The organism is Terrabacter sp. LjRoot27, assembly GCF_964254175.1.
Taxonomy (GTDB): Bacteria; Actinomycetota; Actinomycetes; order Actinomycetales; family Dermatophilaceae; genus Terrabacter.
Genome location: NZ_CAXUSS020000001.1, coordinates 115,343 through 226,151 on the forward strand (window position 1 = coordinate 115,343; position 110,809 = coordinate 226,151).

General features: G+C 72.3%; 114 protein-coding genes and 1 riboswitch (2 of these 115 cut by a window edge). Of the genes, 50 read left to right on the top strand and 64 right to left on the bottom strand.

Annotated features, from left to right (window positions below; all coding sequences use genetic code 11):
• The 4 genes from ACSQ2D_RS00410 to ACSQ2D_RS00425 form a co-directional block, all read right to left on the bottom strand.
• A protein-coding gene (locus tag ACSQ2D_RS00410) for a GH1 family beta-glucosidase (protein ID WP_435984040.1) crosses the window boundary here: on the bottom strand, positions 1-938 show its 5' portion. The gene continues 598 nt to the left of window position 1, outside the view; 938 of the gene's 1,536 nt are visible here — the first part of the coding sequence; its start codon is at positions 936-938; its stop codon lies off the left edge, out of view.
• Positions 935-1,816: a carbohydrate ABC transporter permease gene (locus ACSQ2D_RS00415; RefSeq protein WP_435984041.1), complete on the bottom strand. Its 882-nt coding sequence runs from the start codon at positions 1,814-1,816 to the stop codon at positions 935-937. The genes ACSQ2D_RS00410 and ACSQ2D_RS00415 overlap by 4 nt, the downstream gene beginning before the upstream one ends.
• Positions 1,813-2,808 (bottom strand): carbohydrate ABC transporter permease, encoded by a 996-nt coding sequence (locus tag ACSQ2D_RS00420; RefSeq protein WP_435984042.1) that lies wholly within the window; start codon positions 2,806-2,808, stop codon positions 1,813-1,815. Before ACSQ2D_RS00420 ends, ACSQ2D_RS00415 begins: the two co-directional genes overlap by 4 nt.
• 81 nt (positions 2,809-2,889) lie before the next feature.
• Entirely contained in the window at positions 2,890-4,215 is a 1,326-nt protein-coding gene (locus ACSQ2D_RS00425; RefSeq protein WP_435984043.1) for an ABC transporter substrate-binding protein, read from the bottom strand.
• Between the two features lie 200 nt (positions 4,216-4,415).
• Between ACSQ2D_RS00425 and iolC the strand changes: the two genes are divergently transcribed.
• On the top strand, positions 4,416-5,381 hold the full coding sequence (iolC, locus tag ACSQ2D_RS00430) for a 5-dehydro-2-deoxygluconokinase (RefSeq protein WP_435984044.1): 966 nt from the start codon (positions 4,416-4,418) through the stop codon (positions 5,379-5,381).
• Positions 5,382-5,651: 270 nt separating this feature from the next.
• Here the strand turns inward: iolC and ACSQ2D_RS00435 are convergent, their stop codons facing one another.
• Positions 5,652-6,623, bottom strand: coding sequence for an AraC family transcriptional regulator (locus ACSQ2D_RS00435; protein WP_435984045.1), 972 nt, complete (start codon positions 6,621-6,623; stop codon positions 5,652-5,654).
• Between the two features lie 89 nt (positions 6,624-6,712).
• On the opposite strand from ACSQ2D_RS00435, the gene ACSQ2D_RS00440 reads away from it, so the two are divergent.
• Positions 6,713-7,195, top strand: coding sequence for a DUF1772 domain-containing protein (locus ACSQ2D_RS00440; protein WP_435984046.1), 483 nt, complete (start codon positions 6,713-6,715; stop codon positions 7,193-7,195).
• A gap of 3 nt (positions 7,196-7,198) precedes the next feature.
• Here the strand turns inward: ACSQ2D_RS00440 and ACSQ2D_RS00445 are convergent, their stop codons facing one another.
• From ACSQ2D_RS00445 to ACSQ2D_RS00465, 5 genes are all read right to left on the bottom strand, one after another.
• On the bottom strand, positions 7,199-8,539 hold the full coding sequence (locus ACSQ2D_RS00445) for an MATE family efflux transporter (protein ID WP_435984047.1): 1,341 nt from the start codon (positions 8,537-8,539) through the stop codon (positions 7,199-7,201).
• A 7-nt stretch (positions 8,540-8,546) separates the two neighbouring features.
• On the bottom strand, positions 8,547-9,257 hold the full coding sequence (locus ACSQ2D_RS00450; RefSeq protein WP_435984048.1) for a DNA alkylation repair protein: 711 nt from the start codon (positions 9,255-9,257) through the stop codon (positions 8,547-8,549).
• A gap of 109 nt (positions 9,258-9,366) precedes the next feature.
• Positions 9,367-9,996: a class I SAM-dependent methyltransferase gene (locus ACSQ2D_RS00455; RefSeq protein ID WP_435984049.1), complete on the bottom strand. Its 630-nt coding sequence runs from the start codon at positions 9,994-9,996 to the stop codon at positions 9,367-9,369.
• A 21-nt stretch (positions 9,997-10,017) separates the two neighbouring features.
• Positions 10,018-11,145: a metallophosphoesterase gene (locus ACSQ2D_RS00460; RefSeq protein WP_435984050.1), complete on the bottom strand. Its 1,128-nt coding sequence runs from the start codon at positions 11,143-11,145 to the stop codon at positions 10,018-10,020.
• Positions 11,146-11,164: 19 nt separating this feature from the next.
• On the bottom strand, positions 11,165-11,440 hold the full coding sequence (locus tag ACSQ2D_RS00465) for a DUF2277 domain-containing protein (protein WP_020141684.1): 276 nt from the start codon (positions 11,438-11,440) through the stop codon (positions 11,165-11,167).
• Between the two features lie 189 nt (positions 11,441-11,629).
• On the opposite strand from ACSQ2D_RS00465, the gene ACSQ2D_RS00470 reads away from it, so the two are divergent.
• The 10 genes from ACSQ2D_RS00470 to ACSQ2D_RS00515 all read left to right on the top strand — a co-directional run bounded on the left by ACSQ2D_RS00470 (position 11,630) and on the right by ACSQ2D_RS00515 (position 23,917).
• Positions 11,630-11,761, top strand: a complete 132-nt coding sequence (locus ACSQ2D_RS00470; RefSeq protein ID WP_435984051.1) for a hypothetical protein — start codon at positions 11,630-11,632, stop codon at positions 11,759-11,761.
• A 628-nt stretch (positions 11,762-12,389) separates the two neighbouring features.
• Positions 12,390-13,526 carry an ROK family transcriptional regulator gene (locus ACSQ2D_RS00475; protein WP_435984052.1) on the top strand — a complete coding sequence of 379 codons (1,137 nt, stop codon included), beginning with the start codon at positions 12,390-12,392 and terminating at the stop codon, positions 13,524-13,526.
• Between the two features lie 153 nt (positions 13,527-13,679).
• The gene (locus tag ACSQ2D_RS00480) at positions 13,680-15,038 is read left to right on the top strand and encodes an extracellular solute-binding protein (protein WP_435984053.1); all 1,359 of its coding nucleotides are present in this window, start codon (positions 13,680-13,682) and stop codon (positions 15,036-15,038) included.
• Between the two features lie 81 nt (positions 15,039-15,119).
• Positions 15,120-16,067, top strand: a complete 948-nt coding sequence (locus ACSQ2D_RS00485; protein ID WP_435984054.1) for a carbohydrate ABC transporter permease — start codon at positions 15,120-15,122, stop codon at positions 16,065-16,067.
• A complete protein-coding gene (locus ACSQ2D_RS00490) occupies positions 16,064-16,927 on the top strand; it encodes a carbohydrate ABC transporter permease (protein ID WP_435984055.1) in 864 nt (287 codons plus the stop codon). Before ACSQ2D_RS00485 ends, ACSQ2D_RS00490 begins: the two co-directional genes overlap by 4 nt.
• Position 16,928: 1 nt before the next feature.
• The gene (gene nagZ / locus ACSQ2D_RS00495) at positions 16,929-18,359 is read left to right on the top strand and encodes a beta-N-acetylhexosaminidase (protein WP_435984056.1); all 1,431 of its coding nucleotides are present in this window, start codon (positions 16,929-16,931) and stop codon (positions 18,357-18,359) included.
• Positions 18,356-19,516, top strand: coding sequence for an ROK family protein (locus tag ACSQ2D_RS00500; RefSeq protein WP_435984057.1), 1,161 nt, complete (start codon positions 18,356-18,358; stop codon positions 19,514-19,516). Before nagZ ends, ACSQ2D_RS00500 begins: the two co-directional genes overlap by 4 nt.
• Positions 19,516-20,295, top strand: coding sequence for a glucosamine-6-phosphate deaminase (locus ACSQ2D_RS00505; RefSeq protein ID WP_435984058.1), 780 nt, complete (start codon positions 19,516-19,518; stop codon positions 20,293-20,295). Before ACSQ2D_RS00500 ends, ACSQ2D_RS00505 begins: the two co-directional genes overlap by 1 nt.
• A 436-nt stretch (positions 20,296-20,731) precedes the next feature.
• Positions 20,732-23,398 carry a replicative DNA helicase gene (locus ACSQ2D_RS00510; protein ID WP_435984059.1) on the top strand — a complete coding sequence of 889 codons (2,667 nt, stop codon included), beginning with the start codon at positions 20,732-20,734 and terminating at the stop codon, positions 23,396-23,398.
• Positions 23,399-23,482: 84 nt separating this feature from the next.
• On the top strand, positions 23,483-23,917 hold the full coding sequence (locus ACSQ2D_RS00515) for a VOC family protein (protein WP_435984060.1): 435 nt from the start codon (positions 23,483-23,485) through the stop codon (positions 23,915-23,917).
• Between the two features lie 68 nt (positions 23,918-23,985).
• Here ACSQ2D_RS00515 and ACSQ2D_RS00520 read toward each other — a convergent pair whose 3' ends face one another.
• From ACSQ2D_RS00520 to ACSQ2D_RS00545, 6 genes are all read right to left on the bottom strand, one after another.
• The gene (locus ACSQ2D_RS00520) at positions 23,986-24,222 is read right to left on the bottom strand and encodes a DUF1059 domain-containing protein (protein WP_435984061.1); all 237 of its coding nucleotides are present in this window, start codon (positions 24,220-24,222) and stop codon (positions 23,986-23,988) included.
• Positions 24,223-24,320: 98 nt separating this feature from the next.
• Positions 24,321-25,094 (bottom strand): MerR family transcriptional regulator, encoded by a 774-nt coding sequence (locus ACSQ2D_RS00525; protein WP_435984062.1) that lies wholly within the window; start codon positions 25,092-25,094, stop codon positions 24,321-24,323.
• A 4-nt stretch (positions 25,095-25,098) separates the two neighbouring features.
• Positions 25,099-25,437 carry a DUF1048 domain-containing protein gene (locus ACSQ2D_RS00530; protein WP_435984063.1) on the bottom strand — a complete coding sequence of 113 codons (339 nt, stop codon included), beginning with the start codon at positions 25,435-25,437 and terminating at the stop codon, positions 25,099-25,101.
• 41 nt (positions 25,438-25,478) lie between these two features.
• A complete protein-coding gene (locus ACSQ2D_RS00535) occupies positions 25,479-26,240 on the bottom strand; it encodes an ABC transporter permease (protein ID WP_435984064.1) in 762 nt (253 codons plus the stop codon).
• Complete coding sequence (locus ACSQ2D_RS00540; protein WP_435984065.1) at positions 26,237-27,019, bottom strand: ABC transporter ATP-binding protein; 783 nt, start codon at positions 27,017-27,019, stop codon at positions 26,237-26,239. Before ACSQ2D_RS00540 ends, ACSQ2D_RS00535 begins: the two co-directional genes overlap by 4 nt.
• 78 nt (positions 27,020-27,097) lie before the next feature.
• On the bottom strand, positions 27,098-27,994 hold the full coding sequence (locus ACSQ2D_RS00545) for a hypothetical protein (protein WP_435984066.1): 897 nt from the start codon (positions 27,992-27,994) through the stop codon (positions 27,098-27,100).
• A 172-nt stretch (positions 27,995-28,166) separates the two neighbouring features.
• Here ACSQ2D_RS00545 and ACSQ2D_RS00550 point away from each other — a divergent pair, with 172 nt between their 5' ends.
• The 6 genes from ACSQ2D_RS00550 to ACSQ2D_RS00575 all read left to right on the top strand — a co-directional run bounded on the left by ACSQ2D_RS00550 (position 28,167) and on the right by ACSQ2D_RS00575 (position 32,544).
• On the top strand, positions 28,167-28,847 hold the full coding sequence (locus tag ACSQ2D_RS00550; protein WP_435984067.1) for a DUF4396 domain-containing protein: 681 nt from the start codon (positions 28,167-28,169) through the stop codon (positions 28,845-28,847).
• A gap of 162 nt (positions 28,848-29,009) precedes the next feature.
• Entirely contained in the window at positions 29,010-29,792 is a 783-nt protein-coding gene (locus ACSQ2D_RS00555; protein ID WP_435984068.1) for a metal-dependent transcriptional regulator, read from the top strand.
• 247 nt (positions 29,793-30,039) lie between these two features.
• A complete protein-coding gene (locus ACSQ2D_RS00560; protein ID WP_435984069.1) occupies positions 30,040-30,606 on the top strand; it encodes a TMEM165/GDT1 family protein in 567 nt (188 codons plus the stop codon).
• A 121-nt stretch (positions 30,607-30,727) separates the two neighbouring features.
• Positions 30,728-31,564 carry a DinB family protein gene (locus tag ACSQ2D_RS00565; RefSeq protein ID WP_435984070.1) on the top strand — a complete coding sequence of 279 codons (837 nt, stop codon included), beginning with the start codon at positions 30,728-30,730 and terminating at the stop codon, positions 31,562-31,564.
• 170 nt (positions 31,565-31,734) lie between these two features.
• Positions 31,735-32,091: a Sec-independent protein translocase subunit TatA gene (locus ACSQ2D_RS00570; RefSeq protein ID WP_435984071.1), complete on the top strand. Its 357-nt coding sequence runs from the start codon at positions 31,735-31,737 to the stop codon at positions 32,089-32,091.
• 9 nt (positions 32,092-32,100) lie between these two features.
• Positions 32,101-32,544, top strand: coding sequence for a cupin domain-containing protein (locus ACSQ2D_RS00575; RefSeq protein WP_435984072.1), 444 nt, complete (start codon positions 32,101-32,103; stop codon positions 32,542-32,544).
• Positions 32,545-32,566: 22 nt separating this feature from the next.
• Here the strand turns inward: ACSQ2D_RS00575 and ACSQ2D_RS00580 are convergent, their stop codons facing one another.
• Complete coding sequence (locus tag ACSQ2D_RS00580) at positions 32,567-33,760, bottom strand: RimK family alpha-L-glutamate ligase (RefSeq protein ID WP_435984073.1); 1,194 nt, start codon at positions 33,758-33,760, stop codon at positions 32,567-32,569.
• 24 nt (positions 33,761-33,784) lie between these two features.
• Here ACSQ2D_RS00580 and ACSQ2D_RS00585 point away from each other — a divergent pair, with 24 nt between their 5' ends.
• The gene (locus tag ACSQ2D_RS00585; protein WP_435984074.1) at positions 33,785-34,261 is read left to right on the top strand and encodes an ATP-dependent zinc protease family protein; all 477 of its coding nucleotides are present in this window, start codon (positions 33,785-33,787) and stop codon (positions 34,259-34,261) included.
• Between the two features lie 83 nt (positions 34,262-34,344).
• On the opposite strand, the gene ACSQ2D_RS00590 is transcribed toward ACSQ2D_RS00585, so the two are convergent.
• From ACSQ2D_RS00590 to ACSQ2D_RS00605, 4 genes are all read right to left on the bottom strand, one after another.
• Positions 34,345-34,545 carry a hypothetical protein gene (locus tag ACSQ2D_RS00590; RefSeq protein ID WP_435984075.1) on the bottom strand — a complete coding sequence of 67 codons (201 nt, stop codon included), beginning with the start codon at positions 34,543-34,545 and terminating at the stop codon, positions 34,345-34,347.
• Between the two features lie 146 nt (positions 34,546-34,691).
• Positions 34,692-36,233, bottom strand: a complete 1,542-nt coding sequence (locus ACSQ2D_RS00595) for a SulP family inorganic anion transporter (protein WP_435984076.1) — start codon at positions 36,231-36,233, stop codon at positions 34,692-34,694.
• Between the two features lie 127 nt (positions 36,234-36,360).
• On the bottom strand, positions 36,361-36,762 hold the full coding sequence (locus tag ACSQ2D_RS00600; RefSeq protein ID WP_435984077.1) for a MerR family transcriptional regulator: 402 nt from the start codon (positions 36,760-36,762) through the stop codon (positions 36,361-36,363).
• A gap of 48 nt (positions 36,763-36,810) precedes the next feature.
• Complete coding sequence (locus ACSQ2D_RS00605) at positions 36,811-38,082, bottom strand: MFS transporter (RefSeq protein WP_435984078.1); 1,272 nt, start codon at positions 38,080-38,082, stop codon at positions 36,811-36,813.
• A gap of 69 nt (positions 38,083-38,151) precedes the next feature.
• On the opposite strand from ACSQ2D_RS00605, the gene ACSQ2D_RS00610 reads away from it, so the two are divergent.
• The gene (locus ACSQ2D_RS00610) at positions 38,152-38,718 is read left to right on the top strand and encodes a CGNR zinc finger domain-containing protein (RefSeq protein WP_435984079.1); all 567 of its coding nucleotides are present in this window, start codon (positions 38,152-38,154) and stop codon (positions 38,716-38,718) included.
• Positions 38,719-38,956: 238 nt separating this feature from the next.
• Here the strand turns inward: ACSQ2D_RS00610 and ACSQ2D_RS00615 are convergent, their stop codons facing one another.
• Positions 38,957-39,961, bottom strand: a complete 1,005-nt coding sequence (locus ACSQ2D_RS00615) for an NAD-dependent epimerase/dehydratase family protein (RefSeq protein WP_435984080.1) — start codon at positions 39,959-39,961, stop codon at positions 38,957-38,959.
• A 90-nt stretch (positions 39,962-40,051) separates the two neighbouring features.
• Positions 40,052-40,489: a MerR family transcriptional regulator gene (locus ACSQ2D_RS00620; protein WP_435984081.1), complete on the bottom strand. Its 438-nt coding sequence runs from the start codon at positions 40,487-40,489 to the stop codon at positions 40,052-40,054.
• Positions 40,490-40,595: 106 nt separating this feature from the next.
• Between ACSQ2D_RS00620 and ACSQ2D_RS00625 the strand changes: the two genes are divergently transcribed.
• From ACSQ2D_RS00625 to ACSQ2D_RS00645, 5 genes are all read left to right on the top strand, one after another.
• A complete protein-coding gene (locus ACSQ2D_RS00625; RefSeq protein ID WP_435984082.1) occupies positions 40,596-41,504 on the top strand; it encodes an NAD(P)/FAD-dependent oxidoreductase in 909 nt (302 codons plus the stop codon).
• Positions 41,505-41,523: 19 nt separating this feature from the next.
• Positions 41,524-42,123: an ATP-binding protein gene (locus ACSQ2D_RS00630; protein WP_435984083.1), complete on the top strand. Its 600-nt coding sequence runs from the start codon at positions 41,524-41,526 to the stop codon at positions 42,121-42,123.
• A gap of 141 nt (positions 42,124-42,264) precedes the next feature.
• Complete coding sequence (locus tag ACSQ2D_RS00635; RefSeq protein WP_435984084.1) at positions 42,265-43,599, top strand: aminopeptidase C; 1,335 nt, start codon at positions 42,265-42,267, stop codon at positions 43,597-43,599.
• Positions 43,600-43,820: 221 nt separating this feature from the next.
• Positions 43,821-44,384 (top strand): hemerythrin domain-containing protein, encoded by a 564-nt coding sequence (locus tag ACSQ2D_RS00640; RefSeq protein WP_435984085.1) that lies wholly within the window; start codon positions 43,821-43,823, stop codon positions 44,382-44,384.
• Positions 44,385-44,430: 46 nt separating this feature from the next.
• A complete protein-coding gene (locus tag ACSQ2D_RS00645) occupies positions 44,431-45,375 on the top strand; it encodes an amidohydrolase family protein (protein ID WP_435984086.1) in 945 nt (314 codons plus the stop codon).
• Positions 45,376-45,399: 24 nt separating this feature from the next.
• Here ACSQ2D_RS00645 and ACSQ2D_RS00650 read toward each other — a convergent pair whose 3' ends face one another.
• From ACSQ2D_RS00650 to ACSQ2D_RS00660, 3 genes are all read right to left on the bottom strand, one after another.
• Positions 45,400-46,218 carry a hypothetical protein gene (locus tag ACSQ2D_RS00650; RefSeq protein ID WP_435984087.1) on the bottom strand — a complete coding sequence of 273 codons (819 nt, stop codon included), beginning with the start codon at positions 46,216-46,218 and terminating at the stop codon, positions 45,400-45,402.
• Between the two features lie 178 nt (positions 46,219-46,396).
• Positions 46,397-47,500 carry an alpha/beta hydrolase family protein gene (locus ACSQ2D_RS00655; RefSeq protein ID WP_435984088.1) on the bottom strand — a complete coding sequence of 368 codons (1,104 nt, stop codon included), beginning with the start codon at positions 47,498-47,500 and terminating at the stop codon, positions 46,397-46,399.
• A 181-nt stretch (positions 47,501-47,681) separates the two neighbouring features.
• Positions 47,682-48,815 carry a glycoside hydrolase family 76 protein gene (locus ACSQ2D_RS00660; protein ID WP_435984089.1) on the bottom strand — a complete coding sequence of 378 codons (1,134 nt, stop codon included), beginning with the start codon at positions 48,813-48,815 and terminating at the stop codon, positions 47,682-47,684.
• 140 nt (positions 48,816-48,955) lie between these two features.
• Between ACSQ2D_RS00660 and ACSQ2D_RS00665 the strand changes: the two genes are divergently transcribed.
• Genes ACSQ2D_RS00665 through ACSQ2D_RS00675 form a run of 3 tightly spaced genes read left to right on the top strand, consistent with a single transcriptional unit; the run spans position 48,956 to position 51,538 of the window.
• Positions 48,956-49,351: a YciI family protein gene (locus ACSQ2D_RS00665; protein WP_435984090.1), complete on the top strand. Its 396-nt coding sequence runs from the start codon at positions 48,956-48,958 to the stop codon at positions 49,349-49,351.
• A 13-nt stretch (positions 49,352-49,364) separates the two neighbouring features.
• A complete protein-coding gene (locus ACSQ2D_RS00670; RefSeq protein WP_435984091.1) occupies positions 49,365-50,603 on the top strand; it encodes an RNA polymerase sigma factor in 1,239 nt (412 codons plus the stop codon).
• Positions 50,600-51,538: an alpha/beta fold hydrolase gene (locus tag ACSQ2D_RS00675; protein ID WP_435984092.1), complete on the top strand. Its 939-nt coding sequence runs from the start codon at positions 50,600-50,602 to the stop codon at positions 51,536-51,538. Before ACSQ2D_RS00670 ends, ACSQ2D_RS00675 begins: the two co-directional genes overlap by 4 nt.
• A 120-nt stretch (positions 51,539-51,658) precedes the next feature.
• On the opposite strand, the gene ACSQ2D_RS00680 is transcribed toward ACSQ2D_RS00675, so the two are convergent.
• On the bottom strand, positions 51,659-52,630 hold the full coding sequence (locus ACSQ2D_RS00680) for a DNA gyrase subunit A (RefSeq protein WP_435984093.1): 972 nt from the start codon (positions 52,628-52,630) through the stop codon (positions 51,659-51,661).
• Positions 52,627-52,971 carry a hypothetical protein gene (locus ACSQ2D_RS00685; RefSeq protein WP_435984094.1) on the bottom strand — a complete coding sequence of 115 codons (345 nt, stop codon included), beginning with the start codon at positions 52,969-52,971 and terminating at the stop codon, positions 52,627-52,629. The genes ACSQ2D_RS00680 and ACSQ2D_RS00685 overlap by 4 nt, the downstream gene beginning before the upstream one ends.
• An 84-nt stretch (positions 52,972-53,055) precedes the next feature.
• Between ACSQ2D_RS00685 and ACSQ2D_RS00690 the strand changes: the two genes are divergently transcribed.
• Positions 53,056-53,880 carry an SDR family oxidoreductase gene (locus tag ACSQ2D_RS00690; protein WP_435984095.1) on the top strand — a complete coding sequence of 275 codons (825 nt, stop codon included), beginning with the start codon at positions 53,056-53,058 and terminating at the stop codon, positions 53,878-53,880.
• A gap of 151 nt (positions 53,881-54,031) precedes the next feature.
• A complete protein-coding gene (locus ACSQ2D_RS00695) occupies positions 54,032-55,138 on the top strand; it encodes an SGNH/GDSL hydrolase family protein (protein WP_435984096.1) in 1,107 nt (368 codons plus the stop codon).
• Positions 55,139-55,277: 139 nt separating this feature from the next.
• Here the strand turns inward: ACSQ2D_RS00695 and ACSQ2D_RS00700 are convergent, their stop codons facing one another.
• Both ACSQ2D_RS00700 and ACSQ2D_RS00705 read right to left on the bottom strand, forming a co-directional pair.
• Positions 55,278-55,733 (bottom strand): GNAT family N-acetyltransferase, encoded by a 456-nt coding sequence (locus ACSQ2D_RS00700; protein WP_435984097.1) that lies wholly within the window; start codon positions 55,731-55,733, stop codon positions 55,278-55,280.
• 37 nt (positions 55,734-55,770) lie between these two features.
• Positions 55,771-56,694 carry a DUF429 domain-containing protein gene (locus ACSQ2D_RS00705; protein ID WP_435984098.1) on the bottom strand — a complete coding sequence of 308 codons (924 nt, stop codon included), beginning with the start codon at positions 56,692-56,694 and terminating at the stop codon, positions 55,771-55,773.
• A gap of 90 nt (positions 56,695-56,784) precedes the next feature.
• Here ACSQ2D_RS00705 and gndA point away from each other — a divergent pair, with 90 nt between their 5' ends.
• The 6 genes from gndA (at position 56,785) to ACSQ2D_RS00735 (ending at position 63,844) form a co-directional block, all read left to right on the top strand.
• Positions 56,785-58,236, top strand: coding sequence for an NADP-dependent phosphogluconate dehydrogenase (gene gndA, locus ACSQ2D_RS00710; protein WP_435984099.1), 1,452 nt, complete (start codon positions 56,785-56,787; stop codon positions 58,234-58,236).
• Positions 58,237-58,396: 160 nt separating this feature from the next.
• Positions 58,397-58,843 (top strand): hypothetical protein, encoded by a 447-nt coding sequence (locus tag ACSQ2D_RS00715; protein WP_435984100.1) that lies wholly within the window; start codon positions 58,397-58,399, stop codon positions 58,841-58,843.
• A gap of 138 nt (positions 58,844-58,981) precedes the next feature.
• Positions 58,982-60,379 (top strand): sigma 54-interacting transcriptional regulator, encoded by a 1,398-nt coding sequence (locus ACSQ2D_RS00720; RefSeq protein ID WP_435984101.1) that lies wholly within the window; start codon positions 58,982-58,984, stop codon positions 60,377-60,379.
• A gap of 9 nt (positions 60,380-60,388) precedes the next feature.
• Complete coding sequence (locus ACSQ2D_RS00725; protein WP_435984102.1) at positions 60,389-62,389, top strand: vWA domain-containing protein; 2,001 nt, start codon at positions 60,389-60,391, stop codon at positions 62,387-62,389.
• A gap of 47 nt (positions 62,390-62,436) precedes the next feature.
• A complete protein-coding gene (locus ACSQ2D_RS00730) occupies positions 62,437-63,030 on the top strand; it encodes a dihydrofolate reductase family protein (RefSeq protein ID WP_435984103.1) in 594 nt (197 codons plus the stop codon).
• A gap of 49 nt (positions 63,031-63,079) precedes the next feature.
• Complete coding sequence (locus ACSQ2D_RS00735; protein WP_435984104.1) at positions 63,080-63,844, top strand: GNAT family N-acetyltransferase; 765 nt, start codon at positions 63,080-63,082, stop codon at positions 63,842-63,844.
• A gap of 615 nt (positions 63,845-64,459) precedes the next feature.
• On the opposite strand, the gene ACSQ2D_RS00740 is transcribed toward ACSQ2D_RS00735, so the two are convergent.
• Positions 64,460-65,425: a thermonuclease family protein gene (locus tag ACSQ2D_RS00740; protein ID WP_435984105.1), complete on the bottom strand. Its 966-nt coding sequence runs from the start codon at positions 65,423-65,425 to the stop codon at positions 64,460-64,462.
• Between the two features lie 145 nt (positions 65,426-65,570).
• Between ACSQ2D_RS00740 and ACSQ2D_RS00745 the strand changes: the two genes are divergently transcribed.
• On the top strand, positions 65,571-65,957 hold the full coding sequence (locus ACSQ2D_RS00745) for an iron chaperone (RefSeq protein WP_435984106.1): 387 nt from the start codon (positions 65,571-65,573) through the stop codon (positions 65,955-65,957).
• A 16-nt stretch (positions 65,958-65,973) separates the two neighbouring features.
• On the opposite strand, the gene ACSQ2D_RS00750 is transcribed toward ACSQ2D_RS00745, so the two are convergent.
• The 5 genes from ACSQ2D_RS00750 to ACSQ2D_RS00770 form a co-directional block, all read right to left on the bottom strand.
• Complete coding sequence (locus ACSQ2D_RS00750; RefSeq protein ID WP_435984107.1) at positions 65,974-66,255, bottom strand: DUF427 domain-containing protein; 282 nt, start codon at positions 66,253-66,255, stop codon at positions 65,974-65,976.
• A 90-nt stretch (positions 66,256-66,345) separates the two neighbouring features.
• Positions 66,346-67,137 carry a class I SAM-dependent DNA methyltransferase gene (locus ACSQ2D_RS00755; protein WP_435984108.1) on the bottom strand — a complete coding sequence of 264 codons (792 nt, stop codon included), beginning with the start codon at positions 67,135-67,137 and terminating at the stop codon, positions 66,346-66,348.
• Positions 67,134-67,391 (bottom strand): DUF4287 domain-containing protein, encoded by a 258-nt coding sequence (locus ACSQ2D_RS00760; RefSeq protein ID WP_435984109.1) that lies wholly within the window; start codon positions 67,389-67,391, stop codon positions 67,134-67,136. Before ACSQ2D_RS00760 ends, ACSQ2D_RS00755 begins: the two co-directional genes overlap by 4 nt.
• An 88-nt stretch (positions 67,392-67,479) precedes the next feature.
• Positions 67,480-68,796, bottom strand: a complete 1,317-nt coding sequence (locus ACSQ2D_RS00765; RefSeq protein ID WP_435984110.1) for an NAD(P)/FAD-dependent oxidoreductase — start codon at positions 68,794-68,796, stop codon at positions 67,480-67,482.
• A complete protein-coding gene (locus ACSQ2D_RS00770) occupies positions 68,793-69,893 on the bottom strand; it encodes a saccharopine dehydrogenase NADP-binding domain-containing protein (protein WP_435984111.1) in 1,101 nt (366 codons plus the stop codon). The genes ACSQ2D_RS00765 and ACSQ2D_RS00770 overlap by 4 nt, the downstream gene beginning before the upstream one ends.
• 201 nt (positions 69,894-70,094) lie before the next feature.
• On the opposite strand from ACSQ2D_RS00770, the gene ACSQ2D_RS00775 reads away from it, so the two are divergent.
• Positions 70,095-70,520 (top strand): carboxypeptidase-like regulatory domain-containing protein, encoded by a 426-nt coding sequence (locus ACSQ2D_RS00775; RefSeq protein ID WP_435984112.1) that lies wholly within the window; start codon positions 70,095-70,097, stop codon positions 70,518-70,520.
• 22 nt (positions 70,521-70,542) lie between these two features.
• On the opposite strand, the gene ACSQ2D_RS00780 is transcribed toward ACSQ2D_RS00775, so the two are convergent.
• Complete coding sequence (locus ACSQ2D_RS00780) at positions 70,543-74,211, bottom strand: DUF11 domain-containing protein (RefSeq protein ID WP_435984113.1); 3,669 nt, start codon at positions 74,209-74,211, stop codon at positions 70,543-70,545.
• A gap of 293 nt (positions 74,212-74,504) precedes the next feature.
• Between ACSQ2D_RS00780 and ACSQ2D_RS00785 the strand changes: the two genes are divergently transcribed.
• Positions 74,505-74,816 (top strand): hypothetical protein, encoded by a 312-nt coding sequence (locus ACSQ2D_RS00785; protein WP_435984114.1) that lies wholly within the window; start codon positions 74,505-74,507, stop codon positions 74,814-74,816.
• On the opposite strand, the gene ACSQ2D_RS00790 is transcribed toward ACSQ2D_RS00785, so the two are convergent.
• The 3 genes from ACSQ2D_RS00790 to ACSQ2D_RS00800 all read right to left on the bottom strand — a co-directional run bounded on the left by ACSQ2D_RS00790 (position 74,785) and on the right by ACSQ2D_RS00800 (position 77,014).
• On the bottom strand, positions 74,785-75,378 hold the full coding sequence (locus tag ACSQ2D_RS00790; protein WP_435984115.1) for a dihydrofolate reductase family protein: 594 nt from the start codon (positions 75,376-75,378) through the stop codon (positions 74,785-74,787). The two genes, ACSQ2D_RS00785 and ACSQ2D_RS00790, sit on opposite strands and share 32 nt — an antisense overlap.
• A 22-nt stretch (positions 75,379-75,400) precedes the next feature.
• The gene (locus ACSQ2D_RS00795; RefSeq protein WP_435984116.1) at positions 75,401-76,501 is read right to left on the bottom strand and encodes a DNA glycosylase AlkZ-like family protein; all 1,101 of its coding nucleotides are present in this window, start codon (positions 76,499-76,501) and stop codon (positions 75,401-75,403) included.
• A 72-nt stretch (positions 76,502-76,573) separates the two neighbouring features.
• A complete protein-coding gene (locus tag ACSQ2D_RS00800) occupies positions 76,574-77,014 on the bottom strand; it encodes a hypothetical protein (protein WP_435984117.1) in 441 nt (146 codons plus the stop codon).
• Between the two features lie 133 nt (positions 77,015-77,147).
• Between ACSQ2D_RS00800 and ACSQ2D_RS00805 the strand changes: the two genes are divergently transcribed.
• The gene (locus ACSQ2D_RS00805; RefSeq protein WP_435984118.1) at positions 77,148-77,351 is read left to right on the top strand and encodes a hypothetical protein; all 204 of its coding nucleotides are present in this window, start codon (positions 77,148-77,150) and stop codon (positions 77,349-77,351) included.
• Between the two features lie 20 nt (positions 77,352-77,371).
• Here ACSQ2D_RS00805 and ACSQ2D_RS00810 read toward each other — a convergent pair whose 3' ends face one another.
• Entirely contained in the window at positions 77,372-77,818 is a 447-nt protein-coding gene (locus tag ACSQ2D_RS00810) for a DUF4440 domain-containing protein (protein ID WP_435984119.1), read from the bottom strand.
• A gap of 72 nt (positions 77,819-77,890) precedes the next feature.
• Positions 77,891-78,523, bottom strand: a complete 633-nt coding sequence (locus ACSQ2D_RS00815; RefSeq protein WP_435984120.1) for a dihydrofolate reductase family protein — start codon at positions 78,521-78,523, stop codon at positions 77,891-77,893.
• 223 nt (positions 78,524-78,746) lie between these two features.
• On the opposite strand from ACSQ2D_RS00815, the gene ACSQ2D_RS00820 reads away from it, so the two are divergent.
• The gene (locus ACSQ2D_RS00820) at positions 78,747-79,121 is read left to right on the top strand and encodes a YciI family protein (RefSeq protein WP_435984121.1); all 375 of its coding nucleotides are present in this window, start codon (positions 78,747-78,749) and stop codon (positions 79,119-79,121) included.
• A 109-nt stretch (positions 79,122-79,230) separates the two neighbouring features.
• Here the strand turns inward: ACSQ2D_RS00820 and ACSQ2D_RS00825 are convergent, their stop codons facing one another.
• A complete protein-coding gene (locus tag ACSQ2D_RS00825) occupies positions 79,231-79,617 on the bottom strand; it encodes a hypothetical protein (RefSeq protein ID WP_435984122.1) in 387 nt (128 codons plus the stop codon).
• A 474-nt stretch (positions 79,618-80,091) separates the two neighbouring features.
• Here ACSQ2D_RS00825 and ACSQ2D_RS00830 point away from each other — a divergent pair, with 474 nt between their 5' ends.
• The gene (locus ACSQ2D_RS00830) at positions 80,092-82,905 is read left to right on the top strand and encodes a CHAT domain-containing WD40 repeat protein (RefSeq protein ID WP_435984123.1); all 2,814 of its coding nucleotides are present in this window, start codon (positions 80,092-80,094) and stop codon (positions 82,903-82,905) included.
• A gap of 31 nt (positions 82,906-82,936) precedes the next feature.
• Positions 82,937-83,335, top strand: coding sequence for a CU044_2847 family protein (locus ACSQ2D_RS00835; protein ID WP_435984124.1), 399 nt, complete (start codon positions 82,937-82,939; stop codon positions 83,333-83,335).
• A gap of 154 nt (positions 83,336-83,489) precedes the next feature.
• On the opposite strand, the gene ACSQ2D_RS00840 is transcribed toward ACSQ2D_RS00835, so the two are convergent.
• From ACSQ2D_RS00840 to ACSQ2D_RS00860, 5 genes are all read right to left on the bottom strand, one after another.
• Entirely contained in the window at positions 83,490-84,629 is a 1,140-nt protein-coding gene (locus tag ACSQ2D_RS00840; protein ID WP_435984125.1) for a VWA domain-containing protein, read from the bottom strand.
• A gap of 1 nt (position 84,630) precedes the next feature.
• Positions 84,631-85,623 carry a VWA domain-containing protein gene (locus ACSQ2D_RS00845; RefSeq protein ID WP_435984126.1) on the bottom strand — a complete coding sequence of 331 codons (993 nt, stop codon included), beginning with the start codon at positions 85,621-85,623 and terminating at the stop codon, positions 84,631-84,633.
• 24 nt (positions 85,624-85,647) lie between these two features.
• On the bottom strand, positions 85,648-86,661 hold the full coding sequence (locus ACSQ2D_RS00850; RefSeq protein ID WP_435984127.1) for a DUF58 domain-containing protein: 1,014 nt from the start codon (positions 86,659-86,661) through the stop codon (positions 85,648-85,650).
• Complete coding sequence (locus ACSQ2D_RS00855) at positions 86,640-87,776, bottom strand: AAA family ATPase (protein ID WP_435984128.1); 1,137 nt, start codon at positions 87,774-87,776, stop codon at positions 86,640-86,642. Before ACSQ2D_RS00855 ends, ACSQ2D_RS00850 begins: the two co-directional genes overlap by 22 nt.
• A gap of 148 nt (positions 87,777-87,924) precedes the next feature.
• Complete coding sequence (locus ACSQ2D_RS00860; RefSeq protein WP_435984129.1) at positions 87,925-88,842, bottom strand: S1C family serine protease; 918 nt, start codon at positions 88,840-88,842, stop codon at positions 87,925-87,927.
• Between the two features lie 105 nt (positions 88,843-88,947).
• Here ACSQ2D_RS00860 and ACSQ2D_RS00865 point away from each other — a divergent pair, with 105 nt between their 5' ends.
• The gene (locus tag ACSQ2D_RS00865; RefSeq protein ID WP_435984130.1) at positions 88,948-89,844 is read left to right on the top strand and encodes a CHAD domain-containing protein; all 897 of its coding nucleotides are present in this window, start codon (positions 88,948-88,950) and stop codon (positions 89,842-89,844) included.
• Positions 89,845-89,885: 41 nt separating this feature from the next.
• Here ACSQ2D_RS00865 and ACSQ2D_RS00870 read toward each other — a convergent pair whose 3' ends face one another.
• From ACSQ2D_RS00870 to ACSQ2D_RS00890, 5 genes are all read right to left on the bottom strand, one after another.
• Complete coding sequence (locus ACSQ2D_RS00870; protein WP_435984131.1) at positions 89,886-91,385, bottom strand: sulfatase family protein; 1,500 nt, start codon at positions 91,383-91,385, stop codon at positions 89,886-89,888.
• The gene (locus ACSQ2D_RS00875) at positions 91,382-92,068 is read right to left on the bottom strand and encodes a DinB family protein (protein WP_435984132.1); all 687 of its coding nucleotides are present in this window, start codon (positions 92,066-92,068) and stop codon (positions 91,382-91,384) included. The genes ACSQ2D_RS00870 and ACSQ2D_RS00875 overlap by 4 nt, the downstream gene beginning before the upstream one ends.
• An 83-nt stretch (positions 92,069-92,151) precedes the next feature.
• Positions 92,152-92,979: a membrane protein insertase YidC gene (gene yidC / locus ACSQ2D_RS00880; protein ID WP_435984133.1), complete on the bottom strand. Its 828-nt coding sequence runs from the start codon at positions 92,977-92,979 to the stop codon at positions 92,152-92,154.
• 82 nt (positions 92,980-93,061) lie between these two features.
• On the bottom strand, positions 93,062-93,385 hold the full coding sequence (locus ACSQ2D_RS00885; protein WP_435984134.1) for a hypothetical protein: 324 nt from the start codon (positions 93,383-93,385) through the stop codon (positions 93,062-93,064).
• A gap of 64 nt (positions 93,386-93,449) precedes the next feature.
• The gene (locus ACSQ2D_RS00890) at positions 93,450-93,971 is read right to left on the bottom strand and encodes an AAA family ATPase (protein ID WP_435984135.1); all 522 of its coding nucleotides are present in this window, start codon (positions 93,969-93,971) and stop codon (positions 93,450-93,452) included.
• Between the two features lie 219 nt (positions 93,972-94,190).
• Here ACSQ2D_RS00890 and ACSQ2D_RS00895 point away from each other — a divergent pair, with 219 nt between their 5' ends.
• Positions 94,191-95,093, top strand: a complete 903-nt coding sequence (locus ACSQ2D_RS00895; RefSeq protein ID WP_435984136.1) for a potassium channel family protein — start codon at positions 94,191-94,193, stop codon at positions 95,091-95,093.
• Positions 95,094-95,096: 3 nt separating this feature from the next.
• On the opposite strand, the gene ACSQ2D_RS00900 is transcribed toward ACSQ2D_RS00895, so the two are convergent.
• The gene (locus ACSQ2D_RS00900; RefSeq protein WP_435984137.1) at positions 95,097-96,095 is read right to left on the bottom strand and encodes a DUF389 domain-containing protein; all 999 of its coding nucleotides are present in this window, start codon (positions 96,093-96,095) and stop codon (positions 95,097-95,099) included.
• A 77-nt stretch (positions 96,096-96,172) separates the two neighbouring features.
• On the opposite strand from ACSQ2D_RS00900, the gene ACSQ2D_RS00905 reads away from it, so the two are divergent.
• A complete protein-coding gene (locus ACSQ2D_RS00905; RefSeq protein WP_435984138.1) occupies positions 96,173-96,748 on the top strand; it encodes an N-acetyltransferase family protein in 576 nt (191 codons plus the stop codon).
• 98 nt (positions 96,749-96,846) lie between these two features.
• Here the strand turns inward: ACSQ2D_RS00905 and ACSQ2D_RS00910 are convergent, their stop codons facing one another.
• The 4 genes from ACSQ2D_RS00910 to ACSQ2D_RS00925 form a co-directional block, all read right to left on the bottom strand.
• Positions 96,847-97,917 carry an alkene reductase gene (locus ACSQ2D_RS00910; RefSeq protein ID WP_435984139.1) on the bottom strand — a complete coding sequence of 357 codons (1,071 nt, stop codon included), beginning with the start codon at positions 97,915-97,917 and terminating at the stop codon, positions 96,847-96,849.
• A gap of 295 nt (positions 97,918-98,212) precedes the next feature.
• A complete protein-coding gene (locus ACSQ2D_RS00915; protein ID WP_435984140.1) occupies positions 98,213-99,091 on the bottom strand; it encodes a CHAP domain-containing protein in 879 nt (292 codons plus the stop codon).
• Between the two features lie 4 nt (positions 99,092-99,095).
• A riboswitch (cyclic di-AMP (ydaO/yuaA leader) is annotated at positions 99,096-99,284 on the bottom strand.
• Positions 99,285-99,578: 294 nt separating this feature from the next.
• The gene (locus tag ACSQ2D_RS00920) at positions 99,579-100,379 is read right to left on the bottom strand and encodes a sortase domain-containing protein (RefSeq protein ID WP_435984141.1); all 801 of its coding nucleotides are present in this window, start codon (positions 100,377-100,379) and stop codon (positions 99,579-99,581) included.
• A gap of 17 nt (positions 100,380-100,396) precedes the next feature.
• Positions 100,397-101,176, bottom strand: a complete 780-nt coding sequence (locus tag ACSQ2D_RS00925; RefSeq protein ID WP_435984142.1) for a hypothetical protein — start codon at positions 101,174-101,176, stop codon at positions 100,397-100,399.
• Positions 101,177-101,400: 224 nt separating this feature from the next.
• Here ACSQ2D_RS00925 and ACSQ2D_RS00930 point away from each other — a divergent pair, with 224 nt between their 5' ends.
• Positions 101,401-101,796, top strand: a complete 396-nt coding sequence (locus ACSQ2D_RS00930; RefSeq protein ID WP_435984143.1) for a VOC family protein — start codon at positions 101,401-101,403, stop codon at positions 101,794-101,796.
• Between the two features lie 16 nt (positions 101,797-101,812).
• On the opposite strand, the gene ACSQ2D_RS00935 is transcribed toward ACSQ2D_RS00930, so the two are convergent.
• From ACSQ2D_RS00935 to ACSQ2D_RS00950, 4 genes are all read right to left on the bottom strand, one after another.
• Positions 101,813-102,187: an iron chaperone gene (locus ACSQ2D_RS00935; RefSeq protein ID WP_435984144.1), complete on the bottom strand. Its 375-nt coding sequence runs from the start codon at positions 102,185-102,187 to the stop codon at positions 101,813-101,815.
• A 199-nt stretch (positions 102,188-102,386) separates the two neighbouring features.
• Positions 102,387-103,061, bottom strand: a complete 675-nt coding sequence (locus ACSQ2D_RS00940) for an alpha/beta hydrolase (protein ID WP_435984145.1) — start codon at positions 103,059-103,061, stop codon at positions 102,387-102,389.
• 173 nt (positions 103,062-103,234) lie between these two features.
• The gene (locus ACSQ2D_RS00945; RefSeq protein WP_435984146.1) at positions 103,235-104,251 is read right to left on the bottom strand and encodes a zinc-dependent alcohol dehydrogenase family protein; all 1,017 of its coding nucleotides are present in this window, start codon (positions 104,249-104,251) and stop codon (positions 103,235-103,237) included.
• Positions 104,252-104,331: 80 nt separating this feature from the next.
• Positions 104,332-105,330: a pirin family protein gene (locus ACSQ2D_RS00950; protein WP_435984147.1), complete on the bottom strand. Its 999-nt coding sequence runs from the start codon at positions 105,328-105,330 to the stop codon at positions 104,332-104,334.
• Between the two features lie 84 nt (positions 105,331-105,414).
• On the opposite strand from ACSQ2D_RS00950, the gene ACSQ2D_RS00955 reads away from it, so the two are divergent.
• Positions 105,415-106,719 (top strand): MFS transporter, encoded by a 1,305-nt coding sequence (locus ACSQ2D_RS00955; RefSeq protein WP_435984148.1) that lies wholly within the window; start codon positions 105,415-105,417, stop codon positions 106,717-106,719.
• 147 nt (positions 106,720-106,866) lie between these two features.
• On the opposite strand, the gene ACSQ2D_RS00960 is transcribed toward ACSQ2D_RS00955, so the two are convergent.
• On the bottom strand, positions 106,867-108,411 hold the full coding sequence (locus tag ACSQ2D_RS00960) for a S8 family peptidase (RefSeq protein ID WP_435984149.1): 1,545 nt from the start codon (positions 108,409-108,411) through the stop codon (positions 106,867-106,869).
• Between the two features lie 121 nt (positions 108,412-108,532).
• Entirely contained in the window at positions 108,533-109,279 is a 747-nt protein-coding gene (locus ACSQ2D_RS00965; RefSeq protein ID WP_435984150.1) for a hypothetical protein, read from the bottom strand.
• A 201-nt stretch (positions 109,280-109,480) separates the two neighbouring features.
• Between ACSQ2D_RS00965 and ACSQ2D_RS00970 the strand changes: the two genes are divergently transcribed.
• Positions 109,481-109,861 carry a hypothetical protein gene (locus ACSQ2D_RS00970; RefSeq protein WP_435984151.1) on the top strand — a complete coding sequence of 127 codons (381 nt, stop codon included), beginning with the start codon at positions 109,481-109,483 and terminating at the stop codon, positions 109,859-109,861.
• 1 nt (position 109,862) lies between these two features.
• Positions 109,863-110,809 carry the 5' portion of a hypothetical protein gene (locus ACSQ2D_RS00975; protein ID WP_435984152.1) on the top strand. Its footprint extends 154 nt past the window's final position, so the window shows 947 of its 1,101 coding nt (coding positions 1-947); the start codon lies at positions 109,863-109,865; the stop codon falls past the right edge of the window.

Genomic DNA, 110,809 nt, shown 5'->3' on the forward strand with positions numbered 1-110,809 from the left:
AGCACGTCGATGGGCGTGGAGATCACGTCGAGGTCGCCGTCCATGACGTGGTCGGTCAGTCCCAGGTGACGGACGTCCTCGAGCAGGTCGGCCGGGTACTCGCCGCGGAAGATCGGGTCGAGGAAGACGCGGTTCATCTGGGCGTCCACGCGTCGTGCGGCGTCGACGTCGCGCGGGTCGGACGGGTCGAGCGGGTCGGCGACGGTGAAGTTGAGCGTCAGCCCGAGCTCGAGCGCGGCGTCGCGGGCGCGCAGCTCCTGCACGACCCGGCCGTGGCCGAGCATGAGGTGGTGCGCGGCGGCGAGGCCGTCGGCGGGCGAGGTGCGGCCCGGCGCGTGCATGCCGGCGGTGTAGCCGAGGAAGGCCGAGCAGAACGGCTCGTTGAGGGTCGTCCACGTGCGCACGCGGTCACCGAGCCGGTCGTGGACGGCGAGGGCGTAGTCGACGAAGCGGTCGACGGTCTCGCGCGACGTCCACCCGCCGCGGTCCTCGAGGGCCTGCGGCAGGTCCCAGTGGTAGAGCGTCAGCCACGGCGCGATGCCCGACCCGAGGAGCGAGTCGACGAGCCGCTCGTAGAAGTCGAGCCCCTTGGCGTTCACCGGACCGCCGTCGGGGCAGACCCGTCCCCACGACGTCGAGAACCGGTAGGACTGCAGGCCGAGGGAGGCCATGAGGGCCACGTCGTCGGCGTACCGGTGGTAGTGCTCGCAGGCGACGTCACCGGTGTCACCGTCGACGACGGCACCCGGCGTGTGCGAGAAGGTGTCCCAGATCGAGTCGGTGCGGCCGTCCTCGTGACGGGCGCCCTCGATCTGGTAGGCCGCGGTGGCAGCGCCGAGGATGAAGTCCTGGGGCACCGGGCGCCCTTGCGCGACAACGAGACCCGTGGTCGGGGTCGGGATCGGGAGTGGCTGGTGGGTGCGCGTCTGGGCGGTCATCCCTTGACTGCTCCTTGCATGATGCCGGAGACGAGCTGCCTCCCGGCGAAGACGAACAGGACGATGAGCGGCAGTGCCATGAGCACGACGCCGTTGAGCACGAGCGAGTAGTCGACGAAGTAGGCGGCCTGCAGCTGCTGCAGGGCGACGGGCAGCGTCGGGTTGCCGGGGTCGAGGATGATGAACGGCCAGAAGAAGTTCGTCCACGTCGCGATGAAGGTGAAGAGGCCGAGCATCGCCGCCCCCGGGCGGGCGGCGGGCAGTGCGATGGACCAGAAGGTGCGCAGCGTCGAGGCGCCGTCGACGCGCGAGGCCTCGATGAGCTCGTCGGGCAGCGCCTCCTGGAGGTACTGGGTCATCCAGAAGACGCCGAACGCGCTGACGGCGCTGGGCAGGATGACGGCCCACAGGCTGCCGATCCACCCGAGCTTGCTCATGACGATGAAGAGCGGCACGATCCCGAGCTGCGTCGGCACGGCCATCGTCGCGATGACGAAGACGAGCAGCCCGTTGCGCCCGCGGAAGCGCAGCTTGGCGAAGGCGAAGCCGGCCATCGCCGAGAAGAGCACGACGAGCACGGCCACCGTCGAGCTGACGAGGATGCTGTTGCCGAGGGCCTTCCAGAAGGGGATCGTCGTGACGACGGTGCTGGCGTTCTGGAGGAAGTGCCCGCCGGGGACGAAGGAGAACGGGTCCTGCACGATGGCGGCGGAGTCCTTGCTGCCGATGACGTAGGACCACCAGAGCGGGAACGCCGAGCCGACGAGGACGATCGCGAGGAAGACGTATGCCGTCGGGCTGGCCTGGGTGCGGCGCACGAGGCGGGTGCCACGGCGCGGCTTGACCGCGGGTCCGGGGGTCAGGGTCGGGGCGGTCATCGCTGTCCCTTCGAGGCGATCCGGCGCGTGACGAGGAAGTTGACGACCGCGAAGACGATGACGATGAGGAAGAGCATCCACGCCACGGCGGCCGCGCGGCCGAAGTTCTTCTGCGTCCAGCCGAGCTGGTAGAGGTAGAGGGTCAGCGTCTGCCACTGCCGGTCGGCGCCGCCGAGGCCGTACTGGTCGTACATCCGCGGCTCGTCGAAGATCTGCAGGCCGCCGATCGTCGAGGTGATGACGACGAAGATGATCGTCGCGCGCAGCTGCGGGATGGTGATCGAGAAGAAGGTGCGGACGCGGCCGGCGCCGTCGATCATCGCGGCCTCGTAGTAGTCGCGGGGGACGGCCTGCATGGCGGCGAGGAAGATCAGGGCGTTGTAGCCGGTCCACCGGAAGTTGACCATCGTCGCGATGGCGACGTGGCTCGGCAGGACCTCCTTGTGCCACTGGATCGGGTCGATGCCGACGAGGCCGAGCAGGTGGTTGACGAGCCCGAACTTGTCGCCGAAGAGGTCGCTGAAGATGAGGGCGACGGCGACGGGGGCGACGACGTAGGGCAGCAGCACCCCCATCCGCCAGAAGGTGCGGGCGCGCAGCCCGCTGTCGAGGGCGGCCGCGATGAGCAGCGCCGCGATGACCTGCGGCACGCTCGAGAGCAGGAAGATGCTGACGGTGTTCTTCAGCGCGTTCCAGAAGTAGGGCTGCGCGAGGACGTCGGCGTAGTTCTTGAGGCCGACGAAGTCGCCCTGGCCACCGATGAGGCTCCACTTGTGGAGCGAGACCCACGCCGTGTAGAGCAGCGGGAAGAGCCCGACGACGCCGAAGAGGATGAAGAACGGCGAGACGTACGCGTAGGGCGCGCCCTTCTCGTCGAGCCTCGTCAGGCGGCGGCGCCACCCCGACCGGGGCTGCAGCGGCGAGCGGCTCACGAAGCCGGGTGCATCGCCGGGGGCGGGCCCGGTCGCCCGGGCAGGGGTCTGGACGGTCATGGTCTTCCGATCGTCGGGTGGACGGCCCGGTGCGGGGAGGGGAGGTGCTCCGGGCCGTCCACGGCCGGCTGGTGGGTCAGGTCAGCCGAGGGCCTTGACGTCGCCGACCCACTTGTCCCAGGACTCCTGCGGGGAGGTGCCCTGCTCGACGCGGGTCAGAGCCTGCTGCATCGCGTCGTTGATCGCGAAGTAGTGGGTGCCCTTGTACGGCGTGATGGTGACGGCCTTGGCGCGGTCGGCGAAGATCTGGCCGGTCGGCGCGTTGTTGAACGAGGCGACCGTGAACGAGAGCAGGTCCTGGCTCTCGAGGGCCTGCTTCTGGCTCGGGAAGGCGCCGACCTTCTTGAAGGCCTTGATCTGCTGCTCGGGCGCGGTCAGCCACGCGGCGAGCTCCTGGGCCTCCTTCGGGTGGGCGCTCTGCTTCGGCACGGTCAGGTACGAACCGCCCCAGTTGCCGCCGCCACCGGGGAAGGTGTTGGCGACGTCCCAGCCCTTGACGCCCTTGGCGTTGCCCTCGATGACGCCGACCATCCAGCCGGGGCAGAGCATCGTGGCGAAGCCGTTTTTCTGGTAGCTCGCGGTCCAGTCGTCGCCCCACTGCTGGAGCTTGGCCGAGAGCCCGTCGGTGATGCCGGCCTGGATGACCTGGTCGTAGATCTTCTTGACGGCGGCGTTGTCGGTCGCGGTGATCGCGTCGTCGCTCGGGTTCTCGTAGGCGGCCTCGAGCTGGTTGACCATGCCCTGGTACGTGGCACCGATGCTGTCGAAGTAGGGGACCTTCGACTTGGCCTTGAACTGCTTGCCGGCGGCGAAGTAGCTCTCCCACGTGTTGCCGAAGAGCTTGGCGACCGACTCGCGGTCGCTCGGCAGGCCGGCGGCCTTGAAGAGGTCGCTGCGGTAGCAGATGGCCTCGGGACCGGAGTCCGTGCCGTAGCCGATGAGGTGACCGTCGGCGTCGGTGGCGGCCTTGGCCTTCCAGTCGAGCCAGCGGCCCTGGACGTCCGCGGAGTTGAGGTCGTTGAACTTGTCGGAGTACTGGAGCATCTCCGGGAGCCAGTCGACCTCGACGGCCTCGACGTCGGCCATGCCGCTGCCGGCCGAGAGGCGGGTGAAGAAGTTGTCGCGGGCCTCGTTGGACGTCGCGGCCTTCTTGTGGGTGACCTTGATGTTCGGGTGCGACTTCTCGAACTCGGGGATGAGCTCCTCGTAGCCGAACTGGTTGAAGGTGGCGAGCGTCAGGGTGACCGGTCCGCCACCTCCGGTGCTGCCGGCCTGCGTGGAGGGGCTGTCGCCACCCGAAGCCGAGCTGCAGGCCGAGAGGGCCAGCAGTCCGACGGTGAGGGTGGCGAGTACGGCGTGGCGAGAGCGCACGGAGGGCGCGCCGATCCGGGTGGAACGGGATGTCATGGAGAGCTCCTTTGGTCTCATCCCCAGTGTGGGTGTGGGAGCGCTCTCCGTGCGTGAGACGTGGCCGTGAGAGCGCTCTCACGAGGAGAATGGGGGTGCCGGCACCCATCGGTCAAGGGCCGTGACCATTCCGTGACCTGATCGCCGCTAGCGTGGAGGTCCAGACGCCGGCGTGGGCCCGGCTCCGGTGGGAGGCTCCCGTGACCGTCTACGACCTCGTCGCGATCGGTCGCGTGGGCGTCGACCTCTACCCCCTCCAGCACGGCGTCACGCTCGACGAGGTGCGCACCTTCGAGAAGTTCCTCGGGGGCAGTGCGGCCAACGTCACGGTCGCCGCGGCTCGCCACGGCCGGCGCGCGGCGCTCGTCAGCGCCACGGCCGACGACGCCTTCGGACGCTTCGTCCACCGCGAGCTGCTCCAGCTCGGCGTCGACGACGCGTACGTCCAGACCATCACCGGTGGGCCGCCCACCCCGGTCACCTTCTGCGAGGTGTTCCCGCCGGACCACTTCCCGATCTGGTTCTATCGCTACCCGATCGCGCCGGACCTGCTCATCACCGCGGAATCGCTTCCCCTGCAAGCGATCCGGGAGGCCCGGGTCTACTGGTCAACCGTGACCGGACTGAGTCAGGAGCCGAGCCGCGCGGCGCACCGCGCCGCCTGGGAGGAGCGAGGCCGGGCGCCGCTCACCGTCCTCGACCTCGACTACCGGCCCGTCTTCTGGAGCGACCCGCACGAGGCCCGCAGGCAGGTGCGCGACGCCGTCGGTCACGCGACGGTCGCCGTCGGCAACCTCGAGGAGTGTGAGATCGCCACGGGGGAGACCGACCCCGAGCGTGCCGCCCGGGCGCTGCTCGCGGCGGGCGTCGAGCTCGCCGTCGTCAAGCAGGGTCCGCGTGGCGTGCTCGCCATGACGCCGTCCGAGCAGGTGAGCGTCGGGGCCTTCCCCGTCCGGGTCGTCAACGGCCTCGGCGCGGGGGACGCGTTCGGCGGCGCGCTCGTGCACGGCCTGCTCGAGGGGTGGGACCTCGAGCGGACCCTCCACTTCGCCAACGTCGCGGGCGCCCTCGTCGCCGGCCGGCTCGGCTGCTCGACGGCGATGCCGACGACGGCCGAGGTGCAGGCCCTGCTGTCGGATGTCGAGGTCGCCGACGGGGCGATGTGAGGCGACGCGCGGGTGCCCGGATACGAGAAAACCCGCCCCCGCTGGTCACGTCGCCGAACTCGACCAGCAGGGGCGGGTGCCCTTGACCCGGTGATCCGACAGGGGGAGGAGATCACCGAGTCGCACAGGAGCAACTCACGAGATCGACTATGGACGCCGGACCTTAAAGAACGCTGGGAAACCCGTAGCAGTTCGCCCTGACTGCGCCCACGTGTCGGTCAGGGACGTGCGGGAGCGGGCGGGACGGCATACGACATCCGTCGTGGTGGGTCAGCCGGGGACGGGGCTCGACGCGCCCGGCCGGCCCGGCGCCGAGCGGAACGCCCGTGGCGAGGTCCCGTGCTCGCGCTTGAAGGCGGCGCTGAAGGCGAACGCGTTCGCGTAGCCGACGGCGTGCGCGACCTGCTCGACGCTGAGGCTGCCCGTGCGGAGCAGGTCGGCGGCACGGGCCAGCCGCCAGTGCGTGAGGTAGGCCATCGGCGACTGGCCGACGAGCTCGGTGAACCGGCGCGAGAGGGTCGCCCGCGAGACGTGGACGTGGGCGGCGAGGGCGTCGAGGGTCCAGGCGTGGCCGGGTTCGTCCTGCATCGCGCCGAGCGCACGGCCGACGAGCGGGTCGGAGCCCGCGCTCCACCACGACGGAGCCGAGCTCTCGTCGCGCGAGAACCACTGGCGGACGGCGCCGATGAGCACGAGGTCGACGAGGCGGTCGAGCACGACGTCCTGGCCCGGGAGGTCGCGCTGCACCTCGCGCGCGAGCAGTCCCGAGAGCGTCGGGTCGCCCTCGTCGGCCGGGACGACCGCCACGTCGGGCAGGGCGTCGAGCAGCCGGCCCGTGACCTGGCTCGCGAGCTCCCACGACGCCGTGAGGAAGGTCGTGTCTCCCGGCCCGTCACCCGCGTTGCCCCACGTGCGCGTCCCGAGGCCGAGCGACACGGCGAGGTGCTCGCCCGTCAGGGACCGGCAGACGTTGCCGGGTTCGATGACGACGGTGGGCTCGGTCGCGGCGTCGTCGGCGAACACCCACGGGTGGGTGCCCTTGACGAGGGCGAGGTCGCCGGCGTCGAGCCGGATCGGACTGCCGTGGGTCGGGACGAGCCGGGCGCTGCCGGAGACCATGACGACGAGCCCCAGCGCGGCCTCGTCCTCGACGCGCAGGGACCACGGCGCCCGCATCTCGCACCGGAGCAGCGAGGCGCCGCGAGCCCGGTGGCCGTCCATGACGGTGCTCAGGGTGTCCATCGCCCCACGGTACGCCGGTGAGACGATCACAGAGGTTGATGAGCCGGAAACGCATTCACCTGCTCACGTGGGCGCGGTCTCATGGAGACATGGACACCACCCTGATGCGCACCGTCACCCTCGCGACCGCCCTCGGCACCGGCGTGCTCGGAGGCGTCTTCGTCGGCTTCTCGACCTTCGTCATGCCGGCTCTCGACCGGCTGGCGGCCGGTGACGCCGTGCGCGCCATGCAGGCCGTCAACGTCACCGCCCCGCGCGGGCTCGCCGTGCCTCTCGTCGTCTCGGGTCTCGGGTCGCTCGCCGTCGGCGGCTGGGCGCTCGCCCGCTCGAGCGGCAGTGCCCGGGCCCTGCTCGTCGCCGGGGCGCTCACCGGGGTCGTCGCCCTCGGGGTCACCGCCGCCTACCACGTGCCACGCAACGACGCGCTCGATCGCGTCGACGCCGGCTCGTCCGCGGCGGCCGCGGCGTGGCAGGGGTATGCGCCCGGCTGGGTCGCGATGAACCACGTGCGGGCGGCGCTGTCGCTCGCGTCCGCCGGCCTCCTCGTCGCCGGCGCCGTCCGGGGCGGCTGAGGGTCAGCGGGCGCCGACGACCATCCAGTCGTCGCGCCGGGCCCGCCAGCCCAGGCCGATGCCACGGATCACCATGAACCCCGTGAACGCGGCCCAGAGCACGACGACGTCGCGGGTCGGGGAGCCGCTGGGTCCCGCGGAGCGCACCGCGAGGATGAGCGGGAGGTAGGCGACGAACGTGACGACCATGCCCCAGGCGAGCCACCGGCCGTCGCCCGCGCCGATGAGCACGCCGTCGAGGACGAAGACGTAGCCGGCCACCGCCTGACCGAGCCCGACGACGACGAGGGCCGCACCGAGCGCCTCCTGCACGGCGGGGTCGGGGGTGAAGAGCGGCGGCACGACCGAGTGGAGCCCGGCGATGACGAGCCCGAGGGCCAGCCCACCCCACACCCCCCAGCGGATCATCGTGCCCATGGCGTCGCGAACCGCCGTCCGGTCGCCGGCGCCCAGAGCGCGACCGGTGATGGCCTGGGCCGCGATCGCCAGGGCGTCGAGCGCGAAGGCGAGGAACGACCAGACCGTCATCGCGACCTGGTGGGCCGCGAGGGTCACGTCGCCGAGCGAGGCCGCGACCCACGTCGTGACGATGAGGATCGCGCGCAGGGCGACGGTGCGCACGAGCAGGGGTATGCCGGTGCGTGCGGCCGCGAGGACGCGCGCCGGGTGCGGGCGGAGCCGGGCCTGACGGGCCCGTGCCTTGACGAGCAGCACGGTGACGAGGGCGACACCCATGCCGGTCTGCGCGATGACGGTGCCCCACGCGGACCCGGCGATGCCCCAGTGCAACCCGTAGACGAAGACGAGGTTGAGCACGATGTTGGCGCCGAAGCCGACGACCGAGGCGACGAGGGGGGTCGTCGTGTCCTGGAGGCCGCGGAGCACGCCGGTCACGGCGAGGATGACGAGCATCGCGGGGATGCCGAGGGCGGAGATGCGCAGGTAGGTCGTCGCCTGCTCGAGGACGGCGGGGGAGGCGCCGAAGGCGGCGCTGATCGGACCGGCCCAGACCGCGACGCAGGCCGCCGTGACGGCGCCGAGACCGAGGGCCAGCCAGAACCCGTCGATGCCGGCGCTGACCGCGGAGCGCTCGTCGCCGGCGCCGAGGTGACGCGCGACGACGCTCGTCGTGCCGTAGGCGAGGAAGACGAAGATCCCGGCCGCCGTCACGAGAGAGGCGCTCGCGACCCCGAGCCCGGCGAGCTCGGCGGTGCCGAGGTGGCCGATGATCGCCGAGTCGGCGAGGAGGAAGAGCGGCTCGGCGATGAGCGCGAGGAAGGCCGGGACCGCCAGGCGGACGATCTCGCGGCGGTGGTTCGTGGGCAGCGGGGTGGTGGGGCTCACGGGTGGCTCACGTCAGCGGCCCGAGGTGCTTGAGGGCCTCGCGTCGCGAGAGGCCGGACAGGTCCGGGTGGGCGGCGACGAACGAGCGCACCCACTGCGGGTCGACGCGGGCATGGTCACGCAGCGCCCAGCCGATCGCCTTGCGGCTGAAGAAGTCCGGGTCGTCGACGTTGGGCTCGATGACGTCGGTGAGCAGCGACTGGTCGAGGCGGTCACGTGCGCCGATCTGGCAGATGATCGCCGAACGGCGCACCCACAGCGAGTCCGACCCGGCCCAGTCGCGCATCCGCAGGCCCTCGACCGCCGGGTGCGCGAGCACCGTGTCGCGGACGAGGTGCGTCGCGATGTCGTCGACGACGTCCCACCATGCTCCGGCGCGGATCAGGCTCTCCCACAGCGGCATCGCGTCGCTGTCGACCCACGCGCGGTAGGCGCGGTGTCGCGCGAGGGCGATGGCGGCATACCACTGCTCCCGGTGGGTGGCGCCGTCCCAGAGGGCCCGGATCGTCGCCTCCCACTGCTCGCGCGACTCCATGGCGAGGCCGGGATCGCGGAGCAGGGGAGCGAGGGTGGCCTTGAGCTGGGGTGACGTGAGGCCGAGGTACGGCATCGCCGACTTCATGTAGCGCTGCTGGCCGGCTGCCCGCTCCGGGTCGGCCCGGGCGACGAGAGCGGCCCGCACCTCCGACACGAGGTCGGGGTGCGGGCCGATCGTCATGCGCCAACCGTAGTCGGCGCCGCCGACGGGGCCGTCAGCGCTCGAGCACCGAGACGTCGAGAGCGGGGTCGACGACGGGGTGTGCGGGACGGTTGGGTCGCGCTCGCCGTCAGGCCGGCCGGACGGCCCGCCCGAGGTAGCCGAAGACCCACGGCCGCATCAGCTTCGGCATCGGAGCGTAGGCGCGGTCGATGTCCTCGATGACGAGACCCGACTGCTCGACGAGCCGGTCGATCGGACGGGTCAGGTGGCACCCGTCGAAGACCCGCTTCTGCACCGGTTCGATGACGCGCTGCCAGCGCTGGACGCCCTCCTCCGGCGCGATGCCGTGCTCGAGGAAGTGGAGTGCGGCGCCGGGTCGCAGGACGCGCCGGACCTCGGCGAGGGCGCGGTGGACGTCGGGGATCGTGCACAGCGTGAACGTCGACAGGACCGCGTCGGCGCTCGCGTCCGGCAGGCTGAGCCACTGTCCGTCGAGGTCGCCGCGGTCGATGGGGATCGGGCTGCCCGCGCGGCGCTGCGCGCCCAGCTCCCACGCGACGTCGGACGGCTCGACGGCGACGATGCGCGTCACGGCAGCGGGGTACAGCCCGATGTTGAGCCCGCTGCCGAAGCCGAGCTCGACGACCTCCCCGTGGAGCCCCTCGCAGGCCCGGGCCCGGAGGGCGCGGACCTTCTCGTCCTCGCCGCCGCCGGCGGCGACGAGGCGCGGCGTGACCTGGGTCGCCCAGATTCCCATGCGGCCAGCCTAGGGCGGGACTCAGCCGGCGCGCAGGGTGATGACCGGGATCTCCGGCGGCGCGAGGACGCGAACGGGTGGACCCCAGGCGCCGGCGCCACGGCTCGTCAGGACCGGCACGTCGCCGACCGCCCCGAGACCGTCGATGACCGGCTGCTGGAGCAGGACGGCATACCGGAACGGCCACAGCTGGCCGCCGTGGGTGTGCCCGGAGAGCTGGAGGTCGACGGCCTTGCCCCGGGCCGACTCGGCGGCCTTGGGCTGGTGCGCGGCGAGCATCGTGAACGTCGAGGCGGGGACGCCCGAGAGGGCCCGGTCGATGTTGGGTGCGTCGGGGCCCCGGCCGGTCTCGTCGTGGATGCCGGCCATCCGGATGGTCGCGGAGCCCTGTGTCAGCGTGACGTTCTCGTTGCGCAGGACGTCGATGCCGAGGGTCTCCCAGTGGTCCATCCACGCGTCGGCCTCCTGCGAGATGAACTCGTGGTTGCCGCTCACGGCGAAGACCCCGAGCGGGGCCTCGAGGTCGGCGAGCGGGGCGAGCGCGTCGGACACCTGGCTCACCTTGCCGTCGATGAGGTCGCCCCCGAGCACGACGACGTCGGGACGCTGCGCGTTGACCTGGTCGACGACGCGGCGGGTGAAGGAGGCGTCACGGATCGGGCCGACGTGGAGGTCGGTGACGAGCGCGACGCGCAGGCCGTCGAACTCGGCCGGGAGCTCGGCGTCGGTGACCGTGACCGGGGTGACCGTCGGTTCGGACGCCTCGTGGAGGCCGTATGCCGTCGTGCCGAGTGCCAGGGCGACGACGAGCGGGGTGCCCACCCGCAGCACCGAGCGCCGGGCCTGTGGGCGACGCGCGAGTCTCGTTGCGAGAGCGAGGATCCCGAGCACGACGACGCCGAGCAGGAGGTACCACGCCAGCGCGAGCCACGTCATGCCGGCCCAGGCGAGCCATCGGGTGCCGCGCGGGTCGATGACGCCGCTCTGGACGGCGAAGGCGCACAGGGTCGCGGCCCAGCCGAGCGTGAGCACGGCGGCGACGGCGCGCCGGGCCCCCGTGGGCCAGCCGGGCGCCACGGCGAGGCGACGGTGGAGGACGAAGGTGAGCAGCGCGAGGAGCGCCGCGACGACGGCGACGAAGAACGACAAGGAGGTCAGCCGGCGCGGTTCAGGCGGGGGTGCCGAAACGGACCGCGTTGCGCTCGCGCGCCTTCTGGCGCTCGATCTCGCGATCCTTGGGCGGAGCGGTCGTCGTCAGGTGCTCGAGCAGGTGGGCCGTCGCGTGGGCCACCGCCTCGACCGCCTCGTCGAACGCCTCCTGGTTGGCCTGGCTGGGCTTGGTGCTCCCGCTGACCTTGCGGACGTACTGCAGCGCGGCGGCACGGACCTCGTCGCTCGTCGCGGGCGGCTCGAAGTTGTGGAGCTGTCGGATGTTGCGGCACATACCTCGACTGTAGGCCGACGCGGCACCGGCCGGGTTGCAGCAACCTGCAGACGCCGCGCGCCTCGCGGTCGTCGGCCGTTCGATGGAGGCACGGGACACCTCCCGAGCGTCGCCCGTCGCCGGGAGGCGCACGACACGGGGCTCCGGCCGACCGGTCGTGGCCCGCCGACTCACAACCCAGGAGTACTCATGCGCAACGCACGCCGCTACATGATCGGTCTCGCTGTCGCCGCCTTCGCCGTCGTCGGCCTCGTCGGTGCCCCCGGGGCCCAGGCGGTCGACGGCCCGCAGCAGATGTGCGCCGGCAAGTCCTTCTGCTGACGCGCTGACGCGCTGACGCGCTGACGCGCTGACGCGCTGACGCGCTGACGCGCTGACGCGCTGACGCGCTGACGCGCTGACGCGCTGACGCGCTGACGCGCTGACGCGCTGACGCGCTGACGCGCTGACGCGCTGACGCGCTGACGCGCTGACGCGCTGACGCGCTGACGCGCTGACGCGCTGACGCGCTGACGCGCTGACGCGCTGACGCGCTGACGCGCTGACGCGCTGACGCGCTGACGCGCTGACGCGCTGACGCGCTGACGCGCTGACGCGCTGACGCGCTGACGCGCTGACGCGCTGACGCGCTGACGCGCTGACGCGCTGACGCGCTGACGCGCTGACGCGCTGACGCGCTGACGCGCTGACGCGCTGACGCGCTGATGCGCCGTCGCTGACGCGTGGGCCTCGGGCCCCGCGGTCCACGACGGCCGGCCCCGGGAACCGCTGGTTCCCGGGGCCGCTCGCTGCCGCCGCCGACCCGGCAGACCGCGCGCCGGGGCCGAGGTGATCGGTAGGCCCACGGCGGTGCCGGGATCACCTCGGAGCGACGTCGGTGGCGCACGGACGTGAACATTTCCCGACGAGGGGGTTGCCAAGTGAGAGTTAGTAAACTTTACTAACTCTCGTGACCACCGCACTGCCGCGAGCCCGCCGCGTCTCCCCCCGCACTGCCGTGCTGCCTGCCCACGGCCGGCGGCACAACCTCTCGCTCGTGCTCCAGATGCTCTACTCCGTCGGCGCGATGAGCCGCGCCGACCTCGCCCGTCGCCTCGGGATGAGCAAGGTGACCGTCTCCGACCTCGTCTCCGAGCTCATGGACAGCGGCCACGCCGTCGAGCTCGGACCCTCCGAGGTCGTGCGCCCCGGCAAGCCCGGCACCCTCGTCGACGTCAACCGCACCGGGCTGCAGGCCATCGGCGTCGACCTCGCCGCCCACGAGGTGCTCCGCGCCGCGGTGCTCGACCTCGACGGCAACATCCTCGTCCGCGCCGAGCGCCCGATCGGCGACGACTCCGGCCAGGCCGTCGTCGACACCGTGCTCGACCTCGTCCACGAGGTCATCGGTGCCGCCACCGCGCCGCTGCTCGGGATCGGCGTCGGCACGCCCGGCATCGTCGGGCCCGGCGGCGTCGTCGACACGGCCCCCAACCTCGGCTGGAACGACGTGCCGCTGCGCGACATCGTCGCCGACGCGACCGGCCTGCCCGTCTTCGTCGTCAACGACGCCGACGCCGCCGTCCACGCCGACTACACGCTCGGCGACGGCGGCGACGACCTCGTCCTCGTCAAGATCGGCCGCGGTGTCGGTGGCGGCCTCATCGTCGGCGGCCAGCGCGTGCGCGGTGCACACTTCGCCTCGGGCGAGATCGGCCACGTCACCGTCGGCACCGACGGCGGTGCCACGTGTCGCTGCGGCAAGGTCGGCTGCCTCGAGACGTGGATCTCGGCCCCCAACCTCGAGCGGGCGCTCGCCTCGGCACCCGCCGACGACCCGCAGGAGCCGCTCCGCGAGGCCGGCGAGCGTCTCGGCATCGCCCTCGCCCCCGTCGTCGCGGCCCTCGACCTCTCGGAGGTCGTCCTCAGCGGACCCGAGCACCTCCTCGGCGGGGTCCTGCGCGACGCCGTCGAGGAGACCCTCCGGGCCCGCCTCCTCGCTCGCACCACGACCGACCTCACGGTGCGCCTCGCGCACCGCTCCGACGACATCGTCCTGCGCGGCGCCGCCGTCCTCGTCCTCTGGGACCAGCTCGGGGTCGCCTGACCCCGCCGTCCACCCCGACCCGGCCGGACGGCATACGCCCTCGGTCCACGACAGCGCACCACCCCCTCGAACTCCCCTCCACAGGGACACCCCTCCACTCGCGTCCAGCGAACAACCGGTCCGCACCGCGGCCCTTCGAAAGGAAGACAAGGAATGAAGAAGACCCTGGGTCTGGCCGTGGCCACGACCACCGCGGCGCTCGTCCTCACCGCGTGCGGTGGGGGTGCCACCGGCTCGACGACCGACCCGTCCGCGGGAGCGTCGGGCAACGCCGGCAAGACGATCACCCTCTGGCTGGCGGGCACCGACACCCCGAAGGAGCTGCGCACCTACCTGCAGGACACCTTCAAGACGAAGACCGGTGCCACCCTCAAGATCGAGGAGCAGAGCTGGGGCGACCTCGTCACCAAGCTGACGACGTCGCTGCCCGACCCGAAGAACACGCCCGACGTCACCGAGATCGGCAACACGCAGAGCCCGACCTTCACCAACGTCGGCGCCTTCAGCGACGTGTCGGACCTGTACCAGGAGCTCGGCGGCAGCAAGCTGCTCCAGTCGTTCGTCGACGTCGGCTCGGTCGACGGCAAGCAGTACGCCCTGCCCTACTACTTCGGCTCGCGCTACATGTTCGCGCGCAAGGACCTCTGGCAGGAGGCCGGTGTCGCCGCGCCGAAGACCCTCGACGAGTTCAACGCCGCGGTCACGACGATCACGACGAAGAACCCCCGCAACATCAAGAACTTCTCGGGCTTCTTCCTCGGTGGCCAGGACTGGCGCAACGGCATCTCGTGGATCTTCGCCAACGGGGGCGAGCTCGCGAAGCAGGAGAACGGCCAGTGGGTCTCGACCCTCGCCGACCCCAACACGGTCAAGGGCCTGACCCAGCTGCAGGACCTCTACAAGAACGCGTCGAAGGCCCCGGCCGACGCCAAGGACCAGACCCCCTGGCTCTACGTCAACGACGCCGACGAGATCCTCGACGAGTCCGGCAACGTCACCGGCAAGACGTCCCTCGCCGCCGCGACGATCATGGCGCCGGGCTGGGCGCACTGGTCCATCGGCGACCTCGTCGAGAAGGACGGCAAGAAGGTCCGCGAGTGGAACGACAAGAAGTTCAGCGCCTTCGTCCTGCCCGGCAACGACGGCAAGCCCGCCCCGGTCTTCGCCGGCGGCTCGAACATCGCCATCTCCAAGGCCAGCCAGAACCAGGCCCTGTCCAAGGAGCTGCTCAGGATCATCTTCTCCGCCGACTACCAGAAGAAGCTCGGCGGCGCCGGCCTCGGCCCGGCCAACACCGACTACGTCAGCTCGCTCGGCGACGACCAGTTCGCCAAGGCGCTCATCGACTCCGCGACGAACTCCAAGCTGACGCCGGCCGCCCCGGGCTGGGCCACCGTCGAGTCGAAGATGGTCATGGAGGAGTTCTTCTCCAAGATCCGGGACGCCTCGGACCTCACGGCCCTGGCCACGGAGTACGACGCGAAGATCACGCCGCTGCTCAACCTCAAGTGACCTGACCCTCGCGTGAACCACGTCCGGCGGTCGGGTGCCCACCCACCCGACCGCCGGCCGTCACGTTCGAAAGGCCCGCCCATGACCTCCACGGCGACCGCTCCCCCCGAGACCGCCCCCGCGCCCGAGCCCACGGCTCCCGCCCGCCCGGCCCGACGGCATACGCCCGCCTGGCTCGTGCTCCCCTCGCTCGTCCTGCTCGTCGCCGCGCTCGGCTACCCCGTCGGGTGGCAGGTCGTCACGAGCTTCCAGCACTTCGGGATGATGCAGCAGTTCGGCCAGCCGCCCGAGTGGGTGGGCCTCGCGAACTACGCGTCGCTCGTGACCGACCCCGAGCTGTGGGTCATCGTCGGGCGCTCCCTCGCCTTCTGCCTCGTGTGCGCCCTGTCGACGGTGGCGATCGGCCTCGGCCTCGCCCTGCTCATGGGCGCGGTCAGCCGCGCTGGCCGCCTCGTGCTCCAGGTCGCGCTCCTGCTCGCCTGGGCCATGCCCGTCGTCGCCTCGATGACGGTGTGGACGTGGATCGTCAACTGGCGCAACGGCCTGCTCAACTGGGCGCTCGAGCGCCTCGGCGTCGACGCCCAGGGCCACAACTGGCTCGTCGAGCCGCTCTCGTTCCTCGTCGTCGCGGCCGTCATCGTCGTGTGGATGAGCGTGCCCTTCGTCGCCCTGTCGATCTACGCCGGCCTGACCCAGCTCTCCCCGGAGGTGCTCGAGGCGGCCGAGATCGACGGAGCCGGAGGCTGGAAACGCCTGCGCCACATCATCCTTCCCCTCGTCGCGCCGGTCATCTCGATCGTCCTGCTGCTCCAGCTCATCTGGGACCTGCGGGTCTTCACGCAGATCAAGCTGCTCCAGGACGCCGGCGGCGTGGCCAACGAGACCCACCTGCTCGGCACGTACATCTACCAGCTCGGCACGGGCGCAGGCGACTTCGGGATGGCCAGCGCCGTCTCGATCCTCATGCTCCTGCTCACCGTCGCCGTCAGCTGGTACTACGTCCGCTCGCTCATGAAGGAGGAGTCGTGAGCCGCATCCTCGGCCCCGCCAGCTCCCGTCGCTCGACCCGGCGCGCGGTCCTCACCGTCGTCGCCGTCCTCCTCGCCCTCGTCTGGGCGTTCCCCGTCTACTGGATGATCAACTCGGCCTTCCTCGACAAGGTGACCCTCCAGTCGAGCACCCCGACCTTCCTGCCCTTCGGCGGCTCGTTCGACAACTTCGCGACCGTGTTCGGCGACGCGGGCTTCATTCGAGCACTGGGGATCTCGCTCGCCGTCACCCTCGTCACCGTGGCAGCAGCGATCGTCATCGCCTTCCTCGGGGCGCTCGCGATCAGCCGCTTCCGCTTCCGCGGCCGGCGCTCGTTCATCCTCGCCCTGCTCCTCATCCAGATGCTGCCGGCCGAGGGCCTCTTCATCGCGCAGTACAAGATGATGAGCTCGGTCGGGCTGCTCAACAACGTGCTCGGTCTCGCGCTGCTCTACACCGCGGCCGTCGTGCCGTTCACCGTGTGGATGCTGCGCGGCTTCGTGGCCGGCGTGCCGGTCGAGCTCGAGGAGGCCGCCATGGTCGACGGCCTCTCGCGCACCAAGGCGTTCCTGCGGATCACGTTCCCGCTGCTGGCTCCCGGGCTCGTCGCGTCGGGCGTCTACGCGTTCCTCCAGGCGTGGAACGAGTTCACCGTCGCGCTGGTCGTCATGACGGAGGAGCAGTCACGCACCCTGCCGCTGTGGCTGCGCGGCTTCGTCCAGGCGAGTGCGACCCGCGAGACCGACTGGGGCCAGGTCATGGCCGCCTCGACCGTCGTCGCCGTGCCCGTCATCATCTTCTTCCTCGTCGTCCAGGGACGCATGAGCAACGGCCTCGTCGGCGGGGCGGTGAAGGGCTGACATGAACACCTCACGAGAGGCGCTGCGGCGCCTCGCTGTCGGCACGCTCATGCCCGGTTTCGTCGGCACCTCCGTCCCTGCCTGGGTCGAGCGGGAGTATGCCGCCGGGCTGGCCTCCGTCTGCCTCTACGGCGCGAACGTCGTCGACCCCGACCAGCTGGCGCGGCTGTGCGCGTCGCTGCGGTCGGTGGCTCCGGACCTCCTCGTCGCCGTCGACGAGGAGGGCGGTGACGTGACGCGGCTGCACTACCCGACCGGGTCGACGCAGCCCGGGAACGCGCTGCTGGGTCGCCTCGACGACACCGCTCTGACGCGGGCCTCGGCCGCGGCCATCGGGCGCGAGCTCGCGGCACACGGCATCAACCTCGACCTGGCGCCCGTCGTCGACGTCAACTCGGCCGACGAGAACCCCGTCATCGGGGTGCGCAGCTTCGGGGCCGACGCCGCGCACGTGGCCCGGCACTCCGCGGCCTACGTCGGCGGCGTGCAGTCGGTCGGGGTCGCGGCCTGCGCCAAGCACTTCCCGGGGCACGGTGACACCGTGACCGACTCGCACCACGCACTGCCGCGGGTGCACGTCGAGGCTCACGTGCTCGACGCCCGCGAGCTCGAGCCGTTCCGCGCAGCGATCGAGGCGGGGGTCGCGTGCATCATGACCTCCCACGTCGTCGTCAGCGCCATCGACGCCGAGCGCCCCGCGACGTTCTCGCCGACCGTGCTCGGTGACGTGGTGCGCGGGCGGCTCGGCTTCGAGGGGGTCATCGTCTCCGACGCCCTCGACATGGCCGGGGCGTCGGCGGAGAGCGGCATCCCCGAGGCGGCCGTGCGCGCTCTCGTCGCCGGGTGCGACCTGCTCTGCGTCGGCTCCGAGACCACGGAGGAGTGCTACCTCGCGGTCGTCGAGGCCGTCGTCGAGGCGGCTGCGGCCGGGCGACTGCCGCTCGAGCGTCTGGAGGATGCCGCGGCGCGGGTCGCGCTGCTGTCCAGCCGATTCGGCGTCGGAAAGGTGGGCGCGGAGCGTGAGGACGGCGACGCGGTCGTGCCCGCCTGGGCCAACGGCGCGCTCGTCCGGGGCTTCGCCGTCGGCGACGCCGTGCGCGCGTGGCTCGACGCTCCCGGTGACCCCGTCATCGTCCAGGTCGCGTCCGACCCCAACCTCGCCGTCGGGCGGGTGGCCTGGGGGCCGGATGCCGCCGGGCTGACGACGCCGGAGGGCGACGTGCCCGACGGGGCCCGGGTGGCCGTGGCCGGCCGAGGACTCGCTGCGGGCCATCCGCTCTGGGAGGTCGCCGATCGCCTTCGCGCGCAAGGCCACCCGACGATCGTCGTCGACTGCGGCTGGCCGCGCGGCGGCGCCGACCTCGTGACCTTCGGCGGCTCGGTCGTCGTGGCCCAGGCCCTCGGCCGCTACCTCGGGGTGCCGGCGCGATGACGGCCGGGCCACGGCTCGGCATCGACATCGGCGGGACCAAGACGGCTGTGGCCCTCGTGGTCGACAGCACCGTGCTGGCGCTGCGGTCGGCACCGTCCGGCCGGGGCTCGGCCGGCGTCGTCGACGTCGCGGTGCGGCTGGCGCAGGAGGTCCTCGCCACGGAAGCGGGGGGAGCCGTCGTGCCGGTCGGGGCGTGCATGCCCGGGCTCGTCGACCCCGTGAGGGGGCGGGTCCGGCACGCGGTCAACCTCGAGGTCGAGTCCCTCGACCTCGCGGGCGAGCTCTCCGAGCGCCTCGGCGTCCGGGTCGCGGTCGAGAACGACGTCAAGGCGGCGGCCCTCGGTGCCTGGCGCCTGCGTGTGCCGTCGGGCGTCGGGTCGAGGTCGGCCGCCGCACCCGTGACCGCCGGCGCGGGCACCGGGGGCGACCCTGGGCTGGACCGTGCGTCGGACCGTGCTTCGGGCCCTGCATCCGACGCGGCGCTGGCCTACCTCAACCTCGGGACGGGGCTCGCCTCGGCCGTCGTGCGCGACGGAGTCGTGGTCCGCGGGATCGACGGTGCGGCGGGCGAGATCGGGCACCTGCCCGTCGGTGGGGACGCGCCGTGCACCTGTGGCCAGGTCGGCTGCCTCGAGACGGTGGCCTCGGGCTCGGCCCTCGCTCGTCTCTGGCCCGCACCGAGCCGCCGGACGACGGACCCCTTTGCGGCGGCGGCCGCCGGCGACCCGCTCGCGGCCGCGGCCGTCGACGTGCTGTGCACCGGGGTGGGGCTGGCGGTCCAGGTGCTCGCCCTTGCCTCCGGTGCCGAACGCGTCGTCGTGGGTGGTGGCCTGGCCGGGCTCGGCGCCCCGCTGCTCGACGGGATCCGTGCGGACCTCGAGCGGCGCGCCCGCAGCTCGAGGATGATCGCCGCCCTGGGCCTGCCCGACCGCGTCGAGCTGCTGCCGGCCGACGTGCCCGTGGCGGCGCTCGGAGCGGCGTGGCTCGCCCTCCCTGACGCCCCGCGCCTCGCAGCGGTCGGGGCTGCGGTCGGGTCTGCGGTCGGGGCTGCGGTCGGGGCTGGGGTCGGGGCTGGGGTCGGGGCAACGACCGGGTCAACGGTCGCGACCGCGGACGCGCTCCCCGGTGCCACCGTGCCCGGTGAGAAGGTGGGCTGATGGAGGTCCTCGTCCTGCCCACGCCCGCCGACGTCGCCCGCCGGGCTGCCGAGGTCGTCATCGACGGCCTGTCCGCCGCCCGCCGCGCCGATCCGGTCATCGGGCTCGCGACCGGGTCATCACCCCTCGGCCTTTACGCCGAGCTCTCGCAGGCCGTGGCGAGCGGTCGGCTCGACCTGCGCGGCGCCAGCGGGTTCGCGCTCGACGAGTACGTCGGGCTGCCGGCCGGGCACCCGCAGTCGTACCGCGAGGTGCTGCTCCGGGAGGTGTGCGGGCCGCTCGGACTGGCTCCGGACCGGCTGCACGTACCCGACGGCTCCGGCCGCGACGAGGACGAGCTCGTCTCCGGCGCAACGGAGTACGAGCGCATGATCCGGGAGGCGGGCGGGGTCGACGTGCAGATCCTCGGCATCGGCGCCAACGGTCACCTCGGCTTCAACGAGCCCGGCTCGGCGCTGTCGTCCCGGACGAGGGTCAAGCGGCTGTCGGACCGGACGCGGCACGACAACGCGCGCTTCTTCGCCGGCATCGACGACGTGCCGACCCACTGCGTGACCCAGGGCCTCGGGACCGTCCTCGACGCGCGACGCCTCGTGCTCGTCGCGTCCGGACCGGGCAAGGCGGAGGCCGTGGCGGCCGCCCTCGAGGGCCCGCTGTCGGCCTCGTGCCCGGCCTCGGTGCTCCAGTGGCACGCCGACGCGACCGCCGTGCTCGACGAGGCCGCCGCCTCGGGACTGCGCAACCGGGACTACTACGACGCCTCGGCAGCCGGGCTCTGAGCGTGTCCGCGCGCCCCAGCCGGACGGCATACCCCACGGTCGGGCGTGTCGCGACCGGTTGTGGACAACGCACAGGGGTGAGGAACTTGTTCTCCACACCCCGTGGACAGGTGTTTGCGCAGGTCACCGAGCACGGCGTCCTGTGACCGGCGCCACATCCCCACAGTTGTGCACACATGTTGTCCACACCTGTTGACGGCGTGTCGGGGGTGTCCGTCCACCGGTTGTCCACAGGGGGACGGACGCGGGGGGCCGTTGAGGTTGTTGTCGGTGGAGCCCCGCACCTACGGTGGGGCGGGTGCTCCTCGGGGAGGTGCGCGACGGGCTGGGTAGGTCTCGTCGGCGCCCTCCTGCCAGGCGCTGTCAGCGCCACGTTGTCTACTGGTGTGGACCGGGTTGCACCGATGTCATTCATCACTCAGGGGAAGGGGAGCACGTGTCGCTCGCTGAGCTGAGCACGAGCGCGTTCGCGTCGTCGTCGACCCGTGACGGGGGGCCACCCGACGACCGCCTCCCGCCCCAGGACGTCGGGGCTGAGCAGTCGGTCCTCGGCGGCATGCTCCTGTCCAAGGACGCCATCGCCGACTGTGTCGAGCAGCTCAAGGGCACCGACTTCTACCGGCCCGCGCACGAGCTCATCTACGACGCCGTCCTCGACCTCTACGGCCGCGGCGAGCCCGCCGACGCCATCACCGTCAGCGACGAGCTGACCAAGCGCGGCGACCTCGGACGCGTCGGGGGGCAGGCCTACCTCCACCAGCTCATCGCGTCGGTCCCCACCGCGGCCAACGCCGGCTACTACGCCCAGATCGTCGCCGAGCGCGCCGTGCTGCGCCGCCTCGTCGAGGCCGGCACCCGCATCGTCCAGCTCGGCTACGCGCAGGGCGGAGGCGACGTCGAGGACATCGTCAACGCGGCCCAGGCCGAGGTCTACGCCGTCGCCGACAAGCGCGGCGGCGAGGACTACCACGCCATCGGCGACATCATCGAGGCCACGGTCGACGAGATCGAGGTCGCGTCGGGCCGCTCGGGCGAGATGACCGGTGTGCCAACGGGATTCACCGACTTCGACGCCCTCACCAACGGCCTGCACCCCGGCCAGATGATCGTCATCGCCGCCAGGCCGGCGATGGGAAAATCGACAATTGGTCTGGACATCGTGCGGTCGGCTGCGATCAAGCACAAGATGGCCGCCGTCGTCTTCTCGCTCGAGATGAGCCGCACCGAGATCACCATGCGTCTGCTCTCGGCCGAGGCCGGCATCCAGCTGCAGCACATGCGCAAGGGCACGATGCGCGAGGAGGACTGGACCCGCCTCGCCTCCACCATGGGCCGTGTCTCCGATGCGCCGCTCTTCATCGACGACTCGCCCAACATGTCGCTCATGGAGATCCGCGCCAAGTGCCGCCGGCTCAAGCAGCGCGAGAACCTCAAGCTCGTCGTCATCGACTACCTCCAGCTCATGAGCTCGGGCAAGCGCGTCGAGTCGCGCCAGCAGGAGGTCTCGGAGTTCTCCCGTGCCCTCAAGCTGCTCGCCAAGGAGCTCGAGGTGCCGGTCATCGCGATCTCGCAGCTGAACCGTGGTCCCGAGCAGCGCACCGACAAGAAGCCCGCGATGAGCGACCTCCGTGAGTCGGGTTGCCTCACCGCCGAGACGCGGGTCATGAGGGCCGACACCGGTGCTGAGGTCTCGCTCGGCCAGCTGTATGCCGACGGTGCGACGGACGTGCCGGTCTGGGCCCTGGACGAGAAGCTCCACTACGTGACGCGGCACCTGACGCACGTCTTTCCCACCGGCACGAAGCCGGTGTTCAAGCTGACCCTTGCCTCCGGCAAGACCGTCCGGGCGACGGAGAACCATCCCTTCCTGGCCTACGACGGTTGGACTGCGCTGGGCGACCTGCGCACCGGCTCAAGGATCGCTGTGCCCCGCCATGTGCCTGCGCCTGAGCGGCATGAGCCGTGGGAGGACTCGCGGATCATCCTGCTCGCCCACATGCTCGGCGACGGGTCGATGGTGGCGCGGCAGCCGATCCGCTACGCGAGCATCGACGAGGCGAACCTCGAGGCCGTCACCAAGGCAGCGCTCACTTTCGGTGTCGCTGCTCAGCGCGACGACTACCCCGCATCCCGCGTCAGCACGCTCCGGCTGCGCGCGCCGTTTCGGCTGACGCACGGCAAGCGCAACCCCATCGCCGAATGGCTCGATGGGCTGGGTCTGTTCGACAAGCGCAGCCACGAGAAGTTCGTGCCGGAGCCGGTCTTCCACGTCTCCAAGCGGCAGATCGCCCTCTTCCTTCGCCACATCTGGTCGACCGACGGTTCGGTCACCGTCAACAAGAACGGACGCGGAGGCCGCGTCTACTACGCCTCCACCTCACGACGCCTCGTCGACGACCTGTCCCGACTGCTCCTCCGCTTCGGCATCTCCACGCGGGTGCGCACGGTCCGGAAGGCCGGCTATCGACCGGGCTACACCCTCGACGTCTCCGGCAGTGACAGCCAGCGTCGCTTCCTCCAGGAGATCGGTGTCCACGGGGACCGGGGCGTCCAGGCCGAACGACTGCTCGAGATCGTCCGGGAGACGAAGTCGAACACGAATGTCGACACCGTGCCGGTGGGCATCTGGGACACGGTGCGCGAGGTCATGTCCGAGCAGGGCATGACGACGCGGGCCTTCCAAGCTGCCATGGGCGTCCAGTACAACGGGTCCGCGATCTACCGGCACAGCCCGTCGCGGGAGCGGCTCGCGCAGGTCGCCGCCGTCCTCGACAGCGCCGAGCTCGAGCTCTACGCCGTCAACGACGTCCTCTGGGACAGCGTCGTCTCGGTGGAGCCGGACGGTGTCGAGGAGGTCTTCGACGCGACGGTGCTCGGCACGCACAACTTCATTGCCAATGGCATCGCCGTGCACAACTCGATCGAGCAGGACGCCGACATGGTGATCCTGCTCCACCGAGAGGCCGCCTACGAGAAGGACTCGCCTCGAGAGGGCGAGGCCGACCTCATCGTGGCCAAGCACCGAAACGGCCCCACCGACACGATCGTCGTCGCGTTCCAGGGCCACTTCAGTCGCTTCACCAACATGGCCAACAACTTCTGACCCGGATCCCTTGGCAGCAGAGGCCGCTCGAGCCCGCGGAGATCTGGCGTGGTCGCCTCCGGGGCTGCGCCCTAGGCTGGGCGCATGGCGACGGTGAGGCAGGTCCAGGTCACGTTCGACTGCGCAGATCCCGAGCGCGTGGCTCGCTTCTGGTGCGAGGTGCTCGGCTACGAGGTGCCGCCGCCGCCCGAGGGTTTCGCCTCGTGGGACGAGTTCGACCGGTCGCTGCCGCCCGACCGGCAGGGCTCGGCCTTCGCGTGCTCGGACCCGACGGGCGCGGGTCCGCGCCTGTTCTTCCAGCGCGTCCCCGAGGGCAAGGTCGTCAAGAACCGGGTCCACCTCGACGTCCGGGTCGGCACCGGGCTCGTCGGTGACGAGCGCCTGGCGGCCCTCGAGTCCGAATGCGCCCGGCTCGTTGCGCTCGGCGCCACCCGGGGGACGCTGCTGCGGGCCGACGGCTTCAACGAGTCGTGCCAGGTGATGCAGGACGTCGAGGGCAACGAGTTCTGTCTCGACTGACCGCGGGGCTGGCCCGGCCACCCTCCACCAGCTGCACGAGCGGCGGGTGACCGGACCGACGGCGGGTCTCAGTCGTCGGCGAGGGCCGCGAAGGTCTGCTTGGCCTCGGTGTACCAGGCCATCGACTTCTTCGGGTGCCGCCACCGGCTCTTCATCGCCTCACGAGCCTCCTGGTGGGTGGTGTCGCCGGCCTTCTCCGCCTCCTTGAGGTGGCGGTCCTGGGCCTTGATGATCTCGTCGGCGGTGTCCGCCTGGTGCGCGAGGTCGCAGGGTCCGCCGAGGGCTCGGCAGGTCATGGTCTTCATGGTGTCTCCTTCTCGTGTGGTGTCCCGCTCTACTGACGATCGGGACGCGGCACATGTGACACGGCCTCTCGCAGGCCGACCGCGGGTCGTGCGAGCGCTCACACCGCGGGCTCGAGGCGCCGGATGTCGGTCCACCCCGTCCAGCCCCGCTCCTCGAGCAGCTCGAGCAGCCGCCCCGCACACGCGAAGGACTCGATGAACGCCGCGTCGAGCAGCGCGATGAGGTCGTCGCTCACGGGGTGCACGTCCTCGATGCCCTCGGCCTCGGCGGAGGCAGCCTCGATGAAGGCGGCCACCCGGTCCGCGAGCGCGGGCAGCCGGGGGTCGTCGGGGGCACAGTCGACGAGGTCGCCGATGTCGAGGTAGAGCCGGCGCAGCACCTCGTGCTCGATCTGGGTCTGCTTGATCTCCATGAAGGCCGCGACCTCGTCGGGCATCTGCGCCGCGATGAGGATCCAGCTGTCGCGCTCGACCTCGATGACCCGCTCCGGGAAGCCGAGCTCGCGCATCCGGTCGATGTAGGCGACCGCCTCGGGAGGCAGGGCCAGGCTGTCGCCGGCCGCGAGCTTGGCGATGCGCTCCCGGTGCCGTTGGAGCTCGCGGATCTCGGCCCGCAGGCGGCGGTCGATCTGCTCGACCGCCGCCGCGAACTCCGTGTCGTCCGCCTCGAGCAGCTCGTGCACGCGGGACAGGGGCACGCCCGCATCGGCCAGGGTGCGGATCCGGACCAGCTGGACGACGGCGGCCGCGTCGTAGCGCCGGTAGCCCGAGTGGTCGCGCTCGGGCTCGGGCAGCAGCCCCTTGGCGTGGTAGTGCCGGACGGTGCGCACGGTGACGCCGGCGTACGCCGCGAGCTGGCTGATGGTCAGCATGGCCCTATTCTGCGACCTGCGCGGCGACCGCGCGGTTCAGCGCGGACCGCCACGTGTCGGCATACGTCGTGACGCCGCGCAGGCGGCCGTCGCAGAAGGCGGCGACGTCGCGGCCGGTGACGTCGAGGACGCGGCGGCCCTCGGCCGCGCTGGCCTCGAAGAGCTCGAGGACGTCCTTCAGGACCGCGACGACGTCCATGCCGTCGCCCGAGGTGAAGCGCCACATGTAGGACTTCATCTCGCCGTAGACGACCCGGTAGTCGCGGGGCAGCGCGCGCGCCCTCGCCTCCATGGCCTTCCACTCCTTCTTGTCGCCGATGATCGTGCTCAGCAGGTTGTTCATGTCGGTCTCCTTGACGAGTCGGGTCGGGGGCGTATGCGGTGTCAGGCGAGCTTCTTGCGGTAGGTCCGCATCGCGAGCGCGTAGGCGACGACGAGGAGCCCGACGCACCAGGCCAGGGCCACCCAGCCGTCGCTGCCGACGGGCTGCTGCTCGAAGAGGCTGCGGATGGTGTTGACGATCGAGGTGACCGGCTGGTGCTCGGCGAACCACTGGACCGGTCCGGGCATGCTGTCGGTCGGCACGAACGCCGAGCTGACGAACGGCAGGAAGATCAGTGGGTACGAGAACCCGCTCACGCCGTCGACCGTCTTCGCGGTGAGACCCGGGATGACGGCGAGCCAGGTGAGCGCCAGCGTGAAGAGCAGCATGATGCCGAGGACCGCCAGCCAGGCGAGCACGCCGGCGCCCGTGCGGAAGCCCATCGACAGGGCGACGAGGACGACGAGGACGAGCGAGGTCAGGTTGGCCACGACCGACGTCAGCACGTGCCCCCACAGGAAGGCCGAGCGGGTGATCGGCATCGACTGGAAGCGCTCGAAGATGCCGCCCGAGACGTCGGTGAAGAGCCGGAAGGCGGTGTAGGCGATGCCGGACGCGACGGTGATGAGCAGGATGCCGGGCAGCAGGTAGTTGACGTACGAGGCGCCCCCGACGTCGATGGCGCCGCCGAAGACGTAGACGAAGAGCAGCAGCATGGCGATCGGCGTGACGGCGGTCGTGATGATGGTGTCCGGGCTGCGCAGGATGTGGCGCAGGGACCGCCTGAGCAGGACGTCGGTGTCGTGGAGGACGTAGGTGGTCATCGCTGGGCTCCTTCGTGGGTGGCGCCGCCGTGTCCGACGATCGCGAGGAAGATCTCTTCGAGGGACGGCTGCTTCTCGACGTACTCGACCGTGGCGGGCGGCAGGAGCGCCTTGAGCTCCGCGAGTGTGCCGTCGGCGATGATGCGGCCGTCGTGGAGCACCGCGATCCGGTCGGCGAGATGCTCGGCCTCGTCGAGGTACTGCGTCGTGAGCAGGACGGTCGTGCCCTGGCCGGCGAGCTCCTGCACGGTCTTCCACACCTCGATCCGCGACTGCGGGTCGAGTCCCGTCGTCGGCTCGTCGAGGAAGAGCACGGGCGGGTTGCCGATGAGGCTCATGGCGATGTCGAGACGTCGGCGCATGCCCCCGGAGTAGGTGGCGACCCGCTGCCCTGCGGCGTCGGTCAGCCCGAACTGCGACAGCAGGGCGTCGGCGATCGCACCGGGACCCTCGAGCCGTCGCAGCTGGGCGACGAGGACGAGGTTCTCGCGCCCGGTGAGGACCTCGTCGACGGCGGCGAACTGCCCCGTGAGGCTGATCGACTCGCGGACCTTCCCGGGCTCGGTGGCGACGTCGTGGCCGGCCACGGACGCGGTCCCGCCGTCGGCCTTGAGCAGTGTCGACAGGATCTTCACTGCTGTGGTCTTGCCGGCGCCGTTCGAGCCGAGCAAGGCGAAGATGGTGCCCGCGGGGACGCTCAGGTCGACACCCTTGAGCACTGCGTGGTCGCCGTAGGACTTGGTGAGCCCGGCGATCTCGATGGCTGGTTTCGTGGTCATGACTACAGCGTGCAACCCTGACGCAGCGTCAAGGTCAAGCCGTATTGCGGACCGATTTCCCGGCAGGCCGCGGAACCGTCACCGGGCCTCGGCGAGGATGCGCTGACGCACGCTCAGCAGCCGGGTCCTGGCGCTCGCGTCGGACCGCTCCGGGTCGGTGAGCCAGCCCACCAGAGCCCGGTCGTCGCGCGTCACCCCGGCGCGCTCGTCCGCGACCGCGGCAGCCATGAGGGCACCCGCGCGCGGCACCGGCAGGGCGTCGCCGAGCGCCTCGTCGGCCCAGCTGTCCGCTGAGCGGAGGAGGTCGTCGTCGACGTGGCGCCGACGGGCCCGACCCAACGCGTCCGCCGCCACCGGCAGCGAGCCCTCCGCACCGGCGCCCGCGGCCGAACGCACTTCCGACACCAGCGCGTCGAGGTGGATCTCGAGCAGCCAGGACGGCATGCCCCGAGCGGCGAGGACCCGCGCCAGCCACTCGACCTGGTGCACCGCGCGGTCCTCGGCCAGGGTCGCGAGCGAGACGAGCCACGCCGAGTCGGTCGTGGCGAAGCGCGAACCCCGCTCCCCGTAGCGGAGGCCGTAGTAGGGCATCGCGTCGATCGACCCCTGCGCAGCGCGGACGGCGGCGCGCAGCAGCGTCGCGTCGGTCGTGATCTCGTAGCCGCCGGAGGCCGGGTTGACGACGCCCGCGTCCACGGCCTGCCCCGTGGAGCGGCGGAGGAGCCCGGCCACGACGTGGCCCCTCGCCTCGGCGACGAGGGCAGCGACACGGTCGGGGTCCGCGCCCGCGACGACGCCACCGGTGAGCGCTGCGCGCAGCACCTGCTCGTCCGTGGATCCCGTTGCGACGACGAGGCGCTCGACCCCGACGACGGCGGCGAGGATCGCGGGGTCCACAAGCGGACCGGTCACCTGACGGTTCGCGTGGTCGAGCAGGATCCGGCGCGCGTGGTCGGCGTCGACGGGCTGTGTCACGCGTCAATCCTTGTGCATGCAGCCGCGGCGGATGACCGGAACCCGCGACTTCGGAGCGACGGGAATGCCCGACCGGGCGCACGCGTTGACCCCACCGGACGGCATACCCATGGGGGGTATGCCGGGTGGCGGGCCCAGCGGATCCCGTGACCACCGGACCGGAAGGACGACCATGAACGACGCAGCGACCTCAGCGCCCACGCACCACGACGCCCACGGTGCGCACCAGGCCCACGGTGCCCGCCATGCCCACGGCGCCCACCATGCCCACGGCGAGGACGACGGCCACGGCGGGGGCCTCGCCTCCATGGCGGCCAGTGCCACCCTGCACTGCCTCACCGGCTGTGCGATCGGCGAGATCCTCGGCCTCATGATCGGCACCGCCGTCGGGCTCGCCGCCGGGGCGACCATCGCGCTCTCCGTGGCCCTCGCGTTCCTCTTCGGCTACGCCCTCTCGAGCCTGCCCCTGCTGCGCGGCGGGCTGTCCCTCGGTGCGGCCCTCAAGCTCGTCCTGGCGGCCGACACCGTCTCGATCCTCACGATGGAGGTCGTCGACAACCTCGTCATGGCCGTGATCCCCGGCGCCATGGACGCCGGTCTCGTCAACGCCGTCTTCTGGGTCGGCATGGCGATCTCCCTCGTCGCGGCGTTCCTCGCGGCCTACCCGGTCAACCGCTACCTGCTGGCGCGCGGCCGGGGTCACGCCCTGACCCACGATCACCACGGGACGAACGGCCCGGTCACCGGTGCGCGGCGGTTCATCCCCGACCTCCCGGCGCCGGCGCTCGCGGCGACCATCGCCGCCTTCATGCTGGGCGGGCTCGTCGTCGCCGTCGCCGACGGCCTCGGGTGACGCGCCTCTCGTCGGGATCCGGGCCGCCGCTAGGCGCGCCCATGATAAAAGTTGGGCATGCCGAACTTCGCGACCAGGCGCCTCGTCACGGGGACCCTCACGACGGTCCTCTTCGTCGGTTGCTTCGTGCTGCTGGCCTGGCTGCTCACGTAGTCTCTGGCGGTGGCCAAGACCGAGAACCGCACCGCCGTCGAGGACTACCTCAAGGTCATCTTCTCCCTCGGTGAGTGGCAGGAGGAGACGGTGAGCAACGCCGCCGTCGCCGCTCGGCTCGGGGTCTCGACGTCGTCGGTCTCGGAGATGGCGCGCAAGCTCGCCGACAGCGGGCTCGTCGCCCACAAGCGCTACGGCGGGATGCGGCTCACCGAGGAGGGTCTCCGGCAGGCCCTGCGGATGGTCCGCCGCCACCGCCTCGTCGAGACCTTCCTCGTCCGGTCCCTCGGCTACTCCTGGGACGAGGTGCACGACGATGCCGAGGTGCTCGAGCACGCCGTCTCGGAGCTCATGGTCGACCGCATGGACGACCAGCTCGGGCACCCCTGGCGCGACCCGCACGGCGACCCGATCCCCACGCCCGACAGCGTGCTCCACCAGCCGACCGCCGAGCCGCTCGCGGCGAGCCCCGTCGGGGAGCGCCGGTTCGTCGCCCGCATCGACGACGACGACCCGGCCCTGCTGCGCTGGTTCGCCGAGACCGGCATCGCCGTCGACGCCGAGGTCGTCGTCCGCGAGCGCAAACCCTTCGGAGGGGCCACCCGGCTCGAGCTCAGCCCTCCGGCCACGCCGAGGGGGACGCCGCACGTCGCCGAGCTCGGCGACCAGGCCGTCGCCGCTCTCCTCGTGAGCGGCGAGCCGGCATCGCCGGATCCGTTGAACGACAAGGGCTGTCACTACGCCGAATGTCGGCACATCGGCACCCCAAGGGTTTCCGAGAAGAATCGCTAGGCACACCGAGACGTTGCACGACCCGCTGCGCGACGCCTACGGTCGGGGCATCGAAAGGGAGTAGTCCCCAACGACCGCATCGACACACTGGCTCCGGCCCGGTGCGGCCGGCCCTGATCGCGACGCCGACACGGCAGGCGCGGACCCGCGGCGGACGAGACTTTCGACCTCGTGCCGACCCACCGACGGGCGCGCCAGGTCGAGGCTCCCTGCGGTGCCTCGTGGCTGCGCCGAGGAGACCGATCCGATGTCCGCCTTCCTGCTCAGTGCAGCAGTCATCTTCGTCGCCGAGCTCGGCGACAAGAGCCAGCTCATGGCGATGACCTTCGCCACCCGCTTCAAGATGCTCCACGTCCTCGCCGGCATCACGATCGCGACGGCCGTGGTCCACCTCGGCTCCGTCGCCATCGGGGCCGCGATCGGCGACAACCTCCCGCGCGACGCCATCTCGGTCACCGCCGGCGTCGCCTTCCTCTTCTTCGCCGCCTGGACGCTCCGCGGCGACTCCCTCTCCGACGAGGAGGCTGCCGTCGCGCGCACGACGCGGCGCACGGCGATCATCGCCGTCACCATCGCCTTCTTCCTCGCCGAGCTCGGCGACAAGACGATGCTCGCGACGATCACGCTCGCGACGCAGCACGGCTGGTTCGGCACGTGGCTCGGCAGCACCGTCGGCATGGTCGCCGCGGACGCGCTCGCCATCGTCGTCGGGGCGGCCCTCGGCAAGCGCCTGCCCGAGCGCGTCATCACGTGCGGCGCGGCCGCGGCGTTCGTCGTCTTCGGGGTCCTGCTCATCGTCGAAGGTGTGCGCTGACCGGACGCCGAACGTCCGGGATCGCCCCTAGGCTGCCCCTAGGCTGCCCCTAGGCGCCCCGAGCAGTGCACGCCGTCGACGCCACCAGGGGCGACGGCGCCTCGGGGAGAAGGGGACTGCGATGACCGACGCGAGGTATGACGACCAGGCGGGGACCCGCTTCGAGCGGGTGCGGCTGACCGGTGCCACCTTCGAGGACGTCTACCTCGACGGGGCGCAGCTGCACGACGTCGACCTGCGGGGCGCCTCCCTGCGCATGGTGGACCTGCGCGGGCTGCGAGCCCGTGACGTCTGGCTCGAGGACGTCGACATCACCGGCGACGTGGAGAACCTCGTCATCAACGGCGTCGACGTCGCGCCCCTCATCGAGGCCGAGCTCGACCGACGCGACCCCGACCGGGCCAGGATGCGACCGACGGATGCCGACGGCTACCGCGAGGCGTGGGACGTCGTCGAGCGGCGGTGGGGCCAGACGGTCGAGCGCGCCCGCACCTTCACGCCGGAGCAGCTCCACGCGAGCGTCGACGGGGAGTGGTCGTTCATCGAGACCCAGCGCCACCTCGTCTTCGCCACCGATGCCTGGGTGTGCCGTGCCCTCCTCGGGGACCCCGAGCCGTGGGACGCCCTCGACCTCCCGCACGACGACATGCCCGACAGCCCGCCCGTGCCCCGCGACCGCGACGCGCGCCCGTCGCTCGACGAGGTGCTCGCCCTCCGCGCCGACCGGATGGCCACGGTGCGCCGGGTCGTCGACGGGCTCGCCGACGACGACCTCACCGGCACGACCGAGCCCGTCACCGCCGCCGGCTACCCCGAGCCCGAGTCGTATGCCGTGACCCGGATCCTGCGCACCATCCTCAACGAGGAGTGGCAGCACCGCCTCTACGCCGAGCGGGACCTCGACGCGATCGCCGCGATCTCCGCCGGCGCGGGTGACCCCGACCCGGCCGCGGGCTGACCACGACGCTCGGCGACCTCACAGCGGGCTCCCGGCCGTCTCCCACCCGCGGCTCCTACCGTGCCCCATCACCATCATCATCACCGGGCGCGCGCGGGCGGCGGGAGTCCCCGACCGCGCCGACCCGCCGACCCGCCGACCCGCCGACCCGCCGACACCAGGAGGTTCCCGTGGCAGATCTCGGGTGGCCGGAGCTGAGCATCATCGCCCTCGCCGTCGTGCTCCTCTTCGGCTGGAAGCGGATGCCCGACATGGCCCGCAGCCTCGGGAGGTCGGCGCGCATCTTCAAGTCGGAGGTCGACCAGATGCGGTCCGCGCCTGGAGCCCGTGACGACATCGACAGCCCGGCCGATCCGGCCGATCCCGCCGGTCCCGCCGATCCGGCCGGTCCCGCCGGTCCCGCGACGAGCGCCCTCGCCGAGGCGGACGGCCGCGTGGCGGCTGCCGACGCCGAGGTCGCCCGGCTGCGGGCCGAGCTCGAGACCCGCACGCTGGAGACCGGGAAGCACACGAGCGGCTCGCACTAGCCTGCGGGTGTGACGACCGACCCCTCCGCCCTCCCCGAGACCACCGCCCCACCCGCGACCGAGCCCGCACCCGAGCCCGCGTCCGAGCCCGAGCCCGAGCCCGAACCCGCCGCTGTCGCGCTCCTCGTCGGCGACGTGCGCACCGAGCCCCTGGACGAGCAGGTCGCCGCCGGGGTGGACGTCCTCGACGGGTCTCCGACGGCCGCCGTCACGACGCTGGCCGAGGTCGCGGGTGCCGAGGTCGGGGTGTGGGAGATGAGCCCGGGCACGGTCACCGACGTCGAGGCCGACGAGGTCTTCGTCGTGCTGTCCGGCCGGGCCACGCTCACCGTCGAGGGCGGTGCGACGCTCGAGCTCGGCCCCGGCTCCGTCGTGCGGTTGCCCGAGGGCGCTCGCACGACGTGGACGGTCACCGAGACGCTCCGCAAGGTCTACGTCACGCCCCGCGCCTGACGGCATACGCCATCGGGCGCCGTCAGGCGACGGTGTGGATCGGGTCGCTCGGCAGCTTGCGCACCTTGGCGCGGCGGCGGCGGCGCTCCGGGATCATCGAGCGCATCTCCTCGAGGCGGCCGAAGCACAGCAGCCGGTCCTCGGCCTCGAGCACGACGCGGCGGCGCGGGTTGGGGATGACGCTCGTGCCGCGGTGCAGGGTGAGCACCTGGAGGTCGCGCTCCTCGAGCCCGGAGTCGCCGATCGTCTTGCCGATGATGTCGGCGCCGGCGTGGACGACGAGCTCGGCGACGCCGTAGCCCGTCGAGACCGTGAGGCGCTGGCGCACGTCGATCTCGGGGAAGGCGACCTGGCCGGCGATGTGGTCGATGATCGCGCCGGCGACGTCGAGGTTCGTCGCGGTCTCGATGCCCTCGAGGCCGGGGGAGGAGTTGACCTCCATGACGAGCGGCCCGTCGTTGCCCTCGAGCATGTCGACCCCGGCGACGCGCAGACCCATGATCTGCGCCGAGCGCACGGCGGCCTGCTCGTACTCCGGCGTCAGCTCGACCGCCTCGACGGTGCCGCCGCGGTGGACGTTGGAGCGGAACTCGTCGCCACTGGCGCGCCGCCGCATCGCCGCCACGACGCGGTCGCCGACGACGAGGGCGCGGATGTCGCGTCCCCGGCTCTCGGTGACGAAGCTCTGGATGAGGACGTTCTGCTTCGTGCTGTGCAGCGTCTCGATGATCGCCTCGGCGATCTTGATGTCGGGCGCGAGGATGACGCCGATGCCCTGGGTGCCCTCGAGCAGCTTGATGACGACGGGAGCCCCGCCGACGCGCTCGATGGCCGGCATGACGTCGGCGCGGTTGCGCACGAACGTCGTTGCAGGCATGCCGATCTGGTGGCGCGAGAGGATCTGCGCGGCGCGGAGCTTGTCGCGGGCGTTGGAGATGCCGTTGGCCGTGTTGGGCGTGTAGACGTCCATCTGCTCGAACTGCCGCACGACGGCCGTGCCGAAGTACGTGATCGAGTTGCCGATGCGTGGCAGCACCGCGTCGTAGTCGGAGATCGGGCGCCCGCGGAACTGCAGGTCCGGCTCCGGGCCCGACAGGTCGATGGCGAAACGGAGCGTGTTGAGCACCCGCACCTGGTGCCCGCGGTCGAGCGCGGCGGTGCGCAGGCGCTGCGTCGAGTAGGCACGCGGCGCGCGGGAGAGGATCGCGAGTTTCATGCAGGGTCCTGCCAAGATGGGCGGGTGTCTGGGCCGGCCTATTCAAGCACTCCCGTCGGGTGGAGGGAGTGGGTCGGTATGCCCGGAATCGGCCTGCCGTGGCTCAAGGCCAAGATCGACACCGGCGCCCGCACGTCGTCGCTGCACGCGGCCGACGTCGAGGAGTTCGACCGCGACGGTCAGCCGTGGGTGCGCTTCACCGTCCACCCGTGGCAGGACTCGGACGACGACGCCCGTGTGCTCGAGTGCCCGGTCCACGACCGCCGCAGCGTGCGCAGCTCGTCGGGCCACGTGACCAAGCGCTACGTCGTGCGTCTCGACCTCTCGCTCGCCGGCCGCACGGTGCCCGCCGAGGTGACGCTGAGCAAGCGCGACCGGATGGGTTTCCGGATGCTCGTCGGGCGTGAGGCGCTGCGCCAGGGCTACGTCGTCGACCCGTCGCGGTCGTATGCCGGGGGCAAGCCGCCCAAGGACGTCCGCCGCCGCAACCGCGGCCGCTGACCCACCTCACGAGGCCGCCGGCCGGGCCGCCGACCGGGCCGACCGTGGCGGCCGACCCGGGCGGCCGACCCGGGCGTCGTGACCTACGACTGCGCGCGGGCCCTGGCCTTCGACCGGCCGCGGTCGAGCAGGCGGCTGCCCGCACGGAGGCCGCGGCTGAAGGTGTTCGGGCCGTTGCGCCTCTCGAGCGCGGTCCCGAGCCGGCCGAGAACGAGGCTGGCCACGGGGGCGACGAGCACGGTGATGAGCCACAGTCGGGCGCGGCGGGAGAAGAAAGCCCACATGGGGAAGGTCCTTTCGACGGGGCGAGTCGTCTGACGTCGCCCAGCCCTCATGCCCGATGGGCCGGCATCCCTGACACGCGGGCGACCTCCGGCCCCGATGGCGTATGCCGTCCGGCGCGGGCCCGCGGTCCCGCGGGCTCGCCGGGTCAGTGACCGGCTGAGAGGTGGCCGGCCAGACGGTCGTGGCGTTGCCGGCTCGACGGGTCGAGGCCGGTCACGGTCACCGTCTTGCCGCGGGCGGCGTACTTCTGGGTGATGGCGTCGAGGGTGGCCACGGTGGAGGCGTCCCAGACGTGCGAGCGCGACAGGTCGATGACGACGTTGGCGGGGTCGCCGACGTAGTCGAACTGGGTCACGAGGTCGTTGCTCGAGGCGAAGAAGAGCTCGCCCTCGACGGCGTACACCCGCGTGTCGGCGTCGGGGTGGGCCACGTCGACGACGCGCGTCAGGTGGGCGACGCGTCGGGCGAAGAGCACCATCGCGACGAGGACGCCGACGATGACGCCGATCGCGAGGTTGTGGGTGGCGACGACGACCGCGACGGTGACGACCATGACGAGCGTCTCGCTGCGCGGCATCCGGCGCAGCGTGGCGGGCCGGATGCTGTGCCAGTCCATCGTGCCGACCGACACCATGACCATGACGGCGACGAGCGCGGCCATCGGGATGATCGCCACGACGTCGCCGAGGCCGACGACGAGGACGAGGAGGAAGACGCCGGCGAGGAACGTCGAGATGCGGGTGCGCGCACCGGACGCCTTGACGTTGATCATCGTCTGGCCGATCATCGCGCAGCCCCCCATGCCGCCGAAGAAGCCCGTGACGACGTTGGCGACGCCCTGGCCCCAGGCCTCACGGGTCTTGGACGAGTGGGTGTCGGTGACGTCGTCGACGAGCTTGGCCGTCATGAGCGACTCCATGAGCCCCACGAGCGCCATGGCCAGGGCGTAGGGAGCGATCGTCGTCAGCGTGTCGAGGGTGAAGGGGACGTTCGGCACGAGCAGGCTCGGGAGGCTCTCGGGCAGCCTCCCCTCGTCGCCGACCGTCGGCACCCCGACGGAGGCCGCGACGGTGAAGAGGGTGAGCGCGACGATCGCGACGAGCGGCGCGGGCACCATGGTGGTGACACGCGGCAGCAGCACGACGATCGCGATGCCGACCGCGACGAGCGGGTAGACGACCCACGGCACGCCGACGAGGTGCGGCACCTGGGCGAGGAAGATGAGGATCGCGAGGGCGTTGACGAAGCCGACCATGACCGAGCGCGGGACGAAGCGCATGAGCCGCGCCACGCCGAGCACGCCGAGGACGATCTGGAGCACGCCGGCGAGGATGACCGTCGCGATGAGGTGGTCGAGACCGTGCTCGCGCACGACGGGGGCGACGACGAGCGCGACGGCACCGGTCGCGGCCGAGATCATCGCGGGCCGGCCGCCGACGAACGCGATCGTCACCGCCATGGTGAACGAGGCGAAGAGACCGACGCGCGGGTCGACGCCGGCGATGATCGAGAAGGAGATCGCCTCGGGGATGAGCGCGAGGGCGACGACGAGGCCGCCGAGCACCTCGACGCGCAGTCGCCTCGGGGAGCGCAGGGCGGCGCGCACCGACGTCACGTCGCGCTCGTGCGCGAAGGGCGGCGCGACGGCTCTCGCGTCGGCGGGCGCAGGGGTGGTGGGGGTGGTCACGGTCGGCTCCTCGGTGCAGGGGGTCGGCACGGCATACGCCCTCGGTGGCTCTCGCCGGGAGGGGGCCGCTGGGCGTCCGGGACGACGGTGTCCGGGTAGGGCTGGTGGGGGTGGGTCGCCTTGCGGCTCAGACGGTCTCGTCGCCGAGCTGGCGGGCGAACGCCTCGGCGCTCTCGACCCGCTCGCGCAGGCGACCGAGCTGGTGCTCGACGAGCGCGTGGTAGGTGCGCAGGCGCTCGGTCAGCTCGGCGCGGCGTCCGCCGGGGAGGCGCGGTCGCGCGAGCTCGTCGCGGATCTCGATGAGGTCGCGCATCTGCTCGAGCGTGAAGTCGAGCGGTTTCATCCGCTTGATGAGCAGGAGGCGCTCGACGGCCTCCGGCGAGTAGAGGCGGAAGCCGCCGGGGCTGCGCTGCGGCTCGGGCAGCAGCCCGACCTCCTCGTAGTGGCGGATCGTGCGCAGGCTCAGGCCGGTCCGGTCGGCGACGTCGCCGATCTGCAGCAGGTCGGACGCCGCTCGAGCCTCGGGCACGTCGCTCCTCGGGTGTCGTCGGGTGCGGTGGTCGAAGCGACCCTACCCTTACGTGAGGGTAGGGTCCAGCCGGCGTGCGGTGCCGACGCCGCGGACGACGGCCGTCGCGAGCAGCGCCGCGGCCGCGATCCCGAAAGGCGCGCCGGGGCCGTATGCCGTCCCGAGCGTCGTGAGGACGAGCGGCGCGACCGACGTGGCGAGTCCCCACGTCAGGCCCAGCAGCGCGAGGTAGGTGCCGCGGGACCCGTCGGGTGCGAGGGTGCCGGCGCGGGCCATCGTCGTCGCGATGACGAGGAGGCTGCCGACGTCGAACGCCACGAGCCCGACGGCCAGCCCCGCCGCCTGGCTCGACAGGGCGATGGTGCCGAGGCCGGCCGCGGCCGTCACCTCCCCGATGAGGAGGACGCCGGTGTCGTCCGTCCGGCGGCGCAGGACGGCGGCCAGCCAGGCGCCGGGCACGCTGGCCGCGGCACCGGCGGCGAGCACCCACCCCGTGACGGCCGGCGTGAGCCCGCGCTGCTCCACGAGGAGCGGCACGCCGAAGACGACGACCATGGTCACGGTCGCCACGACCGTGCCGAAGCCGACGACCGGGTGCAGCCGCCGGTCCCGGAGCGCGGCGGCCCACCGTCCGCGCGCGTCGGGTGTGTGCGGTCGGTCGGGCGAGCCGCCGGGGCCCTCGATGCGGTCGGCGCGGTCGGCGCGGTCGGCGCGGTCGGCGACGGGTGCGGCGACGGGTGCGGTGGCGGGTGTGGGGACGCGCAGGCGCGCGGCGACGAGGGCGGCGCAGGCCAGGCACGTCGCGGCGTCGACGACGAAGAGCCATCGCAGCCCGAGGCCGGAGACGGCGGCGGCGATCAGGCCCGCGAGGACGCCGGCGACCGCGAGGGAGGCGTTGAGCGTGGAGTAGCCCAAGGCGCGGGCGTCCTCGGGCATGAGGTCCGAGACGAGGGCCTGGGTCGGCGGCTCGACGACCTCGTAGGCGAGGCCGAGCAGCACGGCGCCGACGAGTGCCCACGACAGGTCCGGCGCGACGGCGACGACGAGCTGGGCCAAGGCGCAGCCGACGAGTCCGAGCAGCATCGTCGGCTTGTGCCCCCAGGCGTCGGCGAGGTGACCGCCGAGGACGCGCGACGGGATGGTCGCGACGCCGAAGCAGGTGAGGACGAGCGCCGTCTCGGCCGCCCCCGCGCCCAGCTCCCGGACGAGGAGCACGCCGAGGAAGGCCATCGAGAAGCCGCCGAGCCGGTTGACGCACCGGGCCAGGACGAGGAGGCGCAGCTCCGGCGGCAGCATGGTCGTCGCGCTCGTGGTCCGCACCCGGGCTCCTGACTGTCGAAGTAGTCTTTGACGGTCATGAACCTAATCGCGGACGGAGTGACTGGTCAAATGCGTTTCGACGGTCACATCGAGCGACTGCTCGACACGACGGTGCTCCTCGTCAACCTCGCGTCCCCCGGGGACGCGCACGGGACGGCATACGCCCCTCCGGTCGGCGACGACCTCGTGCGCGGCGTGGCCGACGCGACGTCGTCGGCGGACCGGCGCTCCCGGCCGGCGGCGGCCGAGGCGGTGGCGCTGCTCGGTGTGGTGCCGCGAGCCCGGGCCGTCTTCGAGGCGGCCGACCGCGGCGACCTGGCCGCGGCGGCCGGCGTCGTCAACGACCTCCTCGACGTGACGGCGGCACGGCCGAGGCTCGACCCCGACGACGAGGGCCGCTACCAGCTGCACTTCCACGGGCCCGACGACGGCTACGTCCGCGGCTGGCAGGCCGGGATCGCGTCGGGGCTCGCCGTCGCGCTCGGCAGCGACCTCGGCGGTCGGCTCGGGGTCTGCGAGGCCCCCGCGTGCGACCGCGTCTACGTCGACGGGTCCAAGAACGGCACTCGCCGTTACTGCTCGCCGCGCTGCCAGAGCCGGGTCAAGGCTGCCGCCCATCGCGCCCGCGCCCGCTGACGCCCACCCACCCGCCGGCTCCCCTCACTCGAGTGGCCCCGTCGTCACACGCCCACCCCACTCCAGACCGTCGAGTGGCCCCGTCGTCACACCCTCCCGGCTGTGACGACGAGGCCACTCGACGGTGAACCAGCGCTCAGGGTGGGGCCGGTGGGGCGGCGGGGCCACTCGACGGTGAACGAGGGCCCATGGGTGGGGCTGGTGGGGCGGCGGGGCCACTCGACGGGGGTGGGATCGCTCAGGTGGTGGGGGTGTGGGCTGCGTGGGCGGCCCAGAGGCGGGCCTCGGCGTCGGCGTCCATGGGACCTCCGCCACGGTTCGTCGGTCGTTCGGGCAGGCCCTCGCGCTGGAGCCAGGTCCACGTGTCGGCGACGGTCTCGGGCATCGGCCGGCACCGCAGCCCCGCCGTCCGGGCCGCCGAGACGTCGAGGGCGTGCAGGCCGGCGAGCTCGCCCGTCGGCGGGACCCAGATCGGGAGCTCGGTCCAGGGCTCGACGCCGGCTGCCTCGATCGTCTCCGGGTCGAGCCAGACGAGCTCGGCATCGCTCCCCGTCACGACGCGCACCTCGTCGAGCAGGGCCCCGATCGTCGTGTGGCCGGGCTCGCTCACCATGTTGAAGGTGCCGACCGGCCGTGACCCGAGCACCCAGTCCGCGATGTCCCGGCAGTCGACGTACTGCAGCGGTCGGTCCCGGGGCCCCGGCGCCGGCACGCGCCCACCCGCAGCGATCCGTCTGAGCCAGAACGGCATCCGGCCGACCATCTCGTACGGTCCGAGGATGAGGCCGGCCCGCGCGATCGCCACGTCACCGTCGAACTCGGCCAGGGCCGCGAGCTCGCCGCCGCGCTTGGCCGCGGCGTAGTCGGAGCCGTCCGCCGAGGCCGGGTCGCCGTCCACGACGGGTGCGCTCTCCTCGGAGCCGACGGCGATGGGCCACGTGTAGACCGAGCACGACGAGATGTAGGTGTAGTGCGGAGCCCGGCCACGCAGCAGCCGTGCCGACGTCTGCACGGCGACCGGAGCAGCCGACCACGTGTCGACGACGGCGTCCCACTCGTCGTCCCCGAGTGCCGCGCGCAGGGCGTCGGGGTCGAGGCGATCGGCGTGACGGGCCTCGGCGCCGTCGACGGGGGTGCCGCTGACCCCGCGGGTCACCGTGGTGACCTCGTCGCCTCGGGCGAGCGCGGCCTCGACGAACGCGCGGCCGACGTGGTGGGTGCCTCCGAGCACGAGAAGTCTCATGGGCTCGATCCTCGCCCGCGCGGGCCGCCGCGCCAAGGCCCCTTCGCTGACGACGTAACAGCAGCGAACCTGCGGCGTCGACGTCGGCGCCTACTCCCAGTCGGCGATGCGCGCCGTCGCGGCCCGCCCCTCGGTCAGGTCGGCAACGTGCTGCGAGAAGCGCGGGCAGGCGACGATGTCGTGCGCCCGGCAGCGCAGCGCGTGCTCGGTCATCTCGCGTGACCGCTCGATGGACCGCGCCCGCTCGTCGAGGTCGCGCAGGTGGGCCTCGAGCACCTCGTGGCGACCGGCTGCCTCGCTGTCGAGCAGCACGCCGATCTGCTCGAGCGTCATCCCGGCCGCCTTGTTGCGCAGGATGACCGCGACCCGGACGAGGTCGGCGCGCCCGTAGCGCCGGTAGCCGGACCCGTCGCGCTCCGGCGTCAGCAGCCCGAGCGTCTCCCAGTGGCGCAGGACGTTGGTCGGCAGCTCGAAACGTGCCGCCAGCCCGCCGACGGTCCACGTCTCGTCACGCTGTCTTGCCTTCATGTCGACATGAAGGTACACGCTGGATCGCAGCAGGCACAGAGCCGCCCGAGCACTCGTGACCACATCACCACAACCAGACGACAACCAGACCCTCCAAGGAGCCACCATGACCGCCAGCGCACACACCGACGTCGCCGTCATCGGCGGAGGCCCCGCCGGTCTCCAGGCCGCCCTCACCCTCGGCCGCATCCACCGCGACGCCGTCCTCTTCGACGACGGCACCTACCGCAACGCCACCGTCAGCCACATGCACAACGTCGTCGCCCACGACGGCACCCCGCCGGCGGAGTTCCGCGCCGACGCGCGGAGGCAGCTCACGGCATACGACACCGTCACGGTGCGGGAGGAGCGCGTCGAGACCGTCGAGGAGCTCGACGGCGCCTTCCACCTGACGGTGGCCGACGGCACGACGCTCACCGCGTCCGCCGTCATCCTGGCCACCGGTGTCCGGGACACCCTGCCGCCCGTGCCCGGGGTCGACGCGCTGTGGGGCGACCTCGTCGCGCACTGCCCCTTCTGCCACGGCCACGAGCTGAGCGGCCGGCGCGTCGGCATCCTCGGCGCCGCGAACGCGCCCCACCTGTCGGCGCTGCTCGGGCGCATCGCGTCCGAGCTCGTCGTGCTCGCCGACGGCGCGGACGCGCCGGACGGCCTTCCGAAGGGGGCAACCGTGCGCGCCGAGCGGGTCGTCGCGCTCGAACGGCACGACGGGGGCGTACGCGTGGTGCTCGAGGGCGTCGACGGTGAGCAGGTGCACGAGCAGGTCGCAGGCCTCTTCGTGAGGCCGGAGCTCCACCAGTCGGCACCCTTCGCCGAGCAGCTCGGCCTCGAGCTCAACCCGTCCGGGGCGGTCCGGGTCGACGAGTTCGGCCGGTCGAGCCGCGAGCGCGTCTACTGCGCCGGTGACATGGCACACCTGCCGGCCTACCCGATGCCGATGTCCTCGGTCGTGTCGGCCATGGCTGCCGGGCAGCTCGCGGCCTCGGCGGCGATCATGGCGTTGCTGTCGCGCTGAGGTCTGGCAAGGTGGGGCTGTGGGAGCGACGCACAGCTGGAGCAGCCCGGTCGACACCGACCATCTCGACGAGATCCGGCGCAACGCAGGCGAGTTCACGTCGGCGGGCCCGTTGCGACTCGTCCTGGAGGTGCTTGCCTACCCGGTCGACGAGGCCGTCGACGGGTCGACGACCCGGATCCGGGTCGTGCTCCACGCGGACGGCTCCGTGTCCGTCGCGGACGACGGGCGCGGCACCGAGACGCGCGTCGACGACGACGGTGTCGCGCGCGTCAAGCCGATCATGGCGACGAAGGACCTGCGCTTCTACGGCCGTGACGACGCGCCCCTGCTGCCCGACGGCTCGCCGCGGGCCGGCATCTCGGTCGTGGCAGCGTTGAGCGAGTGGGTCGTCCACACGAACCGGCGTGCAGAGGGTGGGTGGAGCCAGCGTTTCGAGCGCGGCCTGCCGCAGGGCGTCCTGGAGGACCTGCCCGGTCAGGCGTCGACGGGCACGGTCGTCCACTTCCGCCCTGACCCGGCCCTCGTCCCCGGCTCCCTCGCTGCCGACGAGGTCCGGGCTGCCGCGCAGGCGTATGCCGGCGTCGTCCCGATCGAGGTCGTCGCCGAGAGCGTGTGACCGACCCGACCCGACCCGGCCCGACCCGTGTGGCGGGGCGCTCACTCGACGCGGGGCGCCCAATGGAGTGAGGTGGGGCCGGGTGGGCTCAGGCGTGCGGCATACGATGCTGGGATCCCGAGAAGCTCGAAGGAGTGGCCCATGCCGCGCGACCTCGCCCCCGACCTCGTCGAGCGCCTCACGAAGGCGTTCGAGGCCGACCCCACCGCCCGCATGCTGCAGAACGCCGTCACGACGACGTCCGTCGACGACATCGCGCTCGACCGCAGGGTGGTGACGGGCATCGACCACTCGGTGTCGAACCTCCTCGACGACTGGAGCGCGACGTCGCAGGAGAAGAGCGGCCGCTGCTGGCTCTTCGCCGGCACCAACCTGCTGCGCGCGAGCGCGCGCGAGAAGCTCAAGGTCAAGGACTTCGAGTTCTCGCAGAACCACCTGCTCTTCTGGGACAAGTTCGAGAAGGCCAACCACTGGCTCGAGTCGGTCATCGCGACGGCCGACCGCGACGTCGACGACCGCACCGTCGCGCACCTGCTCGCCACGCCGGCCGAGGACGGCGGCCAGTGGAACATGTTCGTCGCGCTCGTCGTCAAGCACGGCCTCGTGCCCAAGGTGGCGATGCCCGAGACGAAGAGCTCGAGCAACACCGGCCAGATGAACCGTGACCTCAGCACGATCCTGCGCCAGGCCGCGCGCGACCTGCGCGCCCGGGCCGCCGACGGCGCCGACGCCGACGACCTCCAGGACGCCAAGGAGCAGGTGCTCGCGACGGTCCACCGTCTGCTCTGCATCCACCTCGGCACCCCGCCCGAGTCGTTCGTGTGGCAGTGGAAGGACACCGACGGCGGCTTCCACCGCGACGGGACCATGACGCCGCTCGAGTTCGCCGAGCGCTACGTCACCGTGCCGCTCGAGGACTACGTGTGCCTCGTCAACGACCCCCGCGCGAGCAGCCCCTACGGGCACACCTTCACCGTCGAGCACCTCGGCAACGTCGTCGGCGCCCCGCCCGTCACGTACCTCAACGTCGAGCCCGACCTCATGAAGTCCCTTGCGGCGCAGGCGATCGTCGGCGGCGAGCCGGTGTGGTTCGGCTGCGACACCGGGCAGATGTCCAACGCCACCCTCGGGCTCTGGGACGCCGGCCTCTTCGACCGGGCCGCGATCTACGGCACCGAGCCGAGCCTCGGCAAGGCCGACCGCCTGCTGCACCACGAGTCGCTCATGACGCACGCCATGCTCTTCACCGGCGTCGACCTGCTCGACGACGTCCCGCGGCGCTGGCGCGTCGAGAACAGCTGGGGCACCGAGAAGGGCGACAAGGGCTTCATGACGATGAACGACTCGTGGTTCGCCGAGTTCGTCTTCGAGGTGGCCGTCCGCCGCGACGCGCTGCCCGCCGAGCTGCAGGAGGCGCTGACCCGCGACCCGATCGTCCTGCCCGCATGGGACCCGATGGGCGCCCTCGCCGGCTGAGTCCTTGCCTCGCTCCACGTCGAGCGCGCCGCTGCCCGTCGGGCGGCGGCGCGCTCGTACGTCAGGAGGACTGCGCCGCCGCCGGCGAGCCAGAGACCCCGGCCCTCCTCCGTCCTGAGCCGGCGGACCGCCCTGTCGTCGCTCGGGCGAACCGCGCTGTCGTCGCTCGGGCGAACCACCCTGCCGCACCGGCCGTTCCGCGTGATGGACTGGGTTGCACCATGACCCCGACCCCGAATCCGACCCCGATTCCGACCCCGATTCCGCGCGACCCACGTCGTGACGGCCAGGACCGAGCAGCAGCACTGTCGGCCCAGCTGGCCGCCGTGCACGACGACCTGCGGGCGCGGGTGCGCGTCATCCGCGACGGTCTCGCCGGAGGCGATGCACCCACGGACGGCTCGGACCCGCAGGTCGCCGGGCTCCTCGAGCACTGCCTCGGCTTCTGCCGCGCGCTCCAGGCGCACCACACCGGCGAGGACGACGGGCTCTTCGCCGCGCTGCGCGACGAGCGTCCCGACCTCGGCCCGATGCTCGACAAGCTCGCCGAGGACCACCACCTCGTGGCGGGCATCCTCGCCCGGGTGGGCGACCTCGCCGTGCAGGCCTCGGCGGCGCCGAAGGCTCGCCGGACCCGCCTCGTGGGTGAGCTCGACGGCCTCATGGCGATCATGGACTCCCACTTCGCCTTCGAGGAGCGCAGCATCGGCGCCGCACTCGACGGGCTCGACGGGCTCGACGACCGCTCGTGGGTCGGCGACGTCCTGACGGTGCGTGGCACGTGAGCACCCGACCGGGCCGGCGGGGTGGTCTGACCTACGCTGCGAGACGATGACGACCTCTGACGCGCCCCGCACGACACCGGGCCCGGCGACGGACGCCGACGTGCCGGCATACGTCCGCTCCCTCGGGCTGCCGGGCCTCGCCGACGTGCACGTGCACTTCCTCCCCGAGGCCATGCAGCGCAAGGTGTGGGCCTACTTCGACGAGGCCGAGAGCCACTACGGCGCGCCGTGGCCGATCACCTACCGCGACGACGAGCAGACGCGCCTCGCGACGCTGCGCGCCATGGGACTGCGCGCGATCCCGGCCCTCGTCTATCCGCACAAGCCCGGCATGGCGACCTGGCTCAACGAGTGGTGCGCCGACTTCGCCCGCCGGGTGCCCGATGCGGTGCACTGCGCCACCTTCTACCCCGAGCCGGGCGTGGGCGACACGGTCGCGGCAGCGCTCGACGACGGTGCCCGCCTCTTCAAGATGCACGTGCAGGTCGGGGACTTCACGCCGGACGACGACCGGCTCGACCCGGCGTGGGCGCGGCTCGAGGCTGCCCGCGTGCCTGTCGTCATCCATGCCGGGTCGGCGCCGATCCGCGGCACCCACACCGGCCCGGGCGCCGTGCGTGAGGTGCTGCGCCGGCACCCGGACCTCGTCCTCGTCATCGCGCACCTCGGCATGCCGGAGTACCACGAGTTCGCTGACCTCGCAAAGGAGTTCGCGGGCGTCCACCTCGACACGACGATGAGCGGCACCGACTTCACGAACCGCTTCGCCCCGTTTCCCGACGGCTACGTCGAGCGGCTCGGCGCCCTGCGTGACCGCGTCGTGCTCGGCTCGGACTTCCCGAGCATCCCCTACCCCTACGCCCACCAGCTCGACGCCTTGGCCCGCCTCGGTCTCGGCGACGACTGGATGCGAGCCGTGCTGTGGCACAAAGGCGCCCGCCTGCTCGGCGTGCCACGGGCAGGCGAGACCGAGCGGCCGGCGCCGGAGTGACGCCGGCCGGTCGGGTCGCTGGTCTCAGCGGGTCCGGCCCTTGAGCTGGACGGTCTGCTCGTCGACGTACTCGCCGCACGCCAGGGCGCTGCACGCGAACGCGGAGGTCACGCTGGCGGCCTTGCCTCCCTTGAAGATGCCGTTGTCGCCGACGACGAGGACCGTCCAGGACTCGGCCTCTCCGGTGCAGGCCACGTCGGTCGAGCCGGAACCGCTGATGAGCAGGCGACCGACCCGCTGCGTCAGGCCGACATTGACGAAGGCCGACTCGGCGTCGGCCGGGCACGTGACGGTGCCCGACACGTAGGCGCTCCCGGTCTTGCGGTCGAACCGGGCCGTGTGGTCGACGGTGGCGACGAGGTCCAGGGTCGGGGCGGCATTGACCGTGAGGGCGAGGCTTCCCCCGTTGCCGCCCCCGTCGGTCTGGTCGTCGAAGGCGAGGATCGTGTAGGTCTCCCCGGCGACGGCGGTCCACCCGGTGCCCTGGGCGCCGCAGGAGACGACCGTGGCCGAGCCTCCGGTGCCCTGTGCCACGATGACACCGGCGGTGAAGTCGGAGCCGGACACGTCGGCGAACAGGTCGCCGTCCTTCGTCGGCGTGACGGTGAACCAGACGCTGGCGTCGGTCGCGGGTGCCCCGCACTGTCCGTTGAGTGCGGCGTCGTCCGCGTCGGTCGTGGCCTCGCTCGTGTCGATGGTCGTCGTGAAGGGCAGAGTGCCGATGGCGACCGGGCTGCTGCTGACGTCGTTCGTCGGTGCGGCGGCCAGCGCCGACCCTGCCGACATGATGACTCCGGTGACGGCTGCGAGCGCTGCCGCGCTCCACCGCTGTGTGCGTCTCATCTTTTTCCCCTTGCCTTGGCGTGCTCGCCGCGGCCCCCGCACCGGGCCGAGCCCGGATCGTCCTGCAGAAGGTGCAGGACATCCTTCGATGGTGGCCTGCCGACTGGCGACGCCGTGCCCGTTCCGAGAGGTCGAGAGGCCCTCCGGATACGTCGCCGCGATGCTCGTCGCCCGCCGGTCAGCCCAGGTGGTCGGCGAGGAAGGCCTCGGTGCGCCGGATCGAGGTGTCCCACTGCGGCGACGTCAGCGTGTGCCGGCCGCCCGGGTAGACGCGCAGCTCGACGTCCTTGCCTTTGGCCTTCAGCGCCGCGACCGACTCGCGCGACCACGACAGCGGACAGTCCTCGTCGGCGGTGCCGTGGTGGATGAGGAGCGGCTCGGTGACGCGGCCGAAGTAGGTGCGTGGGCTCGTCGCCGCCCACGCGGCCGGCTGCGCCTCGGGTGTGCCGAGCCGACCGATGACCGCGCGGGCAGCGCCCGACCGGGAGGCGTCGCGCCGCACCCACTTGTCGAAGTTGTCGACGCTGTCGGAGCTCACCGGCGCGTAGGCCACGGCCGCGCGGAAGAGCCCCGGGCGGACGACCAGGGCGTTGTAGACGACCCCGCCACCCATCGAGCGGCCGATGAGCGCGACGCGGTCGGGGTCGACGACCTGCGCCTTCTTCAGCGCCAGTCCGGCGTTGATGGCGTCGGCCGTGTAGCCCGCGCGGAGGTTGGCGTCGTTGCGCGGGTCCCGGTCGGACTGCGCGTGGTTGCGGTAGTCGATGTGCAGCGTGACGTAGCCCTGCCGGGCGAGGTAGTCGCGCTCGCGGAGCATCGTCTCGCCGTTCGTGTAGACGGCGGGGTCGACGTAGCCGTGCGCGAGGACGACGGCGGGAAAGGGCCCCGTGCCGCGCGGGATGTTGATCCGCCCCGAGATCGTCAGCCCGTTGCTCTCGTAGGTCGCGAAGTACTGCCGGTAGGCGTCCGTGCTGCCGCGCTCGCGACCGAGCTTGAGGTTGCCGCCGTCGTACTGCGTGGCGATGAGCGCCGCGATCGACGCCGGGTCGGGCGCGGGCTTCGGCCGGCTTGACGTGCTCGGCGTGGGAGTCGGCTGAGTCGCCGTCGTGGAGGGCGCCGTCGTGGAGGGCGCCGTCGTGGGCGGGCCTGACGTGGCTGCGTATGCCGTCGGGCCGCCCCCCGTGGTGCCGCCCGCCCGGTCGTCGGTGGGCCCCGCCGTCGAGCAGGCGCCGAGCAGCAGCCCGGCGGTGAGGCCGGCGGCGAGGGCTGGTGGGGTGCGCACGTCTCGAGTCTCACCCGGGAGCGGCGCGATTCCCAGCCCGCTCCCAGCCTTCGTGCCCGATCCGAGACCTTCGCCGACCGACGACCGTTGGTCGACCCCGCCCGCCGACTCGCCGCACGACGCGCCGCGAACGGCCGACACGGCATACCAACGGTCGTCCGTCGGCCGCGCCCGACCGGGGTCAGGTGAGGGTGGCTGCGGCCTCGAGAACGGTCCAGGCCTGCAGCTGCGGCGACAGCTCGAGCGGCGGGGTGGGCGCGGGCCCGCCCGGCTCGACGGGGAAGACCGTGGGGTCGCGGCGACCCGGGACCGGCAGGCTGCCCTGACCGCGCCACAGGGCCTCGGCCGTGTCGGCGACGAGCCGCCGCGCGGTCTCCCGTGTCGCCTCGTCGAGCGCCGGAGCGTTCGCCGCGGATGCGAGATGGCGCACGAGGATGCCGGTGAAGAGGCCGCCGTCACCGCCACCGTGCGTCCGCAGGACGCGCGCGCCGCCGACCTCGGTCGTCAGCCGGGCGTCCACCGCGGTGACGAGCGCGGCTGCCCGCTCGAGGCTCTGCTCGTCCCCGAGCGCCACGAGCGCGCCGAGCACCGTGCCCTGGTTGTAGGACCAGACGTCCGGGACGAGCACCTCCTCGCCGCCGCGGAGCCGTATGCCGTCCAGCACGAGTCCGCTCTCCGCCGACCACAGGCGCGCGTAGAGCCAGTCGACGAGCCGGCGGGCCTCGTCCGTGTCGCCGAGCCGGGCCAGGTGCAGGGCGGCCGGCCCGGTCGCGGGACTGTTCTTGAAGTCGCGGTCGCGGCTCCAGAAGAGGCCGCCACCGAGGTCGTCCGTGTGCGCCGACCGCAGCTGCGCCGTGAGGTGTCGGCCGGCCGAACGGAGGCGTCGGCTCCGCGCGGTGCGCCCGATCTCCTCGTGCAGGTCCTGCAGCCGTCCCGAGGCGAGGGCGAGCCAGGCCATGTCGTCGTAGAAGTCGTTGACCCAGCGCACCCGGTTGCGCAGCCGGATCGTCGAGAGCAGCCGGTCCCCCTGTCGGGCATGGGCGTCCGCGCCTGCCGGGTCACCGGTGCGGAGGCACCGGAGGCCGGCGTCGACGACCGCGTCGAGGTAGTGCGCCTGCCACCAGTAGTGCCACGTCCCGCGGAGCCCGCCGAACGTGCGTGACCCGGCCGGCGCGGGGTGCACGATGCGCGCGAGGTGTGTCAGCGGCACACGCCCGAGCCGGCCGGCGAAGAGGGCCGTGACGGACCGCTCGGCCTCGGCGGCGCGGTCGTCGAGGGCCGTCGGGGGAGTGGTCGGGCGGCTGGCGGCGGACACGCTGCGACGCTACCGCGACGCCCGCCGCACCGGTCTGTGGAAGGGTCGGGGGCGCGGTGTCGAGATCGCGGCCCCGGCTCCGACGTCCCTGACGAGTGAGGAACCGGTCGCCGTGACGGCGCCAGGACGAAGGAGTCGACGTGAAGTACCTGCTCATGATCTGGAGCAACCCGCAGACGTGGGGGCACCCGATCTTCCTCCGCACGCCCGAGGCCGCGGCCATGACCGACGACGAGCGTGCTGGTCTGCTGCGCGACTTCGAGGAGCTGATGGGCGAGATCAGCGACTCGGGCGAGCTCGTGACCGCCCAGGCGCTCGCGGACCCGTTGACCGCCCGGAGCGTGCGGGTGCGCGACGGCGAGAGCCTCGTGACCGACGGGCCCTTCGTGGAGTCGAAGGAGCAGATGGCCGGCTACTTCATCGTCGACTGCGCGACGCCCGAGCGGGCCGAGGAGATCGCGGGGCGCTTCCCCGACGCCCGCTTCGCCGCCGTCGAGGTGCGCCCGCTCATGGGCGGCTCCGCCGAGGACCTCTGAGAAGGCTTGTGACATGGGCGGATCCGTGGTGACCGACGAGCTGTGGCGCAGCGTGACGCCGCAGGTCATCGGGGCGCTCGTGCGCCGCTACCGCGACTTCGACCGCGCCGAGGAGGCCGCCCAGGAGGCGTTGCTCGCCGCGGCCGCGCAGTGGCCCGAGGAGGGCGTGCCGGACGATCCCAAGGCGTGGCTCATCCGGGTCGGCTCCCGTCGCCTCATCGACGGCCTGCGCAGCGACGAGGCGCGGGCACGTCGTGAGCTCGCCGACGCGAGCCGCGCGCCGGATGACGAGCTCACCGCTCCGCCTGCGTATGCCGCTGGGCCGGCTGACCACGACGACACCCTGACGCTCCTCCTCCTCTGCTGCCACCCCGCGCTCGCCCCGGCCGCGCGGATCGCCCTGACCCTCAGGGCGGTCGGTGGTCTGACGACGGCGCAGATCGCCCACGCGTTCCTCGTGCCGGAGGCGACGATGGCGCAGCGGATCAGCCGCGCCAAGCAGCGCATCCGTGAGTCGGGCGCCGAGTTCCGGATGCCGCCGCCCGACGACGTGCCCGAGCGGCTCCGCGAGGTGCTCCACGTCCTCTACCTCGTCTTCACCGAGGGTCACACGGCGAGCAGCGGTGACTCCCTGCACCGGATCGACCTGACCGCAGAGGCGATCCGCCTCGCGCGCCAGGTGCACACGCTGCTGCCGGACGACGGCGAGGTCGCCGGGCTGCTCGCCCTCATGCTGCTCACCGAGGCGAGACGACCGGCCCGCACGAACGAGGCGGGTGAGCTCGTGCCGCTCGCCGAGCAGGACCGCTCACGGTGGGACACGGCATACGTCCGGGAGGGTGTCGCCCTCGTGACCGACGCCCTGACGCGGACCCGGCTCGGGCCCTACCAGGTGCAGGCGGCCATCGCGGCCGTGCACGACGAGGCCCCGAGCGCGGCCGAGACGGACTGGGAGCAGGTGCTCGCGCTCTACGGGCTGCTCGAGCAGCTCGCTCCCGGACCGGTCGTGACGCTCAACCGCGCCGTCGCCCTCGCCATGGTCGAGGGGCCCGCGGCAGGGCTGGCCGTGCTCGACGACCTCGAGCAGGACAAGCGGCTCGCCCGGCACCACCGCCTCCACGCCGTGCGTGCGCACCTGCTCGAGATGTCCGGCGACAGCGACGGGGCTCGTGACAGCTACCTGCTCGCGTCCCGCCTCACGACGAGCATCCCCGAGCAGGACCATCTCCGACGGAAGGCCGAAGCCCTGTGAGTGACTCCCCAGCCACCCCGAATGTCGCCACCGAGAGCGTCGTCACCGAGAGCGTCGTCACCGAGAGCGACGTCGACCTCGGCGACGGGCACGTGCTGCACGTCTACGACACCGGCGACCTCGGGGCCCGCGCGGTCGCCGACGTCGAGCCGCTCGTCGTCGTGTGGCACCACGGCACGCCCAACATCGGTGCCCCGCCACGACCGCTCTTCGACGCCGCGGCGCGGCTCGGCATCCGCTGGGTGTCCTACGACCGGCCGGGCTACGGCGGGTCGACGCCACGGCCGGGCCGCGACGTCGCGTCGGCCGCCCGGGACGTGGCTGCCGTGGCCGACCACCTCGGCGTGGGGTCCTTCGCGGTCATGGGCCACTCGGGCGGGGGCACGCACGCCCTCGCGTCGGGCGCGCTGCTCGGCGACCGGGTACGTGCCGTCGTCAGCGTCTCCGCGGTCGCACCGTTCGGTGCACCCGGCCTCGACTGGTTCGCCGGCATGGCTCCCGGAGGTGGGGCCTCGCTGCGTGCCGCCGCTGCCGGCCGCGAGGCCAAGGAGGCCCACGAGGTCGCTGCGGCACAGGTGCCCGCGGGCGGGGTCGACGTCGGCTTCGTCGAGGCGGACGAGGCGGCCTTCGCCGGACCGTGGGGCTGGTTCGGCTCCGTCGTCGGGCCCGCTCTCGCCGCTGGGCCTGCGGCGCTCATCGACGACGACCTCGCCTACGTCTCCGACTGGGGCTTCGAGCCGGGCGCCGTGTCGGCCCCCACCCTCGTCGTTCACGGCGGGGCCGACCGGATCGTGCCGGCCTCGCACGGCCAGTGGCTCGCCGGCGCCGTGCCCGACGCCGACCTCTGGCTCCAGCCCGGCGACGGCCACATCTCGGTGCTGCGCACCGCCGAGGACGCGCTCACCTGGCTGGCCCGGACCGCCCGACGCTCCTGAGCGCGCACGGCTCTGCCGGTTCGAGGTGATCGCGGGGTCCACGCGGGTGTCGACAACATCTCGAACCGGCACGGATCCGGGGTCGGTCCCGCTGGCGTCGGTGCCCGACGTCGCTGGGCGTCAGTCGACCTCTGGCTCGATCCGGTTGACGAGCTCGTCGAGTGCGTGCACGCCGCTCTTGTCGAGATCGAGCCAGGCCGCGAACCGGTCATAGATCTCGTCACCGGCGACGCAGTCGACGTGGACGGTCACCGGCCAGACGGCCCGGATCCAGTCGACGGCGTCGATGACGTCGACGCCGTCCTTGAGATGGATCACGACCCAGGTGCCCGTGCGCCCGGACGTCATGTCCATGACGTCGCGGATCGGCGACTCGCGGATCACTTCCACCGACGGCGGCTCACCCGGGACCCGGAAGTCCTCGCGCATGGCTTCGAGTTCGGCTCGGCTCGGGCCGGGGTGGAGGTTGGCGACGATGGTGTCCAGGGGGACGAGGTACGGCGGTGAGGTGATGACGAGTTCACTGTGGTCTCGGCCGGTGCGGATCGTGGCGCCCAGCTGGTAGCGCTGCATCCAGCGGCCTTCCCTGCGCTCGATCCCGGCGGGGTCACGCGTGATCGTGCCCGTCGGGGTGCGCGGAAGGCCCCCGCTGCCGGCACCGATGAGCACGGCGCGGATGGTGGTGGCCGGGTCGAGTGGCGCCATCTCGCCGCCGCGGTAGAGGGAGCCCTCGATGAGGTCGAGCGGGAGAGGGCCTACCTCACCACACTCCGAGGCGAGGGCGAGCGCCCCCACCTCGGAGAGGCGAACCTCGGTGTAGCGCGCCTCGGCGCCGTCGTCACCCGACATCGAGCCGAAGTTGCCTTGCCCATCGACGAGGGGCAGGTGACGGACCCAGTCCGCCACGAGGTCGGCCAGGATCCGCTCCGAATAGCGGCGGCCCACCCCGGTCTCGGCGTCGACGCGCTCGAGCACCTCGAGGGTGCCCACGTGGGGACCGTTCGCCACGGCGCCGCGGTCCTCGATGGCGCGCAGGACGCTGATCTCGAAGGGCGTCAGGCCGCTCGCCGTCGGCCGCCCCGGTCCGCTCACGACGCCACCACCGGCAGTCGCCACGACCGCCCGGCCCGATCGCACGCCAATTCCTGAGCCGTGACACCGTCGTCGACGAAGACGTCGAGCGGACCCCAGGCCGTGTCGACGTGCGACTGTCCGGCTCGGCCCAGGCGCTCGACCGACGTCGAGACACCCAGCCCGGCGAGGGCGACGGCGAGTGCTGGGAGGTCGTCACGGCATACGGCCACGTCAAGGTCACGTGGGGTGCCGTCGCCGGTGGTGAGCCATCGGGCCGTGCTTCCCACGACGACGAAGCGCGCTCCGTGCCGGAGTAGCTCGGTCGCGAGCCGGGCGGGTCGGCTGCTGAGGTCGGTCATGGCGTCACCCTAGGGACCCGAACCGGCGGATGGCGGATGATCCGGCTTGCGTTGGAGCGCACTCGAAGTCATAGCGTCGAGCGCATGACGAAAACGTGGTTCATCACCGGAACGTCCCGTGGGTTCGGTCGCGAGTGGGCGATCGCCGCACTCGAGCGAGGCGACAACGTCGCCGCGACCGCCCGCGACACCGGGGCCCTCGACGACCTCGTCCAGACCTACGGCGACCGCGTGCTGCCGATCGCCCTCGACGTCACCGACCGCGACGCGGACTTCGCGGCGGTCGCGCAGGCGCACGAGCGCTTCGGCCGACTCGACGTCGTCGTCAACAACGCCGGCTACGGCCACTTCGGCTTCGTCGAGGAGCTGAGCGAGGCCGACGTGCGCGACCAGCTCGAGACGAACTTCTTCGGCGCCCTCTGGGTCACCCAGGCGGCGCTGCCGATCATGCGCGAGCAGGGCTCGGGCCACATCATCCAGGTCAGCTCGATCGGTGGCATCTCGGCGTTCCCGATCGTCGGCGCCTACCACGCGTCGAAGTGGGCGCTCGAGGGCTTGAGCCAGTCGCTGGCCCAGGAGGTCGCGCCGTTCGGCATCACGGTCACCCTCATCGAGCCGGGCGGGTTCTCGACCGACTGGGCCGGCCCGTCGGCCAAGCACTCGGAGCCGTCGTCGACCTACGACGACATCCGCGAGCGCACGCACCGCGAGCGCGCCGCCCGCAACACCTCCGGCCCCGGCGACCCCAAGGCGTCCGCGGCAGCCCTGCTCACGGTCGTCGACGCGGACGAGCCGCCGCTGCGCGTCTTCTTCGGCGCGGCCCCGCTCTCGATCGCCAAGGCGGACTACGCCTCGCGGATCGAGACGTGGGAGAAGTGGGACGACGTGTCCCAGCTCGCCCAGGGCTGACGCCCGCCACGACCTGAGGAGGTATGCCGTCACGCCCGTTCGTGACGGCATACCTCCTCTGCAGGTGGGTGAGGGCCACGGCACCCGCGTGACCTCGGCCGGAGCGGCGTCGTTCTCCTCCGAGACCGACACCGGACGAAGGAGTCCCGCCGTGCCCCGTTCCTCCCGCACCACCCGCCGAGCCCGACCTGCCGCAGCCCTCGTCGCGGCGCTCGCCACGGCAGCGGCCCTCACGACCGGTGCCGTCACCGCTCCGTCCGCCACGGCGACCGGTGCGCCGCACGTCGTCCAGCTCGGCGACTCCTACTCCGCCGGCAACGGCACGGGCAGCTACGAGGAGCGCAGCTGCTACCGCTCCCCGGACAACTACGGCTCCCAGGTCGCGGCCTCGATCGGCGCGACCTTCACCGATGTGGCGTGCAGCGGCGGCGTCGTCGCCGACATGCTCGAGCCGCGCGAGCTCGGTGACGCGTCCACCAGGACCGCCACGTACACGATCGACCCGGCGCGCCACCCCGACCAGAAGGCCGAGTGGCAGAGGCGCGCGCAGACGGCGCGCCTCTGTGGTGTCCCCGCCCAGCCCGACTTCTCCTACACGTACACGTTCGTCGCGGGCGTCGGCGTGGGCAGCCTCTACACGGGCACGGTCTCGTGCCAGCTCGTGACCCGGCCGCAGGTCGACGCGGTGACCCCCGACACCGACTACGTCTTCCTCACCATCGGCGGCAACGACATCGGCTTCTCCACCATCGTCGTCAACTGCCTGACGCTGCGCGACCCGTCGAGCTGCCGCCAGTCGCTCGAGGCGGCGTCTGTGAAGGCGCCCGAGATGGTCGACCGCACCAAGGAGGCCCTGCGGGCCGTCGTCGCGCGCTCGGGCGGTCACGCGCAGGTCTACCTGCTCAGCTACCCCTTCCTCATCGACACCGAGAGCTACGCCATCCCCGAGGTCGCTCCCGTCTACGACGCCGGCGCGGCCCTCAACGACCTCCAGCGCCTCGGCGACGACCTGCAGGCGCGCGGCATCGCCGAGCTCAACGCCGAGGACGCGACGACGCAGTACCACTTCGTCGACACCGTCAAGGCGGCCTGGGGTGGCCGCGTCCACGGCCTCGACCCCCACCTCGTCGCCGACAGCTCCAGGGCGTGGCTCGTGCCCGTCGGCACGCCGGGCCGTGACGTCGCCGAGTTCGTCCACCCGACCCAGCCCGGCTGGGACGCGACCGCCGGAGCCCTCCGGGTCGCCGTCACCGGCTGAGGTGCGCGGGGGTCCGGGACGCCGGCCCCGCTGGGACGAGGTATGCCGTCGCGCCCGGTCGCGACGGCATGCCTCGATCGCGTCGTGGCACCGTGCGCGCACGTGGTGCGCTGACCCGTGAGGGGCACGTGGCGGCGGGTCAGAGCGGCAGCGTCATGAAGGTGCTGTGCGGGTCGGGGCGGTAGGTGCCGAAGGGCTCGCACTCGGCGAAGCCGTGCGCGGCGTAGAGCGCCCGCGCCGGCGCGAAGAAGTCGGCTGACCCCGTCTCGAGGCTGAGCCGTGAGAGGCCCCGGCGTCGGGCCTCGGCGAGGATCTCGGCCAGGACGGCCCTGGCGACACCGCGGCGCTGGGCGGTTGGCGCCGTGCGCATCGACTTGACCTCACCGTGACCGGGAGCGATCTCGGTCAGCGCACCGCAGCCGAGCACCTCGTCGCCGTCGCGGGCCACCCAGAAGGTGACGTCGGGTGCCCGCAGCCCGTCGAGGTCGAGGGCGTGCGAGCTCTCGGGCGGCGAGATCGACCGCAGCTGCGCCACGTGCCCGTCGAGGAGCGCGATGACGGCCGGGTCGGTGAGGTCGTCGAGCGTGATCCGCATGCGCCCATCCTCCGGCACCCTTGGGGGCGTGTGACCCTCAGGCCCAGATCGCGGCCGGGATGCCGTCGGAGAAGACCTCCGGCGGGTCGGGCAGGGGGCGGGCCAGGCCTGCCGCGTGACGCGCCGCCGACCACGCGACCGCGCAGGCGTCGAGGACGTCGTCGGCGGCATACCCCTGGCCCTGGAGCACGGACGGGCGGGCGATGCCGGCGGCTGCGAGGGCTGCGAGCCGCTGGTCCCGGCCGTCGTCCGTCTTCTTGCTCGCGGTGATGGGTGCGCCCGCCATCGTCGCGAAGGACACCTCGGGGTGCACCTCGAGGACGGTGACGGTGGGGCGACTGCGGAGCCACGCGTCGACCTCGACGATCTTGTCGCGGAGGGCGAACGCCTGCGCGCCGACTCCCTGGCCGACGAGGCCGCGGTTGACGGCGTCGGCCTCGAGGCGCGTGGCCGCGGCATAGGCGGGACGGGTCAGCGTCGTGAAGATCGACGACGCCTTGCCGGGCAGCGCCTGGCGCGCGAGGACGTCCGCCTGGCGGATCGTGCTGTCGGGCAAGCCGATCGGGATGTCGATACCCACGACACGGATGCCGGTCGACTCGCGCACCATGGCGACGAGATCGGCGATCGTCGGCGCGACGACGATCCGCGGACGTGGGGCTCCCGGCTCGAGGAGAGCGCCGACCCAGCCGGCCGTGCACCCGTCGACCCCGAGGACGGGCGAGACGACCTCGACCGGAGCGAGCCGTGCCTGACCGCCGGTTGCAGGCTGCCGCTCGAGCACGTCGGCGAGCCGGCGCAGGGACGCGACGGCCTCCGCAGCCGCGTCGTCGACCTCGTCGCTCACCCCGCCGACCCTGCCGACGTCGCCGACTCCGCCGACGTCGGTGGACGGCGCGCCCGACAACCCGGCCTCCAGCCCGTCGGCGAGCTCGCGGATCCGTTGCGCGTCCGTCTGCATGGCACCACTCAACCCCATCGGTGACCGGCGGGAGGGACCGGTGGGTGGACGGCGCGGAATGGACCGGTCGCGCCGGAGGTTGCCGCCTGCATGGAGACACGCGCAACGATCGGCGTCACCGGCCTCGCGACGATGGGCCGCAACCTCGCCCGCAACATCGCCCGGCACGGCCACACGGTGGCGGTCCACAACCGCACGACCGCCCGGATGACGAGCCTCGTCGAGCAGTTCGGCGACGAGGGCGACTTCGTCGGCGCCGAGACGGTGGAGGACTTCGTCGCGGCGATCCAGAAGCCGCGGGCCATCATCGTCATGGTCAAGGCCGGCGACCCGACCGACGCCGTCATCGACGAGCTCGTGCCGCTGCTCGACGAGGGCGACATCGTCGTCGACGCCGGCAACGCGCACTTCGCGGACACCCTCCGCCGCGAGAAGGCCCTCTCCGACAAGGGGATCCACTTCGTCGGCATGGGTGTCTCGGGCGGCGAGGAGGGAGCCCTCAACGGCCCCTCGATCATGGTCGGCGGCTCGGACCACGCCTACGAGCGGCTCGCCCCGGTCGTCGAGTCGATCGCCGCGCAGGTCGACGGCACTCCCTGCGCCGCGCACCTCGGCCCCGACGCCGCCGGCCACTTCGTCAAGATGGTCCACAACGGCATCGAGTACGCCGACATGCAGCTCATCGCCGAGTCCTTCGACCTGCTCCGCAGCGTCCTCGGGCTCGAGCCGTCCGAGATCGCCGACGTCTTCCGTGAGTGGAACGAGGGCGACCTCGAGTCGTTCCTCATCGAGATGACGGCCGACGTGCTCGCCCACACCGACGCCTCGAGCGGCAAGCCGTTCGTCGACGTCGTCGGCGACGCGGCCGAGCAGAAGGGCACCGGCCGCTGGACGGTCCAGAGCGCCCTCGACCTCGGCATCCCCGTCACGGGCATCGCCGAGGCGACCTTCGCCCGCAGCCTGTCGGGCCACACGAGCCAGCGCGCCGCGGTGCGCGAGACCTTCGCCGACCTCGCCGACCTCGACCCCTCGACGCAGCGCGAGGTCGACCGGGACGCCTTCGTCGACGACGTCCGCGCCGCGCTCTACGCCTCGAAGATCGTCGCCTACGCCCAGGGCTTCGACCAGCTCGCCGCCGGGTCGAAGGAGCACCGCTGGGACCTCGACCTCGGTGAGGTCGCGACGATCTGGCGCGGTGGCTGCATCATCCGCGCCCGCTTCCTCGACCGCATCAAGGAGGCGTATGCCGCCGAGCCCGGTCTCGAGACGCTGCTGACCGCGCCGTGGTTCGCCGACGCGATCGGCAACGGCGTGCAGGCCTGGCGCCGCGTCGTCGCCGTGTCGGCCGAGCGCGGTGTGCCTGCGCCCGCCTTCGCGTCCTCGCTCGCCTACTTCGACGGCCTGCGCCGCGACCGGCTGCCGGCCGCGCTCATCCAGGCCCTCCGCGACAACTTCGGCGCGCACACCTACACGCGCACCGACCGCGAGGGCACCTTCCACACCGACTGGGCCGGCGACCGCGCGGAGTCCTCGACCGTCTGAGCCGACCGGCACGTCGGGGCCGCGTCGTCAGCCCCTCCGTGCGGGAGTGACTCGGCCGTGGGAGCCGCCCGTGGGCGGTTTCGCGTTGCGGTACTCGCGGAGCGCTGTGACGCTGTGCGTGTCCGCACCACCGCGGACACCGAGTCAGGGGAGCTCCACCATGAAGAAGTACGTCTCGTCATCGCTCGCGGCCGGCGCCATGATGGCTGCGGTCATCGCCACCGCAGCGCCCGCCCACGCGGCCTGGGTCAGCCAGTCGTGCACCGGCACCAAGGTCAACAGCAAGTACCTGACCCACACGTTCTCCAACGGAGTCGTGTCCCGAGACGCGATCCTCGACTCCTGGTACAACGACAGCACCAACGTCGCCTGCGCCAAGGTCTGGGTGCTCTATCCGGAGCAGGGTCCCTACACGGCGGCGAACATCTACCGGATCAACGCCGACGGCAGCAAGACCCGCATCGCCCGCGACGCCGGCTACTTCGAGGTCCACGCCGGTGCCGTCAACGTCACGGTCAGCTCGGGCGTCAAGCTCCAGTTCGAGGGCACCTCCAAGCTGCCCGACGGCACCCTCTTCACCGCGCGCTACACCTTCACGTCCCACTGACGCGACCCGGCCGCCCGCGACCCGCACCGCCTGGGCCGTGGGCGGCCCGGCACTCCCGGCGCTTGGTGCGACGCTTGGTGCGGGGCCCGGCACGGACGACCCTTCGACAGGGTCGGGAGTCGGACGTAGCGTGAAGCAATGACCCACCCCGACACCGGTCGTGCCACCACCCTCGGCCAGCTGCGCGCCTCCGGCCACGTCCACCGCAGCGTCAAGAGCGAGATCCGCGAGAACCTCCTGGCCCGGCTGCGTGCCGGCGAGGACGCGTTCCCCGGGATGGTCGGCTTCGAGGAGACCGTCCTGCCCGAGCTCGAGACGGCCCTGCTCGCGGGCCACGACCTCGTGCTGCTCGGCGAGCGCGGCCAGGGCAAGACCCGTCTCATGCGCACCCTGTCCGGGCTGCTCGACGAGTGGAGCCCCGTCGTCGAGGGCTGCGAGATCGGCGACGACCCGCACGCACCGTCGTGCACGCGCTGCCGTCGCCTCGCCGCTGAGCTCGGCGACGACCTGCCCGTCGCGTGGCGCCACCGCAGCGAGCGCTACACCGAGAAGCTCGCGACGCCCGACACGAGCGTCGGCGACCTCGTCGGCGACGTCGACCCCGTCAAGGTCGCGCAGGGCCGCACGCTCGGCGACCCCGAGACGGTGCACTACGGCCTCGTCCCGCGCAGCAACCGCGGCATCTTCGGCCTCAACGAGCTGCCCGACCTCGCCGAGCGCATCCAGGTCGCCCTCTTCAACGTGCTCGAGGAGCGCGACATCCAGATCCGCGGCTACTCGCTGCGCCTGCCGCTCGACATCCTGCTCGTCGCGACGGCCAACCCTGAGGACTACACGAACCGCGGCCGCATCATCACGCCGCTCAAGGACCGCTTCGGTGCCGAGATCCGCACGCACTACCCGACCGAGGTCAGCGACGAGGTCGCCCTCATCGCTCAGGAGTCCGCGCTCGTCGCCGACGTGCCCGAGCACCTCCTCGAGGTCGTGGCGCGCTTCACGCGCGGGCTGCGTGAGTCGTCGGCCGTCGACCAGCGCTCGGGTGTGTCCGCGCGGTTCGCCATCGCGGGGGCCGAGGGCGTGGCCGGCTCCGCGCTCCGCCGGGCCGCCCGCTCCGGGGAGGCGTATGCCGTCGCGCGGGTCTGCGACGTCCCCACCGTCGTGCCCACCCTCCTCGGCAAGGTCGAGTTCGAGATGGGCGAGGAGGGTCGCGAGCGCGACGTGCTGACGCACCTGCTGCGCCTCGCCGTCGCCGAGACGTACCGCTCGCGCCTGTCGGGCCTCGACCTCACCGGCTTCACGAACCTCTTCGCCGAGGGCGCCGTCGTCGAGACCGGCGAGCTCGTGCCGGGGGCCGACCTGCTCGCCCAGGTGGGTCCGGTGCCGGGCCTGTCCAAGGTGCTCGACCGGCTCGGGCACGGCGACGATGCGACGCCCGGGCAGGTCGCTGCCGCAGTGGAGTTCGTGCTGGAGGGTCTGCACCTGACGCGTCGCATCGACAAGGACTCCGTCGCCGGCCGCACCGTCTACGGGGCCTAGGTCGTGCCGATGACGCCACGCGACGGGGGTGAGCAGCACGGGCGGTTCCGCTACGCGCCGTGGTCGGGTGGGCCCGACCCGCTCGCGCCGCCCTTCGACGTGCGCTCGGTCCTCGACGAGGTCGGGCAGGACGTCCTGTCCGGCGGGTCGCTGCGGGAGACGCTGCGGGAGCTGATGCGCCGCGGGATGGACGGGCGTCGCGGGCTCGACGACCTCGCCGAGCGCGTCCGCCGCCTGCGGGAGGCCGCGCGTCGCCGGGGTGACCTCGGCGGCACCCTCGACCAGGTGCGCGCCATGCTCGACCAGGCGCTCGCCGAGGAGCGCGACGCCCTCGCCGGCGAGGACGGCGACGACGCCCGGCTCGCCGAGATGGACCTCGCGACGATCCCCGACGACGTGGCCGGGGCGGTGCGGGCGCTCGGCGACTACGCGTGGCACTCGCCGAAGGCGCGCGAGACGTACGAGCAGATCCAGCAGATGCTCCAGCGCGAGGTCGTCGGGGCGCAGTTCGAGGGCCTCAAGCAGGCGCTCTCGGGCAACGACCCGCAGGCCCAGCAGGCGATGCAGGCCGTCAAGGACATGCTCGCCGACCTCAACCGGCTGCTCGCCGCCCACGCTCGCGGCGAGGACACCGAGGACCAGTTCCGCGACTTCATGGACAAGCACGGCGACCTCTTCCCGGAGCACCCCGAGAACGTCGACGAGCTCATCGACGCCCTCGCCCGGCGCCAGGCCGCGGCCGACCGGCTCATGGCGTCGCTGACCCCCGAGCAGCGCGAGCAGCTCGGTCAGCTCATGTCCGACGCCCTCGGCGACCCGGACCTCGCGTCGCAGATGGCGCAGCTCTCCGACAACCTCCGTGCCCTCCGGCCCGGGCTCGACCGGCACAGCCCGGTGCAGCCGGGTCAGGGTGGCGAGCCGATGGGCTACGGCGACGCCGTCGGGGCGGTCGCGGAGCTCGCCGACCTCGAGCAGCTCGGCGAGCAGCTCGGTCAGGGCTACTTCGGCGCGACTCTCGACGACGTCGACGTCGAACGGCTCGAGCAGTACCTCGGCGCCGACGCCGCCCGCGACATGGAGGCGCTGCGCCGGCTCGAGCGTGAGCTCGAACGCCAGGGCTACGTCTCGCGCGGCGACGACGGGCTGCGCCTCACCCCACGCGCCGTCCGGCGCCTCGGCGAGACTGCGCTCAAGCGGGTCTTCGAGCGGGTCGAGGCCGCGGGTCGCGGTGACCACGACGACCGCGCAGCCGGCCAGGCGGACGAGCCGACCGGGCTGACCCGGCAGTGGGAGTTCGGCGACGAGCTGCCCATAGACACGGTCCGGACCGTCTCGAACGCCTTGCAGCGCAACGCGGCCCAGCGGAGTACAGCGTCGGGCGGCGGGGTCGAGCTGCTCGTCGAGGACTTCGAGGTGGCCGAGACGGAGCGGCGCTCGGTGGCGGCGGTCGCGCTGTGCGTCGACATGTCCTTCTCGATGATGCAGGAGGGCCGGTGGGGGCCGATGAAGCAGACGGCGCTCGCGCTCTCGCACCTCGTGCAGACCCGCTTCCGGCACGACGCGCTGCAGATCATCGGCTTCAACCTCGCCGCCCGCACGCTGACCCCGACCGAGCTCACCGAGGCCGAGCCCGAGTGGGTGCAGGGCACGAACCTTCAGCACGCGCTCATGCTCGCGTCGCGGCACCTGCGCCGGCACCCGGACGCCGAGCCGGTCGTCCTCGTCGTCACCGACGGTGAGCCGACCGCGCACATCGAGGTCGACGGGCGGCCCACCTTCCACTGGCCGGCGACGCAGGAGACGGTGCGCGCGACGGTGGCGCAGGTCGACGAGCTGCGCCGGTCGGGCGCGCAGCTCAACATCTTCATGCTCGGCGACGACTCGGGCCTGGCTCGCTTCGTCGACGCCGTGGCGCGGCGGGCCGGTGGGCGCGTCTTCACGCCCGACATCGCGCGGCTCGGTGAGTACGTCGTCGCCGACTACCTGCGCACCCGACGAGGCCGCCGCTGAGCACCGGAATGGACTGACGGACAAGGACGTCCGAGAGGGAGGGCACCATGGGCAGGGTCGTGTCATCGGCATCGATGTCGCTGGACGGGTTCGTCGCCGGACCGAACGACGAGGTCGGACCGCTCTTCGACTGGTACGAGGCGGGGGACGTGCCGTGGGAGTCGGCGGACGGTGAGATGACCTTCCAGCTGACGCAGTCCGACGCCGACTACCGGCGTGCCTGGGTCGGCAGGCTCGGGGCGCTCGTCGTCGGCCGCCGCCTCTTCGACATCACCGACGGGTGGAAGGGCACACACCCGCTCGGCGTCCCGGTCGTCGTGCTGACCCACGAGCCCCCGGACGGGTGGGGCTACCCCGGAGGCACCGTCGAGTTCGTGACGGGCGGCGTCCACGACGCGGTCGCCCGGGCACGGGAGCTGGCCGGCGACGCTGACGTGGGTGTCGCCGCCGGCGAGATCGCGAGCCAGTGCCTGGCCGAGGGGCTGCTCGACGAGGTGGCGGTCGACCTCGTGCCGTGCTTCCTCGGGGTGGGGCGGCCGTACTTCACCGAAGCCGCCGGCCAGGTCGTGCTCGGCGACCCGACGACCGTCGTCGAGGGCGATCGCGTGACGCACCTCGTCTACCCCGTGGAGCGCCGCTGACGCCGTAAACCGGTCGCTCGCCCGTGCCGCCGACTGTCATGGTGGCGCCATGGGGCGAGCACACGACACGCGGCTGGACCGCATCGAGGCGTACTACGACTGCGTCCCGCGCGCCGTCGCGAGCGTCGAGCAGGTCGGGCCCTTCACGCTCTTCGTCGCCGAGGAGGGCACAGGGTGGCAGTTCTACGCGCGGCCCCGGCTGGGTGGGCGGGGCGTCTTCACCGCCGATGACGTATGCCGTGTGCTCGAGTCCCAGCGCGAGCTCGACGTGCCGCGAGCGGTCGAGTGGGTCGACGAGGTGACGCCGTCGCTGCTGCCCGCCGTGCGTGAGGCCGGCTACGAGCCGCACCGCTACCCGCTGCTCGTCATGCCGTCGGACGTCGCGGTGTCTCCCGATCCGCGGGCGCGGACCCTGCACCCCGCCGAGCCGCACCTGTCGTTGGCCATGGGCGCGGTGTCGGCGGGTTTCGCGGGGCGCGACGAGGTGGAGCCGAAGGACCCGGGCAAGCGTCCCGAGCTCATGGAGCGCGGCGACCTCCTCGTCGTCGCCTCGTTCGAGGGCAACCGTCTCTGCGGCGCCGGGTCGGCCGCGCCGCGCGGCGACGTCGCCGAGCTCATGGGCATCGCCGTGCCCCCGGGCCACCGGGGTCGCGGTCACGGCACGGCGATCACGAGCACCCTGGTCGCCGCGTGCCGCGAACAGGGCGTCGAGGTCGTCTTCCTGTCGGCCGGGTCCGATGCGGCCGCCGACATCTACCGCCGCATCGGCTTCGTCGACGTCGGGACCGCCTGCATCCTCGAGCTCGACGACTGAAGCACGAAACCGACACCGGGAAAGCCCTGCGTCAGTGCCCCGCTGGGTGGGGCAGTGACGGAGCGGGCGTCGTGAGGTCGGTTGGAGCCCTATGTCAGTGCCCCGCTGGGTGGGGCAGTGACGGAGCGGGCGTCGTGAGGTCGGTTGGAGCTCTATGTCAGTGCCCCGCTGGGTGGGGCAGTGACGGAGCGGGCGTCGTGAGGTCGGTTGGAGCTCTATGTCAGTGCCCCGCTGGGTGGGGCAGTGACGGAGCGGGCGTCGTGAGGTCGGTTGGAGCTCTATGTCAGTGCCCCGCTGGGTGGGGCAGTGACGGAGCGGGCGTCGTGAGGTCGGTTGGAGCTCTATGTCAGTGCCCCGCTGGGTGGGGCAGTGACGGAGCGGGCGTCGTGAGGTCGGTTGGAGCCCTATGTCAGTGCCCCGCTGGGTGGGGCAGTGACGTAGGGCGCGTCGTGAGGTCGGTTGGAGCCCTACGTCAGTGCCCCGCTGGGTGGGGCAGTGACGGAGCGCGCGTCGTGAGGTCGGGCGGAGGCGTACGTCACTTCTCCCTTGAGTGGACCATCGGGCGAGCATGTGGAGTGGGACGAGATGGCTGACGTCGACAAGCGCGGGAGGACGTCAGACCTTGGCGGGGCGGAAGCCGGCGGCCTCGGCGTCGCCCATCGTCGCGAAGCACTGCTCCGGCTTCGTCACGTTGTAGTACCGGTCGTCCGGCTCGTGGGCGATCATCGAGTCCTCGTTGCCCTTGACCGGACGCGCCTGCGGGCAGGGGTACCGGTCACCCGCCTGCGGCCACGAGCTGGTGAACCCGCTGCCACCCGTGCCGCCGGACGTGCCGGCACCGGGGTCGGCGCACGCGGCCCTGGGGCTCGCGGCGTCGGCCCGGACGTAGGCCGCCTCACGGGTGTGGGAGCCGTAGCCGTCGCGCGAGTCGTAGCGGGCGACGGCATACCCCTGCTTGATGAGGCGCAGGCCGGCGTCGACACCGTTCACGTCGACGTAGCGCAGCGCCCGGCCGTAGCGGTCGACGTCGTCCCGGGCGCCGGCGGTCAGCGTGACGCGCTGGCCGCCGATGATGCCCCGCAGCGCGTTGCGGGCCTCGGTGAAGCCGCACTGACCCGTCTCGGGGGTGTCGATGCCGATGAAGCGGACCTTGCGGGAGACCCCCGCGCGCGAGACCCAGATCGTGTCGCCGTCGACGACCTTCGTGACGGTCCACAGGGCAGCCGCGGCCTTGGCCTTCGCGTCGGTCGCAGCCTTCGCCCGCGCGGCCTTCTCGGCCGCGGCCTTCGCCGCCGCAGCCCTCGCGGCGGCGACCTTGGCGTCGGCAGCCTGCTTCGCGGCAGCTGCCTGGTCGGCGGCGGCCTTGGCAGCCACGGCCTTCGCCTCTGCCGCCCGACGAGTGGCGTCGGCGTCGGTCGTCTCGACGACGGGCTCCGCGGTGCGCGTCACGGACACGACGGGTGCGGTCCCCGCGCGGACGAGCGCGGTCTCGTCCGAGCCCCGTGCAGCGTTGCCGCCGACCGCGGCGAGCGCGACGAGGGCGGCGAGCGTGACGAGTCCCTTGGTCCTGCGGCTGCGCATCGTGCTCCCTGATCCCCTGGTGATCGGCTCACCGTAGGTGATCGCCACCGCCCTGTCCGGCGAATGGGCCATGGTCGCGCAGGCCGCCGTGGGTCACACTGGCAAGGAACGGCGCACCAGCCACGAAACGCCACGAGGGGGACCGATGAGCGAGCCGGAGACCACGCCCGACGCTAAGGCCACGAGCGCACCGACGACCGTGGACGCATACGTCCAGGGGTTCCCCGACGGGCCCCGGCAGGTGCTCGAGCAGGTGGCCGCGGCGCTGCGCCGGGCGGTGCCCGGCGGCGAGGAGAAGATCCGCTACGGCATGCCGGCGATCATGTTCGCCGACCGCTACGGCATCCACTTCGCGGGATGGAAGAAGCACGTCGGGCTCTACCCGATCGGCGAGCTCGAGCCCGACCTCGAGGCGGAGGTGGCGCCGCACCGGGCCAAGAAGGACACGGTGCAGTTCTTCTACAAGGACCCCGTGCCCTACGACCTCATCGAGCGGGTCGCACGGGCGCTCGCGGCACGACACTCGGGGTGAGCCGCGAGCGCCGACCTCAGTCGGTCACGGTGACGCCGCGCCAGAAGGCGACGCGGTCCCGGATCTGCGCGGCCGCGCTCTTGGGCGTCGGGTAGAACCACGCCGCGTCGCTGTTGGTGTCGCCGTCGACGGCGAGCGAGAAGTACGACGCCTCGCCCTTCCACGGGCACGTCGTGTGCGTGCTGCTGTCGACGAGCACGCTGTCGTCGACGGCCTCGCGGGGGAAGTAGTGGTTGCCCTCGACGACGACGGTGTCGTCGCTCTCGGCGATGACCTTGCCGTTCCAGATCGCACGCACGCTGTGCTCCTCATCGTTCGGGTCCCGGGGTGGGGACGTCCTCACCGACAACTCCCGAGCGGGTCGAATCCTTCCGAACGTTGGACAGCCTCAGGTGCGGCGGGCCAGGAGGAAGGCCTGCGGCGTCTTCTCGTAGTCCTGCGGGACCCGCTCCGTGCGGACCGTGACGCGGAAGCCGGCGTCGGCCAGCTGCGCGGTGACGGCGTCCGGGTCGTGCCGGTGCGCCTCGAAGGTGACCTCGTGGCCGTAGGCCTGCTCGTGCCGCACCGTGAAGCCGCCCGCCTGGAAGGCGAGCAGCAGCAGCCCGTTCGGCCGGATGACGCGGTGCAGCTCGGCGAAGACCTCGGGCAGCAGCGTGGCAGGTGTGTGGATGATCGAGTACCACGCCACGACGCCGGTGACCGAGGCGTCGGCGAGGTCGAGCGCGGCGAGCGACCCGACCGTGAAGTCGAGGTGCGTATGCCGTCTGCGCGCCTCCGCGACCATGCCCGGTGAGAGGTCGACGCCGCTGACGTCGAGCCCCAGCGTCGCGAGGTGGCCGGTGATGCGGCCCGGCCCGCAGCCGACGTCGACGACCGAGCCGCCGCCGTCCAGGCCGACGAGCTCGGCGAAGTGCCCGAGCAGCGCCCGGTCGAGCGGGCTGCGCGCGAGCTCCCCCTCGAGGAGGCTCGCGTAGTCGGCCGCGACCGTGTCGTAGGCCGCCCGCGTCTGCGTGACATGGACGGGCTCGGTGACATGGACGGGCTCGGTGACATGGACGGGCTCGGTGACATGGACGGGCTCGGTGACATGGACGGGCTCGGTGACATGGACGGGCTCGGTGACATGGACGGGCTCGGTGACATGGACGGGCTCGGTCGCACCGGGGTCGGTCGCCCTCACGCCTCTGCCTCGAGGAGACCGAGGGTGTGGGCGACGACAGCGTTCGCGTGGCCGTGCCCGAGGCCGTGCTCGGTCTTGAGCCACGTGACGAGCTCGAGGTGCCTGACCGTGCCGGCGGCGTGCTGCTCGCGGACGAGGCCGATCCAGTGGTCGATCGGCTGTCCGTAGTTCTTCTCGATCGACGGGAAGTAGGACGCCGGGCCCTTGACCGGGACTGCGGCGCCGGTGGCGGGGCTGGTGGGCTGCGTGGTCATGGCTCCTCCTGAGGTGGTCGTCATGCCACCACGTCGAACGGCGCGACCGGGTCTCGACACTCCGGTGGCAGTCGACCCCCAGGGACGGCTACGCGGTACGGGCCGAGGCGAGGTCGGCGACGGCGGCCTCACCGGGTGCCGCGACCGGCACGCTGCGGCCGTGCGCCGCGTGTCGGGCGAAGTCGGCCACGACCTGGGCCGCCTTGCGCCGCGACGGCATGAACCGGAGGAAGAAGGTCAGTCGCAGCACCCACGCGACCCAGCCGGTGAAGGGGATGCCGTAGAGCTCGGAGATCGAGCGACCGACGCCGAAGGAGGCCGCCTGGCCGAGCCCGCGGTACGCGAACGGCCGGGCCGGGCGACCGCGCAGCGACCGCGCCACGGTGCGGCCGACGTGCTCGCCGCCCTTGATCGCCCACAGCGCGTTGGCGGGGACGGGCTCGCCGCTCGTCGGGTGGACGACGCACGCGGCGTCGCCGGCCGCCCAGACGCCGTCGACGACGGAGAGGTCGGGTCGGGTCACGAGCCGACCGCGCGGGTCGCGGTGCGCGTCGAGTCCGGGGACGTGCACCGGCCGCTGGCCGATGGTCGCGATGACGGTTCTCGCCGGGAGGCTCGTCCCGTCGGAGAGGTATGCGTGGTCCTCGGTCACCGACGCGAGGCGCACTCCCAGCCGGACCCGGACCCCGAGCCGACGCAGCTCCTGCTCGGCGTGCCGGGCCAGGCGCGGCTGGTCGTCGCGCAGCTCGGGCAGGATCGCGTCGCCGGAGTGGACGAGCTCGACGCGGATGCGCGCACCACCGAGGTCGGCGACGGCCGCGGCCATCTCGACCCCGGCCATCCCGCCTCCGGCGACGACGACCGTGTGGCGTCGGAGGCCGCGGTGCGCCGCTGCCTCGCGCACGCGGTCGGTGAGGACGGCGATGTCACCGGGCGCTCGCAGCGTGAAGCCGTGCTCGGCGAGGCCCGGCACGGTGGCCGCGGGCTCGCGGCCGCCCGTGCCGACGACCAGGGCGTCGTAGTCGAGGACGCGTTCGTGGTGTGTGTCCGAGAGCGAACCAGGCCGGGGATCGAACTCGTCGTCGGCGAGCACGTAGCGCACGACCCGGCGCTCGGCGTCGACGGCGGTGGCGCGGCCGAGGACGACGTGGGCGTGCGGCATCGCCTCGGCGAGCGGCGTGCGGGTGCGGTCGTAGGAGAGCAAGCCGGCCAGCACCTCGCCGGTGAAGCCGTGGAAGCTGTGTGCGTCGTCGGTGCTGATGACGACGACCTGGACGTCGCCACGGCGGACCGCGCGGCCGGCGTGGCGCATGAGGCCGGCATACGCGTGGAGGGTGACGTAGCCGCCGCCGAGGAGGACGACGCGGTGCTGGGCGCGGTGGCCGCCGCGGACGAGCGTCGTCATGACGCCATCCCCAGGGCTCCGGTGCTCCCGGCGCGGCCGACGGCGCGGCTGACGGCGACGGCGCGGCCGACGGTGACGGGGCGGCCGAAGCTCGTCGGCTCCGCGGCCCGGAAGCCGAGGTGGGCGAGGTCGGCGGCCATGCCCCGGGTCCGGTCGACGAGCTCGAGCGTCGGGACGCCGATCGAGAAGTGGCCCCGGTGGCCGGTGAGGGCGAGCAGGGCGGTCTCGGCGAAGCACGCGTAGGAGCGGCCGTCGGGCAGGCCGATGTTGCCGCCGACGAGGCGCAGGCTCGGGATGTCGACGACCCCGCCGTCGACGACGAGCACGTCGGGCCTCTCGTCGACGAGCGTCGGCGAGGTGTTGCGCGGCTGGGTCGCGTCGAGCACGACCGCGCCGGGCGCGAGGTGCCGAGCCTCGAGGAGCGCGTCGGCGGACGCGGTGAGCAGGATGACGAGGTCGGCGGTCGCGATGGCGTCCATCGTCGTGGCGGTCGTCGTCGGGACCTGGTGGCCGACCTCAGCGGCGAGTGCGTCGAGGCGACCGGTCGACCGGGCGACGAGGGTGAGTCGGGCGGCGGCACGGTCGCGGGCGAGCAGCCGCGTGACGGCGGCACCGACGCTGCCCGTGGCCCCGACGATCGCGACGTGCGGGTCGGACGCGTGGTCGACGGCGTCGCGCAGGAGGCGGCGCGCCTGGTCGTCGACGATCGCGGCGGTGAAGGCGTTGCCGTTCGTCACCCCGATGTCGGTGCGGGTGCGGAGCGAGACCCCGCCCGCGGTCACCGTGGCGGTCAGGGCGCCGAGCCCCACGACGTCGCAGCCGAGGGTCCGGGCCTTGTCGACCGCACGGTGAACGCGGGCCCGGCCTTCGCTGGGGGAGGTGAGCAGGTGGCGTGCCCCGAAGGGCACGAGCACGACGTGGCCGACCGGCGCACCGCCGATGTGGATGCCGGCCATGGAGATCGGGCGCAGCGGGAGGCGGCGCAGGGCGGTGTCGTAGACCGGGTCCGGCACGCGGCCGAGCGGCGACCAGACGCGGGCGAGGTCCTCGCCGAGGCGGGCCCGCGGGTGGACGGTGAAGGCGAACGTGCTGCTCACGAGGTGCTCCTGAGGGGTCTGCGTATGCGGTGTGGCGGGGCTGCCGCCGTCACGAGTAGCGGGCCGGCGCGGTTGCAGGAGAGGAGGAGCGGGCGGAGGGGGTGATACGTCGGGGAGCGCGCTGGACGGCATACGCCCTCGGATCTGGGTACGCGTACCCAGGGGCTCGTGCACCGCTGCCCGGCGGGGCGATAATCGAGGATGCTCCGCATCGCGGCGGCCCTTGCCGTCTGCGCGTTCTCGGTGGCCGCCTGCTCGGACGGTTCCGGGTCCCCCACGGGTGGCAACCCGGCGTCGGTGCTCGAGGTCGTCGCGGTCTACCGGCCGGTGTGTGGTCCCGAGCCGCGACCGACCGCTGGGGCGTCGGCGAGCCCGACTGCGCCCGCGTGCCCCGAGCAGCCCCTCGTCGGCATCGAGGTCGTCGTGACTCGCGCCGACGGCTCGCTCGCCGGTCGCGACACCACCTCGGCGGCCGGTCGGGTCGTGATGAGCCTCGACCCCGGCACCTACACGATCACCGCCGAAGCCGCGCCCCCGCCGCGGATCACCCCTCGCCCGACGACGGTGACCGTCGGCACCGAGCCGATGCCGACGGTCACCCTGGTCTACGAGTCGTCCATGCAGTAGCGGCGACTCGCCGTTCGCGCTGCTACTTGCCCGTGCCTCCCTTCATGACGATCGACGCCGCGTTGGTGTTGTTGCCGAGCGTCGGGTCGGACGTCGAGCTCGTCACGGAGGCGGTGTTGAGGATCGTGCCGACGCTGCCGGACACCTGCGACTCGATGACGAAGGTCACCGAGGCGCCGGCCGGGACGTTGGCGGAGGTGCACCGGACCGTGTGGGTGGCCTTGGTGTAGGTGCACTGCGGCGAGACGTACTGCACGACGAGCTTCTTGTTCGTCAGCGGGAGCGCGTCCGTGACGACGATGTCGCGGGCGTCGGACGGGCCGCCGGTGCCGCACGTCGGGGTCTGCGTCGACTGGGCGTCGGTCTCGCACCCGGCGTCGTTGTGCACGACGAGGGTGTAGACCAGCGTCGGCGACGGGTTGCCGGACCGCTTGCTCGCCTGCTTGTCGAGCCAGACGTCGGCCCTCGTGCTGACGGTCGTGCCGGCCGTGGCGGTGTTGTTGCCCGCCACGGGGTCGGGCGTCGCCGAGCTCACCGTGACGCTGTTGGTGAGGACCGTGCCCGGGTCGAGCGACGCGGAGACCCGCACCGTGAGCTGGACCGTCGCCGACTGGGCCGGCTGCAGGGTGCCGACGGCACACTCGACGCTCGCGGTCTGCACGAGCGTGCACACCGTCTGCCCGTTGTTGTCGACGCCGGACACGAAGGTGACTCCGGCCGGCAGGGTGTCGGTCAGCAGGACCGAGGTCGCCGTCGACGGACCGCCGTTCGTGGCCGTGATGGTCCACGTCAGGAGGTTGCCGGCGATGACCGGGTCGGGGGAGTCGGTCTTCGTGACCCGCAGGTCGGCCGAGGCCGTGACGCCCGTCGGGACGCTGACCCGGTTGTTGGAGTTGTCCGGGTCGGCCGTGGTGCTCGACACGACGGCCTCGTTGACGAGGACCGTGCCGGGCGTGACGTCCGGTGCGACCGTGCCGTTGACGGTGACGACGGCGCTCGCCGCGGCGGCGAGGTTGCCGAGGTTGCACGTCAGGTCGTGCCCGGTGGGCTGGCCGTAGGTGCACGTGCCGACGGTCGTCGTCACCGACACGAAGCTCACCCCGGCGGGCAGGCGGTCGGTCACGACGGTGCCGACGGCCCTCGACGGACCGTTGTTCGTCACCGTGACGACGTACTGGATCGGCGTGCCGGCGACGACCGAGGCGGGCCCGGTCTTCGTCACCCGGAGGTCGGCCGAGCCCGTGAAGACGACCTTGCCGGTGGCCTGGTTGTTACCCGTGACCGGGTCGGGCGTCGGGCTCGACACGGTCGCGACGTCGTTGACCTCGGCGACGTCCGCGGCGGTGACGAGGACGCGGATCGTCGTGCGTCCGCCGGCGGGCTCGGTGCCGAGGCTGCACGTGATCGTGACGGTGGTCGCAGGCCCTGCTGTCGTCGGGGCGCACGTCCCGGACGGCGTCGCGGTGACACCGGTGACCGAGAAGGGCGTGCTCGACGTCAGCACGTCGCTCAGCGACACGTCGACGGCGTCGGAGGGTCCGAGGTTGTCGACATGGATGTCGCAGTAGGCCTCCGTGCCCGCGGGTGCGGTGGAGTCCGGCTTGCAGACCTTCGTGACGGAGAGGTCCGACTGGGCCTGGACCGTGGTCGTGGCCGTCGCCGTGTTGTTGCCCGGCGTCGGGTCGGTCTGGTTGGCCGCCGCGACCGAGGCCGTGTTGGTGATGAGGCCCGTGGCGTTCGTGCCGAGGAAGCCCGCCGGCACGTGCACCTGGATCCCGATGACGACCGACTGGGCCGGCAGGAGCGACCCGATGGCGCACGTCAGCGTGCCCGCGGCGTTGGTGCACCCGGGTGCGCTGACGAGGCTCACGCCGGCCGGCAGCACGTCGGTGACGGTGACGGCCTGTGCCGTCGCCGGTCCGTCGTTGGTCGCGGTCAGCGTGTAGGTGAGGTCCTGCCCGGCGACGACCGGGTCAGGCGAGTCGGACTTCGTGATCCGCAGGTCGCTCTGGAGGCACGACGGCATCCGGAACGACCCGATGGTCGTCAGCCCGTTGTCGTGCATGCCGGTGAGCCAGTACGTGCAGTCGTCGACCGGGTCGACGTTGAGGCCCGCGTAGTCGCCCCAGCGGTTCGACCCCGTCTGCGAGACCGTGCCCGCGGTCATCGTCTGCTCACCCTGCGGCAGCGACCCGAGCGGGTCGTTGACGCTGCGGGCGGTGTAGGCCAGCGACGGGAACGTCGCCGTGCCGTCGGACGCGGTGTAGCCGATGGCGATGTCGCCCCGGCCGTCCATCGCGGCGGCCGCCATCCAGCGGTGCACGCCGTCGACCGGCGCGTACGTCCCCTGCTGGAAGATCGACCAGCCGGCGCCCGTGTTGCGCAGCTCGTACCACCGCACCCCGGCGCGGTTGGCGCCGTCGGCGTCGACGGTCTGGTTGATGACCATCGCCTGGTGGTCGGCGAAGTTTCGGTACTGCAGCCGCGCCATGAGGCGGTTGGCGAGGGCGTCGACCTTCTGCGTGGTCCCGGGCTGCGGGATGCAGTCGCGCAACGTCGGCGTGCAGCTGAGGTCGGTGTCGAAGGCCGCCGTGTTGATCGTGTCCGTCAACGTAAACGTCGTGTTGGCCGGAGTGGCCCAGTCGACGTGGAACGACCGGATCTCGATGCGGTCGTTGCCGCCGTCGAAGGCGCCGTCGAAGGACATCGCGAAGGGGTTCGGCGCGCCGGCCGGTGGCCGGTTCGACCCGTCCCAGTCGGCCGGGACGATGCGGCGCTCGCGTCCGTTGACGCCGCCGCCGACGGCGACGCTGAAGGACTGGAAGGTCGCGGGCGAGCCCGAGAGCATCTGCCCGCGGTCGAAGGCGTAGGCGCCCACGGCGCCGCCCTCGTACGTCGACATGTAGAGGCCGTCGGGCCAGATGCCGTACTTCATGTAGTCGTGCGACCGCGGCAGGTTGAACTGGTAGAGGAACCAGCCCTGCGTCGGGTCGGGCGTCTGCGAGTAGGCGATGCACATCGGGAACGTGCTGCCGGGTCCGGTCGCCGAGTTCGGGTTGGTGAACTGGCTGATCATGAACCGGTCGGCCTCCTGGTCGTAGAGGACGATCGGGTCGCCGGCGTTCTGCGTGCGGCACTGGTCGAAGCCGGTGCCGGCCGTCGTGCCGTTGACCCAGAGGGTGTTGATGTTGACCGGACCGGCGAGGGAGGTGCCCTGCTTGTTCCAGATCTGGATCTGGGAGTTGACCATCTGGACGTAGTGGTTGGGCCCCACGTCACCGTTCGGGTCAGGCGGGGTGAAGGGACTCGTCTGCCCGGCGAACGACACGAGAGGTGCCGTGAGCTCCTGGCCGGCCTCGAACGTGGGGGCCGCCTTGGTCGTCGCGGAGGCGAGGGTCTTGCTCGTCTGGAGGACGGGGTCCTTGGCGCCCCGAGCCTTGGTCGTGCTCGCGTGACCGCGCCCGAGGCCCTCACCGGGGTCGACGCGTGTCGCGCTGGGCCGGTGGGGCAGGGCCTTCAGGGGCGTCGTGGTGCGCCCGGCCGCGAAGGGTTGGCTGACGTAGGGGCCCGGATCTCTGCCGCTCTGCATCACCGTCCCCTGGCTCGAAGTGGTGGCCAGTGCCGAGGTCATCGGCAGCGACGCCGCCATGAGAGTGACCGCCAGCACGCGCGAGATGAGATGCGCTGTCATGTCCGTTCCTTCCCCGTGGTTGGACTGAGCGACCTTTCAGTGTTGCGCCGGCGTCCGAGGGGTCGCAGCGGTATCACCGAAGTGCACGAAACCCTTGCGCGCCAATAGAATTCGTTATGAAACACCTGAGGTGAGAGTTGTGGAGGTGGCCGGGTGTGACGGCGTCGCAGTGGGGATGCCGGTGAGTGAGTTGCGTATGCCTGGGGCCAGACCGCAGCGAAGTGCACTTTGCCCGGTGGCCGGGGCGGACGGCATACGCCCTCGGTCAGGCGGGAGGCACCTAGGCTGGGCTCATGCCAGAGGTGCCGGAAGCGCGCAGGGGGACGTGGTCGATCGCGTCGCGGGACTCGTTCCTGTCGATCGGGTCGACGGGGTCGGTGCTCTCCATCGGGAGCGTCGGGTCGGTGCTGTCGGTCGGCAGCGTCGGCTCGTTCGCGTCGTTCCTGTCGATCGGGTCGTCGATGAGCGCGCTGTCGCTGCTGTCGAACATGTCACGGCTGTCGGTGCTCTCGCACCAGAGCGACGGGTCGGTCCTGTCGGCGCAGTCGAAGCGGGCCGTGCGCGGCTACCGGGTCAACGGCTCGCTGGGGCGGCGGCGTCCGTAGGGCGGTAGACGAGCCAGAGGGCTCCGCTCGGCGTCGGGGTCGCGCTGACGAGGGTGAGGCGCTGGAGGTCGGTGGCGCGCTCGAAGAGGCGACGGCCCTCCGGGTCGACGACCGGCGCGACGGCGAGGTGAAGCTCGTCGACGAGACCCTCGGCGATGAGTGACTGGGCGAGCTCGATGCTGCCGTGGACGCCGATGTCCTTGCCGGGCAGGGCCTTGAGGTCACGGACGATGTCGGCGAGCGGACCCGAGACGGGTTCGGCATCGCCCCACTGCGTCGTGAGCGGGGTGGAGGTCACGACGTGCTTGGTGACGCCGTTGATGAAGTCGGCGAAGGGCTGGACGTCGGACGTCGGCCAGTAGCGCGACCACTCGTCGTACATGTGGCGGCCGAGGAGCACGGCGTCCTGCTGCGCGATGAGTGCGCTCTCGCGGTCGACGAGCTCGTCGTCGAAGGTCGGCGGCTGCGGCAGGTCGGGATCGACGTCGGGCGGGAAGAGCCGGGTCGGGTCGTCGACGGAGCCGTCGAGCGAGGTGATGGTGTAGACGACGATCCGGCGCACGGCGGTCTCCTGGTGGTCGGGTCTAGGGAGCGGCCGGGCCGCTGAGGGTGAGGCCGAGCCACGCGGCGAGGTCGGCGACCTCGCGGTCGACGGCGGTCCGGATGGCCTTGGTGAACCGGACGTCCTCGTGGATCGCGTTGACGACGAGCGTGCCGGACTTGCGGTCGGCCTGGGCGTCGAGCTTCCCGACGAGCCGGTCGTGGTGGAGGATCGGCAGCGCGAAGTAGCCCCAGCGGCGTTGGTCCTTCGGCTTGTACATCTCGAGGATGTACTCGAAGCCCCAGAGCTGCTCGGCGCGGACGCGGTCGTGGACGAGCCGGTCGAACGGGCTGAGAAACGCCGTGCGCCCCGTGAAGGTCTCCGGGACGTCGAGGTATGCCGGGTCGACGCGCCACGTGCCGGGCACCCCCTCGACCTCGGCGGGCTCACCGGCGTCGCCGACGTAGTTGCCCTCGCCGGGCATGACGGTGCCCGTGGCGCGGGCGATGCCGAGGGAGGCGAGACGACGCTCGTTGCGGTGGGCGATGGCCTCGTCGAGGCTGAGCGCGGGCAGGTCGGGCGGGTAGACGCGCTCGGGGAGGTCGAAGTAGCGCTGGCGGCCCTTGCGGCCGGCGATGGCGACCTCGCCCCGGAGGGCGAGGACCTCGAGCATCTTGGTGATGTTGCGGTTGTTGGTCCAGCCGGTCGAGGGCCACGGGACGACGCTCGTGTCGGGGATGTCGCGCGACAGCAGCGGGCCGTCGGCCTCGAGCGTGGCGAGGATGTCGCGGCGGAAGGAGTCGTTGGCCTCGAGCCAGGTGGCCATGAAGGGGTAGGGCTCGGCCTCGCGCACCTCCGCGATCACGGCCGGGATGTCCGTGGGGCTGCGGACGTAGGCGACGGTCTCGACGAGGGTGCGGTCGTGCTCGATGGCCCTCGTCAGGTCGGCGGGGTCGTAGCTGCGGCCGAGCCGGCTCCACAGGACGAGGTCGGCGCTCGGGGCGATGGCCGCCGTGGGGTCGATCTGCAGGAAGGTCAGGCGCTCGACGGTCCGGACGAGGTCGGTCGGGCGCGGCGTGTCGAGCAGCTGCGCGTGCACCGCGATGCGACGTGCCTGGTCGACTGTGAGCTGGTGGACCGCCATGCCGCAGACGCTAGCCGAGCGCGGGGACACGGCGGCCGAAGCGCGGCCAGGCATTGCGGGCAGCGCTGGTGCTCACGTGGTGGGTGAGCTCGCCGACCAGCCGGTGAGGTCGACGACCCGCAGGACGAGGACGCGCTCGAAGGGCCGGTCGCGGTCGCGGTACTGCGGGTAGCGGTCCACGAGCAGCGCGGCGAGCCCGGCCTCGCGCTCGGGCAGCGGCTCAGCCACCCACTCGAGGGAGGCCCGAACCCACCAGAGCCTCGACCAGTCGTCTCGGTCCCACTGCTCGACGAGCAGCGTTGCGCGCGAGTCGGACTCGAGGTTGTGCTGCCGCTGCAGACGCGACGACGACTTCGGCTTGACGCGGTCGACGGGCATCCCGACGAAGCCGTCATCATCGACCGCGAAGACGCACGGCACCGCGTCGACCCCGCGCGTCGCGTGGACGGTGCAGAGGACGCCGTGGTCGCGGGCGACGAGCCGGCGCAGCGCCTCGTCGCGGGCGAGTCTCATCGAGCACCTCCAGCCGTCCACCGAGGAGTCGGGGTCGTGGCCACCCAGCGTAGGTGGCCAGAGGCGACGCGGACGTCGCTCACGGCATACGCCGTCGCCGGGGACCGGCTGCGGAGGCCACTACTGTGGCGGCATGGCTGGTCAGGTGCAGGCGCCCTTCTGGGCCAAGGTCATCGCGACGTTCACCGGGTGCGCGTCGATCGGGGCGCTCGCCGGTCTCATGGGCGGCGCGCTCACGAACGACGTCGGCCGCGGGCTCGTCGTCGGCATCGTCGCCGGCCTGCTCGTCGCGCTGGCGCTCGTCGTGCTCAAGCCCGACCGCATCCGCGGCGAGTAGCGCCCGGCGGTCGGCTCGCCTCAGTCGGGCAGGCTCAGGCCGTCGCGCTCGTCGTCCCACGCGGCGGCGCTGATGCGCCACCCGTCGGCCGTGCGGACGAGCTGGATCGTCTTCATCCCGCGCCCGGTGAACGCCTCGCCCTCCTGCGTGCCCGCCTTGGCGTAGCTGCCGAACCAGTGGGCGATGTCGCCGAAGACCTCGACGCGTCCCGCGACCGGCCACTCGCGGAAGTCGGTGAGCGAGCCGTCGGTGAGCAACGCCTCGCGCGGCGCGATGAACTCCTCGACGCCCATGACCGCCGGCTCCAGGCCGCACGTCCGCACGATGAGCGCCTGGGGGAGCAGCAGCCCGCGCAGCAGGTCCATCCGCTCGGCGCAGCCCGGCCCCGACACGAACGCCCCGAAGAACGCGTCGACCATCCCCTCGATGGTGGCCCGGTCGGTCTCGTCCGTCGCGTCGGTCGTCACGGCCCACACGCTAGCCGCGGCACCCCGACCGATGGCGTATGCCGTGTGCCCGGGTCCGCGTGGAACGTGACCTCACGAGGCCTTGCGCGTGAAGGTGAAGTGGGTGACGCCGGTGGGGGAGGCGACGGTCTCGACGTCGAACGCGTCCTCGACGCCCTCGAGCCCGTCCCAGAGGCGGACCCCGCGGCCGAGCACGATGGGGACCTGGACGAGGTGCATGTGGTCGACGAGCCCGGCGGCGAGGAAGTCGCGCACGACGGTGGCGCCGCCGCCGATCCGCACGTCCTGACCGTCGGCCGCCGCCTGGGCCTTCTCGAGGGCCTCGAGCGGGGAGGCCTCGAGGAAGTGGAAGACGTTGCCGCCCTCCATCTCGATGGACGGGCGCGTGTGGTGGGTGAGGACGAAGACCGGGGTGTGGAAGGGCGGGTTGGGTCCCCACCAGCCCTTCCAGTCCGGGTCGTCGTGCCAGCCGGGCGGGCCGAACTTGTTGGCGCCCATGATCTCGGCGCCGATGCCGGGACCGTGCCGCTCGGCGTAGGCGTGGTCGACCCCGTCGGTGCCGTTCGGGTCCCAGTACTGGGTGCGCATCATCCACCGGTGCAGCTTCTGGCCCGCGTGGCCGAAGGGGGCCTCGAGCGACTGCGGCTCGCCCGTGGCGAAACCGTCGAGGGAGATCGAGAAGTTGTGGATCCGGGTGCGTGACATCGGTGTCCTCCGTGGTGGTCCGGGGCGCCCGCCGGTCGTCGCCGACGAGGTGCTCGGCGGACCGTGCCGACTCTAGTGCCGGGCGATGACACCGTCGGCGAGGAGGGAGCGGCATCCTCTCCATGGGCCTGCGAAGAATTCTCGAGATGCGTGTCGAGGACCTGTCCGGCCGGTCGACGTACGAGTACGAAGGACACCACAGCAACCAGGAGGAGAGATCGACATGCCGCGTTTCATGGGATTCGTCAGGATGGCCGAGGGGATCGGCACGCCGCCCCAGGCGCTGTTCGACGCGATGGACGTCCACATCGGCGAGCGGGCCGCCGCAGGAGTGTTCCTCGACGGCGGGGGCCTCTACGGGACGGAGGACGCCGTCAACTTCGTCGTCAGCCAGGGCGAGATCACCCAGCACGACGGACCGTACGCCGAGTCCAAGGAGGTCATCGGCGGGTGGTCGATCATGCAGTACGACACCGTCGAGGAGGCCGTGGCCGACCAGCGGAAGTTCGCCGAGCTGCACGCCGAGCACTGGCCCGAGGTCACGGTGATCTCGACCTTGCGCCAGATCTCCGACGGTCCGGACGCGCCCGGCGACTGACGCCGAGCCGCACGTCGTCGCCACGACGTGGCAGGTCGGTCCGGCCTGCCACGTCGTGCGTCAGTCGAGTCGCGCGCTCGCCGCGCGAGGGGCGCAGGCCTGCGGCGCGTCAGTCGAAGGCCGGGCGCAGCTCCTCGCGGAGCTCCATGACGTTGCGCGGGGTCACCTTCCAACGCGCCTCGTCGGTCTCCTCGAAGGTGATGTCGTACTTGCGGTTCGTCCGGTCGAACTGCACGAGGACCTTGCGCGGCAGCACCTCGCCGGGCTGGTAGTAGCTGTCGGTGTAGGCCTTCACGGCCGGCCGGACGGCCCAGGGGTCCGACGCCACGGCCGTTATCACGCCGTCGGGCGAATAGAGGTAGCCGTGCGCTCCGTTGAACTCGCCGTCGGGGAACTCCAGGATCATCGCCAGTGACTCCCAGCCGCCATCGATGCTGGGGCCCTCCAGCGTGTCGATGAGTGCGCGGATGAGATCGGCTGTGACGTTGCCTGCCATGAGGTTCCTCCCGAGTCTGGTGACCGCGCCCTCGTCCGTGCCGGGGTCGATCTGGCCACCAGTGTGCCAGCAGCACCATTTCGTGCCGACGGCCGCGCATCCACCTTGGGCAGCCCGTCCGGCCGCGGGCCTTGGGAGCGGGTCGAGTCAGCCCGTTGGCCTGGTCCTCCTGGGTCCGGGCCACCTCGTCGTGGCAGCACAGCCATCGTCGTATGCCGTGGGGCCGTCACTTCACCGCCGCAACGAGGCGATCTGGCGGGCTCGACCCGCCGTCCGGCTGTCCGGACCTGCGGACCGCAAGCGTGATCACTGAACTGCGTGCTTCTGCTGATGTGCACAGCGCCGGATCCAGTTTCTCCCACTCCCCACCAGTTTGCGTACGGGCGCCTACCCTGAAATATCGGGCCCTGCCCTCAGCGCGGGTCACCCCGATGTTCTTGCCCGTGTGCTGAAGCCGCGGGCGTGAGGGGAATGGTGGCCAGCGAGATCGAGCTCGAGATCTCTCCCGGAGATGACCAAGGGGAGTTTGCCGTCCGCGTGTTGCGAGCGGCTTCTGGCGGTGAGCCCCGAGAGGTGATGCGCCTGGATGTAGGCCACCTGCTCGCAGGAAGGGACGCGCTGGAGAACGCGGTTCTTCTGTCGACCGTCTCAGCCCGCAGATTGGTGCCGGTAGAGGAGGAGCAGCTCCGGGACGTGGGTCAACGACTGTTTGATGCGTTGTTCCAAGGCACCATCAACGGCGCCTACCGGGCCAGCATGATGGTGGCCCAGCGCAATGGAGAACGTCTGCGGATCGTGTTGCGTCTCAATGCGCCCGGGCTCGCCGCGCTGCCCTGGGAGGCGATGTGGGACCCCGAGGTCGAGTCGTACACGTGCATGCGCGAGCCGCTGGTGCGGCACGTGCCCGCGCCGTACACGTTGGACCCTCTCGAGGTCGTCGCCCCTTTACGCATCCTCGGGCTGACGGCGTCCCCGCGCGGTCTGCCCGAGCTCGATGTCGAAGCGGAGCAGGAGCACCTCTCAACCGCGCTCGCCAGACCCATCGAGGACGGCCTCATTGAGATCCAGTGGCTCCGGCAGGCCACGTGGGACCGGGTTCACGATCTGCTCCTGTCCGGGCAGTGGCACGTCGTGCACTTCGTCGGGCACGGAGACTACGACGTCGAAGCCGAACAGGGAGTCATCGCCCTCGTAGGGCCCGACGGGCGCAAGGATCTTGTGGATGCGGAGCGCCTGGCCACCCTGCTCGGCGAAGCCGAGCCGACCCCGAGACTGGTCGTGCTCAACTCGTGCTCGTCAGGCGAGGCCGGAAGCCAGGACCTGTTCTCAGGTACAGCTGCGGCTTTGGTTCGCAGCGGAATCAGCGCCGTCGCTGCGATGCAGTTCACCATCAGCGACGACGCTGCGCTCAGGTTCGCCAGGGGCTTCTACACGGCCTTGGCGCACGGCCGCGATATCGCGTCTGCGATACGAGCGGGTCGGATCGAGATCCTGGGTGCGCCGCGGAGCCTGGAGTGGGTGACTCCCGTGTTGTACCTCCGCGGAGACAACGCACGGCTCTTCGATCTTCGCCGTCCGGCGAATCACCCGTTGTCCGGGTCTACGTTGGCGCCCCCATCGGCGGGGCGCCCCGAGGCCATTGCACGCGCGGCCTCGGCGATCCCAGCAGCGCAGCTGCACGCGATCTACCTTTCGGCTCGTGCCGAACTTCGAGCACAACACTTCTCGAACGCGGTGTCACTCTTTGACGAGGTGCTCACCCTCGAGTCGGGCTACAGAAATGCCGCCGACCTGAGGGCTGACGCCGCCAGGCACCTCGCGCTGGAGGAGGCATACCAGCGCGCGGCTGAAGCGGAGAGGGCCATGGACTGGCTTGCTGCGGCCCAAGGCTATGGCGAGGTCATCGCTTCCGAGCCCGGCTATCGCGACGCCGCGATCCGGGCGGCGGCGTGCCAGAAGGCCCAGGAGGTCAACGACCTCAGGGATGAACTCCGCTACCACTCGGAGGCCGGCAACTGGCAGGCCGTGATCGAGGTCGACGATGAGCTCGCGGTCCTGGACCCGGGGGCCGTGGACCCCGACGGCCTGACATCTCGCGCACGACGCGAAATGGCAGACGTGAGCCTGCACACGGACCCGCAGGCGGTACGTCGTGGTCCAAGCCTCGACGCGGAGTCCACGCAAGTCAACGCCCTGCGCGCACGCCTGCTGGGGGACCTGCTGATCCTCGAAGCGCGACGAACGCTCGACGAGTCCGCTGGTGTGCACGTCACCCCACCACCCACATCGGGCACCGTGCGCGAGGGCGTGGCACGGGCGGCGGGGACCGGAGGCAGCACAGGCGCCGCCCCCGCTGTCGACGCTGAGGTGGCTCCCGCTCAACCCACAGGGATCGCCTACGCGCTCGTGAACGTTCACGCCTTCGGCTGGAGCCCCGACGGGGCAACGATCGCAATCGCCAGTGACGCGTCGAAGCTTCACGTCTACGACCGTGACCTGAAGTGGGTCTCTTCCTTCAGGGCGGGGGGCTGGACGAGATCGGTGTACTCCTGCGCCTTCAGCCCGGATGGGACGCAGGTCGCTGCCGGAAGCAATCTCCCCTCGGTGCGGGTCTGGGGCGTGGCGGACGGGACGCTGCGGCAGGAGTTCGAGGCCCAGGCCCCGGTCCTCGGGGTCTGCTTCAGCCGCGGCGGGGACTTCGTGGCTTCGGTGGCCCAAGACGGGGTCGTCAGGGTCTGGGCCCTGGCTTCCGGCGAGCAGGTTCTCGAGATGGACCACACGGGTCCCGTGTCGTGCGCCTCGTTCAGCCGTGACATGACGCTGCTGGCGACCGGCAGCGCGAGGGGCCTCGTTCGGATCTGGGACGTCGGGACGGGAGAGCCTGTCGCGGCACCTCATCGTGATCTGGCAAACGCCTACGCCGTCAGGCCCATCACCTCGGTCGCCCTCTCCGGGGGTGTGAGCGCCTTCAGCCGAACCGCGTTCAGCCTCGCCGTCGCCGACACGTCGAACGTTGTCCACGTGTGGGATGTCCGCAGCGGGGAACGACTGCTGTCCGTCCACCAGTCGGAGCCGATCTGCTCGGTGGCGTTGAGTCACGACGGACAGCTGCTCGCCACGGGCGGGGCACATGGCCAGATCGGACTCTGGAACGTCCCCAGCGGAACCGCTCACATGAGGTGCACCAGTGATGGCGGAGACGTGATGGCCTTGGCGTTCGACCCACATGACATGGTGCTCGCCACGGGCGCCGGTCTGTTCACCCGGCTCTGGCGCACTCTGCGATGACGAGTAGCGCGATGACGAGTACTGCGAGCGCGTGCACACCGGTCTCTACGTCAAGGAGCAGGGAATGGGCCAGCTAGTGGAATTTGCGGCTGCCGATGGCGAGGTCGTCCTGGTCGAGGTCAGCTCGGACCTCACCCGGCGGCCGGTCACGAGGGGGCTGGGTGGTGGCGTCGACGTCGTCGAACGGGCCAACGTGTCCTTCGAGGAAGCGGTGGGACGTGTCCAGCCCGCCGTCGAAGGCGTCGTCGCCCGGTTGCGTGCGTTGCCAGAGGCTCCGGATGAAGTGCATGTCGAGTTCGGGCTGAACCTGCATGCCGAGGCTGGAGCCTTCATCGCCTCGGCGAGCACCACCGCCAACTTCACCGTGGCCTTGACGTGGCGACTCACTCAGAAGCCGAAGGAAGCGCATCACGCAGACAGCCCCGAATGATGTCGACTCCGCCCTCAACCACCAGATCTCGATGGCCGGGACCCCGCGGGGCCCGGTGGACAGGCGCGGGACGGCAACGGGCGCTCACTCGCGGGCCTTGGGGTACGCAATGAGTCGCGGACCAAAGGAGTCCGGATGAGCGGTGGTGGCGCTCCTAGTTCGTGGTGCGGCGACGACCGACTGCCAGGCCTCCCAAGAGCAGGGCTGCGGCGAGGAGGCCGGCGGCGGCGCTGAGGTCGACGTCCTGCTCGCTGACCGTCACGTGCTTGGGCAGGTCGGCCAGCACCTTGGTCAGACCGTCGGCGTCGGTCGCGGCGAAGTACTCGCCGCCCGTCGTCTGCGCGACACCCTTCAACGCCGCCTCGTCGACGACGAGGAAGTTCCGTCCGCCCAGCGACCCGCCGCCTGCACCACCGAAGTCCCGCGTCCGAGGTTGGAAGCCGCCGTACTGGTCGCGCGTGCACGCCATCTGCGTCGGGTTCGTCGTGCCGAAGCCGATCGGATAGACCCGCACCCCGCGTGCTGCCGCCTGCTCCGCGGCCTGGGCCGGGGTCACACCGCGCGTGTTCGCCCCGTCCGTCAGCAGCACGATGATCTCCGGGGCGACGTCCACGGCCGCCCCGCCGCCGGCTCCACCCGGGCCGCCACCGACTCCGCCCGACCCACCCGAAGGCGTCGGCGCGGGAGTCGGGTCGGCCAGACCCGGCCCGTCCGTCGACGGCTCGTCGACCGCGTCCGCCGGCGCCACGTTCGGGTCCAGCTCGGCGATCCCGTCGATCGACCGCAGGATCGCCGCACCGATCGCCGTCCCGCGCCCCGTCGTCACCGCGTCGATGGACGACAGCAGCTCGTCCCGGTCAGCCGTGGGCGCCACCGCCAGCTGGGCGAACCCGGAGAAGACGACGAGCCCGACCTTCGTCTCGTCGTCCTGCCCCTCGACGAACGTCCGCACCGCCGCCTGCGCCGCGCTCAGCCGGTTGGGAGCCACGTCCGTTGCGCACATCGACCCCGACACGTCCAGGGCCAGGATGATGGTCGAGCTCGACGTCGGCACCTCGGCCCGCACCGTCGGGCGGGCACTCGCGAGCCCCAGCAGCCCGAGTGCGCCGAGCACCAACGCGATGGGCACGTGCCGCTTCCACGATGCCGAGCCGGCCCCGGCAGCCCGCAGCAGCGCCACGTTCGAGTAGCGCACCGCCTGCCGCCGCCGACGCCGCAGCTGCCAGACGTAGACCCCGAGCAGCACCGGCACGAAGAGCAGCGTCACGAGCAGCAGCGGCACCCCGAACGACACGTCAGATCACCCGCCCGTGGCGCAGCACCGACACCGTCGCCCCACCGAGCAGCAGCAGCCCGGCGAAGGCCGCGACCCACGACGTCACCTCGTGCGGCACCGTCCGCGTCGTCCACTGCAGCTCGATGGCGTCATACACGGCAGCCAACGTCGCGGCGTCGGACGCCCGTCGGTACGTCCCGCCCGTCGTCTCCGCCACGGCCTGCAGCGACGACTCGTCGAGCGCCGTCGCGATGCTGAAACCGTCGACCGTGATCGTCGTCCCCGTCGGCGTCCCGAGCCCGATCGGCTCGATCCGCACCCCCGCCGCGGACGCGAGCTCGGCCGCGCCGGAAGGCCCGTCGTCCGTCGTGTCCTCGCCGTCGGTGAGCAGCACGATCGCCGTCCCGCCGTGGTAGCCGATCGGCGTCTCCTCGTCCGTCCCCTTCTCCGCGTCGCCGGGCGCCTTGACCGGCTTGCCGACGATCGCGCTCAGCCCGCCGAGGATCCCGTCGCTCAGCGAGGTGTCGCCGGCCGGCTTGAGCCGCGCCACCGCCGCGAGCACCGCGGTCCGGTCCAGGGTCGGGCGCTGCGTCACGAGTCCCGTCCCGCCGAACGCCACGACCGCGATCCGCACCGACGCCGGCTGCTTCTCGACGAACGTCCGTGCCGCCGCCTTCGCCGCCTCGAGCCGCGAGGGCTTCACGTCCGTCGCGGCCATGCTGTTCGACACGTCGAACGCGAGCACGACGGTGCCCTCCCGGTGCGGCTCCGCCACCGACGCCACCGGCCGCGTCAGCGACAGCACCATGACCGACAGCGCCGCGATGAGCAGCGCCGGCCCCAGGTGCCGCCACCGCGACCGCGTCGGCGCGGGCATGACGAGCCCGTCCGCCGCCAGCGCCGCCCGCCGCTCCTCCTGCGCCCGCAGCACCCGCCGGTAGCCGGCCACGAGCAGCGGCACAACGAGCAGCCCCGCCAGCGCCCACGGCCACGTCAGCGACAGCTCGCTCATCGCCGCCACCTCATCGCAGCCACCTCATCGCCGTCGCCTCCGCCGCAGCTCGGAGATCCGCAGCAGCGACCGCACGAGGTCGTCGTCCGTCCGCACCGGGTAGAGGTCGACGCCGGCCTTGCGAGCCCGCGCCTCGAGGTCCGCCTGACGCGACTCCGCCGCCGCCGCGAGCCGGGCCCGGAACGCGACGTCGCTCGTGTCGACGAAGATCTGCTCGCCCGTCTCCACGTCCTCGACGTAGACCCCGCCCGCGTCGGGCAGCTCGCTCTCGCGTGGGTCGACGACCTGGATCGCGACGACCTCGTGCCGTCGCGCGAGCCGCGACAGCGGCGCCTCCCACCCGTCCGCCGAGATGAAGTCCGACACGACGAGCAGCAGCGAGCGCCTCCGCGCGATGCCGTATGCCGCCGCGAGCAGCACCCCGAGGTCCGTGACCGTCCCCGAGGGGGCTGGGACTCCGGCCCGTGTCCGACGACCCAGCGCACGGCGTACCCCAGGAAGGAGGCGCGACGTGCCTCGCTCCCGGTTTGTGGCCTCTCGACGGTTGAGGTCCTCGAGGGTGCGGGCCTCGCGGCGGTCGAGGAGGGTCTTGGCGATCCGCAGCACCTGGTTGCGGCCCGACGCCGGCGGGATGACGAGGTCGACCCCGGTGTCCATGACGACCGCCCCGACCCGGCTCCCGCCACGGGTCAGCACGTGCGCGAGCGTCGTCGCCACCTCGGCGAGCACGAGGTCCTTCTGCCGGTCGACCGGCCCGAAGCCCATCGACGCCGAGTGGTCGAGCAGCAGCCACGCCGTCAGCTCGCGGTCCTCGACGAACTCGCGCACGTAGGGCTCGTCGAGCCGCGCCGTGACGTTCCACTCGATGTGGCGCAGGTCGTCGCCCGGCACGTACTCGCGCAGGTCGGTGAAGTCGAGCCCGGCACCGCGGAAGAGGGTCCGGTAGTCGCCCTGGAGTCGCCCGTCGAGCCGCCGCACCACCCTCCACTCGAGGCGCCGCAGCAGGCTCTCGGCGCTCAGCGTGGTGGTCGCGCCCATGTCGCGTCACCGCCACCGGCGAAGCCCGGCCCGCCGGCCCCGCCATCGTCACCGGCAGGGTCCGCCCCGAAAGCGCCTGCCACAGAGGCCGATCCGCCCGCTCGCTCGCGAAGCGGCGCCGTCGGCACCGGCACCGCCGCGAGGATCGGCGTCAGCAGGTCGTCGGGCGAGAGGTCCTCGGCCAGCGCCTCGTAGGACAGCACGATCCGATGCCGCAGCACGTCCCGCGCGAGGTCGCGCACGTCATCGGGCAGGGCGTGGTCCCGGCCCCGGAGGAACGCCAGCGCCCGTGCCGCCAGGACGAGGTTGATCGAGGCCCGCGGGCTCGCGCCGTACGTCAGCAAGCGCGCCAGGTCGTCCCGGCCCACGCCCGCCGGCTCGCGGGTCGCGGTGGCCAGCCGGACGGCATACTCGATGACCGCGGGGTCGACGTAGACGGCGTCCGCCTCGCGCTGGAAGCCCCGCAGCATGTCCGGGTCGAGCACCCTGACGGTCGCCACCGCCGCCGAGATCTGACGCTCGACGACGACGAACTCCTCGGCGGCAGAGGGATATCCGATGAGGACCTTGAGCATGAAGCGGTCGACCTGCGCCTCGGGCAGCGCGTACGTCCCCTCCGACTCGATGGGGTTCTGCGTCGCCATGACGAGGAAGGGGTCCGGCGCCGGGTAGGTCTCGCGCCCGATCGTCACCTGCCGCTCCTGCATGACCTCGAGCAGCGCGCTCTGCACCTTCGCCGGCGCCCGGTTGATCTCGTCGGCGAGCACGAGGTTGGCGAAGACCGGCCCGAGCGAGACCTGGAACTCGCCGTCCTTCTGGTTGTAGATCCGCGTCCCGACGAGGTCGGCCGGCACGAGGTCGGGCGTGAACTGGATGCGCTGGAAGTCGCCGCCGATGGCCTGCGCGAGCGTCTTGATCGCCATCGTCTTGGCCAGCCCCGGCACGCCCTCGACGAGCAGGTGGCCCCGCGCGAGGAGCGCGACGAGCATCCGCTCGACGAGCACGTCCTGCCCGACGATCGTCCGCTTCACCTCGTAGAGCGCCTGCTCGAGCGCGTGCCGAGCGTGCTGACCGGTGGGTCCCTGTCCGTCCATGCCGTCCTCCTGCTCGTTCACGCCTGCTCGTTCACGCCTGCTCGTTCACGCCTGCTGTCTCACGCCTGCTCGTTCACGCCTGCTGTTTCACGACTGCTGGTTCACGCTGCCGGGCCACGCTCGTCGACGGCGTATGCCGTGTGCTCGCCTCCGCGCGGGGGGCCCCGTCTCAGCGGGGCGGGCTGCCCGCGGCCCCTCCCGCCGTCGCGATCGGCACCGCGAAGCCGATGCCGACGAAGAGGCTCTGGTCGGTCGGGTTGGCCAGCCCCGTGACGATGCCGACGACCTGCCCGGCCTTGTTGAGCAGCGGCCCACCCGAGTTGCCCGGGTTGACCGCCGCGTCGATCTGGATGAGGTGCTCGAGCTTGCGGTCGCCCTCGACGCGGACCGTCCGGTCGAGCGCCGACACGACGCCTGCCGACAGCGAGTCGGTGAGGCCGAGCGGGTGGCCGACGGCGAAGACCGGTGCCCCGACCGCCACGCCTCCGCCGAGCACGGCCGGCACGACGGTCTCGGGGAGCGTCGACGGGGTGAGCGTCGCGATGTCGCTCTCCGGCTTCTCGCTCGCGATCTTGGCCGGAGAGGTCGTGCCGTCGGCGAAGGTGACGGTGATGTCGGTCGACCCGTCGACGACGTGCAGTGCCGTCAGCACCGTGCCGTCCTCGTTGACGACGACCCCCGCGCCACTGCCCTCCTGCTGCTGCCCCGCCACGGTGTCGCGGGTCTGGATGAGCACGAGGGACGGGGCGATCGCCGCGTGCGCGACCGACCCGTCGGCGGGCGCGGCAGCGTCCGCCTCGGCCTGCTTCTCGATGCCGCGCTGGACGCTCGTGTCGACGTCGCGCTGGGTGAGGACGGGCGGGCCGGGCGGGCGCGTCACGGCATACGCGATGACGAGCGCGACGATGACGACGAGGGCGACGAGGCCCCACCACGCGCGGCGCGGCACCCGGCCCAGCCGGTCGCGGAGCCGCTGCCACCGGCTCGGTGGGGGAGGCTCGGGCTCCGGGTCGGGCGCACCGAGGAGCAGCCTGGCGCCTGGGGCGACGGCGGTGTCGATCGCGGGAGGAGCGGTGACCCGTGCCACCTTTTCGACTGTACGTTTCCTGAGACCGGAGCGGCAGGGGCTGTCGAGTCTTCACAGGATCGCCGGAACCGAGGACGGCCGCGTCCACGGCGGGTATAGAGAGGTATGCCGTCCGCCGCGTCCCTGCTGAGCGAGCACCTCCGCGAGCAGCGGGAGGCCCTCGCGACCGCCGAGGCCGCCGTGCGCGCGGGCGAGCCCGAGGGGGTCCACGACCTCCGCGTCGCGATGCGCAGGATCCGGAGCGCCCTCGCGAGCTTCCACGCGCTCGTCGACCCGGCCGTCACCGAGCCGCTCCGCGACGAGCTGCGCTGGGCGGCCGGTCGCCTCGGGGAGGCCCGCGACGCCGAGGTCGTCCAGGACCTCGTCGACACGCTCCTGGACGACATCGGCCCCGCAGGACTCACGGGGCTCGACGAGGCCGTGATCGGACTGCGCGCCCGGCTGCACCTCGACGCCACCGCCGCGAGCGAGGTCATCGACGAGACCCTGGGGTCGACCCGGTATGCCGCTGCGATCGGGTTGCTCGACAGCGTCGTGGCGCACCCGCCCTTCACCGAGGACGCCGAGCAGGGCGCGAAGAAGCTCGTGCGCGCCGTGCTGCGCAAGGAGGGCAAGCGGGTGCGCGAGCGGGCTGACCTCGCCGACGACGCCCTCGCCACGGGCGACCCGGAGCTGCGGTCCGCCTGCCTCCACGACGTGCGCAAGGCCGCCAAGCGGCTGCGCTACGCCGCCGAGGCCGTCGCGCCGGTGACCGGATCGAAGGTCCGCCGGGTGGCCGAGCGCGCCGCCGACGTGCAGGGACTCCTCGGCGACCACCACGACGCCGTCGTCACGCGGGCGACCCTGCGGCACCTGGCCATCGACGAGGACGCAGGAGTGGCGGCCGCCTTCCTGCTCGGCCACCTCGACGCCGACGAGCAGCGCGCCGCCGACCGTCTCGAACGCCGCGGCGGCAAGGCCCTGCGCCGCCTCGACCGCGCCATCGACGAAGCCATCGCCTGAGCCGTCACCTAGGACACGCCTAGGACACCCCTAGGACACCCCTAGGGCTCCCCGCCGGCCTCGGTGACCAGACGGGGCACGGGCTGGTCGGGGTGCGGCTCGTCGCCGACCGCTCTCTGGGCCAGCCACATCCGGGCCTCCAGCTCGTCGCGCACCGCCGCGTAGGCGGGGTCGTCGGCCACGTTGACGAGCTCCTCGGGGTCGGCCTCGAGGTCGTAGAGCTCCCACTCCTGGGCGTAGCGGCGGTCCGAGCAGCCCGGCAGCCCGAGGCCGTCGTTGTAGAAGAAGATCAGCGTGTAGCGGTGCGTGCGGTAGCCGTAGTGCGCGCCGACCTGGTGGCTGCGGTCGTCGTGCATCCAGTAGCGGTAGTAGAAGCCCTCGGTCTCGCGCTCCCGGTCACGCTGCGCCGCAGCCGGATCCGTCAGGTCGCCCCAGAACGACCGCCCCTGCATCCGCTCCGGCACGTCGACCCCGGCCGCGTCGAGGAGGGTCGCCGCGATGTCGACGTTCGTGACGATCCGGTCGAGCGCCTGGCCGGCCGCGACGGCGCGCGGGTAGGACAGGACGAACGGCATCCGGATCGACTCCTCGTACATGAAGCGCTTGTCGAACCAGCCGTGGTCGCCGAGGAAGAAGCCCTGGTCGGAGGAGTAGATGACGATCGTGTCGTCGAGCTCGCCCCGGTCGGCGAGCCACGACGTCAGCCGTCCGACGTTGTCGTCGACGGACGCGACGCACGCGAGGTAGTCCTCCATGTAGCGCTGGTACTTCCACAGCGCCTCCTCGTCGGCCGAGAGCCCCGGCGGCACCGGCTGCTTGAGGTCCTCCTCGGTGAGGTGGTCGGCGATCCGCATCGCCGCCCGGCGCGCCGTGTCGGACCGGCCGGCGAGGTCGTCGGTGAACGTCGCCGGCACCGGGATCGGCGTGCCCCCGGCGAGCCCGCCCTCCGCATACATCCCCGCGTGCGCGGCGTCGGGCTCCCACGGCCGGTGCGGCGCCTTGTGCCACACGAGCACGCACCAGGGGTCATCACCACCGGAGTGGTCGAGCGACTCGACCCAGTCGATGGCGAGGTCGGTGATGAGGTCGGTCGCGTAGCCCGGCTCGACGCGCAGCCCGTCGGGGGAGAGGAAGCGTGGGTCGTGGTACTCGCCCTGGTCGATGAGGGCGTCCCACCGGTCGAAGCCCTGGGGGTCGTGGACGACGCCGCCGGTCGATCCCTGCCCCATGTGCCACTTGCCGACGAACGCCGTGCGGTAGCCGGCCTCGCGCAGCGCCGTGACGAAGGTCGGCTGCGACGCGTCGACGAACGTGTCGAGCGTCGTGACGCCGTTGACGTGGCTGTAGGTGCCGGTGAGGATCGAGGCCCCGCTCGGCGCGCACAGCGAGTTCGTCGCGAAGAGGTTGTCCAGGCGTACGCCGGCGGCCGCGACGGCGTCGATGTGCGGCGTGCGGTTGACGACCGAGCCGTAGGTGCCGATGGCGTGCGCGGCGTGGTCGTCGCTCAGCAGGAAGACGATGTTGGGCCGGCGCTCACTCACGATCCCTCCCTGTCGCCCGCTCCCTCGCCGGCTCCCGCGTCGGTGGGCACCGAGCGGTGCGCGTCGGCCGCGGCCTGGATACCCGCGACGTAGCCGGTCCACCAGGCGTCGTCGCCCATGTGGTCGTGGTCGCGACCGCCGCGTCCGTCGATCGACTCGCGCAGGATGTCGGCGTGCCCGGCGTGCTGCGACACCTCCGCCACGCACCGGACGAGCAGCGACCCGAGCGTCGTCGCGCGCCGCTCCTCCGGCCACCACGCGACGCTCGCCGGCGCATCGAGCCCGAGCTCGCGCACGACGGCGTCGCAGTGCGTCGCCGCCCGCTCGTAGAGTCCGACGAGACCGGCGCGGGACTCCTCGGCCGTCGCCCACATGTCGGCCGAGTCCCAGATCGAGCCGTCCTCGACCCACGGCAGGCGCTCGCCCGCGGGCCGCCCGACGGAGTCGCCGAGGTAGGCGAGCTGCACGCCGGCCACGTGCTTGACGAGCCCGAGCAGGTTGGTGCCGCTCGGCGTCAGCGGCCGCCGCACGTCGTAGTCGTCGAGCCCGTCGAGCGCGCGCAGCAGCCCGTCGCGTCCCTCCTGCAGGTAGCGCAGGAGGTCGTCGACGAGGTGCGGCCCGCCCACCCGCGTCGACTCGCTCGTCCCACTCACGTGGCTGGTCCCGCTCGGCGTGGCGCTCACGCCGACCACGCAAGACGCCACCCCCGACCGCGGCGAGGCATGAAGCCTCCGCCACCGAGGACGTATGCCGCGTCGTCCCGTCGTCAGGAGGCCGCGCCCTCCAGCACCGCCGCGTCACGCCGCCTCGCCGCCGGCGAGCCGGGCGTCGGGGCGAAGCGCCAGATGATCCCCTGCTGCGCGAAGGTCCACGCGTTGTTGAGGAACCAGTAGGCGATGAGCCCCGCGGGCACGAAGACCGCCGCCGCGAGCACGCCGACCGCCCCGAGCCACGGCAGGAGCCGCTGCACCGTCGCCATCCCCTCGGGAAGGTCGGTCAGGTCGGTCATGGGCAGCACGAACCAGCGCTGGGCGAGGAGGCTGAGCAGGGCGGCCCCGAGCGCGACCGCGACGAGGACGATCCCGGCCGCCGGGTTCGACCCCAGCGTCGTGCCGAGGTGGCTCGTCAGGTGCAGCCCGGCGAGCGAGGCCGCCGACGCCGAGGCGACGAGGCCGGCGTCGAGCGCGCCGACCGAGTGCCCGGCCGTGAGGTCGGAGACGACGCGGTAGAGCGCGTAGAAGAGCGGTAGCTGGAGCAGCGCCGGCGCGAGGCTCCACCCCGAGACGCCGTGCTCGGTGTGGATCGCCTTCTGCTCGGCGCGCATCGCGGTCAGCTGCTCGAGGTCACGGCTGCCGGCATACCTCTGGCGGAGCTCGCGCAGCTGGGGCGCGGCGTGGGCGCGGGCGTGCGACGAGCGCACCCCGTGGATCGTCACCGGCAGCAGCACCGTGCGGACGGCGACGACGAGCAGCAGGACGGCGAGCAGCCACGCGCCCGCGGACCCGGGGCTGAGGCCGAGTGCGCCGGCGACGTCGTGGGTGGCCGCGAGCACCGCGGCGACGGCATGGGTGAAGGGGGACAGCAGGTCAGGCACGGTTGAGCTCCTCGGCTCGGGCCCGCGGAGGGGCCGGGATGGGTGGGCAGTGGCCCGGACGTCGCAGGTGCGACGAACGGGGTCAGTGCCGACCCGGAGCCCGAGGACGCTGGGGGCAGCGCGGTGCGTCGAGGGCGCACCAGTACGCCGTCGACGCGGGTACGGCACCCGGCACCCCGGAGGGGTGGATGGGCACCGGCACCGGCCGTGCCGGGCGCACGGCGGTCGTCGCGAGCACGACCGTGAGGACGCCGACGGTGGCTGCGGTGAGGAGCACCTGTCCGGCGCCGACACCCGTGACGGTGCCGAGGAGGACGACGACCGTCGCGGCGAGGCTCGCGACGAGGGCGGCGAGGGCGGGGAGGGCGGCCGCGTCGGTGGACGCGCGGTGGCGCAGGACGCTCATGCCGTCTCCTCTCGTGACCGGGCTGCTCGGCAGCCCCGGGTCGTCGACCCACCTCGAGCGTACGTCACCCTGCTGGCGGGTCCCGCTCCCACCGGGAGGCGACGGCCCTCGCCTGCCCGTCGCGGTCGAGGGCGCTCACGTCGAGCTCGTGGTCTGCCGCCGGCGCGGAGAGGGCGTCGGCCTCGTGCAGCGCGACGAACTCGTCGTCCGTCAGCCACACCGGCCGCGTCGACGCGCGCCGCCATGCCTCCTCGAGCGGCACGGTCAGGCGCACGACGACGCAGCCCGGCAGCAGCTCACGGTAGAGCGCGAGGGTGTCCGGCGTGAGCACGTCGGCGACGACGACGTCGATGCCGGCCGCGACGAACTGTCCGGCCAGCGAGCAGGCGTTGCGCACCCCGAGCCGCTGCTGCCGCCGGCCCTCCTCGCCGTCCCACGGCGCGACCCCGCCCGAGACGACGAGCTGACGCACGTCGTCGACGTCGACCACCGCACACCGGTCGAGCGCCTCCGCGACCGCGCGCGCCGTCGTGGACTTGCCCACCGCGGGAGGTCCGGTGAGCACGAGGACGGGACGCGGCGGCATACGACCCATGCTGGCGCATGCCGGCCGGCGAGGGTCGTCCCGTTGCCAGAGTGGTTCGACACGTCCGCGATGACGCCCGAGGAGACCGCCGAGCAGGTGCTCGCCCACGCGTACGCCCTCGGTCGGCGTGGTCTCCGACGACCTGCGGGCGCGGGCGGCCCCGCCGCCCTATCCTCGGGTTGCGGGGAGCATGTCCCCGCGACCCTCGAGGAGGGCGGCATGGCCGAGACCAGCAGCGGGCACGAGGGTGGCGCGGGTGCGTCGCCGACGCCCGTGCGGTCGAGTCGCGAGGCCCGCCAGGCTCGCCGGGAGCGGCTCATCCGCGCCCCGCTGCTCGACCGCTTCGGGCTCGTCCTCGTCCTCGTGCTCATCACGATCGCCGTGCAGGGCCTCATCGACGTGCGCGGCTCGCTCCTCGCGCAGCTCTTCGCGCACGCCATCAGCGGGCTCGCCCTCATCGCGGCGGTCCGTGCCTCGGGAAGCCGGCGTCGCTGGCGCCGCGCGGTCGACGTCCTCGTCGTCGTCGTCGTCCTCATCAGTCTCGCGGCCCTGTGGTGGCGTCGCGCCGACGGGTCGTCCGCCGTGCCGCCCGAGACGACGTGGCTGCTCGCCGCGGCCCTGACGCCGGTGCTCATCGCCCGCCGGGTCCTGCAGCACACCGTCGTGACGATCCAGACGATCATGGGCTCGGTCGCGGCCTACCTGCAGCTGGCCGTGGCCTATGCGTTCCTCTTCCAGACCATCGACGCCTACACCCCGACCCCCTTCTTCGGCGAGGACGTGTCGACGACGACGTACATGTACTTCAGCCTCGTCACCATCTCGACGGTCGGCTTCGGGGACGTCGCGGCCGTGGCCGACCTCGGCCGGATGGCCGCGGCGAGCGAGGCCGTCGTCGGGCAGGTCTACCTCGTCACCTTCGTCGCGCTCATCGTGTCCCGCTTCGCGGCGGGTATGCCGCGTGCCTCGGCGGGCGCCCCGGTGACCTCGCGGTCGGGACCTGTCCCACGGACGCTCTTCGAGGCGCTCGACTCGTCCCGGTCGCACCAGCCGCCGCCGGACCCCGACCCGGACGAGGACGAGGACGAGGACGAGGAGGACGGGGCGCCCGACCGGGCCTGAGCGTCAGCTCGTGGTGCCGAGGTCGATGCTCTCCCCGACCGACCGCTCCAGCACGACGGGAATGCCGGTCGGCAGGCTGCCGCTCAGCTCGCGCATGAGCGTCGCGGTCGGGGGGAGGGCGTCGGGCGCCTTGACCTGGATGACGAGGCTGAAGCCCTGGTTGGTGACGTCGAGGATCTCGGCCCCGGGTGTCGACGCGAGCCACGTCCGGGTGCTCGCGCGACCGATCTCGACGAGCTGCGTGACGGCGATGCCGATGACGGTGTTGAGGACGACCGGCACGAGCACGAGCAGGACGAGCACCCCGAAGGTGACGCGCACCTTCCGACGCGGGCCACCGCCTGCCTCGCGGATCGACGCCGTGTAGCCGAGCGTCGTGAAGACGAGGCTGCCGGCGAAGACGAGGGCCAGGAAGTTGGAGAGGAAGAGCACGAGCGCGCCGAACGCGAGGCTCGGGTTGCCCTCGGCGAGACAGATGCCCACGACGCAGAGCGGCGGCACGAGCGAGATCGAGATGGCGACGCCGGGCAGGATCGCGGCGACGTCACGACGGGCCAGGGCGATGGCGCCGGCGAACCCGGTCGCGAGCGCCCCGAGCAGGTCGACGAGGCGCGGGCTCGTGCGCCCGGCCACCTGCGAGTTGGAGAGCAGGTCGTAGGGGCTCGGCAGCATGAGGGAGAAGAGTGCGCCGACCGCGACGACCATGACCCCGCCGAGCACGACGAACTTCACGCCGCCGGTGCGCTCGCGCTTCACGAGGGCGAGCGCCGTCCCCATGATCGGCGTCGAGAGCGGGGCGATGATCATGGCGCCGATGACGGTCGCCGTCGAGTCGGCGATGACCCCGGCGCTCGCGATGCACGCCGCGAGGAAAAGCATCGTCCAGAAGGCCGACCGCTTGGAGAGGGTGTCGCCCTCGTTCAGGTCGAGGTCCGAGGTGAGCTCCTCGAAGGTCCGGCGCTGGTTCTCGGGGAGGACACGGGCCCGGATCGCAGTCAGCATGGCGCCAGTGTGGCCGAGCGGTGGCGGGCCGGGGAGCGGTTCACGCGGCCGACACACCGGCGCCCTAGCATCGCGGCATGTCCGACCTGCGCGAACCGCTCGAACCGCCCACCCCGACTCGCGTGCGTGACGCCGGGCCCGACGACGCAGCCGCGTGCGCCGCGATCTACGCGCCCTACGTCACCGGGACGACGGTCACCTTCGAGACCGAGCCGCCCGACGTCGCCGAGATGGAGCGCCGGATCGCCAAGGCGCAGGCGCGGCACGCGTTCCTCGTGCTCGAGGAGGCGGGCGAGGTCGTCGGCTACGCGTATGCCGGTCCGTTCAAGGAGCGCGCGGCGTACCGGTGGTCGTGCGAGGTGTCGGTCTACCTCGCGGCCGGCCGCCGCGGTCGCGGCGGCGGGCGCCGGCTCTACGAGGCGCTGCTCGAGCGGCTCACGGCCCGCGGCTACCGGATGGCCGCCGCGGGGATGACCCAGCCCAACGAGGCGAGCGGCCGGCTGCACGCGGCGATGGGCTTCGAGCCGGTCGGCACGTACCGCGACATCGGCTGGAAGTTCGGCTCCTCGCACGACGTCACGTGGGTCCAGCGCCCCCTCGGCGACCCGCTCCCGTCGGCGCAGGAGGGTCAGGACCCACCCGACCCCACCTGACCTCGCGCAACCCCACGTCGAGTGGTCGTTTCGGTGCGTGCGGGAGTGACCACTCGAGGGGGTGTGGTGCTCGAGTGGTCACTCCCGTACGGGGATCCTCAGGGGAGGGCGGGGTAGTCCGTGTAGCCCTCGGCGCCGCCACCGTAGAAGGTGTCGGAGTTCGGCTCGTTGAGCTCGGCACCCTCGCGCCAGCGGCGGACGAGGTCGGGGTTCGCGAGGAACTCGCGCCCGACGGCCACGAGGTCGCCGAGGTCGCGCTCGAGGATGTCCTCGACGTCGGCCAGCTCGGTCACCTTGCCGAAGCCGGTGTTGAGGATGACCGGGCCGTCGAAGCGCTTGCGCAGGTCGCGGACGAGGTCGGACTCCGGGTCGCCGAGGATGCTGAGGTAGGCGAGCCCGAGCGGGGCGATGCCCTCGACGAGCGACTCGTAGGTCGCGGCGGTCTCGGCCTCGTCCTTCTCGAGGACGCCCTGGATGTTGTGCGAGGGCGAGATGCGGATGCCGACGCGGTCGGCGCCGATCGCCTCGGCGACGGCCTTGGTGATCTCGACCGTGAGGCGGGCGCGGTTCTCGGGCGAGCCGCCGTAGGCGTCGGTGCGCTCGTTGCTCGACGGGGCGAGGAACTGGTGCGGCAGGTAGCCGTTCGCGGCGTGGACCTCGACACCGTCGAGCCCGGCCGCGACGGCCTGGCGCGCGGCGTGGGCGAACTCCGCCACGAGCGCGGGGATCTCCTCGGTCGTCAGGGCCCGCGGGACGGCATACGCCTGCTGACCCTTCGGGGTCACGATCTCGCCGGGCGCGGCGATGGCGCTCGGTGCCACGCTCTCGAGCCCGCCCTTGTTGTCGGGGTGGGCGATGCGGCCGGCATGCATGAGCTGGACGACGACGTGGCCGCCACCCGCGTGGACGGCGTCGGCGACGAGGCGCCAGCCGGCGACCTGCTCGTCCGAGTGGATGCCGGGGGTGTCCAGGTAGCCCTGGCCGACGGCGCTCGGCTGGGTGCCCTCGGTGATGATGAGGCCGGCGCTCGCGCGCTGGCCGTAGTACTCGGCGTTGAGCTCGGTCGGCGCCTGGCCCTCGCCCGCGCGGTTGCGCGTCAGCGGTGCCATGACGAAGCGCTGGGGGAGGTCCCAGCGGCCGATGCGGATGCTCTCGAAGGCCGTCGACACAGGCCTGCTCCTCACGTCTAGGGGACTGTCGGTGGGTTGGTGGCGTCCACCGACGATCGGTGGAGCCTTCAACTACCTAGGCGACAAGGAGGTCGGGCGGTCGATCATTCCCGGGTGTCCAGGGTTGGGGGTGTGGCCGATCCCACGCGGGCGTCGGGTGCCCGGCCGGGCCGGTGCGGGTATGCCGCGTCGTCCCGGGCATGCCGAAGGGGAGGATGCACAGGCATCCTCCCCTTCGTACGCGCTCAGGTCGCGGAGAACTCCGCGGTGTTCGTCGTGACGACGACCCGGTGGGTCACGGCGCGTAGATGTACTTCATGCCGGGACCGTCGGTCAGCGTGCGCGTGTTGTAGTTGTACGCACCGGCGAGGGCGTTCATCTCGATGATCGTCACCTCGTTGCCGTTGACCGCGGTCACCCAGGCGACGTGGCCGACGCTCGAGGAGCCGTGGACGCCGGGCTCCATGACGAGGATGGAGCGCGTGCGCGGCGTGCCGCTCACGGTGTAGCCCGCGTTGGCGGCGCCGGTGTCCCAGACCATCGCGTTGCCGGTCCAGCCGCCGGGGTAGTAGCCCTCGGACTGGTACCACTTGTTGAGGGCGCCCCACGTGCACTGGCCGTCGGTGGCCCAGTTGGACGAGGCGCGCATGCCGGACGAGGCGCTCGGGACGGAGCCGTTGCTGCTCGACTTCGACGAGGAGGTGCTCGTGGTCAGCGTCTTGCGGGTCAGGTCACGCGAGGCGCGCTGGGCAGCGGCCTTGCGCTCGGCGGCGGCCTTGGCGGCAGCGCGCTCGGTCTTGACCTTGACGTCCTCGATGACCTGCGGCTTGGCCGGCTTGGCCGTGCGCTGGGCGACGGCCTTCTGCACGGCCGGCGCGTAGCCGATCTTCGAGAGCGCGGTCGACGCGACCGGGGCGGCAGCCGTGGACGGGCCGACAGCGGCCGGGGCCGCGGCGTCGACGCCGGCAGCAGCCGCGACCTCACCCTGGGCGGGCGAGAGGGTGTCAGCGCTGGCCGGGTTGGCGAAGGTGGCGACGAGCCCACCGGTGGCGGCGACGACGGCGCCCGCCTTCATGGCCGGCTGGGCCGACTCGCGGGCGAGGAGCTTGAGCTCGTTGAGGGGGTTGTGGCGGCCTGGCGCACGATGGCGGCCGCGGATGTTCTCAGTGTTCACGCGTGTTACCTCTCCGCGCCTACGAAGTTAGCTGTCGGGTTCGGGCGGAAAGGTGCCCGGGCCACCCCCGCTTCGTGACGAGGTCACGGGCGGTTCGGTCTTCACCCCAAGGACGTCCGAAGTCGTTGCGCCGGACGCCCGGAGAAACGTGTGGTTCCTCCGCTCCTGTCACAAGGTTTGATCTCTCTCGTCAGGCAGTGACAGGACTAGGCGGTCCACCTCACGAGAGTCCGACCAGGTGGCCGGACTCCCGGAAGACTAGACGAGGCGACTGGCAAATGTCACGCCACGGTAACGACGACGCGCGGCGATCGCCCTTGAATGTCCGGTGTGTCCGTCTATACCAACGCTTTACCTTCCGCTGGATGAGACGTGGATCACACCGCAACGCGGTGCCCGACAAGCCCCCCACGGGTATGCCGCGGGGTCCCTCGGTGGGGACCCCGCGGCATACCTCGGGTCGGTGCTGGTGGAGCCGCGCGGCGGCTCAGGTGGTGCCCGACAGGTGGCCGAAGACGACGACGTTGTCGCGGTACTCGTTGCGGCTGTCGGTGGGACCGCCGCACGTCACGAGGCGGATCTCGGCCTTGGTGAAGTCGCCCTTGTAGACGAGCTCGGTCGGGAACTGCGACTTCTTGTAGGCCGCGACCGTGTCGACGGTGAAGGTCAGGTGCGAGCCGTCCCGGCGCGAGACCTTGACGACGTCGCCGGCCTTGACCTTGCCGAGCTCGTAGAAGATGCCCGGCACGCCCGACGGGGTGTCGACGTGCGCGGCGAGGACCGACGGACCGAGCTGGCCCGGCGTGGGGCCGTCGTCGTAGATCCCGACCTCCTGAGCCGTGCCCGGCACGGAGATCGTCCCGTCGCGCTGGATGCGCAGCGGCACGAAGTGCGACGACCGCACCCCGATCGAGGGGATCTCGATCGACGTCGGCTCGGACGCCTCGAGGAACTCACCGATGCCGCTGCCCTTCGCGTCGCCGCCGGCCGTCCTGCCGGATGTCGGTGTCCCGCCCTGACCGGGGGACGCCGACGGACTCGACCTGGGACTCGACGTGGGGCTCGACGTGGGACTGCCGGACGGGCGCGCCGGCGCTGAGGCCGAGGCAGCCCCGCCCGCCGCGGGAGGCGGCGGACCGGGCGTCCCCGGGTTGCCCCGGAGGCCCATGACGAGCGCCACGATCCCGACGACGACCAGGACGGCCGTGACCGCCAGGGCCGCCGCCACACCCGCGCCGAAGCGACGGGTGGGGCGGTCAGCGCCGGGGAGCCGGGTGCGCTCGGTCATGGGGGTGGTCCCGTCGATCAGGCGCGCGACCGGGCGCGGCGGGCGGCGAAGGCCCCGGTTCCGGCTGCGGCGAGCAGGGCGCCGCCGCCGACGAGCATGAGGGCCTCGTTCTGGCCGCCGCTCTTGAGGCTGTCGGCGGCCAGGCCACCACCGGTGTGCATGCCGCCGGCCGGGGCGACGCGCAGCGCGCCACAGAGGGCCGGGTCGGTGGCCTCGGTCGGGAGCGACTTGTCGAGGTCGCTCTTCGTGTCGCCGGAGTACTTGCCGTCCTCGTTGTAGTCGACGCCGTGGATGACGACGACGGACTCGCCGGCCGAGATCGCCTTGGCGACGTCGCTGGAGACCTTGATGCTGCCGCGCTGGTAGGTCAGCTTGCCGCCGGGCGCGGTGTCGAAGCGGTCGATGGCGAGGCCCGACTTCGGGCTCGTGTCACCGGTCTTCGTCAGCGAGACGACGATGTCGCCGTAGGCCGGGCCACCCTCGGTCGTGTTGAGGTGGCCGTCGCCGTTCTTGTCGTCGGACAGGATCGGGCACTCGTGGCGGGCCTCGGCGCCGAAGTGGATGTGCGCGGCGTGCGGGTTGTCGGGGAGCAGGCCGTTGGCGGCCATCGTCACGGTGATCTTGTTGCCGGTGACCTCGACCATGGCGGTGCCGCTGCCGTCGACACCGTTGCCGGCGACGGGCTTGAGGTTGGCGCTGACCCAGGCGTCCGCGGCGAAGGCCGGGCCGATGCTGAGGGCCATGGCGGCGGCTGCAGCGAGGCTGGCGCCGGCGATCCGAGTGGTGGTGGTGCGCATCTGTGTTCCTCCTTGACGAGGAGACAAACCGTCCATCCTTCTCTGCTTCAGACGGGGGGTCGTCGTCGACCGTCTCCGGGCGGGGGTTCGCCGCCGAGGGCCGGCTGGATTGGGGTTCCACCGAATTTTCTTCGGCCGGCGCGGCCCGTGGCGGGCCCGACGGGTCTTCACTGGAGGGGTCGGGCGCGCACCGCGCCCGCGCACAGGCCATGGAAGGACCCACCGTGCTCCAGGACTCCCACGCCTTCAGCGGCTTCTCCGTCGACGACATCCCCGCGGCCCGGGCGTTCTACGCCGACGCCCTCGGCCTGCGCGTCACCGAGGAGAACGGCATGCTGACGCTCCACCTCGCGGGCGAGGGTGGCGACCGCCCGACCCTCGTCTATCCGAAGCCGAACCACGAGCCGGCGTCGTTCACGATCCTCAACTTCCCCGTGGACGACATCGAGGCCGCGGTCGACGACCTCACGGCCAAGGGGATCGTCTTCGAGCGGTATGCCGGTACCCCGATGGAGACCGACCCCAAGGGGATCTTCCGCGGGGGCGGGCCGCTCATCGCGTGGTTCACCGACCCGGCCGGCAACGTGCTCTCCGTCATGGAGGCGCCCGGCCCCGGCTGATCGGTCCGAGGGCGCCTCAGGCGTCGTGGCCCTCGGTGACGGCGGCGCGGCGCTTGAGGCACAGCTCGGTGATCTCGGAGACGAGCTCGAGCGGGACCGGCCGGCTGATCGGGAAACGCACGGTGTCCTTGGCGCGCCGGTAGGGGCTGATCGCCTCCTCGAACTTCGCGTCGCCCGTCGGGACGGGGTAGAGGCCGACGTGGTTCTTCCACCCGGCGTAGTAGATGAGCGGCTTGCCGTCGACGGTGAACGTCGCCATGCCGTAGCTGATCTTCTCGCCGGCGTGCGGGGCTACCTCGCGGATCGTGCGGCGGACCCCCGCAAGCTGAGTTCGCGTCTCCTCGGGGTAGGAGGCGATGTAGTCATCGACTGACGCAAATCTCGGGGCCAATCCTGGTCCTCACTTAGTTCCGGACCGGTCGTTGGAGGGGGTGCCTCGACTGTATTCGGCAAAGGGGACGACTGCAAAGTAAGCACGCATTTGGTGACCAAATGGTCATAAACCTACAAAACGTGGGTTGTGCGGTGGCTTCCGCAGCAAGACGTGCGGGAGACGGCGCGCGGACGTCTGGGGCTCAGACGTCCGGGCCTCAGACGTCGACCCACGCCTCGCCGGCCAGGACCCGACCGACGACGCCCTCGGGCCGACGGCCGAGGAGGGTGGCGGCGGCGAAGTCGGCTGCCAGGCCGTCGAAGACCTCGTGGCGGCGCAGCATCGCGTGCTTGCCGCCCTCGACGGTGACGTAGCCGACCTCCGCGGTGCGGGCGAGGTCGCGGGCCACGGACGCCGAGCTCGTCGGTCGGGCGACCCGGTCGTCGTCGCCGTGGACGACGAGGATGCGGCGCCCGCTCAGGTCGAGGTGCCCCTCGGTGGGGTAGACCCACGGGTTGAGCGCGACGGCGCTGACGACGGGATCCTCACCGGCGGCGAGCAGCGCCGCGCGTCCGCCGAGCGAGTGCCCGACGAGGCAGACCGGAAGGTCGGGGCCGAAGCGGTCGGCGACCCGACCCAGGGCCCAGCGCACGTCGTCGACCGGCGTGTGGTGGGCGTCCCAGCCGCGCGTCGAGTTGAGCAGGCGCAGCACGGCGAGCTCGCCCTTGGCGGCACGTGCGATGCGGCTCGCGATCGGCACCATCCGCAGCACCGACAGCTGGGTGGGGCTGACCCGCATCGGCTTGCGCCGGGCCGCGCCGCCGTGGAGCACGAGGACGATGCCGCGGGGCGCGCTCGGAGCCGCCGTGTCGATGAGCCGGGCGTGCGTCACGTCTCGCTCCTCTGTCGAAGCCGGGTATGCCGTCTGCTCGGGTTCGCGGGTCACGAGCGGTCTTCGGAGCGCGAGCGTCAACGGCTTGGTGCCCTCACGGCATACCCGATCGGTGCGGCCGGGAGGCCGCTGTCCAGGGTTGGTCAGGGTCGCTCAGTGTCGCTCAGGGTCGTTCAGGGGCGCAGGAGGACCTTGATGGCGCGGCGCTCGTCCATGGCGCGGTAGCCCTCGGCGACGTCGTCGAGGGGGAGCGTCAGGTCGAAGACCTTGCCGGGGTCGATGCGGCCGTCGAGGACGCGGTCCAGCAGGTCGGGCAGGTAGGTGCGCACGGGAGCCATGCCACCAGCGAGGCCGACGTTGCGGACGAACATCTGCCGGACGGGCAGCTCGACGCCGTGCGGGGCGCCGACGAAGCCGACCGTCGAGCCGGGGCGGCCGATGCGGAAGGCGGTCTTCATCGACTGGTCGGTGCCGACGCACTCGAGCACGGAGTCGGCGCCGATGCCGTCGGTCAGCTCGAGGACGGCCTCGACGCCGGCGTCGTCGCGCTCAGCGATGACGTGGGTCGCGCCGAACTCGCGGGCGAGGGCCTGACGCGGCTCGTGACGCGACATCGCGACGATGCGCTCGGCGCCGAGCTCCTTGGCGGCGATGACGCCGCAGAGGCCGACGGCGCCGTCACCGATGACGACGGCCGTGCCCCCGGGCTGCACGCGCGAGGACACGGCAGCGTGCCAGCCGGTCGCCATGACGTCGGCGAGGGTGAGGAGCGAGGGGAGCATCGCGTCGTCGGGCATCCCGTCGGTCGCGACGAGGCTGCCGTCGGCCTGGTTGACGCGGACGAGCTCGGCCTGGCCGCTCTCGGTCCAGCCCTGGTGGTCGCACACCGAGGTCATGCCGGCGAGGCAGTGCGGGCACGTGTTGTCGCAGTGGACGAAGGGGATGACGACGAAGTCACCCTTCTTGATGTTGCGCACGTCGCCGCCGACCTCCTCGACGACACCGACGGCCTCGTGGCCGATCGTCGAGCCGGGCGTGATCGGGTTGGCGCCGCGGTAGGGCCAGAGGTCCGAGCCGCAGATGCAGCCGGCCACGACGCGGACGATGGCGTCGGTCGGGGCCTCGATCGTCGGGTCGGGGACGTCGGTCAGGCGAATGTCACCGGGGGCATGGATCGTCGTCGCGCGCATGCGCCCATCCTTCTCCTGACGGCGGCCCGACCTCAAACCCTGTACACGAGTGACCACTCGAGTGGTCGTCTCGATGCTCGTCAGCCGCGGGACCGGAGGCGCAGGTGGGGCAGGCCGGGCGCGGGGAGGGTGTGGTCCCAGGCGTCCGGGAAGGTGCCGTAGCGCGCGTCGGGCGCCGCGGCGGCATACGACCCCTCCTCGCGCGGGGAGCGCTCGCGCTGCCAGTCCTCGCGGAAGGCGACCACCTCGTCGTGGCTGCGGCCGATGAAGTTCCACCACATGACGATCTGCTCGCCGAAGGGTGCGCCTCCGAGGACGAGGAAGCGCGCGGGCCCGTCGGGGCCCGCCTCGACCGTGATGCGCCCGGCGCCCGTGGCGTGGAAGGCGATCTCGCCGGGCTTGGCGGTGGCGTCACCGACCGTGAGCAGGCCCGTGTCGCAGAGCAGCCCGTGCTCATGAGTGGGGTCGACCTCGATGTCGAGGGAGGCGCCGGCGGCGAGCGTCACCTCGGCGCCGACGAGGTCGGAGAACATCGTCACCGGCGAGGTCTGGCCGAAGAGGGTGCCGAGGAAGACGAGGACCCGCGCGCCGTCGACCTCGGTCACCGGTGGGGCGTAGTGCTCGAAGCCCGGCTGCGTGTCACGGTCGGCGTCGGGGAGCGCGACCCACAGCTGCGCGCCGTGGAGGACGGTCGTGTCGGGGGTGGAGTACTCCGAGTGGGCGATGCCTGAGCCCGCGGTCATGATGTTGAGCTCGCCGGGGCGGACGAACGCGTGCGCGCCGGTGGTGTCGCGGTGCTCGACCTCGCCCGTGAAGAGCCACGACACCGTCTGCAGGCCGGTGTGCGGGTGGCCGGGCACGACCATGCCGCCCGTCTGCGAGACGTCGTCGGGGCCGTAGTGGTCGACGAAGCACCACGCGCCGATGAGCGAGCGCTCGCGCTGCGGGAGGCTGCGGCGCACCGGCATCGCGCGCGGGCCGCCGAGCGGCACCTCCCGGTAGGGCAGGACGACGGCGGTCGAGGGGGTCGGGTCGTCGCCGCAGACGACCTCGGTGGGGTGGCGGTCCGGGTTGCTCACCCGTTCAGGCTAGGCCCGTGGGCAGGTCTGGTCGCAGGTCTCGTCGCAGTTCCGGTCGCAGGTGTGGTTGCTAGGTTGCCCCGCATGACCGACCCGGCTGCCAGCGCTCCCACCGCCGGGGCCGGCTCCGGATCCGACCGTGGCCGCTGGTCGGCGTGGCGGGTCGTGTGGTGGTTCGGCTTCGTCAGCCTCGCCGCCGACATGGTCTACGAGGGCGCGCGGTCGATGTACGGCCCGCTCCTCGCCTCGCTCGGCGCGACGGCGCTCGTCGTCGGGCTCGTCACCGGTGCCGGCGAGGCGATGGCGCTCGTGCTGCGCCTCGTCTTCGGGCCGCTCGCCGACCGGACCGGCCGCTACTGGGGGCTGACGATCGTCGGCTACGGCCTCACCGCCGTCTGCGTGCCGCTCCTCGCCGTGACGCCCTTCGTCGGCGGCGCCGGGCTCGCGCTCGCAGCCGTCCTCATCCTCCTCGAGCGCTCCGGCAAGGCGGTCCGGAGCCCGTCGAAGTCCGCGCTGCTCGCGCACGTCGCGTCGGCGGTCGGCCGAGGGCGGGGCTTCGGCGTCCACAAGGCGCTCGACCAGGTCGGGGCGTTCGCCGGGCCGCTCCTCGTCGCGGGCGTCGTCGCAGCGACCGGCGCGATCTGGCCGAGCATGGCGGTCCTCGCGATCCCCGGTGCGGCCGCGATGCTGCTCCTCGCCGTCATCCGCTACCGGGTGCCCGACCCATCGGTCTACGACGTTGAGACGGTGGGCAGCCCTGCAGCAGAGGCGGTTCCGGGTGGCGACGGTTCCCTTCGCGGGCTGCGCGGGTGGTTCGCCGACGCCATCGGGTCGGGACTGCCGCGGGAGTTCTTCGGCTACGCCCTCGCCGCCGGCCTCATGACCGGGGGCCTCGTGACGTTCGGGATCATCGGCTACCACCTCACCGTCGAGGGGCTCGTCCCCGTCGCCACCGTCCCGGTCGTGTATGCCGGCGCCATGGGCGTCGAGGCGCTCGCCGCCCTCGGGGTGGGGCTCGTCTACGACCGGCGCGGCGGCGCCGTGCTGTATGCCGTGCCGGTGCTCGTCGCGCTCGTCCCCCCGCTCGCGCTGTCGGGCTCCGTCGTCCTCTCCCTCGTCGGGGTCGCCGTCTGGGGCCTGGCCTACGGCGTGCAGGACTCGACGGTCAAGGCGCTCGTCGCGGAGGTCGTGGAGGCGCCTCGCCGCGCGACGGCATACGGCGTCTTCGCGGGGGTGCAGGGGGCGTTCGCGATCGTCGGTGGGCTCGTGGCCGGGTGGCTCTACGACCGGTCGCTGCCCGTGCTGGTCGGCGTCGTCGCGGTGAGCCAGCTCGTCGCGCTCGTCCTGCTCGCCCGCACCGTCCGCTCGCTCCACACTCGACCCGTGTGACGACGGGGCCACTCGAGTAGGGGGGAGGCCCCCTTTCACCGTCGAGTGGCCCCGTCGTCACATGCCGTGACACCCCTCCACCGTCGAGTGGCCCCGTCGTCACGGGACGACGGGGCCACTCGACGGTGAACTGGGGCGCGGGGTGGGTCAGCTGACGGCGTCGAGCGCGTCGACGACACCCTCACCGAAGAAGCTGTTGTCCTCGACCGGGCCGACGCACGTCGGGCCGGCGGTGGTCGTGCCGCACGCCTTGTCGTCGGCCTGTGCGCGCAGCCTGTCGATCATCTGCGCGGGCGTCCACGTCGGGTGGACCGACTTCATGAGGGCGAGCACGCCGGCGACGTGCGGGGACGCCATCGACGTGCCGCTCTTCGTGCCGTAGCCGTTGTTGGCGACGACCGTCGAGAGGATCGACGAGCCGGGGGCGGCGACGTCGATCTTGCCGAGGCCCCGGTTGCTGAACGACGACAGGCGGCTGTCCATCGTGCCGGTCGGGAAGCGCTGCATCGAGCTCACCGTCACGACGCCGTCCAGCTCGGTCGGGATGTCCTCGCACCCGCTGTTGAGCGTGCGGCTGACGAAGCCCGACGCGGGCTGGTCGTCCGGGCTCGTCGTGTCCTTGAACGACGACTTGTCCGACAGGTCACGGGCCGAGTTGCCAGCTGCGGCGGCGTGCACGACACCCTGGTCCGTCGACCACGTCACCGCGCGACGCACGGCCTCCTTGGCGGCGTACTGGTCGGGCTGGTCCTCGCAGTAGAACTCGAACGGGTCGACGTAGTAGCTGTTGTTCGTCACGTCCATGTGCTTGAGGCCCGCCCAGATGAAGCCGCACACGGCGTACTCCGGGTAGATGAAGCCGGCGTCGTTGACGACCTTGACCGCGGCCATCCGGACGTTCGGGGCGACGCCGACGATGCCAACGCCGTTGCGGGCCGCGGCGATCGTGCCGGCCACGTGGGTCCCGTGGTCGCTCGTCGTCGGGTACCAGCCGGTCGCCGACAGGTCGGGCCGACCGGCGTCGGTGCAGTTGACCGAGTCGGCGACGTCGATGTTGGCGGCGAGGTCGGGGTGGTCGGGGTCGATGCCGCTGTCGAGGACGCCGACGAGGACGTCGCGGGAGCCGTCGGTGATCGCGTGGGCCTGGTCGGCCTTGATCATCCGCAGGTCCCACTGCTCGGTCTCGCGCGGGTCGGTGGCCTCGGCGGGCGTCGCGTCGGACTCGAGGTCACCGTTGACGGCCTTCGTCGCACCCTGCTTGTAGCCGGACGCGCCGCGGCCCCAGGACGCCCCCGCGACCTCGGGCGTGCCCTCGGAGACGGCGACGGTGCGGGTCGCGCCGACCGAGTCGACGGCGTTGCCACCCTTCGCGACGACGTCGGCGCGGAAGGTCGACACCTTCGAGTGCGCGATGACGACGCCGATCTGCGGCCACGACTGGACGACGACGCCGCCCGCGGCCCTGACCGCGGTCTCGACGAGACGCGTCTGGCCGGGGTTGGCGATGCGGGCGTTGACGACGTAGCTCATGAGCCGGCCGTCCGGGGTGCTGATGGTGACGGGCGTCGAGACGGGCTCGGCGGTGGTCGCGTCGGTCGAGGCGACGGCGACGCCACCGATCGCTGCGGTCGAGGCGAGGGCGAGCGACGCGACGGCGACGACGCCGCGTCTGGTCAGGCTGGGGTGTCGCATGTGGTGAGCTCCCGTGGTGTGAGGGACGGTGCCGGCGCCCGGATCGGGCGCGTCCCCACATCCTCGGACCGAACTCACGGGTACGCGCGCTGAGACTGGCACGCGCGCGGCGGTGCCGGCTTCAGCTCGTCTCGGCAGGCCGGGTGAGCGGGGCGAGCGCGATGAGGAGCACGAGCGAGGCGAGCGGGCCCAGGCCCCAGGGCAGGAGCATGACCGCGACGGAGACGGCCGCGAGCGCGAGCGAACCGACGGGCAGGTGCCCTTCGACGGCGAGGGCCACGAGCACCACCGCCAGGACGACAGCGGTGAGCACGCCGCCGCCCGACGACAGTGCCGCGGGGACGGCGTCGCCGAGCAGGCCCGTGACGTGACCGAGCCAGACGGTGGCCGTCGCGCCGGCACCGAACGCCGCGAGCAGCGCCGTGGGCACCGCGAGCGGGAGGTGGCGCAGGCGGGCGCCGAGGCTCACCGTCAGCCACGCGAAGCCGGCGACCGACAGGACGAGGAGCACACCGGCGGCCACCGACAGGGCGCCCTGGTCGCGGGCGGCGGCGACCCCGCCGAGCCCCCCGAGACCGCGGAGCCCGTCGAGGGAGTCGAGTCCGTCGACCCAGTCGACGATGCCGTGGGTGAAGAGCAGGAGCGGCGCGACCAGCGCCAGCAGGGGCACCCGGTCCGTCGACTCACGGCTGCCCGGAAGGGGGGTCGTACGCGTGCGCACCCACTCGGGCGCCGGCGCAGCCGGCGCGGTGGCGGGCGTGGGACGCGCGGTGCGCGTCGTCGGGGGCGTGACGGCATACGCGGCCGGTGCGGTGTGGGCCCTCGGGGAGCCGGCGGCGCGGGCCGGGGAGAGCGTGCTCGTCGTCATGGCTCCAGCGTGGCCGTCGGCGGTGACGGTGCCCATCGGGGTCGACCCCGACCCGCCCCCGAACGGCCCCTGAGAGAGCGGGGTGGACGGGTGGGGCATTTTGCCCATTTCGGAGACTTTGACCCTCTTTGGGTCGTACCGTGCGGATGTGGGGCCGAGGTCAGGGTCGGCCCCGTCAAGGCTCTGGTCAAAGGGGTAGACATGTCGGTGCGCTTCAACGCTCCTCCGGGATGGCCGGTTCCGTCGTCGTCGTGGGCTCCCGGTGACGAGTGGATGCCGGACCCCAGCTGGCCGACGCCGCCGCGCGGCTGGACCTTCTGGGTCGTCGAGCAGCGGGCGGCGGGTGACGTGCGGGAGGCCGGCACGCCGCGCTTCGGCACGCCGCCCCGCACGACCGCCGCCACCTACGGCACCGACCGCGGGAGCTGGCTCGCCGGGCTGCGCGCCCGCGCCTCGACCGACGCCCTCGAGGTGGCCACGTCGCCCGGCCGCGCCGTCGAGCCGGTCGCGACGCGCGCCGGTGCCGACAGTGCGTGGGAGCTCGATGGTCTCCTGACGTCTGCAGGCCGGCTGGACATCTGAGGTGGACCTCCTGCTCAGGGTCGCACCGGAGGTGCGGCTCAGCTCGTCGACGTCCGGACTGCGCGCGCTCCTCGACGAGACCGCGGGCACCCGCGTCGGCACCGGCGTCGGCGTGCGCACCGATGCCTCGGCCGTCTCCGACCGCGGCGGCGACGAGACCCCGAGCCTCGCCGAGCTCGAGGTGCGGTCACGTCAGGCCCAGGAGTCCGGCGACCTCAACGCGTTGCGGTCGATCGAGGAGGCGCTCGTCGCGCTGCACCTCGAGAACCATCCGCCGCGCCGCCGGCCCGAGCCGCCCGAGGCCGCCGCGATCCCCGCCAAGGAGCGGAGCCTGCTCGAGCGCAAGGCCTTCCACGCCGCGCTGCCGCAGGTGTCGGTCTTCAAGCGCGCCGCCCGAGCCAAGGCCAAGGCGATCGCCGAGACCGAGGCGGATGGCTTCAGCCGCACCCTCGACCTCGCCCACGTCGTCATCGCCCAGCACCGCGCCGCCGCCCTCGACGACCAGTGGAACGACCTCGCCGGGCACGAGCGCTGCGCGGTCATCGCCGAGCTCGACGCCGACTTCGCCGCGGCCGAGTGCGGCTGCACGTGCGTCGACGCCGGCTGGGACGCCGAGACCTCGCGCGGCTACGTCACGATCGTGGCCCGCTACCCCTCGCTCGACATCGTCGCCGAGCGCGGACCCGGGGTCTCGTCGAGCGGCCGTCGGATGCTGCGCCGCCGCACCCGCTCCGAGCGCAACGCGCTCTACCTCGGTGGGCTCGCCTCGTTCGCGCTGGCCGCTGCCCGCCGGGCGATCAGCATCGCCGTCGCGGCCGACGACATCCACCTCGTCATCGTGCGACCGACCGAGGACGGCGACGGGCTCGAGCCCATCTACGTCGGCAGCCTGAGCCGCGAGGCCGTCACGCTGCGCCCGGCTCTCGCCGACCCGCTGCCGCTGCTGCT

Bases quoted from the DNA above. Each gene is read 5' to 3' on its own strand.
- ACSQ2D_RS00415 (WP_435984041.1), bottom strand. From the start codon at position 1,816: ATGACCGCCCCGACCCTGACCCCCGGACCCGCGGTCAAGCCGCGCCGT.
- ACSQ2D_RS00420 (WP_435984042.1), bottom strand. From the start codon at position 2,808: ATGACCGTCCAGACCCCTGCCCGGGCGACCGGGCCCGCCCCCGGCGAT.
- ACSQ2D_RS00425 (WP_435984043.1), bottom strand. From the start codon at position 4,215: ATGACATCCCGTTCCACCCGGATCGGCGCGCCCTCCGTGCGCTCTCGC.
- ACSQ2D_RS00435 (WP_435984045.1), bottom strand. From the start codon at position 6,623: ATGGACACCCTGAGCACCGTCATGGACGGCCACCGGGCTCGCGGCGCC.
- ACSQ2D_RS00440 (WP_435984046.1), top strand. From the start codon at position 6,713: ATGGACACCACCCTGATGCGCACCGTCACCCTCGCGACCGCCCTCGGC.
- ACSQ2D_RS00450 (WP_435984048.1), bottom strand. From the start codon at position 9,257: ATGACGATCGGCCCGCACCCCGACCTCGTGTCGGAGGTGCGGGCCGCT.
- ACSQ2D_RS00455 (WP_435984049.1), bottom strand. From the start codon at position 9,996: ATGGGAATCTGGGCGACCCAGGTCACGCCGCGCCTCGTCGCCGCCGGC.
- ACSQ2D_RS00465 (WP_020141684.1), bottom strand. From the start codon at position 11,440: ATGTGCCGCAACATCCGACAGCTCCACAACTTCGAGCCGCCCGCGACG.
- ACSQ2D_RS00470 (WP_435984051.1), top strand. From the start codon at position 11,630: ATGCGCAACGCACGCCGCTACATGATCGGTCTCGCTGTCGCCGCCTTC.
- ACSQ2D_RS00480 (WP_435984053.1), top strand. From the start codon at position 13,680: ATGAAGAAGACCCTGGGTCTGGCCGTGGCCACGACCACCGCGGCGCTC.
- ACSQ2D_RS00485 (WP_435984054.1), top strand. From the start codon at position 15,120: ATGACCTCCACGGCGACCGCTCCCCCCGAGACCGCCCCCGCGCCCGAG.
- nagZ (WP_435984056.1), top strand. From the start codon at position 16,929: ATGAACACCTCACGAGAGGCGCTGCGGCGCCTCGCTGTCGGCACGCTC.
- ACSQ2D_RS00500 (WP_435984057.1), top strand. From the start codon at position 18,356: ATGACGGCCGGGCCACGGCTCGGCATCGACATCGGCGGGACCAAGACG.
- ACSQ2D_RS00505 (WP_435984058.1), top strand. From the start codon at position 19,516: ATGGAGGTCCTCGTCCTGCCCACGCCCGCCGACGTCGCCCGCCGGGCT.
- ACSQ2D_RS00515 (WP_435984060.1), top strand. From the start codon at position 23,483: ATGGCGACGGTGAGGCAGGTCCAGGTCACGTTCGACTGCGCAGATCCC.
- ACSQ2D_RS00520 (WP_435984061.1), bottom strand. From the start codon at position 24,222: ATGAAGACCATGACCTGCCGAGCCCTCGGCGGACCCTGCGACCTCGCG.
- ACSQ2D_RS00525 (WP_435984062.1), bottom strand. From the start codon at position 25,094: ATGCTGACCATCAGCCAGCTCGCGGCGTACGCCGGCGTCACCGTGCGC.
- ACSQ2D_RS00530 (WP_435984063.1), bottom strand. From the start codon at position 25,437: ATGAACAACCTGCTGAGCACGATCATCGGCGACAAGAAGGAGTGGAAG.
- ACSQ2D_RS00535 (WP_435984064.1), bottom strand. From the start codon at position 26,240: ATGACCACCTACGTCCTCCACGACACCGACGTCCTGCTCAGGCGGTCC.
- ACSQ2D_RS00540 (WP_435984065.1), bottom strand. From the start codon at position 27,019: ATGACCACGAAACCAGCCATCGAGATCGCCGGGCTCACCAAGTCCTAC.
- ACSQ2D_RS00550 (WP_435984067.1), top strand. From the start codon at position 28,167: ATGAACGACGCAGCGACCTCAGCGCCCACGCACCACGACGCCCACGGT.
- ACSQ2D_RS00560 (WP_435984069.1), top strand. From the start codon at position 30,040: ATGTCCGCCTTCCTGCTCAGTGCAGCAGTCATCTTCGTCGCCGAGCTC.
- ACSQ2D_RS00565 (WP_435984070.1), top strand. From the start codon at position 30,728: ATGACCGACGCGAGGTATGACGACCAGGCGGGGACCCGCTTCGAGCGG.
- ACSQ2D_RS00580 (WP_435984073.1), bottom strand. From the start codon at position 33,760: ATGAAACTCGCGATCCTCTCCCGCGCGCCGCGTGCCTACTCGACGCAG.
- ACSQ2D_RS00590 (WP_435984075.1), bottom strand. From the start codon at position 34,545: ATGTGGGCTTTCTTCTCCCGCCGCGCCCGACTGTGGCTCATCACCGTG.
- ACSQ2D_RS00610 (WP_435984079.1), top strand. From the start codon at position 38,152: ATGCGTTTCGACGGTCACATCGAGCGACTGCTCGACACGACGGTGCTC.
- ACSQ2D_RS00615 (WP_435984080.1), bottom strand. From the start codon at position 39,961: ATGAGACTTCTCGTGCTCGGAGGCACCCACCACGTCGGCCGCGCGTTC.
- ACSQ2D_RS00620 (WP_435984081.1), bottom strand. From the start codon at position 40,489: ATGAAGGCAAGACAGCGTGACGAGACGTGGACCGTCGGCGGGCTGGCG.
- ACSQ2D_RS00625 (WP_435984082.1), top strand. From the start codon at position 40,596: ATGACCGCCAGCGCACACACCGACGTCGCCGTCATCGGCGGAGGCCCC.
- ACSQ2D_RS00635 (WP_435984084.1), top strand. From the start codon at position 42,265: ATGCCGCGCGACCTCGCCCCCGACCTCGTCGAGCGCCTCACGAAGGCG.
- ACSQ2D_RS00640 (WP_435984085.1), top strand. From the start codon at position 43,821: ATGACCCCGACCCCGAATCCGACCCCGATTCCGACCCCGATTCCGCGC.
- ACSQ2D_RS00645 (WP_435984086.1), top strand. From the start codon at position 44,431: ATGACGACCTCTGACGCGCCCCGCACGACACCGGGCCCGGCGACGGAC.
- ACSQ2D_RS00650 (WP_435984087.1), bottom strand. From the start codon at position 46,218: ATGAGACGCACACAGCGGTGGAGCGCGGCAGCGCTCGCAGCCGTCACC.
- ACSQ2D_RS00670 (WP_435984091.1), top strand. From the start codon at position 49,365: ATGGGCGGATCCGTGGTGACCGACGAGCTGTGGCGCAGCGTGACGCCG.
- ACSQ2D_RS00685 (WP_435984094.1), bottom strand. From the start codon at position 52,971: ATGACCGACCTCAGCAGCCGACCCGCCCGGCTCGCGACCGAGCTACTC.
- ACSQ2D_RS00690 (WP_435984095.1), top strand. From the start codon at position 53,056: ATGACGAAAACGTGGTTCATCACCGGAACGTCCCGTGGGTTCGGTCGC.
- ACSQ2D_RS00700 (WP_435984097.1), bottom strand. From the start codon at position 55,733: ATGCGGATCACGCTCGACGACCTCACCGACCCGGCCGTCATCGCGCTC.
- ACSQ2D_RS00705 (WP_435984098.1), bottom strand. From the start codon at position 56,694: ATGCAGACGGACGCGCAACGGATCCGCGAGCTCGCCGACGGGCTGGAG.
- gndA (WP_435984099.1), top strand. From the start codon at position 56,785: ATGGAGACACGCGCAACGATCGGCGTCACCGGCCTCGCGACGATGGGC.
- ACSQ2D_RS00715 (WP_435984100.1), top strand. From the start codon at position 58,397: ATGAAGAAGTACGTCTCGTCATCGCTCGCGGCCGGCGCCATGATGGCT.
- ACSQ2D_RS00720 (WP_435984101.1), top strand. From the start codon at position 58,982: ATGACCCACCCCGACACCGGTCGTGCCACCACCCTCGGCCAGCTGCGC.
- ACSQ2D_RS00725 (WP_435984102.1), top strand. From the start codon at position 60,389: ATGACGCCACGCGACGGGGGTGAGCAGCACGGGCGGTTCCGCTACGCG.
- ACSQ2D_RS00730 (WP_435984103.1), top strand. From the start codon at position 62,437: ATGGGCAGGGTCGTGTCATCGGCATCGATGTCGCTGGACGGGTTCGTC.
- ACSQ2D_RS00735 (WP_435984104.1), top strand. From the start codon at position 63,080: ATGGGGCGAGCACACGACACGCGGCTGGACCGCATCGAGGCGTACTAC.
- ACSQ2D_RS00740 (WP_435984105.1), bottom strand. From the start codon at position 65,425: ATGCGCAGCCGCAGGACCAAGGGACTCGTCACGCTCGCCGCCCTCGTC.
- ACSQ2D_RS00745 (WP_435984106.1), top strand. From the start codon at position 65,571: ATGAGCGAGCCGGAGACCACGCCCGACGCTAAGGCCACGAGCGCACCG.
- ACSQ2D_RS00760 (WP_435984109.1), bottom strand. From the start codon at position 67,391: ATGACCACGCAGCCCACCAGCCCCGCCACCGGCGCCGCAGTCCCGGTC.
- ACSQ2D_RS00765 (WP_435984110.1), bottom strand. From the start codon at position 68,796: ATGACGACGCTCGTCCGCGGCGGCCACCGCGCCCAGCACCGCGTCGTC.
- ACSQ2D_RS00775 (WP_435984112.1), top strand. From the start codon at position 70,095: ATGCTCCGCATCGCGGCGGCCCTTGCCGTCTGCGCGTTCTCGGTGGCC.
- ACSQ2D_RS00780 (WP_435984113.1), bottom strand. From the start codon at position 74,211: ATGACAGCGCATCTCATCTCGCGCGTGCTGGCGGTCACTCTCATGGCG.
- ACSQ2D_RS00785 (WP_435984114.1), top strand. From the start codon at position 74,505: ATGCCAGAGGTGCCGGAAGCGCGCAGGGGGACGTGGTCGATCGCGTCG.
- ACSQ2D_RS00795 (WP_435984116.1), bottom strand. From the start codon at position 76,501: ATGGCGGTCCACCAGCTCACAGTCGACCAGGCACGTCGCATCGCGGTG.
- ACSQ2D_RS00800 (WP_435984117.1), bottom strand. From the start codon at position 77,014: ATGAGACTCGCCCGCGACGAGGCGCTGCGCCGGCTCGTCGCCCGCGAC.
- ACSQ2D_RS00805 (WP_435984118.1), top strand. From the start codon at position 77,148: ATGGCTGGTCAGGTGCAGGCGCCCTTCTGGGCCAAGGTCATCGCGACG.
- ACSQ2D_RS00815 (WP_435984120.1), bottom strand. From the start codon at position 78,523: ATGTCACGCACCCGGATCCACAACTTCTCGATCTCCCTCGACGGTTTC.
- ACSQ2D_RS00820 (WP_435984121.1), top strand. From the start codon at position 78,747: ATGCCGCGTTTCATGGGATTCGTCAGGATGGCCGAGGGGATCGGCACG.
- ACSQ2D_RS00825 (WP_435984122.1), bottom strand. From the start codon at position 79,617: ATGGCAGGCAACGTCACAGCCGATCTCATCCGCGCACTCATCGACACG.
- ACSQ2D_RS00845 (WP_435984126.1), bottom strand. From the start codon at position 85,623: ATGAGCGAGCTGTCGCTGACGTGGCCGTGGGCGCTGGCGGGGCTGCTC.
- ACSQ2D_RS00850 (WP_435984127.1), bottom strand. From the start codon at position 86,661: ATGGGCGCGACCACCACGCTGAGCGCCGAGAGCCTGCTGCGGCGCCTC.
- ACSQ2D_RS00865 (WP_435984130.1), top strand. From the start codon at position 88,948: ATGCCGTCCGCCGCGTCCCTGCTGAGCGAGCACCTCCGCGAGCAGCGG.
- ACSQ2D_RS00885 (WP_435984134.1), bottom strand. From the start codon at position 93,385: ATGAGCGTCCTGCGCCACCGCGCGTCCACCGACGCGGCCGCCCTCCCC.
- ACSQ2D_RS00890 (WP_435984135.1), bottom strand. From the start codon at position 93,971: ATGCCGCCGCGTCCCGTCCTCGTGCTCACCGGACCTCCCGCGGTGGGC.
- ACSQ2D_RS00895 (WP_435984136.1), top strand. From the start codon at position 94,191: ATGGCCGAGACCAGCAGCGGGCACGAGGGTGGCGCGGGTGCGTCGCCG.
- ACSQ2D_RS00900 (WP_435984137.1), bottom strand. From the start codon at position 96,095: ATGCTGACTGCGATCCGGGCCCGTGTCCTCCCCGAGAACCAGCGCCGG.
- ACSQ2D_RS00905 (WP_435984138.1), top strand. From the start codon at position 96,173: ATGTCCGACCTGCGCGAACCGCTCGAACCGCCCACCCCGACTCGCGTG.
- ACSQ2D_RS00920 (WP_435984141.1), bottom strand. From the start codon at position 100,379: ATGACCGAGCGCACCCGGCTCCCCGGCGCTGACCGCCCCACCCGTCGC.
- ACSQ2D_RS00925 (WP_435984142.1), bottom strand. From the start codon at position 101,176: ATGCGCACCACCACCACTCGGATCGCCGGCGCCAGCCTCGCTGCAGCC.
- ACSQ2D_RS00945 (WP_435984146.1), bottom strand. From the start codon at position 104,251: ATGCGCGCGACGACGATCCATGCCCCCGGTGACATTCGCCTGACCGAC.
- ACSQ2D_RS00955 (WP_435984148.1), top strand. From the start codon at position 105,415: ATGACCGACCCGGCTGCCAGCGCTCCCACCGCCGGGGCCGGCTCCGGA.
- ACSQ2D_RS00960 (WP_435984149.1), bottom strand. From the start codon at position 108,411: ATGCGACACCCCAGCCTGACCAGACGCGGCGTCGTCGCCGTCGCGTCG.
- ACSQ2D_RS00965 (WP_435984150.1), bottom strand. From the start codon at position 109,279: ATGACGACGAGCACGCTCTCCCCGGCCCGCGCCGCCGGCTCCCCGAGG.
- ACSQ2D_RS00970 (WP_435984151.1), top strand. From the start codon at position 109,481: ATGTCGGTGCGCTTCAACGCTCCTCCGGGATGGCCGGTTCCGTCGTCG.